Annotated in this window: 100 protein-coding genes, 3 pseudogenes and 1 riboswitch (2 of these 104 cut by a window edge); of the genes and pseudogenes, 86 read left to right on the top strand and 17 right to left on the bottom strand. The window is 48.9% G+C overall.

Annotated elements, in window-relative coordinates; translation table 11 throughout:
• Positions 1 to 80: the final stretch of a beta-galactosidase gene (locus ACE41H_RS03340; RefSeq protein ID WP_375353599.1), read on the top strand. The gene continues 1,927 nt to the left of window position 1, outside the view; the window shows 80 of its 2,007 coding nt (coding positions 1,928-2,007); the start codon falls outside the window, past its left edge; the stop codon is at positions 78 to 80.
• Between the two features lie 60 nt (positions 81 to 140).
• Here the strand turns inward: ACE41H_RS03340 and ACE41H_RS03335 are convergent.
• A pseudogene (locus ACE41H_RS03335) lies at positions 141 to 389 on the bottom strand (aspartate/glutamate racemase family protein); the annotation flags it as partial.
• 754 nt (positions 390 to 1,143) lie between these two features.
• On the opposite strand from ACE41H_RS03335, the gene ACE41H_RS03330 reads away from it, so the two are divergent.
• The 9 genes from ACE41H_RS03330 to ACE41H_RS03290 all read left to right on the top strand — a co-directional run bounded on the left by ACE41H_RS03330 (position 1,144) and on the right by ACE41H_RS03290 (position 12,283).
• On the top strand, positions 1,144 to 3,390 hold the full coding sequence (locus ACE41H_RS03330; protein ID WP_375353367.1) for a glycoside hydrolase family 2 TIM barrel-domain containing protein: 2,247 nt from the start codon (positions 1,144 to 1,146) through the stop codon (positions 3,388 to 3,390).
• A complete protein-coding gene (locus tag ACE41H_RS03325; RefSeq protein ID WP_375353366.1) occupies positions 3,315 to 3,488 on the top strand; it encodes a hypothetical protein in 174 nt (57 codons plus the stop codon). The genes ACE41H_RS03330 and ACE41H_RS03325 overlap by 76 nt, the downstream gene beginning before the upstream one ends.
• Positions 3,489 to 3,652: 164 nt before the next feature.
• Entirely contained in the window at positions 3,653 to 5,203 is a 1,551-nt protein-coding gene (locus tag ACE41H_RS03320) for a multicopper oxidase family protein (protein WP_375353364.1), read from the top strand.
• 200 nt (positions 5,204 to 5,403) lie between these two features.
• The gene (locus ACE41H_RS03315) at positions 5,404 to 5,724 is read left to right on the top strand and encodes a hypothetical protein (RefSeq protein WP_375353362.1); all 321 of its coding nucleotides are present in this window, start codon (positions 5,404 to 5,406) and stop codon (positions 5,722 to 5,724) included.
• 511 nt (positions 5,725 to 6,235) lie between these two features.
• Positions 6,236 to 8,047 (top strand): sensor histidine kinase, encoded by a 1,812-nt coding sequence (locus ACE41H_RS03310; protein ID WP_375353361.1) that lies wholly within the window; start codon positions 6,236 to 6,238, stop codon positions 8,045 to 8,047.
• Positions 8,022 to 9,068 (top strand): response regulator transcription factor, encoded by a 1,047-nt coding sequence (locus ACE41H_RS03305; RefSeq protein WP_375353359.1) that lies wholly within the window; start codon positions 8,022 to 8,024, stop codon positions 9,066 to 9,068. The genes ACE41H_RS03310 and ACE41H_RS03305 overlap by 26 nt, the downstream gene beginning before the upstream one ends.
• Positions 9,069 to 9,185: 117 nt before the next feature.
• A complete protein-coding gene (locus tag ACE41H_RS03300; RefSeq protein ID WP_375353357.1) occupies positions 9,186 to 10,472 on the top strand; it encodes an ABC transporter substrate-binding protein in 1,287 nt (428 codons plus the stop codon).
• 129 nt (positions 10,473 to 10,601) lie between these two features.
• Complete coding sequence (locus ACE41H_RS03295) at positions 10,602 to 11,459, top strand: carbohydrate ABC transporter permease (RefSeq protein WP_375353598.1); 858 nt, start codon at positions 10,602 to 10,604, stop codon at positions 11,457 to 11,459.
• Positions 11,456 to 12,283, top strand: coding sequence for a carbohydrate ABC transporter permease (locus ACE41H_RS03290; protein WP_375353356.1), 828 nt, complete (start codon positions 11,456 to 11,458; stop codon positions 12,281 to 12,283). Before ACE41H_RS03295 ends, ACE41H_RS03290 begins: the two co-directional genes overlap by 4 nt.
• Positions 12,284 to 12,572: 289 nt before the next feature.
• On the opposite strand, the gene ACE41H_RS03285 is transcribed toward ACE41H_RS03290, so the two are convergent.
• Positions 12,573 to 13,343, bottom strand: coding sequence for a hypothetical protein (locus tag ACE41H_RS03285; protein WP_375353355.1), 771 nt, complete (start codon positions 13,341 to 13,343; stop codon positions 12,573 to 12,575).
• A gap of 430 nt (positions 13,344 to 13,773) precedes the next feature.
• Between ACE41H_RS03285 and ACE41H_RS03280 the strand changes: the two genes are divergently transcribed.
• From ACE41H_RS03280 to ACE41H_RS03260, 5 genes are all read left to right on the top strand, one after another.
• Complete coding sequence (locus tag ACE41H_RS03280; protein WP_375353353.1) at positions 13,774 to 15,159, top strand: ABC transporter substrate-binding protein; 1,386 nt, start codon at positions 13,774 to 13,776, stop codon at positions 15,157 to 15,159.
• Positions 15,160 to 15,219: 60 nt separating this feature from the next.
• Entirely contained in the window at positions 15,220 to 16,110 is an 891-nt protein-coding gene (locus ACE41H_RS03275; RefSeq protein WP_375353597.1) for a carbohydrate ABC transporter permease, read from the top strand.
• Positions 16,111 to 16,131: 21 nt separating this feature from the next.
• Positions 16,132 to 16,956, top strand: coding sequence for a carbohydrate ABC transporter permease (locus tag ACE41H_RS03270; RefSeq protein WP_375353352.1), 825 nt, complete (start codon positions 16,132 to 16,134; stop codon positions 16,954 to 16,956).
• A gap of 28 nt (positions 16,957 to 16,984) precedes the next feature.
• Positions 16,985 to 20,116, top strand: a complete 3,132-nt coding sequence (locus ACE41H_RS03265; protein WP_375353351.1) for an alpha-mannosidase — start codon at positions 16,985 to 16,987, stop codon at positions 20,114 to 20,116.
• Positions 20,117 to 20,237: 121 nt separating this feature from the next.
• Positions 20,238 to 21,359 carry a GntR family transcriptional regulator gene (locus ACE41H_RS03260; RefSeq protein ID WP_375353350.1) on the top strand — a complete coding sequence of 374 codons (1,122 nt, stop codon included), beginning with the start codon at positions 20,238 to 20,240 and terminating at the stop codon, positions 21,357 to 21,359.
• Positions 21,360 to 21,420: 61 nt separating this feature from the next.
• Here the strand turns inward: ACE41H_RS03260 and ACE41H_RS03255 are convergent, their stop codons facing one another.
• On the bottom strand, positions 21,421 to 22,317 hold the full coding sequence (locus ACE41H_RS03255; RefSeq protein WP_375353349.1) for a LysR family transcriptional regulator: 897 nt from the start codon (positions 22,315 to 22,317) through the stop codon (positions 21,421 to 21,423).
• 177 nt (positions 22,318 to 22,494) lie between these two features.
• On the opposite strand from ACE41H_RS03255, the gene zwf reads away from it, so the two are divergent.
• From zwf to gnd, 3 genes are all read left to right on the top strand, one after another.
• On the top strand, positions 22,495 to 24,009 hold the full coding sequence (gene zwf / locus ACE41H_RS03250; protein WP_375353347.1) for a glucose-6-phosphate dehydrogenase: 1,515 nt from the start codon (positions 22,495 to 22,497) through the stop codon (positions 24,007 to 24,009).
• A gap of 41 nt (positions 24,010 to 24,050) precedes the next feature.
• Positions 24,051 to 24,716: a fructose-6-phosphate aldolase gene (gene fsa / locus ACE41H_RS03245; protein ID WP_375353346.1), complete on the top strand. Its 666-nt coding sequence runs from the start codon at positions 24,051 to 24,053 to the stop codon at positions 24,714 to 24,716.
• 122 nt (positions 24,717 to 24,838) lie between these two features.
• Positions 24,839 to 26,254 (top strand): NADP-dependent phosphogluconate dehydrogenase, encoded by a 1,416-nt coding sequence (gnd, locus tag ACE41H_RS03240; RefSeq protein ID WP_375353345.1) that lies wholly within the window; start codon positions 24,839 to 24,841, stop codon positions 26,252 to 26,254.
• 189 nt (positions 26,255 to 26,443) lie between these two features.
• Here the strand turns inward: gnd and ACE41H_RS03235 are convergent, their stop codons facing one another.
• Positions 26,444 to 27,334, bottom strand: a complete 891-nt coding sequence (locus ACE41H_RS03235) for a helix-turn-helix transcriptional regulator (RefSeq protein ID WP_375353344.1) — start codon at positions 27,332 to 27,334, stop codon at positions 26,444 to 26,446.
• A 120-nt stretch (positions 27,335 to 27,454) separates the two neighbouring features.
• On the opposite strand from ACE41H_RS03235, the gene ACE41H_RS03230 reads away from it, so the two are divergent.
• The 6 genes and pseudogenes from ACE41H_RS03230 (at position 27,455) to ACE41H_RS03205 (ending at position 32,252) form a co-directional block, all read left to right on the top strand.
• Positions 27,455 to 28,582, top strand: coding sequence for a Gfo/Idh/MocA family protein (locus ACE41H_RS03230; protein WP_375353343.1), 1,128 nt, complete (start codon positions 27,455 to 27,457; stop codon positions 28,580 to 28,582).
• Positions 28,560 to 29,561 carry a Gfo/Idh/MocA family protein gene (locus ACE41H_RS03225; RefSeq protein WP_375353342.1) on the top strand — a complete coding sequence of 334 codons (1,002 nt, stop codon included), beginning with the start codon at positions 28,560 to 28,562 and terminating at the stop codon, positions 29,559 to 29,561. The genes ACE41H_RS03230 and ACE41H_RS03225 overlap by 23 nt, the downstream gene beginning before the upstream one ends.
• Positions 29,562 to 29,717: 156 nt before the next feature.
• Positions 29,718 to 29,846, top strand: a pseudogene (locus tag ACE41H_RS03220) (6-phosphogluconate dehydrogenase); the annotation flags it as partial.
• 367 nt (positions 29,847 to 30,213) lie between these two features.
• Positions 30,214 to 31,113 (top strand): hypothetical protein, encoded by a 900-nt coding sequence (locus ACE41H_RS03215; protein ID WP_375353341.1) that lies wholly within the window; start codon positions 30,214 to 30,216, stop codon positions 31,111 to 31,113.
• Positions 31,114 to 31,188: 75 nt separating this feature from the next.
• Positions 31,189 to 31,413, top strand: coding sequence for a hypothetical protein (locus ACE41H_RS03210; protein WP_375353340.1), 225 nt, complete (start codon positions 31,189 to 31,191; stop codon positions 31,411 to 31,413).
• Positions 31,414 to 31,478: 65 nt separating this feature from the next.
• Positions 31,479 to 32,252 carry a hypothetical protein gene (locus ACE41H_RS03205; protein WP_375353339.1) on the top strand — a complete coding sequence of 258 codons (774 nt, stop codon included), beginning with the start codon at positions 31,479 to 31,481 and terminating at the stop codon, positions 32,250 to 32,252.
• 49 nt (positions 32,253 to 32,301) lie between these two features.
• Here the strand turns inward: ACE41H_RS03205 and ACE41H_RS03200 are convergent, their stop codons facing one another.
• Both ACE41H_RS03200 and ACE41H_RS03195 read right to left on the bottom strand, forming a co-directional pair.
• Positions 32,302 to 33,168, bottom strand: coding sequence for an SDR family oxidoreductase (locus ACE41H_RS03200; protein ID WP_375353338.1), 867 nt, complete (start codon positions 33,166 to 33,168; stop codon positions 32,302 to 32,304).
• A gap of 110 nt (positions 33,169 to 33,278) precedes the next feature.
• Positions 33,279 to 33,737 carry a MarR family winged helix-turn-helix transcriptional regulator gene (locus ACE41H_RS03195; protein ID WP_375353337.1) on the bottom strand — a complete coding sequence of 153 codons (459 nt, stop codon included), beginning with the start codon at positions 33,735 to 33,737 and terminating at the stop codon, positions 33,279 to 33,281.
• Positions 33,738 to 33,982: 245 nt separating this feature from the next.
• Here ACE41H_RS03195 and ACE41H_RS03190 point away from each other — a divergent pair, with 245 nt between their 5' ends.
• The 4 genes from ACE41H_RS03190 to ACE41H_RS03175 all read left to right on the top strand — a co-directional run bounded on the left by ACE41H_RS03190 (position 33,983) and on the right by ACE41H_RS03175 (position 37,827).
• Positions 33,983 to 34,642, top strand: a complete 660-nt coding sequence (locus tag ACE41H_RS03190; RefSeq protein WP_375353336.1) for a response regulator transcription factor — start codon at positions 33,983 to 33,985, stop codon at positions 34,640 to 34,642.
• Positions 34,643 to 34,794: 152 nt separating this feature from the next.
• Positions 34,795 to 36,096: a sensor histidine kinase gene (locus ACE41H_RS03185; RefSeq protein WP_375353335.1), complete on the top strand. Its 1,302-nt coding sequence runs from the start codon at positions 34,795 to 34,797 to the stop codon at positions 36,094 to 36,096.
• Entirely contained in the window at positions 36,093 to 36,905 is an 813-nt protein-coding gene (locus ACE41H_RS03180; protein ID WP_375353334.1) for a hypothetical protein, read from the top strand. Before ACE41H_RS03185 ends, ACE41H_RS03180 begins: the two co-directional genes overlap by 4 nt.
• A gap of 148 nt (positions 36,906 to 37,053) precedes the next feature.
• Positions 37,054 to 37,827, top strand: a complete 774-nt coding sequence (locus ACE41H_RS03175; RefSeq protein ID WP_375353333.1) for a hypothetical protein — start codon at positions 37,054 to 37,056, stop codon at positions 37,825 to 37,827.
• A 138-nt stretch (positions 37,828 to 37,965) separates the two neighbouring features.
• On the opposite strand, the gene ACE41H_RS03170 is transcribed toward ACE41H_RS03175, so the two are convergent.
• Positions 37,966 to 38,361: a YmaF family protein gene (locus tag ACE41H_RS03170; protein ID WP_375353332.1), complete on the bottom strand. Its 396-nt coding sequence runs from the start codon at positions 38,359 to 38,361 to the stop codon at positions 37,966 to 37,968.
• Between the two features lie 60 nt (positions 38,362 to 38,421).
• Positions 38,422 to 39,240: a DUF2935 domain-containing protein gene (locus ACE41H_RS03165; RefSeq protein WP_375353331.1), complete on the bottom strand. Its 819-nt coding sequence runs from the start codon at positions 39,238 to 39,240 to the stop codon at positions 38,422 to 38,424.
• Positions 39,241 to 39,534: 294 nt separating this feature from the next.
• Here ACE41H_RS03165 and ACE41H_RS03160 point away from each other — a divergent pair, with 294 nt between their 5' ends.
• The 13 genes from ACE41H_RS03160 (at position 39,535) to ACE41H_RS03100 (ending at position 55,154) form a co-directional block, all read left to right on the top strand.
• Positions 39,535 to 43,206: a nitrate reductase subunit alpha gene (locus ACE41H_RS03160; RefSeq protein ID WP_375353596.1), complete on the top strand. Its 3,672-nt coding sequence runs from the start codon at positions 39,535 to 39,537 to the stop codon at positions 43,204 to 43,206.
• The gene (gene narH, locus ACE41H_RS03155; RefSeq protein WP_375353330.1) at positions 43,196 to 44,770 is read left to right on the top strand and encodes a nitrate reductase subunit beta; all 1,575 of its coding nucleotides are present in this window, start codon (positions 43,196 to 43,198) and stop codon (positions 44,768 to 44,770) included. Before ACE41H_RS03160 ends, narH begins: the two co-directional genes overlap by 11 nt.
• Positions 44,763 to 45,326, top strand: a complete 564-nt coding sequence (gene narJ, locus ACE41H_RS03150; RefSeq protein ID WP_375353329.1) for a nitrate reductase molybdenum cofactor assembly chaperone — start codon at positions 44,763 to 44,765, stop codon at positions 45,324 to 45,326. Before narH ends, narJ begins: the two co-directional genes overlap by 8 nt.
• Positions 45,326 to 46,012 carry a respiratory nitrate reductase subunit gamma gene (narI, locus tag ACE41H_RS03145; RefSeq protein ID WP_375353328.1) on the top strand — a complete coding sequence of 229 codons (687 nt, stop codon included), beginning with the start codon at positions 45,326 to 45,328 and terminating at the stop codon, positions 46,010 to 46,012. The genes narJ and narI overlap by 1 nt, the downstream gene beginning before the upstream one ends.
• 72 nt (positions 46,013 to 46,084) lie before the next feature.
• Positions 46,085 to 46,546: a GAF domain-containing protein gene (locus tag ACE41H_RS03140; protein WP_375353327.1), complete on the top strand. Its 462-nt coding sequence runs from the start codon at positions 46,085 to 46,087 to the stop codon at positions 46,544 to 46,546.
• A gap of 35 nt (positions 46,547 to 46,581) precedes the next feature.
• The gene (locus ACE41H_RS03135) at positions 46,582 to 47,613 is read left to right on the top strand and encodes a sensor histidine kinase (RefSeq protein ID WP_375353595.1); all 1,032 of its coding nucleotides are present in this window, start codon (positions 46,582 to 46,584) and stop codon (positions 47,611 to 47,613) included.
• Between the two features lie 6 nt (positions 47,614 to 47,619).
• On the top strand, positions 47,620 to 48,267 hold the full coding sequence (locus tag ACE41H_RS03130; RefSeq protein ID WP_355326741.1) for a response regulator transcription factor: 648 nt from the start codon (positions 47,620 to 47,622) through the stop codon (positions 48,265 to 48,267).
• A gap of 225 nt (positions 48,268 to 48,492) precedes the next feature.
• Entirely contained in the window at positions 48,493 to 50,010 is a 1,518-nt protein-coding gene (locus tag ACE41H_RS03125; protein ID WP_375353325.1) for a nitrate/nitrite transporter, read from the top strand.
• Between the two features lie 237 nt (positions 50,011 to 50,247).
• Positions 50,248 to 51,264: a GTP 3',8-cyclase MoaA gene (gene moaA, locus ACE41H_RS03120; RefSeq protein ID WP_375353324.1), complete on the top strand. Its 1,017-nt coding sequence runs from the start codon at positions 50,248 to 50,250 to the stop codon at positions 51,262 to 51,264.
• Between the two features lie 331 nt (positions 51,265 to 51,595).
• On the top strand, positions 51,596 to 52,309 hold the full coding sequence (locus ACE41H_RS03115) for a YwiC-like family protein (protein WP_375353323.1): 714 nt from the start codon (positions 51,596 to 51,598) through the stop codon (positions 52,307 to 52,309).
• A 29-nt stretch (positions 52,310 to 52,338) separates the two neighbouring features.
• Positions 52,339 to 53,466, top strand: a complete 1,128-nt coding sequence (locus ACE41H_RS03110; RefSeq protein WP_375353321.1) for a TIGR04053 family radical SAM/SPASM domain-containing protein — start codon at positions 52,339 to 52,341, stop codon at positions 53,464 to 53,466.
• On the top strand, positions 53,450 to 54,895 hold the full coding sequence (gene hemG, locus ACE41H_RS03105; protein WP_375353320.1) for a protoporphyrinogen oxidase: 1,446 nt from the start codon (positions 53,450 to 53,452) through the stop codon (positions 54,893 to 54,895). Before ACE41H_RS03110 ends, hemG begins: the two co-directional genes overlap by 17 nt.
• A gap of 133 nt (positions 54,896 to 55,028) precedes the next feature.
• Positions 55,029 to 55,154: a hypothetical protein gene (locus ACE41H_RS03100; protein WP_375353319.1), complete on the top strand. Its 126-nt coding sequence runs from the start codon at positions 55,029 to 55,031 to the stop codon at positions 55,152 to 55,154.
• Between the two features lie 245 nt (positions 55,155 to 55,399).
• Here the strand turns inward: ACE41H_RS03100 and ACE41H_RS03095 are convergent, their stop codons facing one another.
• Positions 55,400 to 56,962: an FAD-dependent monooxygenase gene (locus tag ACE41H_RS03095; RefSeq protein WP_375353318.1), complete on the bottom strand. Its 1,563-nt coding sequence runs from the start codon at positions 56,960 to 56,962 to the stop codon at positions 55,400 to 55,402.
• 206 nt (positions 56,963 to 57,168) lie between these two features.
• Here ACE41H_RS03095 and ACE41H_RS03090 point away from each other — a divergent pair, with 206 nt between their 5' ends.
• The gene (locus tag ACE41H_RS03090; RefSeq protein ID WP_375353317.1) at positions 57,169 to 57,810 is read left to right on the top strand and encodes a TetR/AcrR family transcriptional regulator; all 642 of its coding nucleotides are present in this window, start codon (positions 57,169 to 57,171) and stop codon (positions 57,808 to 57,810) included.
• Between the two features lie 154 nt (positions 57,811 to 57,964).
• Here ACE41H_RS03090 and hcp read toward each other — a convergent pair whose 3' ends face one another.
• Positions 57,965 to 59,650 carry a hydroxylamine reductase gene (gene hcp, locus ACE41H_RS03085; protein WP_375353315.1) on the bottom strand — a complete coding sequence of 562 codons (1,686 nt, stop codon included), beginning with the start codon at positions 59,648 to 59,650 and terminating at the stop codon, positions 57,965 to 57,967.
• Positions 59,651 to 59,840: 190 nt separating this feature from the next.
• Here hcp and ACE41H_RS03080 point away from each other — a divergent pair, with 190 nt between their 5' ends.
• Entirely contained in the window at positions 59,841 to 60,524 is a 684-nt protein-coding gene (locus ACE41H_RS03080) for a succinylglutamate desuccinylase/aspartoacylase family protein (RefSeq protein ID WP_375353313.1), read from the top strand.
• 60 nt (positions 60,525 to 60,584) lie between these two features.
• A complete protein-coding gene (locus tag ACE41H_RS03075; RefSeq protein WP_375353311.1) occupies positions 60,585 to 61,394 on the top strand; it encodes a YheC/YheD family protein in 810 nt (269 codons plus the stop codon).
• 64 nt (positions 61,395 to 61,458) lie between these two features.
• On the opposite strand, the gene ACE41H_RS03070 is transcribed toward ACE41H_RS03075, so the two are convergent.
• Entirely contained in the window at positions 61,459 to 62,223 is a 765-nt protein-coding gene (locus tag ACE41H_RS03070; RefSeq protein ID WP_375353309.1) for an SDR family oxidoreductase, read from the bottom strand.
• Between the two features lie 163 nt (positions 62,224 to 62,386).
• On the opposite strand from ACE41H_RS03070, the gene ACE41H_RS03065 reads away from it, so the two are divergent.
• The 7 genes from ACE41H_RS03065 to ACE41H_RS03035 all read left to right on the top strand — a co-directional run bounded on the left by ACE41H_RS03065 (position 62,387) and on the right by ACE41H_RS03035 (position 68,910).
• Complete coding sequence (locus ACE41H_RS03065; RefSeq protein ID WP_375353308.1) at positions 62,387 to 62,980, top strand: bifunctional transcriptional activator/DNA repair enzyme AdaA; 594 nt, start codon at positions 62,387 to 62,389, stop codon at positions 62,978 to 62,980.
• A complete protein-coding gene (locus ACE41H_RS03060; protein WP_375353307.1) occupies positions 62,980 to 63,516 on the top strand; it encodes a methylated-DNA--[protein]-cysteine S-methyltransferase in 537 nt (178 codons plus the stop codon). Before ACE41H_RS03065 ends, ACE41H_RS03060 begins: the two co-directional genes overlap by 1 nt.
• A gap of 143 nt (positions 63,517 to 63,659) precedes the next feature.
• Positions 63,660 to 64,439 (top strand): ABC transporter ATP-binding protein, encoded by a 780-nt coding sequence (locus ACE41H_RS03055; protein WP_375353594.1) that lies wholly within the window; start codon positions 63,660 to 63,662, stop codon positions 64,437 to 64,439.
• 308 nt (positions 64,440 to 64,747) lie between these two features.
• Positions 64,748 to 66,259 (top strand): spore germination protein, encoded by a 1,512-nt coding sequence (locus ACE41H_RS03050; protein WP_375353305.1) that lies wholly within the window; start codon positions 64,748 to 64,750, stop codon positions 66,257 to 66,259.
• 36 nt (positions 66,260 to 66,295) lie between these two features.
• A complete protein-coding gene (locus tag ACE41H_RS03045) occupies positions 66,296 to 67,441 on the top strand; it encodes a Ger(x)C family spore germination protein (RefSeq protein ID WP_375353304.1) in 1,146 nt (381 codons plus the stop codon).
• A 100-nt stretch (positions 67,442 to 67,541) separates the two neighbouring features.
• Complete coding sequence (locus tag ACE41H_RS03040) at positions 67,542 to 67,805, top strand: hypothetical protein (RefSeq protein WP_375353302.1); 264 nt, start codon at positions 67,542 to 67,544, stop codon at positions 67,803 to 67,805.
• Between the two features lie 13 nt (positions 67,806 to 67,818).
• On the top strand, positions 67,819 to 68,910 hold the full coding sequence (locus ACE41H_RS03035) for a GerAB/ArcD/ProY family transporter (protein WP_375353301.1): 1,092 nt from the start codon (positions 67,819 to 67,821) through the stop codon (positions 68,908 to 68,910).
• 21 nt (positions 68,911 to 68,931) lie between these two features.
• On the opposite strand, the gene ACE41H_RS03030 is transcribed toward ACE41H_RS03035, so the two are convergent.
• Positions 68,932 to 70,590: a GMC oxidoreductase gene (locus ACE41H_RS03030; RefSeq protein ID WP_375353300.1), complete on the bottom strand. Its 1,659-nt coding sequence runs from the start codon at positions 70,588 to 70,590 to the stop codon at positions 68,932 to 68,934.
• Positions 70,591 to 70,714: 124 nt separating this feature from the next.
• On the opposite strand from ACE41H_RS03030, the gene ACE41H_RS03025 reads away from it, so the two are divergent.
• The 3 genes from ACE41H_RS03025 to ACE41H_RS03015 all read left to right on the top strand — a co-directional run bounded on the left by ACE41H_RS03025 (position 70,715) and on the right by ACE41H_RS03015 (position 74,051).
• Positions 70,715 to 71,497 carry a ThuA domain-containing protein gene (locus ACE41H_RS03025; RefSeq protein ID WP_375353299.1) on the top strand — a complete coding sequence of 261 codons (783 nt, stop codon included), beginning with the start codon at positions 70,715 to 70,717 and terminating at the stop codon, positions 71,495 to 71,497.
• A gap of 219 nt (positions 71,498 to 71,716) precedes the next feature.
• Complete coding sequence (locus ACE41H_RS03020) at positions 71,717 to 72,766, top strand: NAD(P)/FAD-dependent oxidoreductase (protein ID WP_375353298.1); 1,050 nt, start codon at positions 71,717 to 71,719, stop codon at positions 72,764 to 72,766.
• A gap of 112 nt (positions 72,767 to 72,878) precedes the next feature.
• On the top strand, positions 72,879 to 74,051 hold the full coding sequence (locus tag ACE41H_RS03015) for an aminotransferase-like domain-containing protein (RefSeq protein ID WP_375353297.1): 1,173 nt from the start codon (positions 72,879 to 72,881) through the stop codon (positions 74,049 to 74,051).
• A 243-nt stretch (positions 74,052 to 74,294) separates the two neighbouring features.
• Here ACE41H_RS03015 and ACE41H_RS03010 read toward each other — a convergent pair whose 3' ends face one another.
• Positions 74,295 to 75,167 (bottom strand): GNAT family N-acetyltransferase, encoded by an 873-nt coding sequence (locus tag ACE41H_RS03010; RefSeq protein ID WP_375353296.1) that lies wholly within the window; start codon positions 75,165 to 75,167, stop codon positions 74,295 to 74,297.
• Between the two features lie 287 nt (positions 75,168 to 75,454).
• On the opposite strand from ACE41H_RS03010, the gene ACE41H_RS03005 reads away from it, so the two are divergent.
• From ACE41H_RS03005 to ACE41H_RS02950, 12 genes and pseudogenes are all read left to right on the top strand, one after another.
• Positions 75,455 to 75,745, top strand: coding sequence for an ArsR/SmtB family transcription factor (locus ACE41H_RS03005; RefSeq protein ID WP_375353294.1), 291 nt, complete (start codon positions 75,455 to 75,457; stop codon positions 75,743 to 75,745).
• Positions 75,742 to 78,249 carry an FAD-dependent oxidoreductase gene (locus ACE41H_RS03000; RefSeq protein WP_375353293.1) on the top strand — a complete coding sequence of 836 codons (2,508 nt, stop codon included), beginning with the start codon at positions 75,742 to 75,744 and terminating at the stop codon, positions 78,247 to 78,249. Before ACE41H_RS03005 ends, ACE41H_RS03000 begins: the two co-directional genes overlap by 4 nt.
• Before the next feature lie 164 nt (positions 78,250 to 78,413).
• Positions 78,414 to 78,539: pseudogene (locus tag ACE41H_RS02995) on the top strand (12-oxophytodienoate reductase); the annotation flags it as partial.
• Positions 78,540 to 78,703: 164 nt separating this feature from the next.
• Positions 78,704 to 79,639 (top strand): aminoglycoside phosphotransferase family protein, encoded by a 936-nt coding sequence (locus ACE41H_RS02990; RefSeq protein WP_375353292.1) that lies wholly within the window; start codon positions 78,704 to 78,706, stop codon positions 79,637 to 79,639.
• A 131-nt stretch (positions 79,640 to 79,770) separates the two neighbouring features.
• Positions 79,771 to 80,811, top strand: a complete 1,041-nt coding sequence (locus tag ACE41H_RS02985) for a sugar phosphate nucleotidyltransferase (RefSeq protein WP_375353291.1) — start codon at positions 79,771 to 79,773, stop codon at positions 80,809 to 80,811.
• A gap of 118 nt (positions 80,812 to 80,929) precedes the next feature.
• Positions 80,930 to 82,048: a glycosyltransferase family 8 protein gene (locus ACE41H_RS02980; protein ID WP_375353290.1), complete on the top strand. Its 1,119-nt coding sequence runs from the start codon at positions 80,930 to 80,932 to the stop codon at positions 82,046 to 82,048.
• 141 nt (positions 82,049 to 82,189) lie between these two features.
• Complete coding sequence (locus ACE41H_RS02975; protein ID WP_375353288.1) at positions 82,190 to 82,297, top strand: YjcZ family sporulation protein; 108 nt, start codon at positions 82,190 to 82,192, stop codon at positions 82,295 to 82,297.
• Positions 82,298 to 82,611: 314 nt separating this feature from the next.
• Positions 82,612 to 84,393 carry an ABC transporter substrate-binding protein gene (locus ACE41H_RS02970; RefSeq protein WP_375353593.1) on the top strand — a complete coding sequence of 594 codons (1,782 nt, stop codon included), beginning with the start codon at positions 82,612 to 82,614 and terminating at the stop codon, positions 84,391 to 84,393.
• A gap of 106 nt (positions 84,394 to 84,499) precedes the next feature.
• Positions 84,500 to 85,510 carry an ABC transporter permease gene (locus ACE41H_RS02965; RefSeq protein ID WP_375353287.1) on the top strand — a complete coding sequence of 337 codons (1,011 nt, stop codon included), beginning with the start codon at positions 84,500 to 84,502 and terminating at the stop codon, positions 85,508 to 85,510.
• A gap of 1 nt (position 85,511) precedes the next feature.
• The gene (locus ACE41H_RS02960) at positions 85,512 to 86,348 is read left to right on the top strand and encodes an ABC transporter permease (protein WP_375353286.1); all 837 of its coding nucleotides are present in this window, start codon (positions 85,512 to 85,514) and stop codon (positions 86,346 to 86,348) included.
• 5 nt (positions 86,349 to 86,353) lie between these two features.
• Positions 86,354 to 87,364: an ABC transporter ATP-binding protein gene (locus ACE41H_RS02955; RefSeq protein ID WP_375353285.1), complete on the top strand. Its 1,011-nt coding sequence runs from the start codon at positions 86,354 to 86,356 to the stop codon at positions 87,362 to 87,364.
• Positions 87,351 to 88,154, top strand: coding sequence for an ABC transporter ATP-binding protein (locus tag ACE41H_RS02950; RefSeq protein ID WP_375353283.1), 804 nt, complete (start codon positions 87,351 to 87,353; stop codon positions 88,152 to 88,154). Before ACE41H_RS02955 ends, ACE41H_RS02950 begins: the two co-directional genes overlap by 14 nt.
• A 36-nt stretch (positions 88,155 to 88,190) precedes the next feature.
• Here ACE41H_RS02950 and ACE41H_RS02945 read toward each other — a convergent pair whose 3' ends face one another.
• Entirely contained in the window at positions 88,191 to 89,084 is an 894-nt protein-coding gene (locus tag ACE41H_RS02945; protein ID WP_375353281.1) for a DUF6492 family protein, read from the bottom strand.
• A 208-nt stretch (positions 89,085 to 89,292) separates the two neighbouring features.
• Between ACE41H_RS02945 and ACE41H_RS02940 the strand changes: the two genes are divergently transcribed.
• From ACE41H_RS02940 to ACE41H_RS02930, 3 genes are all read left to right on the top strand, one after another.
• Positions 89,293 to 89,709, top strand: coding sequence for a cupredoxin domain-containing protein (locus ACE41H_RS02940; RefSeq protein WP_375353279.1), 417 nt, complete (start codon positions 89,293 to 89,295; stop codon positions 89,707 to 89,709).
• Positions 89,710 to 89,951: 242 nt separating this feature from the next.
• Positions 89,952 to 90,713: an SDR family oxidoreductase gene (locus tag ACE41H_RS02935; RefSeq protein ID WP_375353277.1), complete on the top strand. Its 762-nt coding sequence runs from the start codon at positions 89,952 to 89,954 to the stop codon at positions 90,711 to 90,713.
• A gap of 229 nt (positions 90,714 to 90,942) precedes the next feature.
• The gene (locus ACE41H_RS02930) at positions 90,943 to 91,521 is read left to right on the top strand and encodes a TetR/AcrR family transcriptional regulator (RefSeq protein ID WP_375353275.1); all 579 of its coding nucleotides are present in this window, start codon (positions 90,943 to 90,945) and stop codon (positions 91,519 to 91,521) included.
• Positions 91,522 to 91,630: 109 nt separating this feature from the next.
• Here the strand turns inward: ACE41H_RS02930 and ACE41H_RS02925 are convergent, their stop codons facing one another.
• Positions 91,631 to 93,073, bottom strand: coding sequence for a DHA2 family efflux MFS transporter permease subunit (locus tag ACE41H_RS02925; RefSeq protein ID WP_375353592.1), 1,443 nt, complete (start codon positions 93,071 to 93,073; stop codon positions 91,631 to 91,633).
• 282 nt (positions 93,074 to 93,355) lie between these two features.
• Between ACE41H_RS02925 and ACE41H_RS02920 the strand changes: the two genes are divergently transcribed.
• From ACE41H_RS02920 to ACE41H_RS02900, 5 genes are all read left to right on the top strand, one after another.
• Positions 93,356 to 93,955 carry a TetR/AcrR family transcriptional regulator gene (locus ACE41H_RS02920; protein ID WP_375353273.1) on the top strand — a complete coding sequence of 200 codons (600 nt, stop codon included), beginning with the start codon at positions 93,356 to 93,358 and terminating at the stop codon, positions 93,953 to 93,955.
• 324 nt (positions 93,956 to 94,279) lie between these two features.
• The gene (locus ACE41H_RS02915; protein ID WP_375353271.1) at positions 94,280 to 94,933 is read left to right on the top strand and encodes an HlyD family secretion protein; all 654 of its coding nucleotides are present in this window, start codon (positions 94,280 to 94,282) and stop codon (positions 94,931 to 94,933) included.
• Between the two features lie 12 nt (positions 94,934 to 94,945).
• On the top strand, positions 94,946 to 96,481 hold the full coding sequence (locus ACE41H_RS02910) for a DHA2 family efflux MFS transporter permease subunit (RefSeq protein WP_375353269.1): 1,536 nt from the start codon (positions 94,946 to 94,948) through the stop codon (positions 96,479 to 96,481).
• A 28-nt stretch (positions 96,482 to 96,509) separates the two neighbouring features.
• Positions 96,510 to 98,015, top strand: a complete 1,506-nt coding sequence (locus tag ACE41H_RS02905; RefSeq protein WP_375353267.1) for an efflux RND transporter periplasmic adaptor subunit — start codon at positions 96,510 to 96,512, stop codon at positions 98,013 to 98,015.
• Positions 98,016 to 98,156: 141 nt separating this feature from the next.
• Positions 98,157 to 98,684, top strand: coding sequence for a PadR family transcriptional regulator (locus tag ACE41H_RS02900; RefSeq protein ID WP_375353265.1), 528 nt, complete (start codon positions 98,157 to 98,159; stop codon positions 98,682 to 98,684).
• A 2-nt stretch (positions 98,685 to 98,686) separates the two neighbouring features.
• On the opposite strand, the gene ACE41H_RS02895 is transcribed toward ACE41H_RS02900, so the two are convergent.
• On the bottom strand, positions 98,687 to 100,048 hold the full coding sequence (locus tag ACE41H_RS02895) for an APC family permease (RefSeq protein WP_375353263.1): 1,362 nt from the start codon (positions 100,046 to 100,048) through the stop codon (positions 98,687 to 98,689).
• 268 nt (positions 100,049 to 100,316) lie between these two features.
• Here ACE41H_RS02895 and ACE41H_RS02890 point away from each other — a divergent pair, with 268 nt between their 5' ends.
• The 7 genes from ACE41H_RS02890 to ACE41H_RS02860 all read left to right on the top strand — a co-directional run bounded on the left by ACE41H_RS02890 (position 100,317) and on the right by ACE41H_RS02860 (position 109,126).
• Entirely contained in the window at positions 100,317 to 101,693 is a 1,377-nt protein-coding gene (locus ACE41H_RS02890) for a putrescine aminotransferase (RefSeq protein WP_375353262.1), read from the top strand.
• A gap of 15 nt (positions 101,694 to 101,708) precedes the next feature.
• A complete protein-coding gene (gene aguA, locus ACE41H_RS02885) occupies positions 101,709 to 102,812 on the top strand; it encodes an agmatine deiminase (protein WP_375353260.1) in 1,104 nt (367 codons plus the stop codon).
• Between the two features lie 73 nt (positions 102,813 to 102,885).
• Positions 102,886 to 104,358, top strand: coding sequence for an aldehyde dehydrogenase family protein (locus ACE41H_RS02880; protein ID WP_375353258.1), 1,473 nt, complete (start codon positions 102,886 to 102,888; stop codon positions 104,356 to 104,358).
• A 14-nt stretch (positions 104,359 to 104,372) separates the two neighbouring features.
• Complete coding sequence (gabT, locus tag ACE41H_RS02875) at positions 104,373 to 105,716, top strand: 4-aminobutyrate--2-oxoglutarate transaminase (RefSeq protein WP_375353257.1); 1,344 nt, start codon at positions 104,373 to 104,375, stop codon at positions 105,714 to 105,716.
• Positions 105,717 to 105,792: 76 nt separating this feature from the next.
• Positions 105,793 to 105,994, top strand: a riboswitch (cobalamin riboswitch).
• A gap of 219 nt (positions 105,995 to 106,213) precedes the next feature.
• Positions 106,214 to 107,296: a FecCD family ABC transporter permease gene (locus ACE41H_RS02870; RefSeq protein WP_375353255.1), complete on the top strand. Its 1,083-nt coding sequence runs from the start codon at positions 106,214 to 106,216 to the stop codon at positions 107,294 to 107,296.
• A complete protein-coding gene (locus ACE41H_RS02865) occupies positions 107,293 to 108,114 on the top strand; it encodes an ABC transporter ATP-binding protein (RefSeq protein ID WP_375353254.1) in 822 nt (273 codons plus the stop codon). Before ACE41H_RS02870 ends, ACE41H_RS02865 begins: the two co-directional genes overlap by 4 nt.
• Positions 108,107 to 109,126, top strand: coding sequence for an ABC transporter substrate-binding protein (locus ACE41H_RS02860; RefSeq protein WP_375353253.1), 1,020 nt, complete (start codon positions 108,107 to 108,109; stop codon positions 109,124 to 109,126). Before ACE41H_RS02865 ends, ACE41H_RS02860 begins: the two co-directional genes overlap by 8 nt.
• Before the next feature lie 102 nt (positions 109,127 to 109,228).
• Here the strand turns inward: ACE41H_RS02860 and ACE41H_RS02855 are convergent, their stop codons facing one another.
• The gene (locus ACE41H_RS02855; RefSeq protein WP_375353252.1) at positions 109,229 to 110,119 is read right to left on the bottom strand and encodes a LysR family transcriptional regulator; all 891 of its coding nucleotides are present in this window, start codon (positions 110,117 to 110,119) and stop codon (positions 109,229 to 109,231) included.
• 176 nt (positions 110,120 to 110,295) lie between these two features.
• Here ACE41H_RS02855 and ACE41H_RS02850 point away from each other — a divergent pair, with 176 nt between their 5' ends.
• The 5 genes in view from ACE41H_RS02850 to ACE41H_RS02830 are tightly spaced (at most 18 nt apart) and all read left to right on the top strand, a layout consistent with a single transcriptional unit that may run on beyond the window.
• On the top strand, positions 110,296 to 111,849 hold the full coding sequence (locus tag ACE41H_RS02850; protein WP_375353251.1) for an ABC transporter substrate-binding protein: 1,554 nt from the start codon (positions 110,296 to 110,298) through the stop codon (positions 111,847 to 111,849).
• Positions 111,850 to 111,867: 18 nt separating this feature from the next.
• Positions 111,868 to 112,818: an ABC transporter permease gene (locus tag ACE41H_RS02845; protein WP_375353250.1), complete on the top strand. Its 951-nt coding sequence runs from the start codon at positions 111,868 to 111,870 to the stop codon at positions 112,816 to 112,818.
• Between the two features lie 14 nt (positions 112,819 to 112,832).
• A complete protein-coding gene (locus ACE41H_RS02840) occupies positions 112,833 to 113,783 on the top strand; it encodes an ABC transporter permease (protein WP_375353249.1) in 951 nt (316 codons plus the stop codon).
• On the top strand, positions 113,755 to 114,765 hold the full coding sequence (locus tag ACE41H_RS02835; RefSeq protein WP_375353247.1) for an ABC transporter ATP-binding protein: 1,011 nt from the start codon (positions 113,755 to 113,757) through the stop codon (positions 114,763 to 114,765). Before ACE41H_RS02840 ends, ACE41H_RS02835 begins: the two co-directional genes overlap by 29 nt.
• Positions 114,762 to 115,343, top strand: the 5' portion of a protein-coding gene (locus ACE41H_RS02830; protein ID WP_375353246.1) for an ABC transporter ATP-binding protein. 432 nt of this gene lie beyond the right edge of the window; the window shows 582 of its 1,014 coding nt (coding positions 1-582); the start codon lies at positions 114,762 to 114,764; the stop codon falls past the right edge of the window. The genes ACE41H_RS02835 and ACE41H_RS02830 overlap by 4 nt, the downstream gene beginning before the upstream one ends.

The following is a 115,343-nucleotide window of genomic DNA, read 5'->3' as shown; positions in this document are numbered from 1 at the left end:
TATTCGAGAATAGTGCGGTCCGTAACGGCCAAACGATCGGGCTTGAGCGCTGGGGTGTTAAGATCATTGAGGAAAATTAACATGCAAAATCAAAAGCCTCTGCCGGTTCATTTCCGTTGGCAGGGGCTTTTGATTTTGCTTCATTTTTCTAAAGCGGTATTTACGGCCTCAATGGCATGAAACATTGTCGTATCAAATAATGGAACCTCTGAATCTTCAGGCTTAATCAATAAACCAATTTCTGTACAACCTAAAATGATTCCTTCAGCTCCATTATCAACTAAATTTCGAATTACTTTTTTATAATAATCTCTGGATGATTGCACAATCTGTCCAAAAGCCAACTCCTCATAAATGACATTATTAACATGAATCCGCTCTTCTTCATTCATACGTCTCCGTCAAATAATCGATTAAGAAGCAAGGCTCGATCTAGAAATCGGTGTTTGACCAATGGATTTGCCTCGAATGATTGATCTATCCGGTGCATTTCTTGGCTAACGGTTGTGATAGCGTTTATTCGGCCTAGAAAATGAAGGTTTATTTTCTAACAGTTGCAGGCGCGCTTATTTAGGTGAAATAGTCCCTTTACCTGCGAATAACGGGAATTAAGCTCGCTGGTAACCGTTACATCTCGTTCCTCCCCGTTTTTACCCAAATAACGTCGTTCACAACCGTTAGAATTTTCGTGCCGTTTATACGTACCCTCCTTTTCCTTGGTCATACACCATTTTGGTTTTAAGATAGAAATAAGCATGAAAATTCAAGAACAGGAGGAGATGTTCGCTCTTGTTCTTGAATTTTTGTAACAGAAAAATCGCAGGAAGTCCCATAGGATATGAGCAAAAAGTGATTTGGCGATTTCTTTGTTGTTTAGGTAGGCATATGCACGGAGCAGCGGAGAGAACGAAATGATTCCGGAAAAGCGGCAGCGTTCGCCTTTGTCACCGAATTTCATCCGCTAAAAAATATAATAAGAAATTTGGGGACAACAGCGATGGGAGGAATCATTCGTTCTCGGAGCGTCTCGGAACAGGGAGTGCAGTGTACCCGTTCCTGCAGAAATATTTTGTAAAAGGGGTTATGGTCGGCGCGTTAAAAGGATAATTCGCGGCTATTCTCATATCACTTGGAGGTTAAATGATGACGAGCAGAACGATATTGCCGTTCAATACGGACTGGCGATTTACGGAAGGCAACTATGCAGGCGCCGATAAAAAAGACTATGATGACAGCAAGTGGCGGCAGCTGAACGTTCCCCATGATTGGAGCATTGAGAAGCCATTTGATCCGTACATGGAATTTGGCGGTAATCATGCTTATTTGCCCCGTTGGACGGTAGGCTGGTATCGCAAGCATTTTCGTTTGGCCGCTAACGAGGCAGGGCAGCGGGTCTATATCCAGTTTGAGGGGATTCACAATAACAGTGAGGTTTGGATTAACGGTCATTTCCTGGGCAATCGCCCTTACGGATACGTAAGCTTTCAGTATGATCTGACACCGTACATCCTGTGGGATGAGGAGAATGTTATTTCCGTCAAAGTCGATAATACCCCCATGCCACCGGACCGCTGGTATTCCGGTTCAGGCATTTACCGCAATGTATGGCTGATCTCGACCAGCCAGGTGCATGTCGCCGGGTGGGGAACTTATATCACCACGCCCGAGATTACTGCCGATAAGGCAAGGATAAACGCTGAAATTCAGATGCAGAATCATGATGACCAGCAGGTTGAATGCACTGTTGTCACTAAGATTCTCGATGTGGCGGGAACTCTTCTGGGAAAGGCCGAGACCCGCCAATTCCTGGCAGGGCAGGAAACACTGAAGGTCGTGCAGGAAGCCGAGGTACATAACCCCGAGTTATGGTCCCCGAAATCCCCGGCGATGTACGAGGCGAGGACAATGATCTATTGCGAAGGTGTGGAAGTGGATCGGTACACAACTCCTTTTGGCATAAGAGAGATTAAATTCGACGCACAGGAAGGTTTTTTTCTCAATGGAATCAACCTGAAGCTGAAGGGAGTCTGCATACATCATGACCTGGGCTGTCTGGGAGCGGCCTATCATGATACGGCGATGCGAAGAAGGCTGGAGACGCTGAAGGAAATGGGCTGCAACGCCATCCGCTTCGCCCATAACCCGATGGCGCCGGAGCTGCTGGATCTTTGTGACCGAATGGGTTTTCTCGTCGTTGACGAGGCTTTTGATAAATGGAAATCGTCATATTATGAGCATTTGTTCGAGGAATGGTGGCAGCAGGACCTGGAAGCGATGCTGCTTCGTGACCGCAATCATCCCAGTATTATCATGTGGAGCGTCGGCAATGAGGTGGAAAATCAGGGGCAGGCGGCTATGCTCGACATGTTGCAGATGCTCGTGGCCCACTGCCATAAGGTGGACCCGACCCGCCCGGTGACCTGCGCCCTGGAGCCGCATAATACACCCCTTAGCCTGCGCGACGGCTCGATCGAAGGCAAAGTGCAGCATACGAAAGGTTTGGCCGAACGCATGGATATCCTCGGCTTGAACTATCAGGAGCAGTGGTATGAGCATTACAGGGAATCTATGCCGGACACCCTGATTCTCGGCACGGAGACCTTCCCGTTTTATCGCGGCAAGGACAATCGGGTGAAGGGCTACTTGCCACTTAATCCGTGGTTTGATGTGCTCAAGCATAAGTATGTGATCGGTCAATTTGTGTGGGCAGGCATCGATTATCTCGGGGAAGCCAGCTATCCGTTAAAAGGGTGGCCGTCCGGCCTGATCGATACGTGCGGCTTCCGCAAGTCAATCTCCTACCTGCAGCAGAGCTTCTGGTCGGAGGAGCCGATGGTTCACATGGCCGTCTTTAACGACACTGTCAAGCAAGAGCATAATCCACAGTGGACGATGCATTGGAAATCCCCGGCGCTGAAGGATCATTGGACGCTTCCGGACTGTACCGGAAAAATGGTACGTCTGGTGACTTTTACGAACTGTGAACGTGTTGAGCTGTTTGTGAATGATGAATCGTACGGAATCAGGGAGCTGAAGAACTATCCGGATCAAATGATCATGTGGCATCTTCCGTATGCGCCAGGGAAGCTTTGTGCGGTGGGCAGCAACGGGGGACGGCAGGTATGTGAGCATGAATTGATCACAGCCGGAGAACCAAGCCAAATTGTGCTTGAGCCTGACAAGAGTGTGATGCCTGCTGACAACTATGAAATTGCTCATATAGAGGTGACCGTTGCGGACCGGGAAGGGGTGCTTGCTCCCCAGCGGGAGTATGAACTGTTATTTGACTCAGCGGAGAAGGACGCATCCTTGGCGTGGACAACGGGGCTCTTACGAGCGATGAACCGTATAAAGGGAACAAAAGGACTACACGAAACGGAAAATGTCTGATCATCGTGCAAGCAAGCGGGCGACCCGGGGAATTAATACTTGGCGCCAAGGCGGAGGGACTGCGGCACGGGGAGACACGGATCAGGATCAGAAGTTAAATATTGATATTTATGGCTGCCTGGCTTGCTGGCAGCTTTTTTCTATTCGGGGCGTCAAATTACATATGGTAACCCTGGTCCTTTTCCGAGCCTCCAATCTTCTTCAAAAGTTCTACATACATTCCGGCTATGATGGATCTATTGGATTTTCAATACAGAAAGGAATGAAAGTAATGAAGACTGGTTACAAGCTCAAAAGCATGATTATAGTCGGGGTTTTATCCGTTGCATTGGCTGGTTGTTCCGGTTCAATGAATGGAATGGATCACTCGAAAATGAATATGGAAGAGACAAATGAATCTGCGAAGGCATCGGATGCCCAAACGGAAAAGCCAGCTGTTTTAACAGGCAAAGAAATTAATTTGACCACCTCCGTAAGCAATCAGGAAATCGCTCCAGGCAAAACTTTGCCGGTATGGACTTTCAACAATTCTGTTCCTGGCCCGCAAATTCGGGTCAAACAAGGTGAAATGATAAAAGTCAATTTGAAGAATCAGTTGCCGGAGCCAGTCACCATTCATTGGCACGGCGTTCCTGTCCCGAACGCGATGGATGGCATTCCAGGCGTAACGCAAAACGCGGTTCAACCGGGCCAGTCGTTTACGTACGAGTTTAAAGCTGATGTCCCTGGCACCTACTGGTACCACTCACATCAGGATAGTGTAAATCAGTTGGATCGCGGACTGTATGGAGCTTTTATCGTCGAACCCAAAGAAGGCACTGGCGTTGACCGTGATTATACGCTTGTCCTCGATGAATGGATGAGCTCCGGAGAAATGTCCGGCATGAACATGTCCGGCAGCAATATGTCAGGCATGGATCACAGTACAATGAACATGGGAGAAGACATGAGTATGTACGATCTGTATACTATAAATGGAAAATCCGGTTCGCTTGTGGATCAGCTTCCTGTTAAACAGGGAGATAAAGTTCGAATCCGTTTGATCAATGCGGGCTATCTGTCCCACCAAATTCATCTGCACGGACATGAATTCAAAGTTATTGCTACCGACGGGCAGCCTATCAACAATCCAGGCATACTGAAAGATAATGTTGTAAGCATTGCTCCAGGAGAGCGTTACGATATTGAATTTACCGCTAACAATCCGGGCCGATGGCTGATCGAGGACCATGGTGACAAAGCTGCTGTTGCAGGGATGAAAGCCACCATCGCTTATGAAGGTGCTCCCGCCGGTTCCGACAAAGCAAATGAGTCGGAGAAACTGACGGCTGTCGATATGAGCCGTTACGGCCAGGCAAGCAGATCCAACTTTACGTTAGATCAGAAATATACGTTGCAATACACGATGAATTTAAACACCGAAATGAAAAACGGCGAAATGGTCTACACCATCAACGGAAAGACGTTTCCGGAAACCGAACCGATCAAGGTCAAGAAAGGAGATACCGTCAAGGTCCGCCTCGTCAATAACTCGAAAACCGAGGATCACCCGATGCACCTGCACGGTCACTTTTTTCAGGTGTTAAGCAAGAACGGGAAACCGCTTGGAGGGTCTCCAATCATCAAGGATACGTTGAATTTGCAGCCGGGCGAAGAATACGTCGTCGCATTCGAAGCAAATAATGAAGGGAACTGGATGTTCCATTGTCACGATCTTCATCACGCTTCAGCCGGCATGGTGACAGAATTAAAATATACAGATTACAAAACCGACTTTGTTGCAGATCCAAACGCAGGGAATAAGCCGGAATAGGTTCAAGTATAGGGCGAGCCGAACAGATTTCTTTCCGGATCATGATTTGGCTCGCCCGCTTACATAAAAACATTACGAGTCTGTTTATAATCGTATTCCTGATAAAAATCAGGTATAATACAGCCAAAAAGAAACGGCATCATGGGCACATGGAATCGTATAGGTGGACATTCGTTCTTTTAAGATTTGGAGGTGTTTAAGTGGAAATACTTCATAAGAGGTTCATCGAGAAACAGTACCCGCTTAAATATACTAATATAGAAGTAGAAGAGATGTTGAGGAACGAATATTGTGTTAATGAAATTCTAAAATCAACCTTGGCTGATTTAGAGAAAGATCCACAAGTTGATTTTCACTCCATTTTTAAGTGTTTCGAAATAGATAACAAGAAGGTCCTGAATGAAAAATTTAACGAGATTGAAAAAAAAATTCACCAAGAGTATATTAATGAACATCCTTCAAAGATTTTCGAAACTGATTGGAGTAGAATCAAGGCTGGAAAACTCTTACGGGTAATTTGATAAGTCATGACGGTGAGACACTTAGCAATTTCACCGTGCAAGGAATGTGTATGAATCTGGTCAATGACCTAACTATTATGAAAGGAATCTCTTCCGAGGAATGCAAACTTGATAGTGATTACTATCTAAAATATCTTCAACTATTGCAAACAAAAGGGTACTTATAATTTTGCAATAAAAAAGGCATTCCCATAAAATTGCGAACACTGTTGACCCACAAGATGTACACTTGAAAAGTGTCCTTCTTGTGGGTCATTTGAGATTTAATTAGGGCGTTTTGAAAAGCACTCTAAACTGGTGTGTTCGTTAAAGCATTTAACAGTATTTTGATTATGTATTCCTGCCCGAAATAAGGTATAATACAGCCAAAAAGAAACGGCATCATGGGCAGTCACCATTACTGCAGGTCTTTCTGGCATCATTTATGAAAGCGCCTTCCTGATGCGAGGCGCGTTTTTTTGCGTTTATCGTTGAAGGACAATCTCTGTAGGGGAAAGCAGGTGCATCCGCATTGTTAAAAGATTTTTCCCGGCGTTTTATCCATCCTGTGCAGCGAAGTATCCGCAGCAAACTGATTATCACGATGGTGCTGTTCGCTGTGCTTCCCATTATCGCCATCACGGCGCTGGCGGCCGAAAACAGCAGGGCGTCCATGGAGTCTGAAGTCATCGACACCAATTTGTCCAATATGAAATGGACCGACATTTATTTGGGGGAGCAATTTTCGCAGCTGAACAACCTGATTTATACGATTCAAGTCAGTCCGGGGCTGAGCGAATATTTATCAAACCGGGAGGAGGACAGCCTCTCGAACCGCTTGGCCGAGCAGCGCAAAATTTTTGAAATTCTGAACAGCGTATATTATTCCGCAGGCAATCATGTGGTCGGGATCAGCTTGTATGTACATGAAACCAGTACGCTGTTCAGGATTAATTCCATGCAAAATGATGTGCAGACGCTTCCTGCTCCTCCTGTCGTCTATGATGATTTCGCACGCCAGAATAAGGATTTCATCATTGATACCACTGCTAACGATCCGGCAAAATTCAGGCTGATCCGCAGCATCAACCGTTTCGAGAACCAGGAAAGGCTTGGGTCTATCACCCTGGAGATCCGCTGGTCGGCCTTTAACCAGACGCTTGAATTGCTGGGCGGTATGGATAAGAAGGGGGTGCTTATTGCCGGAAGCGACGGCAAGGAGATGTACACCCCATCAAATGAAAGCGCTTTATCTGGTGAAGCTGCAGAACATCTTGCCGCCTTGGGTCCGGGTCCGGGCTATTTCCGTACAGCACAGGAATATGTGTTCTATAATACCGTCGATCCGATTGGGCTGCGGCTAGTCAAAGTTATTCCGAAGCGGGATATTGACCAGAGCGCGATCTCCACGATGACCTACGGCCTGCTTGTAGGCGCCGTCTCTGCGGCGCTATCGGTGCTGCTCGCCGTTTTTGTGGCCTGGAGAACGGCTCGGCCTATCGTCAAGCTTGCCAAATCGATGCGTGGCATCGATCTAATTGATGAGCGCAAGGAACTGCCCGCCAGCAGCGGAAGAACGGATGAGATCGGCTTGCTGGAAAATAATCTGCACGATATGGCTGTCCGCATCCGCAGTTATATTCAAAATGAATACAAGATCAATCTGGAAAAGAGAACGGCGGAGCTTAAAGCGCTGCAATCACAGATCAACCCCCATTTTTTGCAAAACACACTGCAGCTCATCGGCGGCATGATCTATGCCCGCAAGCCGGAGGAGAGCTATGAAATTATCCGCTCCTTAAGCGAAATGTTCCGTTACATCGTGCGCGAGCCAGATCATCTGGCTTCCCTGCAGGCGGAGCTGAATCATCTGCAGTACTACATGCATATCCAGCAGAAGCGGTTCTCAGGCAGGCTTCATTATACGCTTGAGGTGCAGGATGAGGCATTGCAAAGTGAGCTGCCCAAGCTCTCGTTGCAGCCGATTGTCGAAAATGCATTTGCACACGGGCTGGAGTTCAGACAGGAGGATTGGAAGCTGGACGTATCGATCAAGCGCAGCGGTGCCGGGGTGCTGATCCGGATCAGGGATAACGGAGCCGGGATGAACCCTGAGCGGCTGTCAGAGCTGCGCAGCAAGCTCGCTGCTGGTACAGACAGCCACTGGGCGAGCGGAAAGAGCATCGGGCTGATTAATGTTGCTGCCCGTATCCGCATGCATTTCGGTCCGATGTATGGAATCAGCTTAAACAGCGAGCAGGGGAAAGGCACGGACGTTTGCATCCGTATTCCATGGGAATCAGGGGGTTGGCAGATTGATGATCAAAGTGCTTTTGGTGGATGATGAACACTGGAATAGGGACATGATCCGGACGCTCGGGGAATGGGAGCGGCTTGATTTGCAAATCGTTGGCGAGGCCGGAGACGGGATCGAGGCTGTACGGCTGACGGAAGCATTAAAGCCCGAAATTGTCATTACAGATATGCGTATGCCTGCTGCCGATGGAGTGGAGCTGTTGCGCATTTTAAACGACCGCTTTCCGGAGATCAAAGCGATTGTGATCAGCGGGTATGATGACTTTAATTATGCCAAGCATGCGCTAAAATACCGGGCCGTCGATTATCTGCTCAAGCCGATTGATCCGCTGGAGCTAAATGCAACGCTGCAAAAATGCAAAACAGAGCTGCAAAACAGCACCAACCCCGACCTGGAGCCGCTTGATTTTGAATTTTCGCAGCGCCTTTCCGGGTATAAGCAAAGGCTCCGTTTTCATTTCAATGAATTGAACGGGGAGGCCATAACTGTCGTATTCGGGCAGCTTCAACAGGATCTGCATGCAGACACAGGCAGACGCAAGCTGGGACGGGTGGTGCAGGAGCTGCTGCTCCATTTGAAAGAGCTGCTCACTGCCGCCATGTCGGGAGCGCAGCAGCAGGAGATCAAGGTGACGCCGCAAACGATATCCTCTGTGGAGGCAGCGGTGCATGATGTGCAGCAATACTATTTGCAAGGGCTCGATGCGCTTATTCAGCACCGTAAATTCAAGAACAAGCTGAATTTGGAGGAAGTCAGACAGTATATGGAGCAGCATTTTACCGAGCCGGTCTCATTGGAGTTTCTTGCCAAGGTGTTTTTTGTCAGCAAAGAGTATCTCAGCAAGGTATTCAAGCAGGAATATGGGCTGAATGTGACCGATTATATTTTGCAGCTGCGGATGGAAAAGGCCAGGAAATGGATAACGGAGGATCAGCTGCCGATAAAAACCGTCGGTGAAATGGCCGGTTATGAGGATGTATCCTATTTTTACCGTGTATTTAAGAAATATTTCGGAATAGCGCCGGGGGAAATGCGCAAACAGAGTTAAAGTTTAAAATTGTCCAATAAAAAGGTCTAAATCCGTCCAATGAAGCGCTTATATTAATAATTTACAATGAAAGCGCAATCATAAAAAAGAACACTGAACATCAGGGAGGTCATGGATGTGAGGAAGATATGGAAGGGTGTATCGGGCGCTGTATTGTCTGCTGTACTGCTGGCTGGATGCAGCGCCAATGCGGGAACAAATGAGGCAGAGGGCGGGTCCTCCGCAGGAAGCAGCGTCACGCTCAAAATGTTCATTGCCCAGCCCAGGTTTAAAGAGCATTACGACAAGTACATTGAACAATTTAAAGCGAAGATGAAAGCAGAGAAAAATATTGACATCACTGTGCAACTTGAAATGCCGCCCTCGGATAATGCAGCACAGATTCTGAAAACCCGGCTCGCTTCCAATGATGCGCCTGACGTGTTCGCGCTCCATGCGGTCAATGAGATTCCATCCTTCTACAAAGCCGGTTATCTGGAAGACCTGTCGGATCAGCCGTTTGTGGATAAGCTGCTGGACAGCGTAAAGCCGTCCGTAACGACAACTGACGGTAAAATCGTAGCTGTTCCTTTGGAAACGCTCTCCTGGGGCTACCTGTACAACAAGAAAATTTTTGCAGAACAGGGTATTACCCCGCCGACAACGCTGACAGAAATGAAAGCCGTAGTCGATAAGTTGAAGGCGGCCCAAATTACGCCATTTGAAATCTCCTACAAGGAAGCCTGGATTCCACAGTTGTTCCTGCCGCTCGCGGCTGGTGCCACGATCAATACGGGAGACAAGGATTTCGTGGAACGGATGAATAGTGACCAAGGTTCCTTCAGTGAAATTAAGGCTTCTCTGTTCGGTATGATGGATCTGGTCAACGCCAACGGCACAGATCGCGCCCTGGAGGTGGGCGGCGATGACGGCGCGGCCGCATTCGCTACCGGCAAAGCCGCCATGTGGGTGCAGGGTCCATGGTTTGCGGAGACGATTCTGAAATCAAATCCGGATATGGACTTTGGCGTGGCACCGCTGCCGATCAGTGACAACCCGGATGCGACGATGATCGACCTGAGCACATCGACTTCGTTAGCCGTGTCTTCCTCCAGTAAGAACAAGGAACTGGCGCTGGATTTCATCAACTATGTGCTGGATGACCAGGATTCAAGCGAATTTTACCAAGCCCTGAAATTCAATCCGGTTGCCAAAACCCACGCGTATGAGAGTTATCCATGGGTGAATGACGCTATGGAATATGTGAAGGTTGGCAAGTCCTATCAGGACCCGGCCATTCCACAGGCGGTGAAGGATGAGGCTGGCAAAGCGCTGCAGTCCTACTACGCCGGACAAATGTCCCAGGATGATGTCATTGCCGCTTTGGATAAAGCATGGAAATCGTTCAACAAGGTGAACAAGTAAAAGAAAGTGCCAAGCGAAACTTGATGCAGCCATACCTGGAGTGGGGAAGAGAGCACTCTTCCCGCTCCTTTTCCCAAAGCTGCAAGGAGAGGAGGAGCCACTGTGTATAACGGGGTATACAAAAAATACATGTCACTGCTGCTATTCACGGCCCCGGCGTTTATTCTCTATACGATCTTCCTGCTCATCCCGACGATTGGCGGCATGTACTACAGCTTTACGGACTGGAACGGGCTGAACCCGGATTACGATTTCATCGGCTTGGCCAACTTTACGGAGGCGCTGCGGGAAGACCCTGATTTTATGAATTCACTATGGTTTACACTGAAATATGTACTGTTCATGATCTTTTTGCAAAATGGAATCGCCCTGCTGCTGGCGGTGCTGATCGAATCCCGCACGAAGAGCAAAGGGTTGTTCCGGACAATCTTCTTCATGCCAAACATGATCAGCACCATTATCAGCGCATTTATGTGGACGTTTGTATTTTCCCAGGTGCTGCCGCAGCTGGCGGAGCGGTTCGCGATCACCTTTCTGAATCAGTCTTGGCTAGGTGATCCGCAGTACTCCTTTTACTCCATTCTGACCGTGTCGCTCTGGAACGGAGTAGGGTACATGATGATCATCTATCTGGCCGCCCTGCAGGGAGTTCCGCAAAGCCTGAAGGAAGCCGCGATTATTGACGGCGCCAGTCCGCTGCAGACATTGCGCAGTGTGGTGCTGCCGATGATTACCCATGCGGTCACGATTTGTTTCTTCCTGACATTGAACGGAGCCTTCAAGGTATTCGAGGTCGTGTACGGCTTGACAGGAGGAGGGCCAGGCCGGGCCACACAGGTTATTACGATGAACATTTACGAGGAAGCGTTCTCCAATAACTTCCGCTATGGCTATGCGAGCGCGAAATCTGTCATCCTGTTTGTCATCGTCCTGATTTTCACCCTGATCCAGATCACGGTCATGAAGAAAAGGGAGGTGGAGGCATGAAAAAACACACAGCCAGCTCTCTGCTGATAAGACTGTTTCTGATCGTAGGAGCTGTCATTGCCTGCTTTCCCATCTATATGGCGGTTATCAATTCCTTCAAGACCCAGGGCGAAATGTTTGCTTCCTTTATAGCACTGCCGAAAACAATGCATTGGGAAAACTACAGCGATGCTTTTGCTAAAATCAATCTGCTGGGCAGCACAGTAAATTCCGCCACGATATCCATCATCGGCATTGCCGGCATTATTCTGACCGCCTCCATGGCAGGGTATAAATTATCCCGTACACGGGGCAGATTAAGCGGCGCGATTTTCTTCCTGTTCGTCGCTTCCATGCTGGTGCCGTTCCATTCCATCATGATCCCGCTGACGCGGATGGCCAAAGCGATGCATGTACAGGGCACCACCTACGGTCTTGCTTTGATCTATATCGGGCTTGGCGTAAACATGGCCATCTTCCTCTATCAGGGGTTTGTCAAATCCATCCCGCGCGAGCTGGAGGAATCTGCACAGATCGACGGCTGCAACGAGTTTCAGACGTTCTTCCGGATCATTTTCCCGCTGCTGCTGCCGATTACAGTAACCATTGCGATTCTGGATTTCCTGTGGATCTGGAACGATTTCCTGCTGCCCTTGCTTATGCTGACGGACGTGAACACCTATACGCTGATCCTGTCAACCAACATGCTGTTCGGGGAGTATAATAAAGATTGGCCCTTGATTCTCTCCTCACTGGTGCTGACGGCGATCCCGGTCGTCATTATTTACGGATTTTTTCAAAAATTCATTATGGAAGGCATCGCGGAAGGTGCGGTGAAGGGATAAACATGGCACTTTAGAATATGACCATCTAAATAGGGGAATCGTCGGAATGACGATTCTTCTTTGTGTACGACTGCCCGTCGCACATAAAAAAACCCTCCTTGGAAAAGGAGGGTTACATATTATCAAAATTCATACCTAAAAAACCAGCAGCAATATAAGCCATTATAAACAAGGCAACAATCACACTAAACACTTTATACACTGAAAAGTGTTTAGTGCCCCATTTTTTCATATATGCTTCACCACCTCATAAACAATTATACACAAGTGGATAGCACATTAAAACTCATTAGTTAGAAGACGCTGTAGCTTGATCATTTTGAACATTTAAAATGAGGTACTGTTGTGCAGTTCCGGTGGGACTTGTATATTTCCATGTCATAGATGCTTTTGCACTTTGATAGTAGGTTTCTGTTGGTCTATCAATTACTGGTTTTTGTAAATCGGAAAAACTACCGAGGTAAACCTTCACTTTTGGTTGGTAAACTTTACTTATAGAATCATATCCACCATTAACAATTGCATAGTTTGCTAAGAACTCTGCATAAACCACTCCAGTATCATAACTTACCTTTGCATCAACAATATTACAATATCCAGAACCACAAACACTCCCCGGTCCAGGCGTAACGTCCTGAGGGGTAATTCTATCATTTTCCCCATCGTAAGGTGTTACCTTAGTTGGCGTAACTTTCATTGTAATAAATGAACCATCTGGGAAAACCGTTTTAGAAGTGTAGCCTTCTAAAGGTTCGGAGCTATTGGAATTAGTGACTGCACTTTTTTCATAATTGGTTGTAGTAATGCCCTCACTTGCTTTATTGGGGTTTAAGGAATCAAGAAGCTCTCCATTTTTGACTTTTTCAATCAGTTTTTCTTGAGTGGCTTTATCAATATCATTTTGGTCAAAACTCTGTGTGATTGCTTGAGAGTTATCAAGGAAAGTGGCGGTTGAAAGCTCATTAGAAGGTTCTGCAAGTACATTTGAAGAGAGAGGAAATAAAAGACCTACTGATAAAACTGAGGCTGCAAATCCTTTTTTAAATGTCTTGAAATTCATGAAATACCCTCCTTAATGGATTTTTTTACTATTAAAGGGTAACATATGATATTTGTTTTATGTATAGTAAAAAAGTAGTATTTTTTGATTGGTTTTTTACTGAAAATTGGCCATTTTGTTGTAGGATATTTCAGTTGCGAATTAGTGAGGACGAATCACTGCCTCAACAAAAAAGTTTTTGAGCAATGAAGAGGATGAATAACATATTGATATATATCATATATACCAAGTAGATCATTCTATGTACCATATATGTCCAATCTATATTGACAGAGGAGGGGGGAGATGCAGAGCACACATAAAGTCTATTCAAAGAAACTTGATAACTAACGTATTGCCTGTGCAGGAAATAAAATTTCAAAATTGTAAGCGTTTACTTCATGAGGCAGGCTGTTACCTATACTATTGCGGAAACGGGGAGATTCTTCTGATGGGATTGAGCAAATACAAGAGATTGGCAACGATTTGTTTGGTAACGGGCGGCTTGCTGTTAAGCACGGCTTGTTCCAATGGGGGTTCGGGCACAGATGCAGGCGGGGAAAGTGATAAAAATGTGATCAGCATTACGTTCCGCTCCGGCGGAGGAGCCAATCAGGCATTAACGGAGTGGTTGGAGCAGGAGGTCATTCCGGAATTCAAAAAAGCGCATCCGGATGCAGAAGTAAAGCTGTCTCCGCTGAATGTGTCGGAAGGCGATTATTTTGCCAAGGTTGCTCTGATGCTGAAATCCGCCAATACAGCGCCGGATGTGGTGACAGAGGATACGTTCATGGTTAACTCGGATGCCAGTGCAGGTTATCTGGAGCCGTTGGATGACAAGGTGAAAGGCTGGGACGAGTGGGAACAGTTTACTGAGAACGTCAAAAACGGGGTCATCGCCCAGGACGGCAAAGTGTATGGAGTCCCATATAATACCGATGCCCGCGGGCTGTGGTATAACAAGGAACTGTTCCAGCAGGCCGGCCTTCCGGTGCCATGGGAGCCCAAGACTTGGGACGACATTTTGACTGCTGCCAAAACGATCAAGGAAAAGCTGCCTGCGGACGTCGTCCCGCTCTGGATGAACTCAGGCAAAGCGACCGGGGAAGCTACCTCCATGCAGACTTTTGAAATGCTGCTGTACGGAACAGGAGACCCGCTGTTTGACACGGAGTCCAAGAAATGGATCGTGAAGAGCGAAGGGCTGACGAATACGTTTAAATTTATCGACCAGGTCTACAAGCAAAAGCTTGGGCCGAATTTATCCCAGGTATTGAATGGTCAGGCAGGTGCGGTGGCCTATCAGCAGCTCATGCCAAAGGGCAAGCTGGCTATCGGTCTTGACGGCGTTTGGCAGATTGGCACCTGGCGCGAGGGCGGCTCTGCCCCATGGCCGGAGTCCAAGGAGGTTATAGGTTTTGCGGCGATGCCAACCGAAAAAGGGCAGGCTCCCGGCTCTGTGTCCATGTCCGGCGGCTGGGCCTGGTCCATCCCCAAAAATTCGGACAATAAAGAGCTGGCTTGGGAATTTGTAAAGCTGGCGTCCAACAAGGAACACAATCTGTCACTCCTGTTGAAAGAGAATAACCTGTCTCCACGCAGTGACGTATCCGAGGATCCGAAGTACCAGGCGATCCCTATGTTCAAGGAAGCTTCGGCCTTCCTGAAAAACACGCATTTCCGGCCGGCAGTCGATAAATACCCTTCCGTATCGACCCAGATCCAGACGCTGGTTGAGGATGTCGTCACAGGAAGATTGACACCTGAACAGGCTGCCGAGCAGTATCAGGCGAATGTCACGAAAATTGTGGGCGAGGATCTTGTGACCACACGCTAACCAGCAGATGAACAAGAGAGGAGTGGTACTGTGGCTGCAAATCCGGCTGTTTCCGGGACGGTGCAGACGAATCGCTCTGCCAAACGGGATTACACGGCGCTCAGGTCGGTTCTGTTCTTATTTCCCGCATGGCTGCTGCTGCTTGTCTTTTTTGCCGGACCGATCCTGTTGACGTTCTATTTTGCATTTACGAACCTGTCCTTGACGGGCACTGCTGCGCAAAACATACAGTTTGTCGGCTTCCAGAACTTTGCGGCAATGTTCCAGGATCCAAATTTCCGGATCAGCATGGTGAATACGATCCTGTTTTTGCTGGCATCCGCTGTGCTGGGGCAGCAAATTTTAGGGTTTATATTGGCCCTGCTCATGAAGGAAAGAAATCCGACATTCCGGCGTTTGATCGGCATTATCGTCATTGCGGGCTGGGTTACTCCGGAAATTGTGGTGGCCTTTTGCTGGGTAGCTTTTCTTAGCGATAACGGTACCTTGAATGCCATACTCGGATATGCCGGTCTGCAGCCGGTAGCCTGGTTGTATACCTTCCCGATGGTCAGCGTGATCGTGGCCAATATATGGCATGGCACCGCTTTTTCCATGATGGTATTTCAGGCTGCGCTGGATGATGTGCCCAAAACAATTGAGGAAGCGGCGGTCATTGACGGAGCGAGCCGGTTCCAGGTGCTTACCCGGGTCGTGATACCGACGGTCAAGGGCTCCATTGTAACGAACATGATTCTGGTGACACTGCAGACGCTGGGCGTATTCACCCTGATCTATGCCATGACAGGCGGCGGGCCGGGTACGGCCACCCAGACGCTGCCGATATTTATGTATAATCAGGCTTTTGTCAATTATCAGCTTGGTTACGGTACAGCGATCTCCCTGATCCTGCTGCTGCTCGGCATCCTGGCGAGTCTGGTGTACATGCGGTCCATGAACGTCAAAGTATAGGAAAAGGCGGGTGAATAAACGATGAATCGTTTTAAAGCTGAAAAAACCGTCCCCTATATCATTTTGACGCTTATAGGGGTGCTGTTTCTGCTGCCACTGCTGTGGGTGATTTTGGCTTCGGTTGACCCCGCTGCGCAGCAGGCTTTGAAAATTCCGGATTCCTTGACACTGCAAAATTTTACATCGATCCTTACGGACCCTGCGAATATCCGCTCTTTTATAATCGGTCTGCTCCTGTCCTTCGGGCAGGCCGTATTGGTTGTCGTCATTGCGGGTCTGGCGGCTTATCCGCTATCACGCTACAGCCTGAAGTACAAAAAGCCGTTTATGTACACCATTCTCTTCATGACCTCACTCCCGATTACGGCGGTGATGGTGCCTGTATATCAGCTGTTTATTTACTTGAAGCTGGACGACTCCATTCTGGGTACGATGCTGTTTCTAACGGCATCCGGTCTGCCTTACGGGATATGGATGATGAAAAATTTCATGGATGCCGTGCCGCTTGAGCTGGAGGAATCCGCTTGGGTGGATGGCGCCGCGGTGTGGACAGGGCTGCGGAAAATCGTGGCCCCGCTGATGGTGCCGGGTATCTGCACTGTTGCTATTTTTACATTCTCAGGAAGCTGGGGCAACTTCTTCGTTCCTTACATTCTGATTCAGACACCGGAGAATTTCCCCGCCTCCGTCAGCATCTATCAGTTTTTCGGCAGCTACGGCATGGTGGAATACGGCAAGCTTGCGGCATTTTCACTGATTTATACGATGCCGGCCGTTGTGCTGTATATCTTCTCACAGCGTTATATGTCAAAAGGATTCAGTCTCGGCGGAGCATCCAAAGGATAAAGATTCAACGTTGAAGGGAGCTGCACGTATGTTTTGGACGATTGAAAAGCTTGAACGCCGTATCCGTGAATTGAGCACATGGCGTTACCGCAATACCCGGTCCATTGCCTCCTTCCAGGCTCAACTGGACGAGGAAGGGGTGATAGGCCAACGCCCTCCTCAGGAGGGGGACTGGTCGGTGATGAATACAGGAGACCGCTGGGAAGGTCGGGACAAATATATATGGATCAAGGCGGATGCAGAGATTCCGGCGGACTGGAAAGGTGAAAAAATCGTTGGTGTGTTCGACTTCGGCAAAACGGGCGGGGGCGGCAATTCCGGCTTTGAATCTCTTCTTTATCTCAACGGAGAGCCCTATCAGGGGGTGGATATGAATCATCAGGAGGTGTTCCTCAGCGACGAGCTGGCCGGAACCAGCCTGAACTTGTGTTTCAGGCTGTGGTCGGGACTTGAGGGTGGCGGCAAACCGACGGTGCAGGAGCACCAGATCAAAACGGCGTTTATCGCTTGTCTGGATACGAGGACGGATGATCTGTATTTTACGGCAAAAGCGGCTTTCGATACCGTCAATTATTTGCCGGAGACGCAGCCGGAAAGACAAACGCTGTTAAAAGCCCTGGATCAGGCTTTTCTGTTGATCGACTGGTCCGCCCCGGGATCGGATGCGTTTTATGAGAGCGTATACCGCGCGGGCGCAAGCTTGAATGAAGCGATTGAGAATATTCCGAAGCATTACCCGGTAACCGTGACCTGCATCGGTCACACGCACATCGATGTGGCATGGCTGTGGCGGCTGAAGCATACGAGGGAAAAGGCCGCCCGTTCCTTCTCGACCGTGCTGCGGTTGATGGAGCTTTTTCCGGAATATATCTTTTTGCAGACTCAGCCGCAATTGTACGATTATATCCGGCAGGATTACCCGGACCTGTATGAGCAGATCGGAAAGCGGGTGCAGGAAGGGCGCTGGGAGACGGACGGGGGCATGTGGCTGGAGGCGGACTGCAACCTCACTTCCGGTGAGTCCCTTGTGCGGCAGCTGCTCTATGGAACAAAGTTTTTCCGGGAACAGTACGGCAGGCAATGCGAATATTTATGGCTGCCTGACGTGTTCGGGTACAGCTGGGCCTTGCCGCAAATTTTGGTCAAATCGGGAATCCGCACATTTATGACGACCAAAATCAGTTGGAGCCAGTTCAACAAAATGCCGCATGATACGTTCAAATGGCGGGGCATTGACGGTACGGAAATTCTCACCCATTTTATTACGACACCTGAAGACGAGTATTGGTTCTACACCTACAACGGGCGCATTACCCCCCGTACTGTAAAGGGAAGCTGGGAGGTGTATCGTGACAAGGCGGTAAACCAGGAGCTGCTGCTCTCCTACGGTTATGGGGACGGAGGAGGCGGCGTCAACCGCGAGATGCTGGAAATGCGCAGACGGCTGGATCGGATGCCTGGCCTGCCGGCGGTGAAGACGGGAAGGGCGGACGAATTTTTTGCACGTCTGCATGAAACGGTCGAGCATACGGACCAGTATGTGCATACCTGGGACGGCGAGCTGTACCTGGAGTACCATCGCGGCACCTACACAAGCCAGGCATACAACAAGCGCATGAACCGGAAAATGGAGCTGCTGCTGCGCGAAACGGAATGGATGAACGTGCTGCAAAGTGTCTTGTCCGGGGATTGGTCGGCCTATCCGGCACAGGAGCTGGAGGAAAGCTGGAAAATCGTGCTGCGCAACCAGTTCCATGACATTATTCCAGGCTCATCGATCCGGGAGGTGTACGAGGACAGCAGGGCCGAATATGAAGAGGCCGAACGTCTTGCAAGCGGGGCTCTGTCGGAAGCGGTCAAAGGGCTCGTAAACGGAGATAATCCGCAGTCTTTTACCGTCTTCAATTCCACCTCTTGGAGCCGCAGCGGCGTCGTTCAGGTTGCCGGTCAGGGCGATGAAGAGCTGATCTGGAAAAATGAGAACGGCAACCGCCTAAAATCACAACTCTCCGCTGAGGGGAACTGGATCGTGCAAATAGAGCAAATTCCGCCGCTTGGAGCTGCGGTTATTACCTGCGAACAAGGTGGTGAGGAGCGAGCTAGGGAGGATCAGGCTGGCTCTGTATTTCAAACGACGAACAACTCCATCACATCACCTTATTATGAAATGAAGTGGAATGAATACGGCCAACTGATTCGTATTTTTGATGTGAAGAACGGGCGTGATGTACTGGCTCGGGGAGCCAGAGGCAATGTGCTGCAGGTATTCGAGGATAAACCGATGCAGTATGATGCCTGGGATATCGATATTTATTACCAGGAGAAGATGAAGGAGATTACGGATTTGACTGGGTGCACAGTTACCGAGAAGGGACCAGTCCGCACCGTCATTCAGTTCACTTGGTCGTACAACCGGTCCATGATCACACAAAATATGGTTCTGTATGCCGACAATCCGCGGATCGATTTTGAGACGCACATCGATTGGCACGAGCAGGACCAGCTGCTGAAAGCGGCCTTCGCCGTAGATGTGCGGGCAACGGAAGCGACCTATGACATTCAATATGGCAATGTCAAGCGGCCGACTCACTGGAATACGAGCTGGGACTACGCGCGCTTTGAAACGGTGGGCCATCAATGGGCGGATCTGTCTGAAACCGGTTATGGTGTCAGCCTGCTGAATGACTGCAAATACGGCCATGATATCAAGGATAATGTCATTCGCCTGACGCTGCTGAAATCGGCAACCTACCCGGATGTGCAGGCGGATCAGGGCGAGCACGTATTTACGTATGCACTGCTGCCGCACGCATCCGGCTGGTATGAGGGCGGGACGGTCCGGGAAGCATGGGATCTCAATAACCCTCTTACCGGTATCGAGGGACGGAGCGGCAGCCTGTCCATGTTCTCCCTGAACTGCGATCACGTCATGATCGATGCCATAAAAAAGTCGGAAGAGGGTGAGCATATCGTCATCCGGTTGCATGAATTTGCAGGGGCCAGAGGACGGGTGGAGATCAGCAGCGGGCTGAACATCGCCTCCTGGCAGGAATGCGATCTGCTGGAGAGAGCCACAGACGATGTTCCTGAGCATGGGCCATTCTCCTTTGACATCAAGCCCTATGAAATCAAAACCTTTCTCGTACAGCTAAAAAAATAAACGAGCCAACAGCCCTTCCGGTATAATATAGAGGTAATTATACTTGGAGGGCTTTTTAAATAGATAGGGATTCGCCAATTCCCAATAGAAGGATGTAGAAGGCTATGAGGTGGAGGCTGGGATGAAAGCTTTATATGAACAAGTATACCAGGCATTGAAGCAGGACATCGTGTCCGGAAAGTACAAGGCTGGCGACCGTGTCCCATCGGAAAAGGAGCTGTCTGAAGACTTTCGCGTCAGCCGGATTACGAGCAAGAAAGCGTTGGAGAAGTTGGTTGAAGAGGGAACAGTATACCGGCAGCGGGGTAAAGGCACATTCGTGTCAGGAGATCAGGGCGCGAACCGAATCGTACAGGATAACGAGCGCAAACCGCTGTTTGGTCTGATCGTGACCGCCTTCGACGACACCTACGGAAGCAAGCTCATCGCAAGCATTGAGGAAGCCTCGGATGGCAAATGCTTTGTGATTTTGAAGCGTTCCCTGGGCCAACCGGCCAAAGAGGAAAAAATGATCAAAGAGCTGCTGGAATTCGGCGTTGACGGACTTCTTATTTATCCGGCGGAAGCGGAGCATTACAGCTCGGAAATTTTGAAAATGGTGGTCAACCGCTTCCCGTTTGTCCTGATCGACAGGTGCTTCAAGGGGGTCGCCGCGACTTCCGTGTCCAGCGATAATACAGCCGCCGCCAAAATGGGAGTGGAATACTTATTTGGCCTGGGTCACGAGCATATCGGCATTGTATCGCCGCGCGCGATCGGAATTACGACGGTGGAAGACCGTTTGGACGGGATTGTGCAGGCCTATGCGGAAAGAAACGCGGTCGTGGACAGGCAGCTGTGGCTTACCGCGATTGAGAGCACACAGCCTTCCTCCGGGGCAACGATGGAGCAGGATATCGAGCAAATCAAAAAGCATCTGATGCGCAATCCGCACATCACCGCTTTATTCGCCATGGAGTATAACATCGCGGTTTTGGCCAAGAGAGCGGCAGAGCAGCTCGGTTTACGCGTCCCGGAGGACCTTTCTATTTTATGCTTTGACGGGCCGGAGCCCAGTCTGCAGAGCTGGAATTTCACCCGTATTCTCCAGGATGAGAAAGCGCTCGGCAAGCTTGCCATCCAGTGGCTGCTGGAAATGATGGAGGGCAAGTTCACAAACCGGCAGGATTTCCTTCCTGCAACCTTGGTAGAAGGCAACAGTGTCGTCGGAAATATTGCTGCCAGTAAACCGGTGTCCTCATGAACATGAATGATACCAAAAGGCAGGCCGCTTAGCCTAAACAACGGCAAGCGGTCTTTTAGCGTTAATTACGGAGGTCCTTTTCCAGAAGAAGTTCAATAAATTTGTTGGCAGCACTGGACAACGGCAAGTTCTGCATCGTCATGATGCCAACACGCGAAGGTGGCAGCTTCACATCCAACTGGATTTCGAACAACGAACCCTCCTCAAGCTCCTTTGTCACAAACTCCCTGGTCACATAGGATATTCCAAGTCCCCGCCGCGCAAACTCGATGAGCAGGTCCACGCTGCCAACCTCGATATCCGGCTTCAGATGGTAGCCGTAGCTTTCGAACAGCTCCGTAATGCCCACCCGTACCCGGCTGTTGCGTGAGAACAATATGACCGGGTACTGCTGCAGCTTTTCCAATGGCAAAATCTCGTGCTTCAGCTCGGCATATCGCTCACCCGCCACAAAGCACTCCCTCAACTGAAAGCTTTCCTTGACGTCCAATTGAGCATCCACAATCGGCATGCGCACAACGCCCAAATCAATTCGGCCTTCCTTGAGAAAAGCGATAATTTCCGGGGTCGTCCCATGGTTAAGCTGTAATCTGACATCCGGGTACTGTTCATGGAAATTCTCTATGAAAGGAAGCAGATAATGCTTGAACAGCGATTCACTGCCACCGACCCGCAGCTCGCCGCTTTCCAGATTTTTAAGGGCAGCCATTCTTTCCTCGGCCAATGTGATTAAAATTTGCGACTGCTCGATATAGGAATATAGAACAGCGCCCTCCTGCGTAAGGACCACACCTTTGGCATTTCTGTGAAACAGCGTGATGCCGAAGCTGTCCTCCAGCTGCTTGATCGCATGGCTGACGCTGGGCTGGGTGAGATATAACGCCTTGGCTGCCTGGGACAAGCTGCCTGTTTTCGCTGCCCAATAAAAAACCTTGTAAAGCTCATAATTTATACTCATAAATGTGATCTATATCTCCTCTTAAATTTATCAATTACTTATATGGCTTCTAAAAGTATTATAGTAGAACCAGAAAGAACAAACCAGAGCTTGCCAAAAACAACCGTCAATGAAAAGCAGCAAAGACACCTTTGCCATACGGGAGATCAAGCAGCTCTTTGGAAAGGAGTAAGGAAGATGGAACCAGCAACCTTTATTTTGTTTGGAGCAACAGGCGATCTAGCCAAAAGAAAAATTTATCCCGCTTTATATAATCTGTTTATCGACCAGAAGCTACCGGAATCCTTTTCCCTGATTGGACTTGGACGGAGAGAATGGTCTGACGAAACCTTCCAGGCGAATGTCGAGCAATCGCTGCACGAATTCTCCAGACGGGAGGCAGCGGATTCAATAAAAATCAAGCAATTTGTGCAGGCGTTCCGCTTCAGCGTGCTGGATATCGGCCGTAAGGAAGACTACGAGAAGCTGCTGCAACTGGTGGAAAAGCGGGAACAAGAACTCGGCATTCCGCAAAACCGTCTTTTTTACCTGTCTGTAGGACCGGAATTTTTCGAACCGATCGCAGCTAACATTCAAGCCAGCGGACTTGGTTCAACCCAGGGCTGGAAACGTCTTGTCATTGAAAAGCCTTTCGGTCATGACTTGCAGTCAGCCAGAGAGCTTCAAGAGAACCTGAGCAAATCATTTATGGAAGACGAAGTGTACCGTATTGATCATTATCTCGGCAAACCGATGGTGCAAGGACTTGAAACACTGCGGGCAACAAACCCTGTCCTGCAAGCCTTGCTGAAAAATCGCTATATCTCCAACGTCCAGATAACTGCTAATGAAACGGTAGGCGTCGAAGAAAGAGCAGGTTATTACGATCATGTAGGCGCACTGCGTGACATGTTCCAAAACCATATGCTGCAGCTGCTCATGATGACGGCGATCCAGCTTCCGCATGACAGCACCATTGATCAGATGCGCGAGAAGAAGAAACAGGTTGTCAAAGCGCTGGAGCCGGTTCGCAAGCAGGATGTCAGTCTGAATATCATCCGCGGCCAATACCGGGAAGGAAACATCAAGGGTGTGCCGGTAGCCGGTTATACCTCCGAGCCCGGAATTGCTCCAGATTCGATGAACGATACATTTATCGCAGCTAAAATGCAGATTGATGATTATTTTTGGAAGGGTGTTCCTTTCTATATCCGAACGGGTAAAAGAATGAAAGAGAAGTCCACACGGATTGTCATCGAGTTTAAAGATCCGTTAGCTCAATTGGGTTCAGTCAAGGACAGCTCCCTGCGGCCAAATCTGCTCGTCATCGAAATGAGTCCAGATGAAAGCATCACGCTGCAGTTGAATATGAACGATCCTCAACATAAAGGGGAGATCAAGCCGGTGAACATCGAGCTGCATTCGAGCCGGGCTGATTTGCCGGAGGCTTATGAAAATCTGATTTATGACGCAATCCATGGTGATGCAACGTATTTTGCCCATTGGGACGAAGTCGAATTGTCCTGGCAGTGGGTGCAGCCGATCCTGGAAGCCTTCGAGGAAAATCTCGTTCCGCTGTTTCCTTATGCAGCAGGCAGCTACGGACCCGCCGAAGCGGATAAGCTGCTCGCAAGGGACGGCTATCATTGGTGGTTTGACGCCAAGGATGAAGAGAAGAGCGAAAGCACTGCATATTCCCTGGTAACCCCTTAATTCATATATATTAATCATTTATTACATGGAGGTAATTTACGATGAAATTTTTTGTAGACACTGCAAACCTGGAAGACATTAAGAAAGCATACAAAATCGGCGTTCTGTCTGGTGTAACCACCAACCCGTCCCTCGTGGTTAAAGAAGGCGTGTCCTTCGAAAAACGGATTGAAGAAATTTTGCAAGCTGTGCCTGAGGTAGAATCGGTGTCCGCCGAGGTGACTCCTGACGCCATAACAGCCGAAGAAATGATTGCCCAGGCTGAAGAGCTGATCAAAATCAACAACAACGATAAAAACATTACCATTAAGCTGCCTATGACACTGCCTGGCCTTGAGGCTTGCCGTTATCTGACGAAAAAAGGCGTGAAAACGAACGTAACGCTGATTTTCACACCGAACCAGGCTCTGCTGGCAGCCCGTGCAGGTGCTACTTATGTTTCTCCATTCCTGGGTCGTCTGGACGATATTTCCGAAGATGGCGTGCAGCTGATTGTCAAAGTTGCTGAATTGTTCCGCATTCACAACCTGGATTCGCAAATCATCGCAGCTTCCGTAAGACATCCGGATCACGTAACTCGTGTTGCTATGGCCGGCGCTCATATCGCAACCGTTCCGTTTAGCGTTATTGAACAAATCTCCAAACATCCATTGACAGATCAAGGTCTGGAGAAATTCGCAAACGACTGGAAAAAAGCAGTGCAATAATTCAGAAATGCAAGTGATCAGCATTTAACCTTGTTCAGGCGAGCGCGGCGGCTGGCAGCAAAAGGCCGCCGCTGGTCGCAGTGCCTTTTGAGATAGATTAATGACGAAAAGAGGATATAACAATGAGCAAACAACAAATTGGTGTCGTTGGTCTTGCGGTCATGGGTAAGAACCTGGCCCTGAATATCGAAAGCAAGGGATTTTCGGTCTCTTTATATAACCGTTCTGCTGAAAAAACGAAGGAGCTGCTGGAAGAAAGCCCAGGGAAAAATTTTGCGGGTACATACAGCATTGAAGAATTCGTTCAATCCCTGGAAGTGCCCCGCAGAATCTTAATTATGGTTAAGGCTGGACAGCCCACCGATGACACGATTAATCAGCTGGTACCGTACCTGGATGAAGGGGATATTCTGATTGACGGCGGCAATGCTTATTTCCCTGATACACAAAGAAGAAATAAAGAATTGTCAGCCAAAGGACTGCGTTTTATCGGGGCAGGTGTTTCCGGAGGTGAAGAGGGCGCATTGAAGGGACCGGCCATCATGCCTGGCGGCCAGAAGGAAGCGTATGAGCTGGTAGAGCCTATTCTGACAGCCATTTCCGCGAAAGTGAACGGGGACGCTTGTTCGACCTACATCGGACCGGACGGCGCCGGCCATTATGTGAAAATGGTGCATAACGGCATCGAGTACGGCGATATGCAGTTGATCGGCGAAGCGTACCACATCCTGAAGGATGTTTTGAATATAAGCACCAGCGAACTGCATGAAATCTTCTCCGAATGGAACAAAGGCGAACTGGACAGCTACCTGATCGAAATTACGGCTGACATCTTCTCCAAGACAGACCCGGAAACAGGCAAACCGATGGTCGATGTAATTCTTGATTCCGCAGGGCAAAAAGGAACGGGCAAATGGACCAGCCAAAGCGCCCTGGATCTGGGCGTACCGCTCTCCATTATTACGGAATCTGTATTCTCCCGCTTCATCTCGGCCATGAAGGAAGAGCGTGTGGCGGCAAGCAAAAAGCTGAACGGTCCTGCTGCGGCAAGCTTTGACGGCGATGCTAAAGAACTTATTGAAGCCGTCCGCAAAGCGCTGTATGCCAGCAAGATCGCTTCCTATGCGCAAGGCTTTGCGCAAATGAGAGCTGCTTCCGAAGAATATAACTGGAATCTCGACTATGGCAAAATTGCGATGATCTTCCGCGGTGGCTGCATTATCCGCGCCAGATTCCTGCAAAACATCAAGGATGCGTATGACCGCAACCCTGAGCTGAAAAACCTGTTCCTGGACGATTACTTCGGCGGCGTAATTGAAAGCTACCAGGAAGCATGGAGAAAAGTGGTAGCGATTGCCGTTACGAGAGGCATTCCAGTTCCTGCTTTTGCATCCGCTCTGGCATACTATGACAGCTACCGTTCGGAGCGTCTGCCAGCGAATCTGCTGCAGGCACAACGGGACTACTTCGGAGCCCATACCTTCCAGCGCACAGACCGCGAAGGAACCTTCCATTTTCAATGGATGGATAAAAACTGAACATAGATAAATGAAGATAAACTCCTACAGATGATCATGGATTTAACAGTGATTATTTGTAGGAGTTTTTTGACTGAATGTGGTCACCACCACACTTTTATTTGCCCACAGAGAATTCGCCTTTGGATGCGCGACCAGTCTTATGGGAGGTTACCTGTGCTACTCGCTGAAAAAGCCTGACTCCACGTGTCAGGCTTTTCCTTTTTTACGGAAATGGTTGGGAGAAATATCTTTGTATTTTCTGAACTGCTGGATGAAATAGCTGGAGCTAGAAAAACCGACTTCCAGCGCGATATCGGTCATGCTTTTATCTGTTGTGAGGAGAAGTTTCTCCGCCTTGGTAATCCGAATGTAGCTCAAATAATTGGTGAATGTTTTGCCCATGATTGCCTTGAATCTTCTGGAAAAATAGCTGTAGCTCATATTGCACAGGCGGGCGGCGGTTTGGGCATTAATATCGTTCATATAGTTATAGTCGATATATTCGAACACTTTCTGCAGCATCTGGTAGTCGCTGTCATTCAGCGAATGCGCCACCTCCCAGTTCCAATGCTGGTGACGGGTCTGGCGCAGGAACCATAAAAAAACGCGGCAGATGAGAGTACGCACGGCAAGCTCGAAGCCAAAGCTTTTGGCGCTGAATTCATTATAAATCTCCCAGATCATGCCGGGAATGGGCGTATCCTTAATTTCTGGCTCGGTAAAAACTCGCTGACTACTGGATTCGGCTAGGGTAAACGGCAGAATATATTTTGATTCCAGAATGGTCCGGGAAGTCGAATACAGAATCTCGGGATCAAATTTAACGACGATATAAGAGACCTTGTCATCCAAGGAATAAATCGAATGCGTTTCATGGGAATGAATCAGAATCAGATCGCCTTGCCCAAGGACATGGCATTTGCCTCCCAAATAAACCTTGGCCTTGCCGGAAAGAAAATATAGGATTTCAATATACAGATGCCAGTGGGGTTCCACAAGGCAGCGCGGCTCTTTACCGAAGTGGATCATGCTTTCATAAGGATAATGGATCGACCCGGATTGGGACCGGTTGGATTCAAAATACGGCTCGGTCATCATTTCAGCACCTCGATTAACCATGACAAATATTTTATACTTTCGAATAGCTTCATTGTATTACTTCTGAGTCGATTTTGATATCCTTACGTTACTTGTTAATGGAAGGAGATGATCAAGTTAATGACTATACAGGAACAAAAAATATTACGTGTCGGCATTATCGGCTGCGGCGGAATCGCTAACGGCAAACATATACCAAGTCTGAGTGCCCAGAAAAACGTCGAATTGGTGGCATTCTGCGATATTATCGAGGAGCGCGCAATCGAATCAGCCCGCAAAATCGGCCGGGAGGATATCGCCATATATACGGATTATAAAGAATTGCTTAAAGATGAGAGCATCGATTTGATTCATGTGTGCACACCTAACAAATCCCACTCCTTTATTACGATCGATGCCTTGGAAGCTGGAAAACACGTCATGTGCGAAAAACCTATGGCTAAAACGGCCAAAGAAGCCAGAGCGATGCTGGAAACCGCGAAACGCACAGGCAAAAAGCTCACCATCGGCTATGACAACCGCTACCGGCCGGATTCGCTGCTGCTGAAAAAAATAGCAGAACGCGGCGATTTGGGCGATATTTATTTTGCCAAAGCCCATGCGATCCGCAGACGTGCTGTACCGACTTGGGGCGTATTCTTGAACGAAGAGGAACAGGGGGGTGGCCCGCTGATCGACATCGGCACCCATGCGCTTGATTTGACCTTGTGGCTGATGGACAACTATAAGGTGAAAAGCGTTGTCGGGAATGTGTACCATAAACTCGGCGGCAAAAAAGACGCTGCGAATGCATTCGGTCCATGGGATCCGGAGAGGTTTACCGTCGAAGATTCGGCATTTGGTTTTATTACGATGGAAAACGGCGCAACCGTTGTGCTGGAATCCAGTTGGGCGCTGAACACGCTGGACGTAGACGAGGCCAAATCTACGTTGTGCGGAACCGAGGCTGGTGCTGATATGCGCGACGGGTTGCGGATCAACGGGGAAGAGTTCGGCCAACTGTATACGAAACTGCCTGAACTGAATACGGGCGGAGTCGCATATTTTGACGGGAAATCGGAAAGCCAAGCAGCCCGCGAGTGCAGACTTTGGATCGAGAGTATCCTATCCGGTACAGAACCGATGGTGAAACCGGAACAGGCGCTTGTTGTAACGGAAGTGTTGGAAGCGATCTACGAGTCGGCGCGAACGGGGAAAACGGTCTATTTTGAAGAGGTGGCGGGAAATGATCAGAATCGGAAAAATTAGCTATTGGCATGTTCATGCATGGGATTATACCAAGCAGGCGGGGGCGCATTCTGATACCGAAATCGTAGCGGTTTGGGATGAAAATCAGGAGCGGGGTAAAGAAGCTGCAGATCAGCAAGGTGTGGCGTTTTATGCTTCTCTGGATGAAATGCTTGCGCAGGATGACATCGATGCGGTCATTGTGGATGCTCCAACCTATATGCACCGCGATGTGATGTTGAAGGCGGCTGCCGCAGGCAAGCATATTTTTACCGAAAAGGTGCTGGCGCCGACGCTACATGAAGTGAACGAAATATTGGATGCCGTGGATCGTAACAAGGTGAAGTTGACCGTGTCACTGCCAAGGCTGAACGACGGCTACACACTGGCGATTCGCGACATTCTGGATCAGGAGCTGCTCGGCCAGGTCACTCAGGTGAGAGTCCGCTTATCCCATAACGGGGCGACAGCGGGCTGGCTGCCATCCTCTTTCTACAAGCTGGAAGATTGCCTGGGCGGTGCTTTGATTGATCTGGGCTGCCATCCGATGTATTTGACAAGGCTGTTCCTGCAGCAGGATGTGGAGGAAGTGAAGGCGGAGTTTGGCTATGTTACGGGAAAAGAAGTAGAGGATAACGCCGTTGCAACGCTGTCGACGCCATCGGGTGCAATCGGAATTGTTGAAGCGGGGTTCGTGAACAACTTCTCTCCATTCAGCGTCGAAATTCATGGGACGGAAGGTTCGATTCTCTACGGAACGCCGGATGAAAAGCTGTTGATCCGCACTTCGCGGAAAGAAGAATATAAGGATGCTTGGGTAGAACTTCCGGTTCCAGGACCACGGGAGAGTGCGTTTGAGCAATGGATTAGTCATATTCAGCAAGATACCACGGCTGATGAGAATGTGGCTTATGCCGTTGAACTGACCAAGCTGATGGAAGCGGCTAACCAGTCGGCGCGCGAGCATCGCGGCATCCGGCTGTCCGAGCTGCAAGGCTAAGCGAATAAAAGCATAACGTATATAAATGGAATTAGGGAAACTAGAAACATGCATTGATCTGGATTCAATTAAAAAGCAAATACCAACTATTTCATCGGCGAAGCGTACCACATCCTGAAGGATATGTTGAATGTAAGCACCAGCGAACTGCATGAGAATAGCTATCGTTCCGAGCGTCTGCCAGCGAATCTGCTGCAGGCACAACGGGACTACTTCGGAGCCCATACCTTCCAGCGGACAAACCGCGAAGAAACGTTCCATTTTCAGTGGATGGATAAAAACTGAGTATGGATAAATGAAGATAAACTCCTATAGATAATCATGGATTTAACGATGATTATTTGTAGGAGTTTTTTCTTTATGACTGAGGAAGGTTAAAGATGGGACTTTACCGGCTTCTGGAAAGATGAGAATGCTGCTATATGACGACGAATATTCATAGAAAATAGAAAACTACCACATAAAAACCCATGATTATGAATAAAATGCAACAAAATCTCATTTTTATTGATATATAATGACTATTGTTGGATAGATGAAAGGAGGGATCAAAATTTCTTGCACCTTAGATTGTAACAGCAGAAGTAATAAAAAGCGTTATTTCTCTCATGTAACTGCTAAAAAATTACTACTGATTAGGAGGCAAGAAAGTATGAAATCGTCCAAGCCAACTTTTAAATGGGTGACTCTAAGTCTCTCTGCTGCTTTATTTTTGTCGCCCACTTTAGTGGCATCTGCTGCCGAGGATACTCTAGCGGATAGCAAATTATCGCAAGACGTATTGCTTGACCTTGATTTGATCAAACACCAAATTCCTACCACTTTTGAACCTGGAACAACTCTTACTTATGATGCAGACCTGGAACCAATCGTAACATACGACACAAGTGCCGAGGAACATGCTGACGAACAACAAGGTTTGAAGAGCTTAGGGCAAGAAGAAGTGCCAGATATTGAAGGAAGAGCTGCCGAGGATGAGTTTTTTAAATCCGTAGCGGAATCTGTAAAGGACTTACCTGTTGTTGACCTCGGGTGGGATTTGCCCGAACCAGCTCTAGGAATAGCAGTGATGTACGGTTCAGACGGACATATCGTTCGTGTTTATGTAGATGAAAGCATGGCATCGAAGCAAGCAATAGCAGCAGACATTCCATCTACTACTGTTCCTTATCCTGGACGCTTACCTGCAGGTACATACACATATGGTTCAGGACAGAAAGTAACTATCTCAGCAGGTGCAGTGACGGGAGAAGGTAGATTTACCGTTTTCCGGGCGGGTGTTGGTGGCTCCGGAACAGTAGGATCGAGTGGTAAAACGCTTGGTGCGGGTGACGTTGCTACTAAACGGCAAATCGATAATCCAGTACAGAATACTCCGATAACAGCAAGAGCTCTAGATACGGATATTTCGAAAACCGTATATAAAAATGATATTGGATCTCTTCCTGATGCAGTATTAGATAATTATTTCTGGGGATGGAGTAGTCAACAATTCGGTTATACGTATAGTGACTCGCTATCCTTCCCAGGTAGATACTATTATCGATTTTAGTTTAATAAGTATGCCTATGGCTTTCTGCCATAGGCATACTTGATTATAGAACCTGGGAATTGAGGAGAGAGTGATTTGAAGAAACAATTAAAAATCCTGATATCTTTATTGCTGATAGTTGTACTACTGGTCGCATGCTCGTCTAAAGAAGTCATCTCAGAAGAAAAAAACATTCAAAATAACAATCCTGATGCTAATTCAGAGGTGAAAATAACAAAGCCTGCAGCAGATTACATTACCATGTCTTACTCGGAATATGCAACGACCAATGAAAATGGAGAAGTAAAACGCAGGTTTTAAGTTACGATACTTCTACAAAAAAAACGGAGAAGATTTTTGAATTCGATTATACTGCTCAATATCCTTTGGGCTATTACGATAAAGCGAATCAGTTAGTTTATTACACACAAAGAGTAGGCACTGATCAGGAATACGGAGATCAAATCTTTGTTAGAGATTTAAGCAGCAATAATAGCACTCAGCTTACTGATAATTTGTTTGCCGTCAATTATGTGATTCCATCAGGAGATCAATTGTTTTTTGTTGCTAATATTAAAGGAGAACAGGCGATAAGACTAGGATCGATCAATCTCAAAACCAGAAAAATGACACTTTGGGGAGATCAAGATACACTCATAGAAGCCATTACAGTGGATCACAAAAATAAAAAAATCTATGCTTCTGCGTATTCCTTAAAGCAGAGAAATTATAGTCTTGCACACCAGGACGGACCGGCTGGGCAAAATAATTTTAAAATGCCAACTCATACGGTATATGAGACAGACTTTGATTTAAAAGAGAAGAGAAAGCTTTTTAGTAAGAATTACTGGATTCGGATGCTGATGCATAAAGATGGTCACGTCATTGCTTTTTCTGACAAGGAATATAACCGAGGCCCGTCTACTGTGATTGATTTTGAACTTGCTGATCGTTCAACCGATGTGAGCCAATGGGAAGCGGCAAGATTACAAAGAGGTGATGCTAATTACTCAAGTGAGGGCAACAAGATCTATACCATTGCTATTGTAAAAAATAAACGCGGGTTATACGAATATGATGTGAAAAGTAAAAAATTCACTCCGATATTTACACCAGAAGATGGTTTTATCAATAACATCCAGGTCGTTAAAGGATCATGACAGCAATAAGGCATCCCATTGGATGCCCTATTTGCATGTGCTAACGCAATCAAACTTGTTGCTGAGAAATCGACTCCATCAAGACTTCTTTAAAACTCAATGGGGGGCGACCGATCAAATTAGCCAGAGCAGGATCGACTTGCGTGAAATCGCCCTGACGGCTGGCCCGAAACACACCTAACCGCATATTTATACTCGCTTCCGGCACGCCTTGAGACAGCATATGATCCCTAAATTCTTCGTCAGACACAACGATTCGGCGGATAGTCCGCCCCAGAACCTCAGAAGCGATTGTCGCAATGCCTTCCATGTCAATGGCTTCGGATGCGGTAAGATTGGGAGTTAGGCCATCAAATTTCTGCTCACATATAATCGCCGCAGTAGCTTCGGCCAAGTCAGAGTGGGCTGTCCAGGCAACCGGACCGTCCTCAGGAGCGATCAGTTCCCCTGTTTGTAAAGCTCCACCGATCAACATTAATGCCGATGCGATATAGAAACCATTACGGAGGGACGTGAAAGCCATACCTGATGCTTGCAGCAGTTTTTCGGTAGCATCATGGTGAATCATGGGAGCGAAGTGTGATGTCGGGGAAGAGCCCATGTGACTTGTGTATAACACTCGGCTAGCCCCTGCCTTCTTTGCCGTGTCAATCGCTGTTTGATGCTGCCTGATACCAGCCTCACCCAGGGTGCCTGACGAAACGATGAGAACCTGTGATGCCCCTTCAAAGGCGTGATACAGACTCTCGACATCGTCGAAATCGCCCTGACGGACACGAACTCCAAGTTCCTGAAGCTTCTGTGCCTGATGCGGATCGCGCACGCTGACACCGATCTGTCCGGCAGGCACGCGCTTAAGCAACTGCTTTACTACTGCCCCACCCAATTTCCCGCTGGCTCCGGTAACGATAATCATGATAACAACATCCTCTCATTATGTTTTACAATGTCCTACCGAATCCTTTTTCACGTATTACGTAGTCGTCTACATATTTGTTTAAAAAAATAAACATGCACATAGCAAATTCATCTTTTTGACATGTGCTTTTCAACATTTTCAAAGGCACGGGTCAGCAAAGAAACAAACATGGCTTTCTCGGCATCCGACATTCCTTGGGTGATCAATTCTTCCGATTTCGAGAAGGCATCACTCCTCTCATTAAGAAATTGTTTGGCTTTGGCTGTGATCTCAACGCGGAGGTTGCGTCCGTCGGTAGGGTTACTGCTGCGTATGATAAATCCGGATTTCTCCAGACCGTTCAACAGGTTTGTCACAGACGGACCGCTTAGAGCCATTGTTTTCTCCAGAAACTTGCGGTTGACCTCCACATTCTCTTCTATGGATTGATGAATATGTGACAGAAGAATCGCTTGTGAGCTATTCAAGCCATGATTTTTCAGCAGCTGGTCAAGGATTTCCCGAACCTTTTGCGCGATATGTTTAATGTATAGACTATAGGGGTACGTATCGAAAATGCTGTGCATAAAATTCTCCTTTGATTTGTGTAGATGTCTACACTATATATTCAGCTTTTGATTTTGTCAACGATTTGAAAGTGACAGAAGTTGGATGACATATCCGATTGCTGATGATGCAATTTTGATGCATTTTTCAAGTATAATCAATGGATGCAACATCAACTCCCAACAAAATTAGATTCGGAAGAAAGGAAAGCAATCCGGCCACCTCTAATATGAGGCCATTTGGACGGATTCTACGTGAACTACGAATGATTAATATACTTATTGTTGAAGATGAAAAAAACATATCCGACTTAATTAAAATAAATCTTACTGATGCCGGATACCGTTGTATGTGTGCCTTTGATGGAGGACAGGCTGCTGAACTGATTGAACAAAACAGCTATGACCTGATTTTGCTTGATATTATGCTGCCTATGATCAATGGGTATGAGCTGCTTGAATATATTAAACCACGGGATATTCCTGTTATTTTTATTACAGCTAAAGCGAGTGTGGAGGAGAGAGTACGGGGGCTTAAGCTGGGGGCAGATGATTATCTGGGCAAACCCTTTGAGATCATTGAGCTGCTTGCCCGTGTCGAAAGCGTTTTACGGCGTAATAAAAAAAATGATCGCTATTTGGAAATTGCTGATATTTCTATTGATACCCTTTCCCGCATTGTTACAAAGGGAGAGGACACGATTACACTGACATTGAAAGAGTATGAGTTGCTGTTGCTCTTTGTTCGCAGTAAAAACATCGCTCTTTTCCGGGAACAAATCTATGAAAAAATATGGGGCGATGATTACATGGGAGACAGCCGAACCGTTGACTTGCACGTTCAGAGGCTGCGAAAAAAGATAGGATGGGAAGATAAAATTATTGCGGTCTACAAAGTTGGTTACCGATTTGTGGTGAACCAATGAAGCTCTTTTGGAAGTTTTTTTTCAGTACAAGCATTATTACTTTGTTTATGTTCAGCCTGGGCAGTTCGATTATGATCAACACGCTCTTTCAATCTGCTTTAAAGCAGGAAATAGGTTATTCTTTCAAAGAAAATGCTATTCTGAGGACATCTTTGGACAAAGAACTTTCGAAAACATACCAAAGTGCCGGCGTAGCCTATACTGATAAAATTGCTTTGAAACAGAAGGAGCGTCAGTTGCAGGATAGCCTGATTAAAAGCGCTTTACAGACGATTACCGTGAGTACTTCCAACGGGACTGTGCCATTCCGGATCAGCAACAGCAATTATCAAACCATCCATACCACCGGAATTCCGGGATTTGACAATGAAGTGATCAAAAGGCTGGATCACAGTACCCAAGGTTATGAAGTAGTGCCGCAAGGCGAACAGTATTTCGTCAGGGTTGCCAGCACGATTGTGTCTGACGGAGAAACCCTTTATCTGGAAACCTACCGGGACATTACCTCAATATTTAAAAGCAGGGAAAATCAATACCAGATTTTTTATGGCTTGATTTTTGGCATGATTGGCTTGAGCTTTATTCTGATATTGGTTGTTGCTTACTGGCTGACCAAACCCATCAAAACACTTGCCAGGGCAACCATGAGCATTGCTGAAGGGGATTTTAAACTTCCGGCTTTCCAGGACAGTAATGATGAAATCGGTTTGCTTGCCAAGGCTTTCAGCCATATGTCCAGAAGCCTGGAGCATATGGTGGCGGAGCTGGAAGATGCTGCACGGCGTCAGGAACATTTTATTGCAAGTTTTGCCCATGAACTAAAGACACCTATGACCTCGATCATCGGTTACGCAGATATGCTTCGTTCGAGAAACGTTGAACAGGAGCAGATGATCTTGTATGCCAATCATATTTTTCAGGAAGGAAGAAGGCTGGAGGCCCTTTCGTTCAAATTAATGGATCTGATCGTATTGAAAAAACAGCAATTCAACATGAAAAGGGTTCCTGCGTCTCATTTATTTGAATCCGTGCAAAGTGTGATTTCACCTATACTCAAGCACGAAGGGATTGAACTGGTGATGGAGGCGGATGAGGCGAATTTGTTCATAGAGCCTGATTTAATGAAAACGGTCTGCCTCAATCTGCTTGATAATGCAAGAAAATCCATAGAAACTAAAGGCTGCATTCGTTTCCTGGGTAAAATGGACAACAAGGGTTATAACATCATCATCACGGACAATGGTAAAGGGATGGAGTTGGAAGAGCTGTCCAAAATCACGGAAGCATTTTATATGGCGGATCAATCGCGTTCCAGAGCAGAGGGCGGCGCGGGCCTGGGGCTGACCATCTGCTCACAGATTATCGAAATACATCATGCTGAAATGGATTTTGAAAGCGTTCCTGGTCATGGGACTTCCGTATATATTCGTTTTAAGGAGATGTACGGAAAATGAAAACATTTAAAATCATGATCCTGTTTCTTGTACTCATTTCATTGATGGTATTTGCTGCAGTATTTCCATTGCTGCTTTCCAAAGTCAATGATCAGCGGTTGTTGGGACAAATTCATTTACAGAAAATTGAAACTCAAGCAAGCAACCCTTCCACACAGTATAGTGTAATCGATAAACTGCGCGTTCTCTATGATAAACGTGTTCATTCCAAGGACATTGTGGTTGTTCAGAACTCACAATTATCAGCAGCTGACATGGAAAAGCTCAACGCATTATGTTATGCCGAATTGCAGACCTTGAGAGAAAAAAAGCTGCTTCCTGATCTGGAAGACGACGTAAGTGAGGGATTTCAGGGATCTTCATTTACGAGCTTTGATACGTCAAGGCCGGACCTGGTCGTTAATTATTATGTCATGACAATGTATTCCAACCAGTATCGAATCTCTTTTACGATGGATGCGGACACGAATAAAATTTACGAGATGAAGATTGATGCGGCAGCCAAACCCCTGGTCGTGGATTACGACAATGCCTACCTTCATTGGCAAGACTATTTAGGGCTTTCCCTTGAGCAATCAGATCATGCCAGGAAATTACCTGAAGGCGGTTATAGCAATGATAATAGGCCGTTCCCTCCTTTGAACAGTATGTCAGAGGGGGCAGATCAGGATTATCCCGTTGATGATCAGACATCCGGCATGTCCATGGCATTAGTCCATGATTATACCGATGGCAGCCAAACGGTTGTATATTCATTTCTCATCGCCAAAGACAAAAAAAGCTTCACCATCTCCTGGTCTTTTCAATAGAACGAAAAAATGATGCTAAAATGATGGGATTATGATAAGTCTTGGATGCAGTCACTTGGTAAAGTCATATTACAGAACGGCCGTATCTGTATCTTGATAATATAAGCATCTGATTGAAAATTGAATTACTTATAAGGAGATTACTGAAATGAAAAGAGTATTGATCGCATCCACAATTATGGCATCACTGGCGCTTACTTCAACTGCAGCATTTGCAATGGCAACACAACCTGCAACTGGAGGACCCCAATCCGTAAACAAAGAGGCTGGAGGAATCCAGTCTGCAAACAAAGAAACGAAAAGTCGTATTGAATATACCAAGGAAATCTCGTACCTTGATGACGGCAGTGTGAATGCTGTTGTGGAAACGTGGGTAGATCCTGTAACTCACGACAAAAGGATCGACATGATGGCCAAAGAAGAGGATGGAACAATCCATCCAATCAGTCAGTACTTAAAAGAAAACGGAACAAAATGGGTAGAGGTTTCAAGAGATAAAAACGGGAAGGCTATAAGCGGAAAATACTACAAGCTATCAGAAAAGGAAAAACAGAGTGTTGATACATGGACATCCTTCGCCGACAGCAAAGCCGAATTTGCCAAAACAGGGTGGAAAAATGAAGGGCTTCTGGAATCGCAGGATGGGAAGAAGCTAATCAAGCTTTCCGGTCAGAATTTGTTGGAAGACGATATCCAGCCGGAAGGAAGTAAAGTGGTTATAAATGAATATGTTCAGATCGACAAAGCTACCGGACTGCCTGTTAAATTGGAAGCTTACTCTGAATATAAAGGGATCAAAACACAACAATATTCTGTTGCTTACGAGCATAAATATGTTGATGATAAAAGTTTGTTTGATACAACAGGAATCCCCATGAAGCAGTATTCAAAATTGCAATGGATTCATGGAGTTGAATATTAATTAAGCTTAAAAAAACTAAATTGCAAGCTGGCGTCGGTACTCAATCGGCGTCAGCTTGTTTAGTTTTCTTTGAAGCCATAACCGTGGATCGTATGAAGGTGCAGAATATGAAAGCCTAGCTGATGCGAATTGCGGCTTTTAGACTTCATTTCCAGTTCTGCCTTGATAGCTGTGGGTGTGCGGAATTCTGCCGTTCACGGTGGTGTAACCCTCAAAATAGTGGTAATGCCCGCCGTTTGGCAAAGGAATGGCGGGACCTGTAGTTCCTCTTAGCAAATGAACATGCTGGTCATTGAAAGTGGTTTCTATATTATAGTGGTGAACATGGGGGATGCCGGTGGGAGCCGGTTCTGTAGTTCCTGCATACTGGTGGTAATGTCCTACGTCAAAAGAGGTTTTTCCAGCCATGGGATGAACATGCATGTTCACCGGTCTTTCATCCCACGAGGTGATTACTAGCTTATGATCGTGCTGGGACCTATGATCATGCTTGGATTTGTGATCATATTCCGAGTCGGAGTTGGATCTGTTCATGCAAAGCAGTATCCCTCTAACTGGTATTTCCACCATAAATCCTCCATTCTAATTCGTTAATCAAAACAAGATTTCTCTTTTGTTTACCTTCATGCCCGACAAGGACCTCTCAAACATATCCAGAATAAACAGAAAACGCTCCGCTTCCCGGAATACATGGTCTGCCAATAAAGGATGGATAATGCTTTTTATACGGCATTCCTCAATTAAATCACGTGCTGTTTTTTTGAAATCCCGCAGAGATTTTACGGATACCCGATTCTCGTCAACAAATTGACTCAGCAAAGGAATGATTTGTGATTGCGGACGCATTGAACTTAAATCAATCGCTTGGTACATGAGGGTATCAAAATCATTACTAAACTCCCTTGCCTGTTCAACCAGTTTCCGTTCAGATGGATCGAGCAAATGACCAATGAACTTTGCGTGGTCCGCCATTATTTTCAGAAAGAAAATATTCTCATCAATGATTGCATCGTGCAAGGGTTCGAGCCTTCCGGAATTAAGTTCCTCAAGCCGGTTTCTAAAGTAGTTTGCTTCCCGGCTAACATGATCGACCAATAAAGGAAAGTTGTTTTGACCGGGGAGTTTACATTGGAGAATAAGCCCCAATACCTTTCTTTTAAAAGCCCAAATATGAACGGCGGCATTACGTACTTCAGTATTAAATTCTCTGATGGTATGCGGATCGGTACTTAACGGGAACTCATTAGATCTTCTTTCAATGTCCTCAAAAATAGCTTGAAACTGCTGAGCCTCATGAATTAATTGCGTGTCCTCACACCTAAAACCCAACCGCAGGAACAAAGCGTGTTCCTTCATCACCCGGGACCAGAAACGGATTTCGTCAAGTGACCGGGCCACAAATGCATCTGACAATGACATCCCCCCAATAGAGCATTCTTCAATCGAATAGGTTACTAAAAAGATATGTAGTTCGCTTGTACCAATATGCAGGCGGGGAACTCATACATGACAATCTGTCTTTTTTGTGCAGCAAAATGAAATGCGCTGTTGATAGCTTATTTCGCAGAATGAGGGATTTCCCTGTCCGCTTTAGGATATTCCCTAATGGGAATGGGAGCGGGAGAAAGGGATAATGGCGGTAATCGAGTGAATCAACAATGGAATCATTATAAGCTCTTGTATTCCGCAAAGGAGAGTTCGGACTTGATGAGAAAAAAACATCTCAACTTTTTCAAACCGCTTGAAAGCTATTCTGATAGCTGGTCCATTCTGGAAGAAAAAAATAGAGAATGGGAGAATGTATACCGCCAGCGCTGGTCCCACGACAAGGTGGTCCGTACGACACATGGTGTCAACTGTACCGGTTCCTGCAGCTGGAAGGTTTTTGTGAAAAACGGCATTATTACGTGGGAAAATCAGCAAATCGATTATCCGTCCTGCGGCGCCGACATGCCTGAGTTTGAGCCGCGCGGCTGTCCGCGGGGAGCGTCGTTCTCCTGGTACGAATACAGCCCACTGCGCGTGAAATTTCCATATATCCGAGGCAAGCTGTGGCGTCTCTGGCAGGCTGCGCTGACCGAACATGACAACCCGGTAGATGCATGGGCGAGCATTGTGGAAGATCCGAAGAAAGCAAAGTTTTACAAGTCAGCACGTGGCAAAGGCGGCCACATCCGGGTCAAATGGGAAGATGCATTGTACCTTATTTCGGCGCAATTAATCTACACCATCCGTAAATACGGACCCGATCGCATTGCCGGCTTCACGCCCATTCCGGCAATGTCGATGGTCAGCTATGCATCCGGTGCCCGCTTTATCTCCCTGCTGGGCGGGGAAATGCTGAGCTTTTATGACTGGTATGCAGACCTGCCGCCGGCTTCTCCGCAAATTTGGGGAGAGCAGACGGATGTGCCGGAGTCCTCGGACTGGTACAACGCCGGTTACCTGATCATGTGGGGGTCCAATGTACCGCTTACACGGACACCCGACGCTCACTTTATGACAGAGGTGCGGTATAAGGGAACCAAGGTGGTGTCGGTGGCACCGGATCATGCGGAGAACGTAAAGTTTGCCGACAACTGGCTCGCTCCTAATCCCGGTACGGATGCCGCGCTGGCCCAAGCTATGACTCATGTCATTTTGGATGAATTCTATCATATACGCAAAGAACCGATGTTCATCAACTATGCCAAGCAGTACACGGATATGCCGTTTCTGATTTTGCTTGATCCGTACGAGGGCGTCTGGAAAGGTGGACGTTTCCTGCGCGCAAGCGATCTCGGGCAGACTTCGCCACATGCGGAGTGGAAGCCGGTCATCTATGACGAGACAGTTGGTGAATGCATGGTTCCGAACGGCACAATGGGCCAGCGCTGGGAGCAGGACAAGAAGTGGAATCTGATTTTGGAGCATGAGGACGGAACGAAGGTTGAACCTGCACTGACGGTGGAAGGGCATGGAGAGCAGTGGCTGGAAATCGCATTCCCGTACTTTGATAATACCGGCAATGGGACGTTCAAGCGAGTGATTCCTGTCATGAAGATACAAATGGCGGACGGTACGGAGCGCTATGCGGCAACGGTCTACGATCTGATGATGAGCCAGTACGGAGTTGCGCGTATCGATAGCCCGTTAAACAGCAAAGGGTATGATGATGAAGCATCCCATTACACCCCCGCCTGGCAGGAGAAAATCACCGGCGTGAAGGCGTCCGTGGTTGTGCAGATCGCCCGTGAATTTGCGCAGAATGCCATCGATACAGAAGGCCGCTCCATGATCATTATGGGGGCGGGCATCAATCACTGGTTCAACAGCGACACCATCTACCGTGCCGTCTTGAATCTGGTCGTACTGACTGCATCTCAAGGCGTAAACGGCGGCGGCTGGGCCCATTATGTCGGACAGGAGAAATGCCGTCCGATTGAAGGCTGGTCTGCTGTGGCCTTTGCGAAAGACTGGCAGGGAGCTGCCCGTCAGCAGAATGCAACCTCCTTCTTTTATTTTGCGACAGAACAATGGCGTTATGAAGAGAGCGGCACGGATACGCTGAAGTCGCCTACGGGTGGAGATGTCCGCTATCGGCATCCGGCCGATTACAATGTGCTTGCCGCAAGACTGGGCTGGCTGCCCTCATATCCGCAGTTCGACAAAAACAGCCTGATGTTCGCGGAAGAGGCGGCACAGCAGGGGAAAAAGACAAACGAAGAGATTATCGCCCACGCCGTGGAGCAGATCAAAGACCGTACCACCCGTTTTGCCGTGGAGGACCCCGGTGCTCAGCAGAACTACCCGCGTTCACTGTTCGTCTGGCGCTCGAATCTGATTTCCAGCTCGGCGAAGGGGCAGGAATATTTCATGAAGCATCTGCTTGGCGCCTCCGATGCGCTGCTGGCCCGTCCGAATGAGGAGCAGAAGCCGGAAGAGATCGTGTGGCGTGAAGATGTTGAAGGCAAGCTTGATCTGCTGGTTGCCCTCGACTTCCGCATGACGACAACTCCGCTGTATGCGGATATTGTACTGCCGGCGGCCACATGGTACGAAAAAACGGACCTGTCCTCCACCGATATGCATCCCTTCGTGCATCCATTCAACCCTGCGGTCAATCCGTTGTGGGAGTCACGGTCCGACTGGGATATTTACCGCTCGCTGGCCAAGGTGTTCTCGGAAATGGCGACAGCTCATTTGCCCGGAGTTTACAAGGATTTGGTGGCATCCCCGTTGGGCCATGATTCAGTCGGCGAAATTGCGCAGCCGCTCGGGACTGTAAAGGATTGGGCGAAGGGAGAAATTGAAGCAGTACCGGGTAAAACAATGCCGAACTTCAGTATTGTAGAGCGCGATTATACTAAAATTTACGATAAATACACTTCGCTTGGCCCGAATCTCGCGAAAGGAAAAATAGGGGCCCACGGCATCAGCTTCTCCGTTGCAGACGAATATGAGGAGCTGAAACGGCTCAACGGCGTCCATGATGACGAATCCATTAAAAGCGGACTGCCGAAGCTGGAGACGGCCCGCCAGGCGGCAGATACGATTCTTCATTTGTCCTCCGCGACGAATGGACGCGTGTCGCAAAAAGCCTATGAGCAGGCAGAGCAGGATTCCGGTGTACCGCTCAAGGATATTTCCGCCGACCGGGCAGCTGAAAAAATCACATTCCACAGCATTACGGCGCAGCCGCGTGAAGTGATCCCGACACCGGTGTTCAGCGGCTCGAACAAGCAGGGGCGCCGCTACTCGCCGTTTACGACGAATATTGAACGGCTTGTGCCGTTCCGCACGCTGACCGGAAGACAGCATTTCTATATTGACCACGAAATCTTTCAGCAGTTTGGGGAAGCACTGCCGGTTTACAAGCCGACTCTTCCGCCGATGGTATTCGGTCCGCGTGACAAAGAAATCAAGGGCGGGCAGGACTCGCTGGTGCTGCGGTATTTGACTCCGCACGGCAAATGGAATATCCACTCCACCTACCAGGATAACCAGCACATGCTGACCCTGTTCCGCGGTGGACCGGTCGTGTGGATCAACAACGAGGATGCACAATCGCACGGGCTTGCGGATAACGACTGGGTGGAAGTATACAACCGGAACGGCGTGGTGACGGCACGGGCGGTGGTCAGCCACCGGATGCCGCGTGGCACCATGTTCATGTACCATGCCCAGGACAAACATATTCAGGTGCCGGGCTCCGAAATCACGGATACGCGCGGCGGCAGCCACAATGCGCCTACCCGGATTCATCTGAAGCCGACCCAGATGGTCGGCGGTTACGCCCAGCTCAGCTACGGGTTCAACTATTACGGTCCGATTGGCAACCAGCGGGATGTCTACGTGGCGGTCCGTAAAATGAAGGAGGTCAACTGGCTTGAAAATTAAAGCACAAGTCGCAATGGTATTGAATCTGGATAAATGCATCGGCTGTCATACATGCAGCGTTACCTGCAAAACGACCTGGACGAACCGTAAAGGCGCGGAGTATATGTGGTTCAACAACGTGGAGACGAAGCCCGGCATCGGTTATCCCAAGCGGTGGGAGGATCAGGAGGTCTATAAGGGAGGCTGGCAGCTCAAAAAAGGAAAATTGGAGCTGAAATCCGGCAGCAAGCTGTCTAAGGTGGCACTCGGTAAAATCTTTTACAACCCCGATATGCCTGAAATGAAGGATTATTATGAGCCATGGACTTATAACTATGAGCACCTGACGACTGCGAAGGAACAGAAGCATTCACCGGTAGCACAGGCCCATTCTGCGGTAACTGGCGAGAAAATGGATCTGAATTGGGGACCCAACTGGGAGGATGACCTCGCAGGTGCTCATGTCACCGGCCCGCAGGACCCGAATATTCAGAAGATTGAAGAAGAAATTAAATTCAATTTCGAGAAATCGTTTATGATCTATCTTCCACGGCTGTGCGAGCATTGCCTGAATCCGGGCTGTGTGGCCTCATGTCCTTCCGGCGCCATGTATAAACGGGACGAGGACGGCATCGTTCTCGTCGACCAGGAGGCGTGCCGGGGTTGGAGATATTGCATGACAGGCTGTCCTTACAAAAAAGTATATTTCAACTGGCAGACCAACAAGGCCGAGAAATGCACCTTCTGCTTCCCGCGTGTCGAAGCGGGCCTGCCAACGGTTTGCTCGGAGACGTGTACAGGCAGAATCCGCTACCTGGGCGTTCTGCTGTATGATGCCGACCGGGTACAGGAAGCCGCTTCGGTGGAGGATGAGAAGGATTTGTACAAAGCGCAGCTTGACCTGTTTCTGGACCCGCATGATCCGGAAATCATCGCTCAGGCGAAGAGGGACGGCATCTCGGTGGACTGGATTGAAGCGGCGCAGCAGTCACCGGTTTACAAGCTGGCGATTGAGTATAAGCTGGCGTTCCCGCTTCATCCCGAATACCGCACATTGCCCATGGTCTGGTATGTGCCGCCGCTCAGCCCGATTATGAACTATTTTGAAGGCAAGGATTCCATCAGCAATCCTGACATGATTTTTCCGGCTATTGAGGAAATGCGCACGCCGATCCAATACCTGGCTAATATGCTCACGGCAGGGGATACGGAGGCAGTAAAAGAAGCCCTGCAGCGGATGGCTATGATGCGGATCTACATGCGCGCCTATTCAACCGGACAGGAATTTGATCAGAGACGGCTTGAGCGCCTCGGCATGACGGCCCGCCAGACGGAGCAGATGTATCGGCTGCTCGCCATCGCCAAATATGAGGACCGTTTCGTCATTCCGACTTCACATAAAGAAGCCCATATGGATTCGTATCGTGCGCAGGGCGCGGCCGGTTATGGCGATACGCTTGGAGGTCCGGGAATGGGCGGCGGCTGCAGCGGCTGTGGAGCTGTTAGTCAGATGAGCAGCGGAATGGAGAAGACGGGCAAACAAATATATGAGGAGAATTTTTACGGAGGGATATGGCGTGATTGATGTAAAAACACTCTATGATCTTAAGCCGTCATTTGGTTTCTTCTCCCGTCAGCTGATGTATCCTGACAAGACGGATTTTCATCCGGATTTCCTGGAGAGGTCCTTCCTCCCCGGAAATCCCGCTTATACGCACGCTCGTGCTTATTGGTCCCTTATGCAGGAGCTCAGCCTGGAAGAAATTCAGGAAATATACACCTCCACCTTCGATTTCAATAAAGATTGCGCGCTTTATATGACGTATTTTAAATATGAGGACTCCAAAGAGCGGGGACAAATGCTGGCCAAATTGAAAATACTCTATGAAATGTTTGGCCTTGAAATGCCGGAGGAGGAACTGCCCGACTATCTTCCGCTGATGTGCGAGTTTCTGTATGCCGCCGAGTGGATGGCGAATCCGCAAGCACCTGACAATTTCCGGATGCTGCTCGCCATCCTCGAGGATGGCACCTATCATTTGCTCAAGGCCTTGGAGAGGTTGCGCAGTCCCTACTTTCATCTGGTAAAGGGGCTCCGTGAAACGCTTAAAGCGAGTGTGAGACAGGAGGAGGCCCGTTAATGGCGATGCTTGAACAATTTTTATGGGTGATTTACCCTTATGTATGTTTGGTTATATTTATCGTCGGACATATCTTCCGCTATCGGACAGACCAGTTCAATTGGACGGCGAAATCGAGCGAATTTATTGAGAAAAAGCAATTGATGGCCGGAAGCCTGCTGTTCCATCTCGGGATTATCCCGGTTATCATGGGGCATGTTGCGGGACTTGGCATCCCGAAATCGTGGATGCATGCGCTGGGCGTAAATGATCATCTTTACCATATTGGCGCGGTGTATGTAGGGGGCTTTTTTGGCATCATCACGCTTCTGGGCATGTTGATTCTTACCTGGCGCCGCTTCACCCTCCGCAATGTGCGCCGTTTAAGCTCGGCCTCCGATCTGGCCGTCAATGCCTTGTTGCTGCTGATTGTTTTTATGGGCATGTACGCCACACTTGTTACTAATGCCGTACAGCCTGAGTTTGATTACCGGGAGACGATTTCGATCTGGTTCCGCGGCCTGTTTGTGCTTAGCCCGGATGCCTCCCTGATGGGGGAAGTGCCGCTGTCCTTCAAGCTGCATGCGCTTGCGGGTTTTACCATTTTCGCTTTCTGGCCGTTCACTCGCCTGGTGCATGTGTGGAGTGTTCCATTGAATTATATCAGTAGAAGTTATATCCTTTATAGAAGACATAGATCTAACTAGAACAGCGGGCTTGGCCCGCTGTTCCAGCTTATGCAAGCAGCTGGAAGAAGATTAAATTAGGAGATAAGGCTGATGAATAATAAGGTGGATTATCAACGGAAGCTTGACCAGGTCCGCGAAGCATTCGGTTACGATTTCATGGCTCTTGCTCTTGTGGAATCCGAAGAGTATCACTATGTGATCAAATGGAAATACGCCTCTGGCAACCTGAATGACCGCTTCCGGCGCATTGTGCTTCAATCCGGGAAGGGGATCGCCGGAATGGTGTTCAAAACGGGGAAGCCGCTGTTAATTCCATCCGTTCATCAACAACTGGAATCGGAAAGCTTGTTTAATTACCCGATTGTGCAATCGGAAAAGCTGAGAAGCCTTGGGGCAGTGCCGCTCTGGAATGATGCCCGCGTAGCGGGTGTACTGCTGGGCGGGTTCCGGGACGAGGAACATCGGGTAACAGATGAGATGCTGAAAGTTATGGCAGATGATGCACGCACCGGATTCGGAGATTTCGACGGAAAGGAACTGATGGCCAATTGACGGCACAAGCGGAGACAGGCCAGTTGATTCCGATGATGCTGAAGCTGTTTGAAAACAGCATTGAAGCGATTTTCTTTTTTAATAAGGAAGGAAAAAACCTCGCGATGAACCCGGCTGCCGAGCGCATTATCGGTGATGAAGTCCTCTTGCAGCTTAACCAAGGGGCCGATCGGGCGTTATGTGGCACTTGCCGGGGCTATACAAGTGAGACGGAGCACCGTACCTGCCTGGATTGCTTTTTCAGCATGCCGGAAAAGGAGGAATTTTCGTCTTTTCAGGTTTATCTGGAAACGAAGGGAAAGGGGATCGTGCCTTATGCCGCTTCCTTCCATACCGTTGATCGGGAGAATGGCGTCCGTGTGTTTATGCTGAGGGATTTGACAAGACAGTTCCAGACCCAGGAAAGATTCTTTCAAAATAAAATGATGAAGCACGTGATTGAAGCGCAGGAGAATGAGCGCAAACGGATTTCCCGTGAGCTGCATGACAGTGTGGCGCAGGAGCTGATGAGCGCCGTCGTTGATATGAGAGTGCTCAAATATGTGACAAATGATGAACAGGTGCTCAAAAAAGTGAAGCAAACCGAGGCTTCCATGATGAGGCTGCTCGATGATATCCGCAATCTGTCCGTGGAGCTGCGCCCAGCCGCCCTGGATGATCTGGGGCTGGAGGCTGCTTTCCGCACTTATTTCAAACGGATTGAACAAAGCTACGGGCTTGTCATTCAATTTGTATCCCATCTGTCCCGGAAGCGCTACGGCAGTGAAGTGGAGACCGTTATTTACCGGGTCTGTCAGGAAGCTGTATTAAATGCATTAAAATATGCTTATGTGGACAGCGTGACTGTTACTTTAACCGAGATCGGCCATAACCTGCAGCTGATCATTGAAGATGAAGGAGCCGGCTTTGATCTGCAAGGCGAGCCGATCGGCACCGGACTCGGGTTATTTGGCATGCAGGAGCGGGCCGAGCTGGTCGGAGGCAGCTTCAGTGTGTTTTCGGAGGTTGGGAAAGGCACAAGGATTTTTCTGCAGGTTCCGGTCGGTGATGGTGAAGGGGAGGAATAAGACTTGATAAAAATAGTCATAGCGGATGACCATGCCATTGTACGGAGCGGCTTTTCCATGATCCTGAATTTTCAGGAGGACATGGAGGTCATTGGCGGGGCGGCGGACGGCCTGGAGGCTTACTCCCTGGTGGCGAAGCTGCGGCCGGACGTTCTCATTATGGATCTCAGCATGCCTCCGGGGGAAAGCGGATTGATCGCCACCGGCAAAATCAAGGAGGAATTCCCGGACACCAAAATTCTGATCCTGACGATGCATGATGATGAGGAATATCTGTTTCATGTGCTTAAAAACGGCGCCTCTGGTTATGTATTGAAGAATGCGCCGGATGAAGAGCTGCTGCTGGCCATTCGCACCATTTATCGTGGGGAAACATACATACATCCCAAAATGGCAACCTCGCTGGTACGGGAATTTTTCAAGAAGGACAAGACGGCGGAACCTGCGGACATGTTCGACCTGCTGTCCAACCGTGAGCTGGAAATCCTGCCGTTGATCGCCAAAGGCTACGGCAACAAGGAAATCGCCGAAATGATCTTTGTGTCGGTAAAGACGGTGGAGGCCCACAAAGCCAAAATCATGGAGAAACTGAACCTGAAAAGCCGCCCCGAACTGGTAGAGTATGCATTAAAGAAAAAAATGCTGGAGTTCTGATCTAAATCCTGATACACCCTGGAATGAACTGGATCAATAATTGTCGATCCGGTGAATTTCCAGGGTGTTTTTTGCTTTGGCGGAAAGGAGGGGGGAGTTTTAGGGTTTTCCCAAATTTGCAAAGGGAACTCCCTTATATATGGTGCTTTCTCCGCCAGCTACAATAGGGACAGAAACTGAGGACCACAATGCTCAGCAAATACAAATAACGAAAAGGTGAGTTCAATGGTTAAAAAGCTGCAGTTGCCCCTGCAATCCTTAAACCTCGTTGTCGGGTTCATGGTATGGGTCATCATTTCATCCCTTATGCCCTACATTAAAGAGGACATCGGCATTCCTGCCGACAGGCTCGCGATGGTCACCGCCATCCCCGTTGTGCTCGGATCGGTACTGCGAATCCCGCTCGGCTATTACGCCAATATATTTGGGGCGAGAATCATTTTCCTGGTCAGCTTCATTCTGCTTCTTTTTCCCGTCTATTACATAAGCGAAGCGTCTTCGTACGCCGATCTGATCATTGGCGGACTATTCCTTGGCATAGGCGGGGCGGTGTTCTCGGTAGGGGTTACCTCACTGCCAAAGTATTACCCGAAGGAAAAGCTCGGCTTCATCAACGGCATTTATGGCATGGGCAACATAGGAACGGCCATCACCACATTCTCGGCTCCGATTGTGGCAACACAGATTGGCTGGACGGCGGCGGTGAAGCTGTATCTCATTCTTTTGCTCATATTTATCGTATTAAATCTGATCTTCGGAGACCGGCATGAAACGAAAGTCAAAACGCCGATTATCGAACAGCTTAAAGGTGTTTATAAAAATGAAAAAATGTGGTTTTTCTCCTTGTTTTACTTTATAACGTTCGGCTCGTTTGTCGCATTTACCGTCTACCTGCCGAACTTTCTGGTGTCGAATTTCGGGCTGGACAAAGTCGATGCCGGGATGCGCACCGCCGGTTTTATTGCTCTGGCTACCTTTATGCGCCCGGTCGGCGGCTGGCTGGCGGACCGCTTTCAGCCTTTATTCCTGCTGATCGGCACATTTGCCACCTATACATTGGCTGCCATTCTCCTTGCCTTCTCGCCTTCCATCGGGCTGTATACAGCAGGCAGTCTCGCCATTGCGGTTTGTGCGGGAATCGGCAACGGAGTCATTTTCAAGCTGGTGCCTTTTTATTTCAACAAGCAGGCCGGCATCGTGAACGGAATTGTGTCCATGATGGGTGGACTGGGCGGTTTCTTTCCGCCGCTGATGCTGTCAGCCATTCATTCGCTTACAGGCCAATATTCCATCGGTTTTATGCTGCTGTCTCAGGTGGCTTTGGCCAGTCTGGTGATCGTTGTATGGCTCTACTTTCAGGATCGTCTGGCACTCTCGGCTGAGGTGTTTGCATCGACCGGACAGGGTATTCTGGTGACGGATGTGGCGGGAACCATCAAGGCGGTCAATCCCGCTTTTTCCAGGCTTACCGGCTACAAGGAAGAAGAGGTGATTGGCAAAAATCCGAACATTCTGAAATCCGGCCGACAGCCAGAAGCATTTTACGGTGAAATGTGGAAGGCGATCAAACATCATGGCATGTGGCAAGGAGGCATCTGGAACCGCCGCAAAAACGGCGAGGAGTACTTGCAGTGGTTGAATATCAGTGCGGTGAAGGACGAGGCTGGCGAGGATATCCGTTATGTAGGCACGTTCAGCGACATCACCGAGCAGCATCGGAAGGGAAAAGAAATTCATTCATAAAAGTACGTGTTCAAAAAGTCAGGTTTTCAGCACCGAAGCCTACGCTTCCGAAGTGCGTTTTTTCAAAACGCTTGAATTGGATGAAGATAGGGACTGAGGAGCGGAGCGTACTTGGGGTACGTGAGCCCCGGAAGGCCCGGCTGAATTCAAGATTCGATGTCGAGTCCGCTTCCTGACTTCCTTCGTGATCAAAAGATGACTTTTTGAACTACCTCTATTAAGAAGGAAGGTGGCCGCATGAGATCCCACCCGCTGAAAGACAGTCTGCTGCGGCCGATGCGCGATTTGCGCCTGTCGGTAACGGACCGCTGCAATTTCCGCTGCACCTACTGTATGCCGAAGGAAGTGTATGGTCATGACTTTGCATTTTTGCCCAAGTGTGAGCTGTTATCGTTTGAGGAGATGGAACGGCTGATCAGGTTCTTTGTTTCCCTTGGGGTGGAGAAAATCCGGCTAACCGGGGGAGAGCCCTTGCTGCGGCCCGGCCTTCCCGGATTTATAAACAGAATCCGGTCCATTGAAGGTGTAGAGGACATCGGTTTAACCACCAACGGCTCGCTGCTTGGGCAGCAGGCGCAGCCTCTTTATGAGGCCGGGCTGCGCCGCCTGAACATCAGTCTCGACGCCCTGGACCCCGGGATTTTCGGCCGGATGAACGGGAGAGGGATTGGCCCCGCACACATTCTGGAGCAGATCGAGTATGCCAGGAAGATTGGTTTTACGGTCAAAGTCAACATGGTCGTACAAAAAGGCGTAAATGACAGCGAGATTTTACCCATGGCAGATTATTTCAAGGAACGGGGTGTTACGCTCCGTTTTATTGAGTTTATGGATGCGGGGAACGGGAACGGCTGGAGCTATGCCAGCGTGGTAACCAAACAGGAAATATTGGAGCTTCTGCGGAAGGCTTATGAACTGGAGCCTGTGGAACAAAGTTATTTCGGAGAGGTAGCCCAGCGTTATCGCTACAAGGATAGCTCTGCAGAGATAGGATTTATCACCTCGGTAAGCGAATCCTTTTGCTCATCCTGCACCCGGGCCCGCCTGTCTTCCGACGGAAAGCTCTATACATGCCTTTTTGCAGGCGAAGGTTTTGATCTGCGCAAGCTGCTGCGGTCCGGTGCGGATGACACACATATTCTCAATGCGATTGTTGAGGTGTGGGAACGGAGGGCAGACCGTTATTCCGACGAAAGAACGGAGCAAACGGCCACAAACAGAAACAAAATCGGCATGTCCTATATTGGCGGATAACCGCTGGCTGCAGACATGGAGCTGTCAACGTCATGACACGCAAGGGATTATAAGAGGTTGTTCCAAAAGTCATCTTTTGATCACGAAGGAAATCAGGAAGCGGACTCGACATCGAATCTTGAATTCAGCCGGGCCTTCCGGTGCTCACGTACCCTACGTACGCTCCGCTCCTCAGTCCCTAGCTTCATTCAATCTTCTCGGTGCTGAAAACCTGACTTTTTGAACTCGTACTTAATACTGCAAAATCACGTGAAAATCTGCACAATTATAGAGGCTTAAAGTGAGCAGCTTGCCTGAAAAAAGATCGGCGAAGTGAAAGGAGATTCATGGTATGAACAGGTACATCCCCAATCAGCATGGCGCATGGGTCATGCTCATTCTTCCGTTTTTGACGGGGCTGGCATTCAGTGGACCGCACGGCATTCACATCCCGCTGTTTGTCTGCTGGCTGGTGCTTTATTTATTCACTTTCCCCGCGCTGCAGTGGATTAAAACAGGTAAAGGGGAGCGATATTGCAAGCCAACTGTACTATATGGGGCCATATCGCTGCCTTTGCTGATCTTTCTTATCTGGCATGAGCCCCGAATCATCTGGTATGGGGTTCTGCTGCTGCCTTTTTTTGCCCTGAATATGTACTATGCCAAAATCAAAAAGGAACGCGCCTTATTGAATGACTTTGCCGCCATATTGCTTTTTTGCTCCTTTATATATCCTGTCGTCTATCTTGGGGGCGGAACGGAGTGGCGCACAGTGAACGAATTGTTTGTGCTGCTGGTGCTCTATTTTGCCGGAACAGCGCTGTATGTCAAAACCGTGCTCAGGGAAAAAAACAATTCACGTTACTACTACGCTTCTGTGGTTTATCATCTGGTGATTATGTTGGCAGCAGCCTCGATCAAGCCGCTGCTGTTTATTCCCTTCCTCATTTTACTATTACGGGCCATTTTGCTTCCTGGCCAGGGGTTGAAGGCAAAGCCGACCGGAATTGCGGAGATGGTGTTTGCGGCTGTCCTGTATGGTTCCTTCCTGATTTTATTTGTTTGAAAATTCGGACTCCATAGGAGGAGATTTGCATGATCGCTTCAGGGTCTGTACGGGATTATCATAAAGACCCGTTTATCGTGATCTGGGAGGTCACGCGGGCGTGTGCCTTAAAATGCCTGCACTGCCGGGCGGAGGCCCAGCACAAGCCCGATCCCCGCCAGCTTACATTTGAGGAGGGCAAGAGGCTGCTGGACCAGATTGCTGAATTGAATCATCCACTCTGTGTCTTCACAGGCGGAGATCCGTTAATGCGTCCCGACCTGTTTGAGCTGGCCAGGTATGCCATTGCAGAGAAAAAGCTGTCGCTGTCCATGACACCAAGTGCCACCCCCAAAGTGACACACGCCGCAGTCGGGAAGGCAAAGGAAGCGGGCTTGTCCCGTTGGGCATTCAGTCTGGATGGTTCATGCGCGGATATCCATGATCATTTTCGTGGCACTCACGGTTCCTTTGCAATGACGATGCGTGGCATCGGTTATTTGCGGGAGGCGGGCATTCCCATTCAAATCAATACGACGGTTTCAAAATATAATCTGCATGATCTTGTGCAAATTGCCGAGAGAGTCGAGGAAATGCAGGCTGTGCTGTGGAGTGTGTTTTTTCTGGTGCCCACCGGCCGTGCCATGGAGAAAGACATGATTTCCCCGGCACAGCACGAAGAGGTCATGAGATGGCTGTACAAGCTGCAGCAGCGGATGCCCTTCGGAATCAAAGCGACGGAAGCCCCCCATTATCGGCGGGTTATATTGCAAGAGCAGCGTAAGAAGCACGATGGTGAGGAGAATAAAGCCACTGCGGGAGTCCGCAGGACGACGGATGCGTTGGGACGTGCTCCGAAAGGTGTTAATGACGGCGACGGGTTTGTGTTTATCAGCCATACGGGCGAGGTATATCCCAGCGGCTTTCTGCCGCTCGCCTGCGGAAATATACGGGAGAAATCGCTGGCGGATATTTACCGCGGCTCTGCCGTCATGCAGCAGCTGCGGGACAAATCATTGCTCAAAGGAAAATGCGGAGTTTGCGAATTCAAAATGATCTGCGGCGGCTCCAGGGCAAGGGCTTTTGCACTGACAGGAGACTGCTTGGAAAGCGACCCTTACTGTGCGTACGTCCCGCAAGTCTGGAAAGGAGAACAGCAGAATGCAAAGGGCTGTTAAACGGATCGTTGTGCTTGGTGGAGGAATCACGGGGTTAAGCGCAGCGTTTTATCTGCAGAAGCTGGCAGGGGAAAAAGGAGTTCCGCTGGAAATCACGCTTGTTGAACAAAACGACAGACTTGGTGGCAAGCTGCATACGGTTTACAGGGACGGTTTCATGATCGAAAAAGGGCCGGACGCTTTTCTGGCACGCAAGACTTCCGTCCTGGAGCTGACGGCGGAGCTTGGAATGGAGGCGGATCTGGTCTCAACCCGTGCAAGCGCCAAAACAGCTTGTATTCTGCATAACGGCAAGCTGCACCCGATGCCGATGGGGTTTATTCTGGGTATTCCGACCAGGATGAGCTCTTTCATCCGTACAGGGCTTATCTCTCCCTTGGGCAAAGCAAGAGCGGCCCTGGACCTGATCCTGCCTGCAAGAAAAGGCAGTGAGGATGAGTCGCTTGGCGACTTTATCGAACGGCGGCTGGGAAAAGAAGTATTGGAGCAGATTACGGAGCCGCTGCTTTCCGGCATCTATGCGGGTGACACCCGCTACTTAAGTCTGCTGTCAACCTTTCCGCAGTTCAGGCAGATGGAGCAGAGACACCGCAGTCTGATTAAAGGCATGGCTCTAGGAGGCGGGCAAAAGTCTTCATCGCTGCAGGGACTGCCGGAGATTGCCAAAAAGAGCATGTTCCTATCCTATAAAAATGGAATGTCTGCTGTGATCGATCGATTGGAGAAAAGGCTCGACTCTGTGCGTTTTATCATGGGTCAGACTGTGGTCAAAGTTTGTAAGGAAGATGAATATCGAATTCACCTGGAAAATGGAGAAACGCTGGGTGCCGATGGAGTGGTCTGCGCGGTACCGGCTTTTGCGGCTGCCAAAATATTTGCCGGTGCGGCGGATGTCGGCTGGCTGGATAAAATCAACTATGTCTCCGTGGCCAATATCGGACTGGCCTACCGAAATGAAGATGTGAATCATGCCTTTGCCGCGTCAGGCTTCCTGGTTCCGCGCAAGGAAGGCAAAAGGATCACCGCCTGCACCTGGTCCTCCGCCAAATGGGCTCATGTCGCCCCCGAAGGTCTTACCCTGCTGCGGACCTATATCGGGCGGGCCGGCGCGGAGGATTGGGTCCGTTGGTCTGACGAAGAACTGGCGGGAGCCGCCCGTAAAGACCTGAAAGACCTGCAGGGCATTGCGGCCGAGCCTGAGCTGGTTGAAATTTCCCGCTGCAATCGTGCAATGCCGCAATACCCGGTCGGCCATATGGAGCAGATGAGGCTGCTGAGAGAGCAACTTGCACGCCATTTGCCTGAGGTACAGCTGTGCGGGGCAGGTTACGGGGGCGTGGGAGTTCCGGATTGCATACGACAGGGGAAAGAAGCGGCGGAACGATTGCTTGCCGCTGTTGAACGAATTCGGAAAAAAGATGGATTGTGAGCACAATCACATTGTTCGAAAAGCAGTATCGTTAAACTTTAAATTACAAGCAGCATCTGTATAGAAAGCCAACCAATTTCCCTATAATTCTCATAAACAGAGCTTCATTCATAATCTGTTCCAGAACGGGCCGGTGACGCTGTCGGGTACGGTAGAAGCTTTCTTTGAACAGAAGCGGCGCGGGGAGACGAACATTACGTACAACCCGGAAGACAAGAACAAGCGTGTGCCGCTGGTCTATTTTGAAGGCCAAGCATGAGCATCCGTTATTATAAGTTTTACGAAGGGATATTGACGCTGAAAAAAACAGCATGAGATAAGGCTGTCCAAAAGTATTCGCATAACATGGGAACGTCCCGATTTACAACACGAGAGGACCTCAAATTCCACTGGATAGTGGAGATTTGAGGTCCTTTTTTTGTAGAAATTGGATCAATTCCAGTTCGTGTCTTTCAAGGCAACAATCTGACCGTTAGGGTCGGATTGTCGTCAGGGCATTATACATCAGCCTTTAGACAGAAGGGGAAGCAAGTAGTCCAAGAGCGATTTGGTATCTTCAATCGAAGCGCGCATCGCTACGTATCCGTCCGGCCGAATCAATACAAGCTCGTTATTTTCCGCAGCGTAGGCGCGGTGCGCGTTCCCCTCGTGATCGACGATGGCGTCCGCGTCCTGTAGCTGCGTTCGTACGATTCGGTGAACATGAAGTTGACTGTTGTCGATATCCGGCAGCGACTTACTACCGTCGACAAAGGCGAGAAGAGTCCAGTGCGGCCCGCGCAGCAAATCAAAGACGCTTCCTTCAAAGGTCCTTCCTTGAAGGCCGTTTGCGTCAGGCGCCCGATCTCCGGGCAGGGGACCCTTTTCAGGGGAATCGGTTGCAGCTCGTGAGAGAGAGCTGAACCGATAGGAGACAAGAAGTCCGGTTGTCAAATCATCGGAAATCGTGCTCAGCGATTTCGACAGTTTCCCCGTGTCTGTATCGTTGCCCATCACAGCGCCTATCTTCGCGGTGCTGTCCTCCAGCACAGCACGGGCGACGGGGCGGCGCTCCTCGTCATACGTATCGAGCAACGCCGCATCCGCACCGCGCAGCACGGCTGCCAGCTTCCACCCCAGGTTGTAAGAGTCCTGCATCCCTGTATTCATGCCTTGACCGCCTGCTGGCGAATGCACATGGGCCGCATCGCCGGCAAGGAAAACCCGTCCTTTGCGGTAATGTTCGACCATGCGCACGTTGACCCGGTAGATGGACAACCAAGAGGCATCAGTAACTCGGACTCGTCCCGCTCCGGCCCGGCGGTCAAGCATAGCTTGATAAAGCTCAAGTGACGGCTGCTCCGGCTCTTCGATCTCTTCCGAAATCGTGGCTTGCAACTGAAAGAGATCGCTATTCGGAAGGGGGGTAAGACCAAACATGCCTTCCTTCGAAACCCAGATGTGAATGCGGTCTCGATCCAGCCCTTCCAAGCGGATGTCTCCCAAGTACCAGCGTTTATTTTCATAGGTTTCCCCGACAAGTGACAAGTTCAAGAGCTTGCGAACGTGGCTCTTGCCGCCGTCCGCGCCGACGGCATAGCGTGTTCGGATTTGCCGGATTCCTTCCGGCGTTTCTACGGTCACGGTGACACCATCCTCATCTTGGCTCAGATCAACGGCTGTAGTTCCAAGTTCTACTTGGCCGCCGAACCGGGCATACTGTTCACGCAGTGATGCTTCCACATCAAATTGGGCAATCCAGAGCGGATCAGGGTAAGGTGACCGGAGATTTGCGTTTGCGGCGACCGTGATGCTTGACTTGTCGACGAACGAGCCATCCGCGTTGTAGTACCGAACCGGAAGATCAACGACCCCTTTCCGAACGATGCTGTCCACGACCCCCAGATCGTCCAAGACTTCGAGAGCACGGGGTTGGATGGCTTTTGCCTTGGATGCTGTATTAAAGGAACTGGAACGCTCGATGATGCGATGAGAGATGCCATAGCGGGCCAGATCGCAGGCCAGTGTAAGTCCCGTTGGACCGGCTCCGATAATAAGAACATCAATGGTTGGCAAAGTGAAATTCATGATGTATGCCTCCTTATATATTTGATTGATTACTATACTACACCGTGCAGTGTAGTAAGTAAAGTGGAAAAAAATCCATCCCTGCCTTCCTTCATTACGGAGTTGATACGAAACGAAATACATTTTATACTTTACCGTGTAGTGTAGTGAATTACTTTATATATAGCCGAGATCTTTTGGAAACTATAGTCCGGGGGGTAAAGGTCATGACAGCCAATTTGACGAACAAGCCACGGCGCGAAAGCACCATCCGAAAACGCGCCGACATTCTTGAGGCAGCGCGTCATTTGTTCCTGACGGAAGGATTCAACCGCTCAAGCGTCGACGCAGTGGCGGCGCAGGCGAACGTGTCCAAGCGGACGGTCTACGATTATTTCGGCGATAAACGGGCCTTGCTGCTCGCCGTCGTTGAGGAGACGGGGCAAGCGATTGTGGCCTCGATCGAACAGGCCATCGAAGACAAGCTTCAGGAAGTCTCTGACCTTGAGCAAGCGCTTATCGCGTTCTGCGAGCAAATTATGACGTCAACCGTCGGGTCGGCCGATTATGCTGCACTTCTACGGCTCGTGACGATGGAAGCAGAGCACTTGCCGGATTCGATGTATGAACAAATGGACCGGATGCCTGAGGAAGCGCTCGCCAGGCGCTTGGCCGAATTCGGGCAGTGCGGATGGTTGAAGGTGCCGGATGCCGAGCTTGCCGCGAAACATTTCGCTGCTTTGACTTTTTTGTTGGTTCTGAGTTATCCGGGACAGGAACGCCGAGAGGAAGTTGCCCGGAGCCAGTGGCTCATTATCGAAGGGGTTCGTGCTTTCCTCCGCGCCTATGCGCCGGAGCACCGGGAATGACCCTGCCAATCCATGAAAGTCATTTCCTTCTTATTCGGCCTAGGGCCGTAACCTATGCTCCTTCCCATGCCTCAGCCTATGACATGGGAACATCATAAAAATCCCCTCTTGGACGACAGTGATAAATCAGCACTGCAGTCCAGAGGGGATTTTTTCATGCGCCAAGGAACATTTTCATGTCATCCTCTACGTTTGTTATGCCGCCAATGCCGAAGTTTTCCACCAAAACCTTGGCGACGTTGGGGGACAGGAAAGCGGGCAGTGTAGGGCCGAGATGAATATTTTTCACGCCAAGATGCAGCAGGGCAAGCAGAACGATAACCGCCTTCTGTTCATACCAGGCAATGTTATAGGAGATCGGCAGGTCGTTAATATCGTCGAGCCCGAAAACCTCTTTCAGCTTCAGGGCGATCACAGCGAGTGAATAAGAGTCATTGCATTGGCCGGCGTCCAGTACACGGGGGATGCCGCCAATTTCACCAAGGTCAAGCTTGTTGTACTTATATTTGGCGCAGCCTGCCGTCAAAATGACGGTATCGCGTGGGAGTTGCTCGGCAAAATCGGTATAATAGCTGCGTGATTTCATGCGGCCGTCGCAGCCTGCCATGACAAAAAATCTTTTTATGGCTCCGGTTTTGACCGCTTCCACCACCTGGTCGGCTACGCTCATAACGGCCTCATGTGCGAAACCGCCGATGATTTCCCCCGTCTCAAGCTCTGTTGGAGGCAGACAGCGTTTGGCCTGCTCAATTAAAGCAGAGAAGTCTTTAGACTGTCCATTCTCACCTTCAGGGATATGGTGAACTCCCGGATATCCGGTGTTGCCTGTCGTATAAATACGGTCGATATAGCTTTTTCTAGGCGGAACAATACAGTTGGTCGTCATCAGAATTGGACCGTTGAAGGCTTCGAATTCTGCGTTCTGCTTCCACCAGGCGTTTCCATAATTGCCGACGAAATGATCATATTTCTTGAAAGCAGGATAGTAGTGGGCGGGAAGCATCTCGCTGTGGGTGTATACGTCAACACCCGTGCCTTCGGTTTGTTTCAGCAATTCTTCCATGTCCTTCAAATCATGCCCGCTAATCAGGATACCCGGGCGATTTTGCACTCCAATATTCACCTTTGTTATTTCTGGCTGGCCATAGGTGCTGGTGTTAGCTTCATCGAGCAGGGCCATGACCTTCACGCCAAATTTGCCCGCTTCCATGTTCAAGCTGATCAGATCGGCTGCTTCAAGGGTGTCGTCAAGTGTCGCAGCCAGCGCCCGGCGCATGAACAGGTCAACTTCATTGTCTGTGTAATTCAGCTGCCAGGCATGATAAGTGTAGGCGGCCATACCTTTCAAACCATAAGTCAGAAGCTCGCGCAGAGAGCGGATGTCTTCATTGGATGTGGAAAGGACACCAACCTGGCGGGCTTTGGCATCAAAAGCCTGCTCGCTATCGGCTTGCCATACGGCTGCGTCAGGGAGAACTGCGGCTGCATCCGGAAACTGCTCATTCCGGTATGTAAGCACCTCTTGCCGGAGAAACAGCGCTTCCCGAATTTTGTTTACAAAGACAGCCCGGTCGAAGTTCGCGTTCGTAATTGTGGCAAATAAGGAATCCGTGATAAACAGGGAGACACTGTGATCCAACTCCTCAGGAAGCCGTACATCCAGGCTGAGAAAGGAGATTCCTTTCAGCAGGTAGACAAGCAAATCCTGCAGATTGGCCACATCATGCGGCTTGCCGCAGACCCCGGCCACAGTGCAGCCAGTGCCCTTGGAAGCCTCCTGGCACTGGAAACAAAACATGGACGGCTGGTTGATTAAGCGGTCCGTTTCATTTTTATTCATAAGTAAATACCTCCCGGATCAGATTGGATGAGATACAGGAAGCATAACCCATGGAAAAATGAGACCTTGTGATTCGAATCACAACTTTTCAAACTTGTCATGATTCCGCAAATTCTCTGGATAGTTTGTCCGTGTCCCTTAAACAAGCTTGACCGTATGATACTTTATCTGGTACGGGAGGTGATTCCCTATGAAAATCAGTGAACAGATGCTCGCGTCACATACCAGGTATAAAACTTCATACAGCATGATCAAGGGCAAGAATCCAGGTCCGACCGTGTTCCTCACTGCCGGGGTTCACGGCAATGAAGTTGCCAGTATCCGCGCCGCTGAGCAATGGCTGAAAAAATTCCGGCAAGGAGATTTCGTCATCAGCAGAGGAAAGTTGATTCTTGTCCCCATATTCAATATGGCTGCTTACAAAAAGCGTACCCGCGGCAAGCCTGATTTAAATAGAACCTTTCCCAAGAGCTCCGGGAATACAGCGGGACATCCATTGTCTAAGGATCTGTTTGAGCTGGCCGAGAAATTGCGCCCTGATTGGTATATCGACCTTCATGAAGCTAACGGTCTTTCCAGCGTAAATCCCAAACGCTTAGGCCAGACACTTATCACCAATCCCGGCAGCAAAGCCATACCTGCAGTCAGAAGAATCGTAAGCAAAATGAACGGCAGCATTCCCGATTCCGCCAAGCATTTTACAGTCCGTCTCAAGCAAAAAGAAGGATCAGGCCGTACGGCGGCAAGCCGGCTGCTTCATGCCAAAGCCATTACCGTAGAGACCTGCTGGAGCCTGCCGCTTACGAAAAGAATTGATTATCAAAGCCGGATTATTCACTATCTTCTTGAAGAAGCCCGTTTAATAGACAGGTGATCCGATAACAAGCATCAGAGCATCCCTAAGGGGAAATCAATCAGAAGAGGTGATTAGGCATTGCCTGCTCAAGAAAACAATGCACGACAGCAGCTTGCTACTTTAGGAAGCAAATGGTCAAAAACCAAATTTTTGCTTAAGAACCCAACTCTCCGTAAATATGTTCCTGATACGAGTTTGTATTCTTACGATGCTTTGCTGCAAATGTTAAACAAGCACAAAGTGGTCTACGTAAAGCCAGTTAAAGGCACAAGCGGAAATGGAGTTATTAAAGTTGTCAAACATAACAACACCAAATTCGCTTATCATGCCGGAACCAGCCCGCGAAGCTTTGCAACATATAAGGAGATGTTCACATCCTTGGAACAAACGAAGTACAAAGGTGAGCATATTGTACAAAAAGGCATTGATCTGCTCACCTATAAAGGACTTATCTTCGATCTCCGTATTATGGTGCAAAAAAATGAAAAGAAACAATGGGAGGTCACTGCTTACATCGGCAGACTGGCTCATCCCAAAAAAGCCGTAACCAATTTCCATAACGGCGGGACACCGATGCCGCTGGAAGCCCTTCTTCGTTCCTATTTAAGTGAAGACAAGAACACTAAATATATCCAATCTTTAAAAGACCTTGGTTTCCGGATTGCAACCGAATTTCATAAAAGCTATCCGAAGTTTATGGAAATCGGAATCGATTTCGGGCTGGACTCGTCCCTGAAGCCCTGGATTATTGAGGTGAACACACGCCCGGATGCTTATATTTTCGATCAGCTAAAAGATAAAAAGATGTTTCAGCGGGTTATTTTCCTTAAAAGGTTCCACGGCTTGATAAGCAGCAGCAGATTTCGTAAGAAAACTAGAAAACAGTAGAAAAAGACCAACTTGGACATTTCCAGGTTGGTTTTTTGCTTTGTCTTGTGGTTATTTGATGTGGTTAAAGATGTGATCCGCCGCTGGCGTCGATGATCTGTCCGGTGATCCAACGGCTGTCCGGGGATGCGAGAAAAGCAGCGATATCCGCGATATCCTCCGGTTCACCCCAGCGCCCGAAAATTGAAAAATCGGCACCGGCCTTGCGGCCATCCGGGTCCTGCAGCATGCCTGCGTTCATGTCGGTAGCCACGTATCCGGGTGCAATGGCATTGATGGTTATGCCACGTGGGCCGAGCTGATTGGCAAGCGAGAGCGTTAAGGTGTTGATAGCCCCCTTGGTCATGCTATACGCCGGAATCATGGGTAAAGATATTCGCGCAACCGCAGATGAAAGCTGGATAATGCGTCCTTCATTCCGAAGGCGGGACAAGGCCTCTTGAATGATGAAAAACGGTGTTTTCACATTTAATGCCATCAACTGATCGAATGCATGCTCCTCTGTATCTTCAATGGCAGCAACATGAGCCATTCCCGCATTATTTACGAGAATATCCATGCTGTTATTGCCGAATCGCTCCGAAAGCTCCCGGTCCAGTTCAGAATACAGCACATGTATTCCTTCAGTCGAGCCAAGATCTGCTTGAACGGTGAAGCCGGAGCCGCCGCTGCGCTCAATTTCTGCTACCGTTTCTTTAGCATCAGCTTGATTGGAGAAGTAGTGTACGGCAACGACCGCTCCTTCCTCCCCAAGCCTGCGGGCGATAGACCTGCCGATGCCGCGGCTTGCTCCCGTTACTAACGCAACTTTATTTCTCAGTTTATTCATTTCATCATCTCCTGGTGAGTTTTTTCTTGCAAGCCAGTTTTACCATATTTCGAATTACGGGATGTTGCGGTCTAATTGATGATTTCGTAATCTTGCTTTTCTATTTTGGAGTTGAGACATAAGGTAGGGGTTGAGGTTATACTAGGGTTGTGGGGGGATATCCATGATCCATTCAATCGAAGAAGATCTGCTGCTGACAGATGAACGCTGGCAAGCGATTATTCAAAATAATGCACATTATGATCATCAGTTTATTTACGGAGTCAAGACGACAGGCATTTTCTGCAGACCTTCCTGCAGGTCAAGGGCGCCCAGGAAAGAGCATGTTCGGATTTTTACCGATGCGAGCCAGGCTCTGTCTGTCGGCTTCAGGCCATGCAAGCGTTGCAAACCAACGGGTGAGCGGCTGCCTGACCAGGAGTGGGTGGACCAGATGACGCAATACATCGATCAAAATTATCATGAGACCATTACGCTGGACACATTGGCGGGTATTTGCCATGGGAGCCCATATCACCTGCAGCGAACCTTCAAACGGATTACAGGGATTACGCCTGTTGAGTACATTCAGCGGAAGAGAATTAGCGAGGCCATATCCATTTTGCTTCATACAGATAAATCCGTAACTGAAATAGCGGGCATAGTCGGCTTCTCCAATACTCCCTATTTCATCACCCTGTTCAAGAGAATGATAGGACAGACACCGAACGATTATCGGCGTGCTAATGAGATAAAACAAAGCGGGGGAATGGTATAATGAACATACAAACAGATGCCGAAATGTACTGGACTTTAATGACCTATAAAAATCAAAGCATTCATTTGGCCGCATCGGACAAGGGGCTTGCATTTGTCGGTTCCGGCAATGGTCCGTTCCATGAAATGGCGGATTGGTTAAAATCGCGCTTTCCTGACTGCCGACTCGTGAGGGACGACAGAAAACTGCAAATCTATTCCGATGCGCTGACAGAGTATTTGGAGGGGAAACGCAGCCGCTTTTCGCTGCCTTTGGATCTTCAGGGAACTCCTTTTCAAAAAGCGGTATGGGACGCGCTTGGCCATATACCCCATGGAGAAACAAGGACCTATTCCGAGATCGCCATACAGCTTGGCAAACCAAGCTCGGTCCGCGCCGTGGCGGCAGCAATCGGGGCGAATCCGGCCCTGATCTTTGTCCCGTGTCACCGGGTCATTGGCAAAAATGGAACATTGACGGGCTATCGCGGCGGACTTGATATGAAAAAGGAGCTTTTAACGCTGGAACATGCTGTACCGTCCGTGAACCATTTTTGATTTAAAAGAGCGAGTATTGGTGGTTAAAATTCCATCAAAAACCCGCTCTTTTTCCTGCTCTATTTACAAACATGCTGCAGTGCTGATAAAATACCGAAAAAGATAAATGAGGAGATCATCTGATGAATTTGGATGGGGTTTCAATGGAAACGGTGATCCGGCTTGAGCAGGTTTCTTACCGCAGAGAGCAGATTGAAATTCTGAAAAATATCAATTGGACCGTTCGGAAAGGCGAGCATTGGGCGCTCCTGGGCTTGAATGGCTCAGGCAAAACAACGATTCTTGATCTGATTAATGGATACATATGGCCAACACTGGGTAAGATTTCAGTCCTTGGAGAATTATACGGTTCGGTCGATGTGCGGGAAATGCGCAAACAAATCGGTTGGGTCAGTTCCTCACTGCAGGAAAGGCTGCACAGTAATGACAAAACGCAAAATATCGTGATCAGCGGAAAGCATGCCTCTATCGGTTTATATGAAAAAATAACGGAGCAAGAGGTAGAGCAAGCCCGGTCCTTGATGAACCAGCTGGGCTGCAGCCATTTGTTTGGCCGCTCTTATCAAACATGTTCGCAGGGTGAAAAGCAAAAAATCTTGATTGCCCGCGCCTTGATGGCAGCGCCAAAAATCCTTATTTTAGACGAAGCCACCAATGGCCTGGATTTCCTGTCCAGAGAGTCTCTATTGGCCAGCATTCAGCAATTGGCAGAGCAGCCGGATTCACCTACGATCCTTTATGTGACCCACCATATTGAGGAAATCATGCCTGTCTTTAATCAAACCCTGATGATTCGCAGGGGAGAAGTTTTCCGGCAAGGTCCGAGTACAGAGATTCTTATGAAAGATACCTTGTCCTCTTTCTTCGAGACGCCAATCCAGGTACAGCGGCTTAATAACAGAGCCTGGATTTCTATTCCTTAAAGCTTAATATCCTGTAAAATTGTCGTGGATGGACTTGATCGGCAGGGATTGAGGGAAAGCCATAATCTTTCAAAATAAATATACAAGTTTTGTGTTTGAAGACCGCATACCGCAGCCAGATTTGGCCGGTTATTGCGGTCTTCTTTGTTGTCAGGATTTTGAGCCTGGCCAAAGGACATTTTTTTAAGTGTTAAAAAGTATAAACTTCGAATGTACGTCGATAGAACGTTTTTATTATGCATAATATCAGCTTAACCAACCAAACTAGGTAAATCAGCAAATAGAAAATAAGACATCAGGTGATAAGAATGGAAGCGAATTCGGTTGTGGAAAACTCCTTTGGACCAAAGGAGCCGATTTCAAAGCAGCTCGATGAAAATGTGAGCAAGATCCGCTCTGTTATTGGCGAAAGCACCGATTTTATCATGCGGGAGTGGTCTTACGGCCCGAATCTGGGCTATAGAGCTGTATCCTTCTATTTTGAAACACTTATGCAAAGCTCAGAAAACTATATGAAACGTACGCTTCAGGATCTCGTCGATCACAAGGTCGGTCCGGGGATGGACAGCACGATTGAGGATCTGGTGAAGTTCTTCATGCACGATGGAGTCTCGCAAAAGAAGGCGGTCCTGCTTGACCGTATTGATCAGGCCGTGAAGGATATCATCGACGGGCATATGGTTATTTTCCTTGATCAGTGGGATAAAGCGTTAAGCTATGATGCATTCTCGGTGGAAACGAGACAGGTTACAGAACCTGTCAACGAATCCGTTGTCCAGGGACCGCGCGAGAGTACTGTAGAAAGTCTGGAAAAAAACATGGGTCTTTTGCGGATTCGTCTTAAAACACCGAGCTTCAAGATGGTTAAAGCAAGTGGCGGCGGCAAAACGAATACCGATATCGTTTATGCTTACCTCAGCGACGTAGTAGACAGCGAACTGCTTAAGGAATTCGAGAGAAGATTTGAAGCGGTCAAGCAAATGGAAGTGCTGGAAACCTCCTATATTGAGCAGATTTTGGAGGACTCGACTTTTTCTCCTTTTCCGCAGCACCAGTATACGGAACGGCCCGATGTGGTGACCGCTGCGCTGCTTAGGGGGAAAATCGCAGTGCTGGTTCAGGGCAGCAGCGGTGTGCTGTTGTGCCCAGGCTTGTTTACGGATTTTTTCCAATCCAGCGAGGACTACTATCAGCGGACGGTCATTTCGTCTTTGATTCGTTTCCTGAGGGTGTTTGCTTTTATTATCGCATTAATGCTGCCGAGCATTTATATTTCTTTGACAACGTATCATACTGAGCTTGTGCCCACTGTACTGCTGCTTGCTGTCATCAATTCACGGGAAGGAATTCCTCTCCCGGCGTTCTTCGAAGCATTGCTGATGGGGTTTTTCTTCGAGCTGCTGCGTGAAGCGGGGGTTCGGCTCCCCAGACCCGTCGGTTCTGCGGTTAGTATTGTCGGAGCTCTCATTATTGGAGATGCTGCGATCAGCGCAGGTATTGCATCGCCGATTATGGTCATTATCGTGGCCCTTACAGGTATTGCTTCCTTCGCCATTCCTCAATACGGCATTGCTATCGCACTGCGGATTCTGCAATTTCCCATGATGATCGCCGCAGCATTGCTCGGCGGATTCGGAGTGATGATTATGCTGATTCTGATTCTGCTTCATCTGACCAAGCTGCGCTCCCTTGGTCAGCCTTATCTTTCGCCATTAGCTCCCCTGAAGTTTTCACTCCTGAGGGATGTGTTTATACGGGCGCCGATCCGGATACTGCAGCGAGGTTTGAGGACACGGCAGTTTAACCGGCCGGGGAGATAAGAAAGTTACATTTTAAGAAAGAGACAAGGTGAGAGAATGCACAGATACGGGATACTCCTCTTGTTGGGGGGACTGCTGTTTGTCTCTGGCTGCTGGAGTAAGCATGAACTGGTAGAACTGGGATTCGTCCTCGGTGTAGCTCTTGATGCGGGAAAAGATGACCCAATTGAATTGACTGCTCAGATTTATCGTCCCAGTTCGGGAGGCAAGGGGCAGGTACTCTCTACAGGCCAGTCGACGATTAATGTCAAGGCTAGAAACAAAACCGTCATGGAAGCGGTCCGCGATATTCCAATGCATCTGGGAAGGAAATCCCAGTGGAGTCATATGCGGGTTATTATTGTAAGTGAGAAGCTGGCCCGCTCGCAGGATATTGGCAAGCTGCTCGATTTTTTCTATCGCGATCATGAGTCTCGCGGGGATGTGCATGTGTTGATAGCAGCCGGCCGGGCAGATGCTGCGCTCATGCTGCGGCCCAAGATCGAAAAGTCCACAAGCCAGGAGCTGCTGCGGGCAAATATGATTTCCCACAGCGCTTCAGGCAAAACATTAGCCACTACATTGCTGCAATTGGGGATTCAAGCGCGTAATGCCCATGAAGATGGCATTATTTCCTATTTGTATAAAATAAAGCCGGAACAAAAGGTATTCACGAATGCCGGTGTCGCACTTACGAAAAATGGGAAAATGGTGGGTGTGCTTTCGCCCAGGAAGGCTCAGGGGCTTGCGATGCTTCGCAATGAATTTGTGTCAGGCGTTGTCGGCTTCCCCTGTCCGGGGGAGAAGCGGAAGACGGAATCGTTAGAGGTGTTGAAACTGCAGACAAAGCTGAAGATCGAGTGGGCGGCGGGCAAGCCCTCCTACGTGAAGGCTTACACAGATGTAGATGCCGCGATCTCAGAATTAAAGTGCAGTTATATACGTACAGTGGAAGAAGAGAAAAAAATGTTGAACGCTGCCGAAAGCCAGATTAAACGAATCATGCTGGACAGCTACCATGAACTGCAGAAGCAGCGGATTGAGGCGCTAGGCATTAGTAACCAGATCTATCGTAAATATCCGCAGGCGTGGGAATCCCTGAAAGAGGACTGGGACTACCAATTCACCAAACTGCCGATTCAAGTGAATGTTACGATCAAGTTAACTACCCCTGGAACAAGCAATACAATACCGCTTTTATAGAAAAACGTCTATTGACGTACATTCACAGAAGACAGAACGCGATTAGCGGAAATTTTTCTTGCGATATTAGGATAACGGGCAGAAATAAAGGGGTTTTCATATGAGGGAACGGATATTTGTGATGGTTTTGGTTTACATTGCAGTTTTGGTGTATGGATTTCTTAACCGGAACAAGGTGACAGCTTCAAGAGATCGGCTTGTGTATGTAGTCCTTCTGGTTGGATCATTATACCTGTCCCTTGATTTTATAGTGAATCAGGATTGGCCGGATACTACTGATTTCATACCCGGCTTCATCAGGGAGATGGCAAAGAAGATTGATTCTTTTTTGAATGTAAAAATGTGGGAAATATCCATTCGGTGAAAGGGGAAGAAGTATGGACAAGGAACAGACGATAAGCTCGGGCCAGTTAAGTATCCTGTTTTTTGTATTTATGACGGGCTCCGCCATTATTAATGTTCCGGGTCCGCTTGTTTTGCGGGCGGGTAATGGTGCCTGGCTGTCCCTCATCCTTGCAGGCATGATCGGAGCCGGAGTACTGACCTGCATGCTGTATCTTCACCGCAAGTACCCCGGGTTGAATTACATAGCTTACAGCAGGAAGCTGGTGGGGCCGTTTTTTACTTACTTATTCGGTTTCATGGCCATGTTCTTTCTGCACTATATGCAATCGGCCATTGTACTGGATGCCGGGTTATTCATGGTCACCTCCATGCTAAGGGAAACACCATTGTATGCATTTAACTTCCTGCTCTTTATGGTGGCCGCATTGACTGCTCGTGCAGGTATTGAAGTGATGGCAAGGATGTTTACGTTAATTATCGGGTTAGTAGTATTTAGTACGACCACAGTCCTGCTGCTGGCCATTCCCCTCTACCATGTGGACTATTTGCTCCCGATATTGCCCAAAGGAATAAAGCCGGTGATGCACGGAACATACACTGCGTCAGGCTTTCCTTACATGGAGGCGATTTTATTCGCCATGCTGCTTCCGTGTGTACGCGCCGATCAACGGAGAAAGACAGGAAAGTATATGTTCCTGTCCCTGGGACTAAATATTATTCTGCTGTGTATTTCAACGGTATGTGCCATCATGACCATGGGTCCGCTGACAGGGGATACCATGTATAGTTTATTTGCGCTCGCCCGGCTGATTGAGTTTCAGGAGATTATTCAGCGAATCGAATCGGTAATAGGAATGTCGCTTATTGCCGATTCTTATATGAAAGCTGCCATTACACTTTACGTGCTGAATGCCTTATTGTGCGAGTTGTTCCATATCCGGGATCGGACGATATTGATTTTGCCATTGGCCTTGATCGGCTTTCTTAATACGCTGGTCATCTTTGATGGAACAACGGAATGGTTCAATCTGGTATTTGTGATACACCCTGTATGGAACTTCTTTTTCTTGACGCTCCCGCTGCTCATCCTTACTTTGATCGCGGCCATCCGAAAGCGGAAATAGGCTATAGTTATAAATTAGAAATTATGGATTTTGTTTCACAATTTGATCTGCGGTGCGTATAGCCAGCGCGATGACAGACAGTGCCGGATTGGAGGCTCCCATCGAAGGCAGCACACTTGCATCCGCCACATACAAACCCGGTACGCCGTGGATTTGCCCGAACTGATCCGTCGCCGAGGTGTTCGGGTCTTCGCCCATACGGCAGGTGCCGGCATCATGGTTATCGGCTCCCGGCGGCATCAGGCAGATCGAAGGAACGCCGTCTGTCGTCTCCAGTTGCATTTGCATCGCTCCAGCCGATTGAACGGCAGCGTCATACATTTGCTCAATAATAGCCTCGTCTTTGGCACTGTAAGAGAAGTTGACCTGCAGCTCTGGCATTCCATAGGCATCTTGCCGATTTGGATCAATGAAGACCCGGTTTTCATACCTTGGCTCCACGACACCGGATATATAGTAATCGGTGATGTTCCAAACATGCTTATCCGGCCTGGTCAGATAATGATAGTCAAAATATTGCTCCGGTCCTTGAATTTGAATCCGGTAAGGACGATTCTCAAGCTCGGGAATCACAATGCCAAGCGTTCCCAGCGGATCAGGGAAGCTGGTGGTATTCAGAGTAGCCCTTACAACCAGATAGGAATGGTTGAGCAGATACCTGCCAATGGCGCTCCCCTGAATGCCGGAATTGAGCAAAATACGCGGGGTCTGCAGGGCGCTGGCGGACAGGATAACCGTTTTCGCTTTAATAACATGAGACCTTTTGTCCGGGGTGATCACACGAATTCCTGCTGCTCTTCCTCCTTCAGTCAGGACTTCGGCACAATAAGTATCGACTGCCAGATCAAAGGAACGGTGGTTCAAGGCTTTCGCCAACAGGTTAATGGTGCTGGAAAAGACATTGGAATTGACCTTGCCCAGCAAGGTTGGAGACAGATCAGCCGCAATGGGGATATCATCTGCATTGGCAAACCCTTGTCTGCGAAGCCGTTCCAGCAGAATTTGCGTAATCAAAGAATTTCTTGTGTATTCCTGTGTGACACTCATAACCTCTTCGGCAATGTTATAATACAAAACCATCTCGGAAGGGGAGATCGGCCAGTTCTTTGCAATATCAAAATCAGGAACCCGGGGAGTGATGCACCCCCATAAAGTGCCTCTGCCACCTAATGCGTATATTAGCTTAAGTCCGCTAAACTGCGGAAGACGGTCGCCAACCAGATCCGTAATTTGTGAAGGGCGGAATAATCGGAAATTGACTCCGTCCATCGTTGACACGTTCATGATGTGGGTCGCCAGATACTGCGGTCCCCGCTCCACCATCCCGATACGTTTGCCGTTCTGGCCCCACTGCTCGCATAACCGCCACAGAGCCGCGCAGCCCCCAATACCGGAGCCCACAATAAGAACATCGTATTCGGTCGCGGCCATTTCCTCCGCAGATGAAAGAGGTATCCAATTGTGAATAAACGCTTCCGGCGGCGGAGGCGGGCAGTAGGGAGGGATCACCCGGGGGGCAGAAGAGGCAAGTGGGGATGGAATCCGAACCTGCATGCCAGTAATCATACGATCAGGACGGTCAATATGCGGATTGCTGGACATCAACTGATCGATGCCGATTTGGTAATGACTCGCCAGACGGTACAGTGTATCTCCTTCGCCTGCTACATAGATTCTCACAACACTGCAACTCCTTCTAGTCGAAAATAATCACCCTTTTATACGTATGATTCATTGCCCTGCTTAATACCATAAACTATAGCCACAACTGTGACCCGTGCCAAGAAGGGGGAGGATGCAGCTCATGAAAATGCATAAGCCGTACGGGGCTTCCGGTCGAATCGTTCCGATACGTGTCACCATCTGGAACGAATATGTTCATGAACGAATAAATCCGTTAGTCGCACGCCACTATCCGCAAGGTATCCATGAAGCGCTTGCAGCAGGAATCGGGCCATACGGATTTGGACTGCGGACCGCAACACTGGCGGAGCCGGAGCATGGACTGAGCAATGAAGTTCTGAACGAGACGGATGTGCTCATCTGGTGGGGGCATCTGGCCCATGATCAAGTATCCGATGAAATCGTAACTCGCATTCAGATGAGGGTGCTTCAAGGAATGGGGCTGATTGTACTTCACGCGGGACACCGGTCGAAAATTTTCAAGCGGCTCATGGGGACGACTTGTGACTTGAAGTGGCGGGAGGATGCCGAAAGGGAGCGGCTCTGGGTCGTGGACCCGTCTCATCCGATCACTCACGGAATCGGTGAGTATTTTGAAATAGAAGAGGAGGAAATGTACGGTGAGTTCTTCGACATTCCGGCACCGGATCAACTCGTCTTTATCAGCTGGTTTCAGGGAGGGGAGTTATTCCGCAGCGGATGCGTGTTTCAGCGTGGATTAGGGAAGATATTTTATTTCCGGCCAGGTCATGAGACATATCCAACCTACTACCATCCGCAGGTACTGCGGGTTATTGCCAATGCCGTCTTCTGGGCCGCCACGCCTCACGGTGCACAGCCCACATATGGAGAGGTCCCCCCGCTGGAGTCTATGCCTGGCCACCCCCTGAAGGGACGCCCGTAAGCCTGGGCGATTCAAGCCAAAAAAAGCTGTGCCGACGAGTGGTCGGCATGTTTTTTTTGCGCTTCCTGCAAGGCAATTTCTCAGCTATCGTCGGAAGTTTTACTTTGAAGCACAGTTTGGATTGTAAAATTTAAAAATACAACGTATACTAATTATATTGATAATGATAATCATTTACATAAAAATGCTTGTTAAGACTTTGGAATGGTGAGGAGAACGATGAGTACAAATCATATATTCGATGTAACTATAATAGGCGGTGGGCCTGCAGGTTTATATTCTGCTTTCTACAGCGGATTACGCGGTTTGAAAACCAAGATTATTGAATATCAGCCTAGACTGGGCGGCAAGGTGCATGTGTATCCGGAGAAAATGATTTGGGACGTCGGCGGACTGGCTCCGGTTCCCGGGGCCAAGCTGATCGAGCAGCTGGTTCAGCAGGGATTAACGTTTAATCCGGAAGTGCTGCTGAACGAGAAGGTAGAGTCCCTTGCCCGCAATGAAGAGGGACTATTTGAATTGTACACCGCGACCTCAGGCGTGCATCTGTCCAGGACGGTTATTGTCGCCGTCGGTGGCGGCATCCTGAACCCGCAGAAGCTTGAGATTGAGGGCGCGGAGCGCTTCGAAGTGTCCAATCTGAATTACACGGTAAAATCACTGCAATATTTCAAGGACAAAACGGTCATCGTATCCGGCGGAGGCAATTCGGCTGTGGATTGGGCCAACGAGTTGGAGCCTGTCGCAAAGAAAGTATACCTGGCTTACCGTAAAGAGGCGTTAAGCGGGCATGAGGCGCAGGTGGAACAGCTCCTGAACAGCTCGGCAACCTGTTTTTTTCATACACAGATTACAAAGCTGATGGCCTGTGATAATCATGAAATGATTGAGAGCGTGGAACTGACTAACAACGAAACCGGTGAGGTCCAGACGCTGTCTGTGGATGAGATTATTATTAACCATGGATATGAACGGGATATTTCGCTGCTGGAGAATAGCCCGCTGGATATCAATCTGGTGGACAACTACTATATTGAGGGAACGGCCAACAGCCAGTCTTCCATTCCGGGGCTGTATGCTGCGGGAGATATTCTCCATTATGACGGGAAGCTGCATCTGATTGCCGGAGCCTTCCAGGATGCTGCCAACGCTGTGAACAGCGCGAAGCGCTTTATCGATCCGGAAGCGCATAAGAGCGCGATGGTATCATCGCATAACGAGATGTTTAAAGAGCGCAACCGTGAGCTTATCAAGCAAATGATCAAATAGCAGGCATGTTTTCCTCCTGACAGAAGAGAGCCCGATGTAACGGGCTTTTTTCTGATATAATCAGGTCTAGATGCCTGAGTGCTCTATGTCATTCCAGGAGGTAGTATAGAAAATGGACTATGTATTTTCAAACCGTATTGCATCGCTTCAGCCCTCGATCATTCGTGAAATTTTGAAAGCGAGCTCGGGTCATAATGTCATTCCTTTTTCCGCAGGCAATCCGGCGGCAGAAACCTTTCCGGTAGAGGTGATCAGCTCCTTTACGCAAGAGATTCTTACCCAAGACCCTGTGGCGGCTCTGCAGTATGGAGTAACGGAGGGTTATAGTCCGCTGCGTGAAACGCTGAAGGTACAGTTAAAAGAACGCTTTGACATGGGACAGCCGCAGGATGATCTTTTCATCGTCTCCGGTGCGCAGCAGGGGATAGAACTGGCCTGTAAGGTGCTGTGCAACGAAGGGGATACGATTATTTGTGAAAGTCCAAGCTTTATCGGTTCACTGAACTCTTTCCGATCTTCGGGAGCAAGGCTCGTCGGGGTTCCGATGGAGAGCGATGGCATACATATCGAAATGCTGGAGCAAGCGCTTAAAACGGAGAAAAACGTAAAGCTCGTTTACCTGATCCCTAGCTTCCAAAATCCGACCGGTATTACGACAAGCCTGGAAAAGCGCAAGGCTGTCTATACGCTTGCCAAGAAATACGGGGTCATGATTCTGGAGGATAACCCATACGGCGAGTTAAGGTTCAAAGGCACTGATGTGCCGACTATCAAGTCGATGGATGACGAGGGTCTGGTCATTTACGTCGGGTCTTTCTCCAAAGTTCTTTCTCCCGGCCTGCGTGTCGGGTTTGTCTTGGCTCCTTCGGAGGTCATGCAAAAAATGGTCGTGGCCAAGCAGGGGGAGGATGTGCATACCGCCATGCTGCCTCAAATCCTGGCTCACAAATTTATGACAGAGTACGATTACCAAGGTCATATCGAGAGCATCCGGGAAATTTATCGGCGAAAATGCACGCTGATGACGGAGCATTTGGAAAAATTAATGGGTGACAGCATTACCTACACAAATCCGGATGGCGGACTATTCCTGTGGTGCAGCTTGCCAGAATCCGTGCCGATGTTGGAGTATTGTAAAACAGCGGCAGCGAAGGGAGTGGCCGTTGTTCCGGGCACAGCCTTCCTGGTACAGGAAAATGAGCCATGCAATTCGTTTCGCATCAACTTCTCGACTCCTTCGGATGAGCAGATTGTGAAGGGGATCGAAATCCTGAGCACGGTCTGATCCGGGTATTACTTTTGTATGTTATGAGGCGCTCCGAGAACGAATCTCTGTGATTTCTATTTTGGAAAAAGATCAAGAACGAAAGAGCATGTTACTTGAACAGATAATTCGCTTTAGGGAATCTTCCTCAAAAGCGAAGGTATCTCTCAGATGGCACCAAAATGAATTAGAAAGAGCGGGTATTGGTGGAAATTGGAACACCGATACTCGCTCTTTCACATTAAAAAAGGTATTTTCTTACACTTAACCTAAGTTAACAACAGGGGCTACGTAGTAATGAAACTCAGCCGAAACCTCGAATCCTACCGACTGGTATAGGTTTAAAGCACGCTTATTTTCAGTGACTACACTGAGACGGATGTGGGTGTTGCACTTGGCAAGCAGCATGCTGACTACACTAGCGAGAATTTCGCGCCCGTAACCTTTGCCCTGGCATGAGGAAAGCACACAAAAATCATGAATGACAGCAGTATTTGCAGCAATATGATTAACCCTGATCATCCCGATCGGCGTGAGTCCGTCCAAGGCGATGTAAGTAACACGCTCAGGCTCGTTTGTATGCAAAAAATAGCTTCGTGTCCAGGTTTCCGAATCGCCAAAGGCTTGTGATGAGCACTGAACCATAAACTCGAAATCCCGGGCTTCTGCCTGTCTTACAGTCAGGCCGGTACGATGCGGTTCGTCCGTCGGCAAACGGCTCAGGTTCATAGTGAACTCAGATGATGAAAGGTCGGCCCCCAAGGGCCGTATACAAGTTATGCCGGGCCGGGAATTCGCAGGGATTCTAAACCGGCATTTCTGGATACCCCTGGCTTTCAGCTCAGCGACGACACTTTTCAATAACTTGCGAAAAATGCCTTGGCGCCGGTATTCCGGATGAACCATACCATTGATATTGGCTTCAATTTCATCTGATGTATACCAACTGACAAAGCCAATAAGCTGATCACCATGATGGCATAAAAACGCGTGATCTCCCCCGTCTGCCTTCAGACTTTCTATGCCGACCCTCAAGCTTGATCCATCAAAATGTTTACACAGTTGTTCCAGCATTCGGATTCGTTCAATCTGATGAGCTGAGAAGTCCATCATTTTAACTATTTGGTAATCGTTCAAAATACGCCCTCATTAGAGGAAGGAAACACGCAGTTTACGGACGAGCAGGCGCTGTCCTTCCAAAGTCTGTCCGCTTATTCATGGTTGCCATGATAACGCCCCCCATGGTCATTTGATCATCATTGTATCTTATTTACGCAGCAAAGTCAGGTGTTCGTAAAATTTGAAACCTCAGGAGCTGCATGCGGCACTATAAATTTCAGATTTTTTATAGTGAGCTTGATTTTCAGAAAACTATATTGTAATATTCGAATATATAAATAAAAGGATGTGAAGGCGGGGACTTTATGAATAGTAATTTCAAAGCATACACACAGACTGCTGAAATCCTGAAAGCAATCGCTCATCCAGTTAGACTTTGCATTCTCAACGGCCTGCTTGAGAAAGGAAGCTGTAATGTTACTTATATGCAGGAATGTTTGGAGCTTCCACAATCTACCGTGTCCCAGCATCTGCAGAAGCTTCGCTCCTTGGGGATCGTGGAAACCGAGCGGAACGGTCTTGAAATCAATTACTCCGTAAAGGATGAGAAAATCAAACAGCTTATTACATTATTTTTGGGGGTAGAGCAATCATGAGTAAAAAAGTACTAATCGTCGGCGGAGTGGCAGGGGGAGCTTCGGCCGCAGCCCGTCTCCGCAGACTGGATGAAGAGGCGCATATTATCATGTTTGAAAGGGATCCGTATATTTCTTTTGCCAATTGCGGTCTTCCTTATTATATTGGCGGCTCCATTCAGGATCGTTCCAAGCTGCTGATACAAACACCCGAGGCCATGCATAAACGCTTTAATATCGATGTTCGCACACAGAGCGAGGTGATTTCCATCGATCCGCTCAATAAAAAGGTGCGTGTGCAGAATCTGGAGCTTGGCAGCTATGAAGAGAGTTATGACGCCCTAATCCTGTCCCCTGGTGCTAAACCGATCCGCCCGGATCTGCCGGGCATACAAAGTTCCAGGATTCACACCCTGCGGAACATCCCGGATACCGATAAAATCAAGAGCAGAGTTCAAGAAGAAGGGACCCGCTCTGCGGTTGTCATTGGCGGTGGTTTTATTGGCGTGGAGATGGCGGAGAACCTTAGGGAGGCCGGTTTGGAAGTAACCTTAATTCAGGCAGGGCAGCAACTGCTGACGGCATTTGATCCTGAAATGGCTTCCGTGTTAGCCAAAGAGTTGGAAGATCAGGGTGTGCGGCTGATATTCTCCGACAAGGTCCAGGGATTCGAGGAAAAAGCAGGGCAGGTCATCACCCGGTTGGCGAGCGGCATGGTACTGCAGAGTGAGATTGTGCTGCTGGCTACCGGGGTTACGCCAGATACCGCGTTTCTGAAGGACAGCGGATTGCAGTTCGACCCGCAGGGGCATATTCTGGTGAATGAACGAATGGAGACCAACCAGCAAGATGTGTATGCAGTCGGTGACGCAGTGCAGGTCGTTGATTTCGTGAATGGTGGGAAAACTGCAATTCCGCTCGCAGGGCCGGCCAACAAGCAGGGAAGAATAGCGGCTGACAATATCTGCGGTCTTGGCACCACCTATAAGGGCTCGCAAGGGACATCCATTATTAAAGTTTTTGGCCTGACCGGTGCAGCAACTGGCAGTAATGAGAAAACGTTGCAGCGTCTCGACATTCCTTATCATGTGGTTTATGTGCATCCGAGCTCACACGCTTCGTATTATCCAGGCGCGACTCCCATTTCATTAAAGCTCCTGTTCGATCAGCAGGGCAAGGTGCTGGGAGCGCAAGCTGTTGGTTATGACGGGGTGGACAAACGAATCGATGATATTGCAACGGTGATCCGGTTTAGAGGCAATGTCATGGATTTGGCCGAACTGGAACTGGCGTATGCCCCGCCGTATTCCTCGGCCAAGGACCCAGTGAATATGGCGGGTTATGCAGCGGAAAATGTTCTGCATGGCCTGACAGAGGTGTTGCTTCCGTCGGCATTGGCTGAACGCGACCCGGACAAGGTCATGCTGGTGGATGTCCGGACAGAGATAGAATATATGAATGGACATATTGAAGGGGCCGTAAACATTCCGGTGGATGATCTCCGTGCCCGTCTGAGCGAATTGGACTCATCAAAAGAAATATGGGTGTACTGTCAAGTCGGGTTGAGAGGTTATACAGCATCCCGGATTCTTACACAAAAAGGGTATCGGGTAAAAAATCTGACTGGCGGATATAAAACCTATCAAATGAGCAGATATACACCAAAGAAGGCGGATATGCAACCGATTGAGCATGAAACCTCCCACACTACCGCCAACACTACCAGCCATGCAACCACCAACAATGAAATACTGGCGGTCACATCGGCATCCATTCCCCCTGCAGCTCCCGATATTGTTCTGGATGCTTGCGGGCTCAGTTGCCCAGGACCGCTCATCCAGGTGAAACAAACTATCGACACGATGCAGGAAGGGCAGGTGCTCAAGGTTACCGCGTCAGATCCGGGTTTCCAGGAGGATATTAAGGCATGGGCACAGATGTCTCGAAATGAGCTTCTTCAATTAAGCAAAAGGCCGGACGGCATGATCGAAGCCTACCTAAGCAAAAGGAGCAACACCCCGGAGGCTGATCCCGGCCAAGCGCCGGTCATGTCCGGTGAAGGGAGCACGATGGTTGTATTTAGCGGGGACCTGGATAAAGCTATTGCATCCTTCATCATTGCTAATGGAGCTGCAGCAAGCGGCAAGAAGGTAACGATGTTCTTTACTTTCTGGGGCCTGAATATCATCCGTAAGCATCATAAGGTGCCTGTTTCGAAAAGCATGATAGGCAAAGTCTTCGGAATGTTAATGCCCCGTGGCAGTCATAAGCTGGCTTTGTCCAAAATGAATATGGTGGGAATGGGCCCCCGGATGATCCGTTCATTAATGAAGAGCAAAAATGTGCCTTCATTAGAGGAGTTGATCCAGACAGCTATGGATCAGGGAGTGGAGATGATTGCCTGCCAGATGTCCATGGATCTGATGGGTATAGACCGCAAAGAGTTAGTTGATGGAATAGGAATCGGGGGAGTAGGCGCTTACCTTGGCAAAGCCGAGCAAGCCGGTCACAATTTGTTTATCTGATTTTTAATCTTCGATATATGCCATGAACCGTCCGCTAAACCGGGCGGTTTGTTTTTTGTCGTAAATTTATACATAGAAAAATGTCGGTATAGTCAATGAATGTGATGCTGACCAACGTCAAGGCTCTTTTCGTCCTTTAAAGCTGGTTGAGAGACTGGACCGCGGAATTCGACTTGGTGGCTGTAGGGAGAGCCTTGCTGGTGGACCACGCATGGGCAGCCAAGATTCGCGATGGCCGGCTGAATGAGCTAAAACCATTTACTGCAGAAGCAGCACAGGTTTTGTATTAATAAGTTAAAAGAGAAGTAAAACTGTCAGCGTGAGCTGGCAGTTTCTTTTTTTCTCTGACTTCACTCAGAAGAGGGTGTAAAATGTGAATAAAGCATTAAATTGCATGCTTGGGATGATCATATTGTAATACAATCCTAGTCGCTTAATTTGAGGGAGGGATGGCATGAACGACCTGAACCGTTCGGAACAGCTGCGGAGCCGGATTCCAACTCTTCACACCTGCTCAAGGCTTGAAAAAATCCATAAGGGGTACTCCAGTGATGATAAATATATGGTTTATGACGGCAGCGGGTGTCCCCAATATGTATTAAGAACTTTCAGTATGGATCACGAAAATAGCAAGCAGCTGGAATTCAGAAGTCTTGAATGGATGGAACAGCATGATGTTAAATGCTCCAGACCTGTTGAAATGGGCGTTCTGCCTGATCAGGGACTCGGTTACATGATCGTCTCGTTCATTGAAGGGAACGACGCATCAGAAGAGCTTCCGCTTCTGGCCCCAGAAGATCAATTTAATATAGGCGTTGAGGCCGGTCTGGAACTGCGAAAAATCCATCAGGTTCGTTGCCCGGACAGCCTTGCCCCTTGGCATGAAAGAATGATCCTCAAGCATCAACGTTACCGCACTGCATATAACAAATGTGGAATCGTGATCAGAGAGGAAGAGAGGCTGCTGTCCTTTATTGATCAAAATCTGCACATCATGCAGGACAGACCGAGCCTGTTCCAGCATGATGATTTCCATATCGGCAATCTTATCGTTAAGAGTGGCAAGCTCTCAGGCGTCATCGATTTCAATCGACGGGATTGGGGAGACCCTGTCCATGAATTTGTGAAGACTGGGATGTTTAACGCTGAAGTTAGCGTCCCATTTTCTGTTGGGCAAATGTATGGTTATCATGAAAGCAAGGCACCTGACGAGCATTTCTGGCGGTTGTATTCATTGTATCTGGCTATGACGCTAATCTCGTCAGTGGTCTGGGTCTTGAAAGTGAAGCCTGCAGAGCTGGAGCTTATGATAAGCAAGATCAACAGGGCTATGGAGGATCATGAGTGCTTTGAGCTGATGATCCCGAAATGGTACAGGGAGAGGAATTGAAAACGGGGGAATGCAGGATCAGAGATTAATGAATATGCTTTTTGCTGTTTAGCATTTACCCAACCCTATTCATATCTTTTGCATAATATGTAACTAGATAGAGAGTTTCTAAGAATAGGGGGATGTTATTTATGAAAGGATTAATCTTGTGTGCCGGCAAGGGGACAAGACTGCAGCCTTCGACATATACAAAACCGAAGTGTATGCTGCCTGTGAACGGGGAATATATTCTTGTCTCCATCATAAAAAAGCTTGTTGCAGCCGGAATTACGGAAATTGGAATCGTAGTAAATCCCTCGCAAAATGAAATTCAGGAAACGATTGGAGATGGAGCGCGCTGGAACGCCACTTTGGTTTATCTGCTGCAGGACGAGGCAAGAGGGCTCGCGGATGCTGTCAAAAGCGCACGGACTTTTATGGCGGATTCCCCCTTTTTATTAATGCTTGGCGATAATTTGTATGAGGGAGAGGTAGAGTCGCTGATTCAATCATTGGATGGAACCGAAGCAGCGGCTTCTATTTTGCTGCAGCAGGTCAAGGACCCCCGTCAATTCGGGGTTGCCGTCATTGAAGAGGGACAAATCGTCAAATTGGAGGAAAAGCCCCCTCATCCCCAGTCTAATTTGGCTATTGTCGGTATGTATGCTTTTACACCGGCTATATGGTCTGCCATTGAGAGGCTTACACCTTCTGCGCGTGGAGAATACGAAATTACGAATGCCATCCAAATGTTAATTTCAGAAGGCGGACATGTTGCATATAGCATCACAGAAGCTCCCTTTTTTGATATCGGAACTCATGAACGCTGGCTTGAAGCCAATCGTTACAAGATGGACCATGATCCTCAAAATTTCGAGATACCGTCCGGTATGAGTTCCTCTGTAAAATGGATTCCCCCGGTTCGGGTGGATCCGACCGCCCGTGTGGAGAATAGCGTCATTGGCCCTCATGTGTATATTGGCCCGAACAGCGTCGTCGAAGAGTGCATTCTTAACAATAGCATTTTAACGGATCAGGTGCATTTATTTAATATTCATGCCGAAGGAAGTGTGTTCGGGTCCAATGTTCAGCTCTCCGAACAAGAAATTCAGGATCTGCCGGCCCGTCACATTCTCGGCGATCGTGCATCTGTAACCAGAATCACTCCCCAATCGCAGACGGATTCAAAATAAATGGAAGGCCACTGGGGAATAGTCCAATCCGGTCCCAAGGGCGAACATACACTTAAAGTAGTCTTGTGCAACAGACGACTTGCCACATGATACTTTAAGAGGTAGGTGATCCTTGAGAATGGTTGAACTGGTTCTGGCGCTCAATGACCGGAGTGGAAAATATGCACAGCATGCTGCTGTTGTCCTTGCATCCATTTTTTCCAATACCCAGCAAACGGTTAATGTACACATTTTGCATGATGAAACCTTAACCGAAGAAAACAAATTTAAGCTTGCTCAGCTCACTAAGGGGTTTAATCACAACATCTATTTTTATTTTGTTTCAATTCCTGAGGATATGCTGCAGGCTTCGGCCCAGGTTCATAAAATCGACCACTGGACCATGGCCAGCATGTATCGTTTATTGCTGCCGAACATTATTCAGGCCGAAAGAGTTCTTTATTTAGACTGCGACATTTGGGTCAATATGGATATTGATGAATTGTGGAGTACTGATTTGGGAGAACACTATCTGGGTGCAGTACTGGATCAGGGGTCAAACCTGGATGAATATTTCCTCTCCATGGGGTTAAATGGGGCGGTGTATTTTAATTCGGGCGTTATTCTGTTTCATTTGGACAATATCCGCAGTAAAGAGACGTGGTATGATGAACTGCTTTATTTCTTGCGCAATTACCCTGCTACGACCATGCCTGATCAGGATGCTTTGAATTTCATGTATAGCTCCAACTACATGCAATTGGATCAGCGCTTCAATACATTCGTTCACGAAGGTCTTGATACGGACAACAAAATTATGCATTTCGCCGGGGAAGACAACAAGTGGTGGACTGACCATTCACCCTCAGCACCACTCTATAATTCATTCCTTGCGATGACCCCTTGGGCTGGAGCATTTACATCAGCGCCCGCGGCTTACCCGAAGTCCGAGCCCGCAGCTCCGATCATACAGCCTGTAGAAGTCCAGCCCATGGACATCCGGCTTCCGGCGCATCCGATTCCCGTACATCCTGTTACGTTCCAGCCGCAAATTCCGGCAACCCCTGTTAGACGGAAACGCCGCAGATCGTTACGGGTGCGCTTAAGACCAAGGCTGCGGAAGAAAAGAACAACCCGCGGCAGATACCGTTCCATAAGAAGAGTAAAACGGATCAAGCGCCAATTTTTATTAAGGAGAAAAGCGCTGAAATCGTTAGTGAAGAGGGTGCAGATTGTAAGGAAAAAGCGCAGTTCATAATTACACTGCAGCTATTTAATGATTCAAGGGAGCACAGATCTGGCTAAGCCGCCTAAAGGCGTTTTTATTGCCGAAACGCCCTCTCTAAAAATATCCTCAAACATACACTAAACCATATCATCAAACAAAGGAGGAAAAAAGATGAGTGCAATTGGAGGAGCTTGTGGTGGAGGGCTGTGGACTTCTACAGGTGCTATCTTGGTTTTGTTTATTCTGCTGGTTATTATCACCAGATCTTTCTTGATCTAAAAGTAGAAAAATTATTCTTTTTGAGATTATAAAAGCATGAAGATTATGGCATCTGCAACATGTCCCCGATCACGCTGATCTGTGGCATACTGCAGATGCATTTTTGTGTATGTTTCGTTAATCCTGTGCATCAGTTGTTTAAAATTTTTTCCGATTACCCCATCTATTTCAGTGGTCAACACAGCTCAGTTCACATAAAATGCGATAAAGAAAGCGTTTGCATTTGAGGTGCTTTTTTTATCAGGCAGGCTTTACCAACATGAATTGCCACAAATGGAGGGGATCTAGTGACGCGTAAACTGAATTTCAGACTGATGTTCACAGTGTTGACAGCTTTAACTATTGTCATTACAGGTTGCGAGAACGTACAGCCGCCGGCCGCATCCGATACCGGGAACAAGCCGGAAGCCACACAGCCTGGAACCGGGGGAGGTGCGGGCGATGTTCAGGAAACTCTGCGCAATGAGACGTTATATGTGAATGGAATCCAGTGGGGTCCGCCCACCAATTTCAATCTGCTGAGCGGAAATCCTGCTTTTCCGGTAAACTACGGCAACTCCAGAGAGCTTATTTACGAAACGCTGTTCATGATTAATCAGCTGACCGGTGAGCTGGAGCCGCTGCTTGGGACGAAGTATGAGTGGAAGGACGACACCACCCTGCATATCGAGCTGAACAAGGATGCCAAGTGGAATGACGGGAAGCCTTTCACTGCGGACGATGTCGTATATACGTATGAGCTGGGTAAGAAATACGACATCAACTGGAGCTCTTTCTGGACATATCTTTCCTCGGTCACTGCCGACGGGCCGAATGCGGTGGACATCCAATTAAACCCGGAGAACCCGAACAAGCTCACGGTACTGGACAGTATTGAGCTGATTCCGATGCTGCCGAAGCATATCTGGGAAGAAATTGAAAAGAAAACGGGCAACAACCTGTCGGCTATACGGCAGGAGGTTAATGCCGATCCGGTCGGCACCGGGCCTTATAAAATATACTTTTACAATGACCAGAAAATCACAGTTAGCCGCGATGACAACTACTGGGGCCAGTCCTTGTTTGGCAAGCTGCCGGCTCCGAAGTACATTACCCATGTCATTTACAAGGATAATGCAGCTGGCGATCTTGCTTTCAAAAGCGGCCAGGTAGACGTATCCCAGCAGTTTATTCCCCAGGTGCAAAACATGTGGAAAGGCGGGGCTCCAGTCAAAACGTATTTGAAGGAGGCGCCATATTATGTGCCAGGCTCCATGCCGTCGATCTTCTTCAATACGACGAAGAAAGGGCTGGACAATCCGGATGTAAGAAGAGCGATTGCGATGAGCATCGATTATCAGAAGATTGCGGAGCTGGCCATGAGCGGATATTCGAAGCCCATGCAGCCTTCCTTGACGCTGAATACAGAGGCGGAAGCCAAGTATGTGGATCAGGCGGCCATTAAATCGCTGCAATGGCAGACGGATGTCGAAGGGGCGAACGCGCTGCTGGATCAGATCGGAGCGAAGAAGGGAAATGACGGCATTCGCGTGCTGAACGGTACCAGACTCGGGCCTTATGAGATTGAGTGCCCTTACGGTTGGTCTGACTGGAATGCTGCGCTGGAGATCGTTGCTCAGAACGCCAAGGCGGTGGGTATTGAAATCCGGACCAAGTTCCCTGAATCCCCCGTGTGGACGAATGATCTGCAGACAGGCAAGTTTGACATTATTATGAATACGCCTGCTGGCAGTGTCAGCCCAAGTCAGCCCTGGAACCGGGCAATGACGATCATGTACTCGAAAGGCGTGGCTCCAATGGGTGAGATGGCGTTCTGGAATTGGGGCAGATACAAAAACGAGCGGGCAGATGAGATTATTGAGAAAATTCCGACCGTTTCAGATGAAGCAGAATTGAAAGCGCTTTATACGGAGCTGACAACCATTTGGCTGAAGGATATTCCGTCCATTCCGCTGATGTACCGTCCTTGGGTGTTCCATACGGTCAATGAATCGGTGTGGAAAGGCTTCCCGGCGGAAGGGGAAGGCAGCCATATTCCGCCACAGATTGCCATGGATGGAGCAGGAGTGCGAGCATTGTACGAAATTCACAACTAACCGGATGAGAGGCCTTTCAGAAGTGGCGGGCAGCCGCCAGTCTGAAAGGCCTCATGGACCGGAACACCGCTAACTGGTCTTCTACGTCATCACGGAGGTGAACCGAATGAACGCTTATGGCAAATATATTTTCCGCAAAGCGCTGTGGTATCTTCTAACACTGATCATTGCCGTCAGCCTGAACTTTTTTCTGCCAAGAATGATTGAGGGCAACCCGGTCAGCATGATTGTATCGGAGATGACACAGGGAATGACCGACAGCGATACGATCAAGCGGGTGTACGAGACGTTCATGGTTGAATTCGGCGTTGATCAGCCGCTCTACATCCAGTTTTTTATCTATATCAAAAATCTGTTTACCGGCAATCTCGGCACCTCATTCGGATTGTATCCGAAGCAGGTAACGGACATTCTTGCTTCTGCCGTACCATGGACCATCGGGCTGCAGCTGCCTGCCATTTTGACCGGCTGGCTGCTGGGCAACATTCTGGGGGCCGTTGCCGCTTACAAGAAGGGCGTTTTTGACAAGGTGATTTTCCCTGTGGCGCTGTTCGTGAATTCGATTCCGTTTTTTACTTTGGCGATAATTATGCTCTATGTGTTCGCGCTTACGCTGGGCTGGTTTCCGCTGCATGGCGGTTATGATTATCAGATGGTACCGCAGCTCAGCCTGGATTTTATCGGCTCGGTGATTCGGCATCACACGCTGCCTTTCCTGTCCATCGTGCTGGTGACGATCGGCGGGCAAGCCATCGGCATGCGAGAGATGTCCATTTACGAGCTGAACTCCGATTATGTCCTATACAGCAAGCTGCTCGGGATCCGGGATTCCAAAATCGCCAGATACGTCTTTCGCAATGCCATGCTGCCGCAAATTACAGGCCTGGCTCTGTCGATCGGCACGATGGTGGGAGGCTCGCTCATTTGTGAAATCGTATTCAGCTATCCCGGCATCGGCACCTGGCTGTTTACGGCCATCCGTCAGCTCGATTATCCGCTGATCTCCGGCTGTACACTGCTGATTGCAGTATCCGTGCTGTTGGCCAATTTCACCATCGACATTATCTATGGTTTCATCGACCCGCGAATCAAGTCTGCGCAGATGGAGGATCACTGACATGAACCAATCCTTTCGCATACTCGTGAAATCACCGAAGTTCATGGTCGGGGCCATCATGTTCCTGCTGATGATCGGTGTAGTGACCATCTATCCGCTCATCAACCGGAACGATCCGCTGGAGATGATTGCGCTGGCCTTCCAGCCGCCGGATTCCGAGCTGCTGCTGGGATCGGACAATTTCGGCAGAGATCTGTTTCTGGAGTTAATCTATGGTATCCGGACATCTATCCAGGTCGGATTAATTGCCGGTGTATTCGCTACGGCCATCGGGCTGGTCGTCGGACTTGCTTCTGGGTATATCGGCGGCATGGTCGACAATCTGCTGACCGCATTGACCAACATTTTCATCGTTATTCCTTCATTTATCATTTTAATTCTGATCTCTGTAAGTATTGATTCACGCAGTTCGCTCGTCACAGCCATCATCATTGGCATCACAAGCTGGCCGTGGACCGCAAGGGCCGTGCGCGCCCAGACCACGTCGCTGCGGAACCGGGATCATGTCCATATCGCCAAAATATCCGGGCACAGCACACCGCGCATTATTGTCTTTGAAATTCTTCCATATATAGCTTCATATGTAGTGATGGCCTTTGTGCTGCAAACGGCTTCAGGCATCCTTTCGGAGGCATCCATCTCGATGCTGGGACTCGGACCCTACAATACCATTTCGCTCGGTATCATCATGAACTGGGCGCTGGTGTTTGAAGCGCCGGTGGCGGGAGCATGGTGGGCATTCATTCCGGCTGCGATTTCCATTGCTTTCATTACATTCTCCCTGTATTTGATGAATACCGGCATGGATGAAATCTTCAATCCGAAAATAAGGAGCTGACCCGCATGACAACGACCATCCTGGAAGTCAAGGATCTGAAAACCTATTACCGGACCCGGCTGAAAGAGCATGTATACGCGGTGGATGGCGTGAGCTTTACGCTGGAGGCAGGCAAAACGCTCGGCATTGCCGGGGAATCCGGCTGCGGCAAATCGACGCTGGCGCTAAGCCTGATGGGCTTTTACTTTCCGCCCCTGCATTTTGGCAGCGGCTCCATCGTCATCAACGGTACGGACATCATGAAGCTGAATAAAGAGCAGCTGCGCAAGCAGGTGTCGGGCAGAGAGATTGCCTATATTCCGCAAGCGGCAATGAATGCCCTTAATCCGACGCTGCGCATCATCCGCTTCATTGAAGATATTATGAAGGAGCACCGCCCTGAGCTGAGCAAACAGCAGGTATGGGAGCTGGCCGCCGAACGCTTCGAGACCTTGAACCTGTCAACGAAGGTGCTGAACTCGTATCCGAATGAGCTGTCCGGAGGCATGAAGCAGCGCACGGTGATTGCGATATCCACCATTTTAAATCCGAAGGTGCTCATAGCGGATGAGCCGACTTCCGCGCTGGATGTGACGAGCCAGAAGGCGGTCATCAAGTTAATGAAGGAACTGCTGGATAAAGGCTTTATTCAATCACTGGTATTCATCACCCACGAGCTGCCGCTGCTCTATCATGTGACGGATGATATCATGGTGATGTATGCGGGGGAAATCGTCGAGCGCGGGACGGCGGAGCAGATGATCTTCGATCCGCTCCATCCATATACGAAGAAGCTGATGGGGTCCATCATCGTTCCCGAGGAAGGCATGAAAGAGCATAAGCTGGCAGCAATTCCGGGCACACCTCCCAATTTGAAAAACGTGCCTGCAGGCTGCAGATTTGCCGACCGCTGTGCGTATGTGCATGATGAATGCAGACAAGGCAAGGTTGAGAGCAGGCTGGAAGGTGATCGTATCTACCGCTGCATTTTCGAGCCAGGTACGTTAAAGGAGTGGTACGCCAATGAGCCGGAATGACGTATTGATCAGCGGATCGCATATTACGAAGGTCTTTGGATATGGCAAGCAAAAAACGACGGCTGTGGACGATGTGGATTTCACCTTTCATGAGGGGGAGATTATTTCCATTGTCGGCGAAAGCGGCAGCGGCAAAACGACCCTGGCCAAAATGATTATGGGCCTGCTGAAGGAAACAGAAGGCATCATCAAATACCGGGGCATACCGAGGCATCTTAAGCGGCATGCTGACCGGAAGAGTTACTGGAAGGATATCCAGGCGATATTTCAGGACCCTTTTTCATCCTTCAATCTGTTCTACAGAGTCGAGAGGCTGCTGCAGGACTGCATCAAACTAAGAGGGCTGAAGCTGTCCAAGGAAGAGCAGTTTCATAAAATGAAGGAAGCCTGCTCTTTCGTCAATTTGAAGTTCGAGGAGCTGTATAACAAATATCCGTTTGAGCTGTCCGGCGGACAGATGCAGCGTTTGATGATCGCCCGCATTTTCATGCTTCATCCCAAGCTGTTGATTGCGGATGAGCCGACCTCCATGGTGGATGCTTGCTCCAGATCTACTATTTTGGATATGCTGCTCAAGCTGCGGGACGAGAACAACATGACGATTATTTTCATTACCCATGATGTCGGGCTTGCTTATTATGTCAGCGATACGATTTATATTATGGAAAAAGGAAGGATTGTGGAAAGAGGCAATGCGGAGGATATCATTTTAAACCCGCAGCACAGGTATACACAGCAGCTTATATCCGACGTACCCAAAATTCATTCTGAGTGGAACTTGAGCTCATAATGAAATGAAGAGCAATACCATGCAAAAAAGCGGATGTTAAGTCCGCTTTTTTTGAGCTTTGGAGCGCATTCGCCGGCGATGGCGCGCAGCATTGGTATTCATTGCAGCTTCCTCCTCGGCTGAGGGCGGTTTGCTGTAGATTTTTCGCTTGTGAAAGGACAGGGAACGATACTCCCTTGCCAGCTTAAGCATTTCCTCTTCTTTTAAATCAGCGGCGTTCATATTCAGGCTTTTATTTTTGGCGTTTCTAAGCAGCATACTGTCGGAATTCAATGTATACAAATAGTTGGCATAGGTTTCATATTCCGAAAAACCGAACTGCTTCTTCTTATCAATGCTGCGGATAATGGCCTTGTACCAAGGGATATGATGGATAGCCTCAATTTTCTTTTTCAGGGCAGTGAGTTTAGATTTCTCTAACATCATGTAATGGGTGACAAAGGAGCGGGGCCGTGGGGGTTTCATGCCCAGCAGTTTGCGGTATGTGTTGAAATATTCCGGCTGGCTCCAGTCGCGGCAGTAAAATACCGTTTTCCCAGCCTTAAAAAAAGAATGGGGCCTGATCAGGACGGTGTCTGCATCCAACACCAGAAAGTGCGATGCTTTGACATACTGATCCGCGTTCATCTTGAGAAGCTGCTGATACAGCCAGCCAGACCGGTTCCAACGGGGCGATTGGTAGTTTATGTCTTTTTTAGTGATCGGAAGCACGGTTTTTTCATCAATAAAAACGCAGTTTTTACTAGAACAAAGCTGCTTGATTTTGCTGCTGGCTGGTGACACAATATAAATGCGCCCGATCGGATGCTGCACAAAACGGCGAACGTTATCGATAACGTAGGGTAGGGTGCCCAAATCTTTTTCGATCGCAGGTATAAGAACGTCAATCATGGGCGTGCTTTTTAACCACATTCCGCGGATTGCCGGCATATCCTCAACTCCCTGTACAAAAGTATGACGTCTTGTTCATGATATGTGTACATAGGAGGTTTGGTCAGGGCAGGTGCCAATATATCACTTTTGTTCCTGCTGCAGCGCTTTTTTTGTAGCTCCAAAGAGCTATTTTGTTGCTTGCCGATTTCATGTATGGTGAATGAAGAAAGTTTTAGAAAAATTAAACCGGATAGGATGTTGTATGATGACCAAATACATTGCGAAGTGGTGGCCGCTTCTGGTTCTTGGACTGGCTGTCTTGAGCGTCGCAGCAAGCCTGCTTATTTATTTTAACATCAGCGCTGTGTCTGCTTCACTGGACAAGCAGCAAGTCACACAGGAAGAAGATTTGGCCAATTATGAAGTTGTAACGGTAAAAGTGGAGAATGACAGCTTCACCCCTGCTCATATCGAAGTAAAGCAAGGCGTGCCGACCAAAATCGATTTCAAAAAATTGACGAACCTAACGCATATTAGAAGTATTGTTTCGCAGGATCTTGATATGATCGTTTATTTGGAGAATAAGGATAATTATTATACAGTCGATACCAACTTGAAGCCAGGAACCTATAATTTCAACTGCGGAATGTATATGACCTATGGTACGCTCACAGTGAAATGAGGAGTTTTTTCTGTTCTGAGACGCTCCAAGAACGAAGCATCGTGCATATGCCAACATAAACAAAAAAGCGGAAATCGCCAATTTTACAACGATGGCGATTTAAGTAAAAGACCGAGAACTAGGGTGAAATGCTCTGTTCATCGGTCTTTTTGTGTTATATCGTGCGGAAATTGACATGGTATTGGAAGAAGGGGTATACTTATAATGAACAGTTGTTCAATAAGTATCGGGAGGAATCAGCCATGAGATTGGAAGGCAAAGCAGCGGTGGTTACCGGAGCAGCATCCGGCATGGGTAAAGCGATTGCGGAGTTATTTGCGCGAGAAGGAGCAAGTGTCGTCGTTTCAGACCTGAACATTGAAGGTGCGGAAGCTGTTGCGGCTGGAATTAAAGCAAGCGGTGGTACGGCCATCGCAGTTAAAACCAATGTTGCCGATTTGAACGATATTCATACCATGATTGATACGGCCGTCCAGGAATTCGGTACCCTCGATATTTTGGTCAACAATGCCGGAGTTATGGATAATATGGCGCCTGCAGGCGATGTGGATGATGAGAAATGGGATTTTATTTTTGATGTCAATACAAAAGGCGTGATGCGCGCCATTCGCAAAGCGATTCCGATCTTCCTGGAGAAAGGAACCGGCGTTATCGTGAATACGGCATCGACAGGCGGATTCAGCGGTGCGCATGCGGGGGTTGCTTATACCGCTTCCAAGCATGCTGTGGTCGGCATTACGAAAAATACGGCTTTCATGTACGCACAAAAAGGCATTCGCTGCAATGCCATTGCACCAGGGGCGACGGCTACGAACATTGCTTCAACGATGAGCAACTGGAATGAATTTGGCGCTTCCCGGACGAAAGTCACCCAAGGCGTCATTCCTCGTATAGGACAAGCGGAGGAAATCGCACAAGTGGCTCTGTTCCTGGCCTCAGACGAATCGAGCTTTGTCAACGGCGCTGTAATCGCCGCTGACGCAGGCTGGACGGCAGGCTTCTAATCTGCTGCTTAACCGGTGCACATAATAGATCCAAAGGCTACCAGCAATCATCTGCCGGTAGCCTTTTTAATATTCTGCTCCTGAAAGCGAAGTGGCAAAAGTAAAAAGTATACACTTCACAGATACCGGTATATAATACTTTTTAATATCGAAGTTATTGAACAGGTGTGGCTTAAAATGTCGATTATTAAACTTGGCAAGTGTTTATCTAAGAAGGGAAATAGAAGATATGAATGAAAATGATGTAAGAGTTATTAAAACCAAAAAAGCGTTGCATCAGGCGCTGCTGGCTTTATTAAAAACAAGAACTCTGGAATCGATCTCCGTGTCTTCGCTTTGCCGCGAGGCGGATGTAAACAGAGGGACCTTTTACTTGCATTACAAGGACATCCGGGCCTTGTTTGACGAGCATCTTCATGACTTGCTCAGTGATCTGGAGCAATCCTACTACGAACCATACCGGCATACATCCCGCATAACCTCCAGCCATCTCGACCCATCAACCATTCGCATCTTTCATCATGTCAAAAAGTATCAGGAATTTTATGAAATTGTGTTTGACAACAATTCTTCACTGTCTTACTACTATTCACTTTTTGAAAAAATTAAAAGCTTGATTCAAGGCAGTACTCCACCGTTTGAGTTGGATAAACTGGATGCCTCATTGCATGCAGCTTATCAGACGAATGCAATCATGGGGTTGCTTATTCAGTGGAGCAAGGACGGCTTTGCCCGTAGCCCGGAATATATGAACGAGCAGCTTGCCAGTATTTTAAGATCATTGGGCAAAGAATCAGCTTCCGATTGAATAGGATATTGCAGGCGAAAAGGGGTTATCCCTAAGTCATCTTCAATGACTTTTGGGACAGCCCCTTGTTTGTTTAACTTTGCTGTCAACTGCCTGCTTGCCTATGACATTATGCTTCTGTACGGATTGCTCTTTTTAACGCTGCTTTAGGTTCTTCCTCAACATCAGCGGCTTGTTTGACACGCTTAATGAAAAAGGAAAGCAGCAATGCGACGATTCCGATCCCAACAATGACGAGGTAGGCATCATTGATCCCCTGAATATTGGCTTGCAACATCAAGTGCTCTTTCGTCGTATCTTGTGCCGTGCCTGAAGCGATCATATTCTGCATATGCGTGTTTGTACGGCTAGTCATCACGGTGACAAGCAGGGAAGTACCCACCGCTCCGGCTACTTGCCGAACTGTATTTGAAATTGCTGTACCATGTGCATTGAGTCTATTTGGCAATTGGTTCAAACCGGCGGTTTGCAGTGGTGTCATCAGCAATGCCATCCCGATCCGGCGGCCTGTTGACATCAGAAGCAGATAGGTGTAGCTGGTCGATTCCGTCAAATTGATAAAACCAAGCGTGGTGGCAATTGTAATAACCAGACCGATAATGGACAGCCACTTCGCGCCAAAACGATCGAATAACTTGCCCGTAATCGGCATCAGGAAGCCCATCACCAGCGCTCCGGGCAGCATCAGCAAGCCGGATTCCAGAGCGGTATAACCAAGGGCGTTTTGCAGATAGAGCGGAAGCAGCATCATATCCGCATACATAACCATCGTAACCGCGATATTAATGATCGTCGTTAAGGTGAACATATTGTATTTGAAGGCCCGAAGATCCAGCAAAGGATTGCGGGACACTAACTGCCGCCAGGTGAACAAAGCAAGCGCAGCGAGGCCTGCGATGATGGAGCCTAATACCTCCGGGCTCGTCCATCCTTTGCTGCCTGCCAGACTGAAGCCATACAGCAAAGCGCTCATTCCGATTGTGGAAAGCAGCACGCTGAGCATGTCAAACTTGATCACTTTTGGCTCCGATACATTTCGCAGAAAGATAAATCCGCACAGGATAACGATAAGAACAAGCGGGATCATGCCGTAAAACATCATTTCCCACGCATAATTTTCCAGCACATAACCGGCCAGAGTAGGTCCAATTGCCGGAGCGAAAATAATGGCAAATCCCATCATTCCCATGGCTGATCCCCTTTTCTCCGGAGGGAATAGCGTCAGGATGACATTCGTGAGCAGCGGCATAATAATGCCGGCCCCGGCAGCCTGAACCATTCTCCCGGTTAAGAGAACGGGGAAGCTGCCTGCAAAGGCGGATATGACCGTGCCGATTAAAAAGAATAACATCGAAGCTTGAAAAAGCTGTCTGGTCGTAAAGCGCTGCATTAAGTAAGCTGTAATCGGGATCAGCACACCGTTCACGAGCATGTATCCCGTTGTCAGCCACTGAGCGGTTGCTGCCGAAATATGAAGATCGGTCATCAGTTCCGGTGTGGCAACACTCATGATCGTTTGATTCAGGGTTGCAAGAAAGGCGCCTAAAATCATGGTAAACAAGATGGGGCCTTTTTTTATGGTGCGGTTGGTTTGTATGGCTTTACTCAATGGACTCCATCCTCTCAAATCTCTCTGTACTTATTTTACAATGTGTAGGATAATTTACACTGTATAAATTAAATAATAAATTTAAAATTTGCAGTATTCAAGCGACGTTTCCCGCCAATATGTAAATTAGTTAACAGTACATCTTTCTTATGTATTTTAAATTTTATATAAACGACAATAATCGAAAAATTGTAAATCACCAAATACAGGAGATGAAACCAACCTATGAATGAACATGAAAAACCTCGCATGGATCCCAGGATCATAAGAACACGCCAGCTGCTAAAGGATGCCCTTATTGATCTGCTGCAGGAAGTTGATGTTGAAAAAATATCTGTCAATCGGATTGCGGAGCGGGCCACGATTAACCGTGTAACCTTTTATCTGCATTATCGTGATATCCCGGATATGTTGGAGAAGATGGCAGATGACATGGTTAAGGACATTCAGCATGTCATGAATCATGAGTTACCTATGGACAACAATTCCGTTGAAGAGATTAAGTTTTTAAGATTGCTGTCTTTGCTCGAGCACATTTCTGGGAATTCTAAATTTTACAAAATCATACTTGGCTCAAGAAGAATTCCGATTTTCACAGAACGTTTGTTACTGCTGTTAACAGAAATGATTTCCCTTTCGATCCATAATTCAGGAAACGACTCCATGATCTCAAAGTCAGGTGTTCCAAAAGATATTGCTATTTGGCACTATTCCTCCGCGTTAATCGGGACGATTATTGGCTGGCTGAAAAATGATATGCCGTATACTCCGCATTTTCTTGCCAAACAAATTTTAGTGCTGTTAGGGCATCATCGATTGCCCTGATCCTTTTATGTTTATATTGACAATCTGCCTGAAGTTGGATAAAATTCTCATCGGTTGTTACTCTGTACAAAGTAATATGTTTAGATTAAAAATACATAAGAAAAACCTCTATCGACGCACATTCACAGAAGCCAGACCGCGTTTAGCAGTAGTTTTTCTTGCGATTCCAGGAAGCTTATACCAAGAAGTTTATACTTTCTGGAATCTAAAAAAAAGGAGTGTGTTCCTTCAGAAATCTGCCAATAAAAGGTGATTTCAACCATTGTAAGAGGGAATTTTTAAAGATTGTTCGCCAAAAAAATTCAGCCTACTGAGGTGGAGTTCGTGAGTAAGAAGAAAATTTATTCAGTGCTTATTGTCTTGCTTATCATAAGCGGCGGGGCGCTGGGCTACTATTACTGGTACCAGGGCGCACATTATGTAACAAGCGATGATGCGCGTATTGCAGCGGATCAATATAAAGTGATGCCGCAAATCACGGCCAAGCTGGATCAGATTTATGTCGAAGAAGGCGATGTGCTCAAGAAGGATGAGATGATTGCCGCCCAGGATGTATCCGGCCTGGACTCCGCTTCCGTCAGCAAAGCTGTGCTGCGTGCCCCCATTGACGGTTCGGTGATTAAGATCTACTCCCGGGAGCAGGAGATTGCAGCGCCAAGCTCCGTGGTAGCGGTCATGGTGGATATGCACAATCTGTATGTTTCAACCAATATCGAAGAAACCGACATCGGACGCATCAAGCCGGGGGCAGCCGTCGATATCACGCTGGACGCAGCGGAAAGTCAGGTTATTCAGGGGAAGGTGAGCAATGTCGGGCAAGCCTCCAACTCCGTATTTTCTGCAATTCCTGCAACGAACACGAGCGGCAACTTCAACAAGGTTACACAGCGGATTCCGGTGAAAATTGCCCTGAACGTACCGGAGGCCATGCAATTGATTCCGGGAACCAACGTTGAAGTCAGAATTCATACTCCATAGAGGGGGATTGGCATGGATTCGAATACAATTACCGCTGCTCCTTCTGACGATTCATCGAGAGAACGCTGGCTGGCTTTCTTTGCCATTGTTCTGGGTGCCTTTGTTGCCGTTTTGAATAACAGCTTGATTAACGTGGCGATTCCGCAATTGACCACAGATTTAGGATCTACTACAACACGAATTCAGTGGGTCATTACCGGTTATACCCTTGCTTCCGGCATTATCGTTCCGATTACAGGCTTCATGGAGCAGCGATTTGGCTATAAAAAGTTTTTGATCGGCGCTCTTTCCATTTTCACTTTAGGCACAGCTTTGTGCATTTTTGCCTGGAATGATATGGCCTTGATTGTGGCCCGTATTATTGCCGGGCTTGGCGGGGGCGTTATTATTCCGCTCAGTATGACCATTGTGTATAAAATCATTCCACGCGAGCAGGTGGGCTTGGCGATCGGGATCTGGGGAATTTCCTCCATGGCCGCGCCTGCCATTGGTCCGACGTTAAGCGGTTATTTGATTGAATGGTTTAACTGGAGATTTCTGTTTATCGCTTGTGTCCCAGTGGCATTGTTCGCCATTCTGATGGTTGTGTTATTGATCAAGGAACCGCCAAAGGGCGAACCGATAAAGTTTGATATGATTGGGTTTCTGCTAGCCGCCACCTGTGCGGGCACATTGCTGTACGCGCTCTCCAGCGGGGGGGCAGACGGCTGGGGATCCTTTAAAATTGTTTCTTTATTCTTTATCGCTTTCTGGTCGCTGGTATTTCTCATCGTTGTCGAGAGCGGCAAGGAAAATGCCGTTATCGATATTTCGTTGTTTAAAAATTATAAATTTACCGTGAGTGTCATTGCTTCCAGCTTTGTCATGATGGGCATGTATGGGGGGACTTTTCTGGCGCCGTTATTTTTGCAAAATATTCAGTCTGTATCCCCTATTGATACAGGGATCATTTTGCTACCACAGGCTGTGGCCATGGCCCTTATGATGCCAATCGCCGGCAAGCTGCTGGATAAGGTAGGAATCGTACCGATCGGCCTCGTGGGGCTGACATTAACCAGTGTAATGACCTATCATCTGCATTTATTGACACCTCAGACCTCACGTACCTGGTTTGAGATTGTAACCGTACTGCGCGGAATGGGGATCGGATTATGCTTAATGCCTTTGTCTACGATCGGGATGAATGCCGTAGAAAACCATAAGGTCGGAAATGCTTCAGGCGCTTCCAACCTGGTCAGAACGATTGCCGGTTCGATGGCCATTGCGATTCTTACATTCCTCATGCAGAGCCGTACGGCTCTGCATACCCAGCATATTGCCGAATCGATCACACCGGATGGCGCACAAGTCTTGCAATCGACACTTGGCAGCTCGTGGACTTCAACAGTATCAGGTTTAATTTCTCTGGATGCTTATTCCCGGGGGATTGCGGACACCTTCCTGTTATCATCCATACCGCTATTTTGTTCGATACCGATGATTTTCCTGTTTATTACCGGACGAAGACGAAAAGCAGCACAGGACGAAGCAGCGGAAATTCAAGCATAAGCACGGAAAGAAAGGGGACGGAGCATAGATGAAAGAGTGGAAAGCAACTGCTGCTGTATTGCTGCTGGGAACCGGCATTTTATCCGGTTGCTCGCAAGGCAGCCAGGCTGCTCAGGATATAAACATCAACGTAAAGGTCAGCCAGGCGCAAAAAGGAGTCATTGGAGGAGAGGAGATCTATACAGGGAAGACCACCTCATCTGAAACGGTGAATATTACTCCTAAAATTGCCGGCAAGGTGGCTGCCATAACAGTCGATGTCGGGAGCGAGGTGAAAAAGGGGCAGGTGCTGTTCAAGCTTGAGGATGATGACCTGAGCAATAAATTAAAAATTGCCAAGTCTGATGTGGCGGCTGCACAGGCAGCCATTGCATCTGCGGAAGATTCGCGTAAATCCGGCGTAGTGTCTGCGAACTCTGGCATCGTCAGCTCACGCAACGGTGTCATCTCCTCCAAAAGCGCAATTACACAGGCAGAGCAGGGAATCAATCAGGCTGAGGCGGTTATCGATCAGGCGCAAACCGGATTGAAGCAGGCACGGACAGCTGTCTCTACTGCCGGCAATACGGTAAAGCAGACACAGGAGGCACTGCAGACTGCGAAAAAGAACTTGAGCCGCACGCAATCACTTTACGCCAGCTCACTGGCGACACAAGTGCAATTGGAAGAAGCACAAGCTGCTCAAGTTAGCGCACAGACAGCCTACGATAATGCGCTGAATGCGAAAGCCAATGCGGAAAATCAGCTGGCCGCTGCAAAAAAATCATTAACCACTGCCCAAAAAGCGTTGTCCACGACCAAAGCTGCTTACGAAAATGCTAAAAACAGCTATGAAAACGCCAATAGCGGTTACCAAAATGCCCAGCAGCAATTGGAAGTAGCAGAGAGCACAGCAGGGGTGGAAGCGAGCCGGCAAAAGCTGGAGCAAGCACACCTTAATGCTGAAATCGCCCAAAATTCATTGGATAATGCGGTCATCACTTCGCCTATAACAGGGATTGTTAAAAGCAAAAATATTGAAGCTGGTGAACTAGCCTCCACTGCATCCCCGGCGCTTGTGATCCACAATTTGGACAGTGTCAACCTGGAGATCTACGTGCCTGCCGAGCGCATTAATGATATCAAGGCTGGCGATGCTGTACAGGTTCGCATAGCTGCTTCAGGCATATTGACTACTGGCAAGGTCAAAAGTATAGGTTCCGATGATGCGAATGGCAACGGTTTTCCAGTGAAAATAACCGTCGCCAATACGAACGGCAAGCTGAAATCCGGGATGCTGGCAGATGTAAGCTTTGTGGATGCAAATGCTAAGGAAGGAATCATTATTCCAACAAAGGCGATTGAAAAAGACGGCGACCAGTCCTACGTGTACGTGGCTGTTGATGGCCATGCTGTACGTAAGGAGATTACCGTAGGGGAAGAAGCGGGCACACAAGCATTGGTTGCCAACGGCCTTGAAAATGGTGATCAGGTGATCGTAAACAACCAGGCACTTCTTGCTGACAATGCAGCGATCACCGTTTCACAGCCTTAAGTATAAAGTGTAAAAAGGGGGACCAGCCGCCATGATATGGGCACAAGCTGGCGCCCTCTGTTTCATTTTGAGCGTATGATTCGGCATCTCATGTCTTTATAGTGTAAAATAATGAATATCCGGTAAAGGGGGTAGACAACCTTGTCTCTTCAAATATTCATCCTGGGCATGCTGCACAAAGGCGACTATCATCCCTATGATGTCAAGAAAAGGATTGTACAGGGCACAAACAATACGGTCAATGTTACGGATGGCAATTTGTATTACAATTTTGAGGCGTTGCTGAAAAAGGAGCTTATTCAAAAATCTCAAATCATCCACGCGGAGAACCGCCCTGACAAAATAACCTACAGTATCACGGCAAAGGGCCGGGAAGTTTTTAAAGAAGAGATTTATAAAAGCTTTAAAAACGCCAAGTCCATCAGATCCTTGTTTGCAGCGCTACCATTTATTGAATATGTTGATACTAAAAAACTGGTTTTTTATGTGGAAGAAATCATAGAGCGCTTTGAAAAGAAATTGCAGGAATTGGAAGAAAGAGTGCTGGCAGCGGAGTTTGAGTCGGTTGATCCAAACTTTAAATTGCTGATGAGTGAAGTGATCACGGACAGCTTACAGCTGGAAATTCGGATGTTTAAAAAGCTCCTGATTCTTTTACAAAATCAGTAGTCTTATACCGTTTCATCAAGCTGGACAGGCATTGTCAGATTGCCGGGTGTCGTTCTAAAGCCTTTGGTGGAATACAGCAGACAGATAAACCCGAGGCCGGCCCAGCAAAGCCCCAATATGAGGGAATGAACATCAAGATTGATCCACAGAACGATCATGGAAGCGGCTCCGATCAGCGGAATCAGGAGATAACACAGGACTTCTCTCGCATTGCGCAGCATTTTGCCGCGAACCGCATAATGAGCGATGACGGCCAGATTGACAAAGGTAAAAGCGGTCAGAGCCCCAAAATTGATGAATGATGCGGCGGTGTCGAGGCTGAAAAAAACGGCAGTTAAAGAGATCAAACCGACAAACAGTGTATTAAAAATCGGGGTGCGCGAACGCGGATGAAGATAGCGGAACCAGCGGGTCGGGAGCATGCCGTCACGGCCCATCGCATACATCAGCCGCGATACGCTGGCCTGGGAAGAAATAGCCGAGGCGATCGTGCCTGCAAAACCGGCAGTCAGAAAAATGGCCTGAAAAATAGCGCCTCCCAGATAAAGGGCAATTTCCGGAGTTGACGCTTCCGGGTCATTGAAGTCGGATGCATTCGGGAATAAAGCTTGCGCAAAGTAGGAGGTAACGGTAAACATCAGGCCGCCGATCAAGGCAGTAAGGAAAAGAGCGCGGGGAATCGTCTTTGTCGGATTGGCGGTTTCTTCCGAAAAGCCGGCAACCGCATCAAAGCCAAGATAGGAAAAGCATAGCAGTGTCGCGCCGGAAATCAGGGTGGACGTGCTGATATCGCTGGAGAAGAATGCTTCCGGAAACCAGATCCGTCCGGAGCCTTTGCCCTGAGTCAATCCCCATAGGGCTACGCCGATAAAGATGAGCACCACGAACAGCTGCAGCAGCACGAAATAACCGTTCAGGCGGGCGGTTCCTTTAACTGTCAGCAAATTGATGGTCGTAACGATGGCGACGAACAATACGACGAAGATCCAGGCAGGGGCTTGCGGAAACAGGGATGTGAGGTAAATTTGCGCGATCAGGGCATTCACCATGGGCAAAAACATATAATCCATAAGGGCGAGCCAGCCGACCATAAATCCCAAGTGCGGGTTGAACGATTTTTGCGTGTAAGTATATGCCGAGCCGGCATTGGGAAAAGCTTTGATCATAAAGCAGTAGCTGCCAGCCGTGAAGAGCAGTGCGACAAGGGCTGCCACATAAGAAGCCGGCACATGCCCAGCCGTCTCCTCCGAGGCGATCCCAAACGTGTCAAACACCACCATGGGAGTCATAAATCCGAGTCCGAGAAGAATGAGCTGCCATGAGTTCAGCGAACGTTTCAGTGTATTTGGATTTTCCTCTTTCATACCATTCCTCCTTCCATTTGTGAACAGCATTAAATCAAGGTTCTCCGCAATTTCATGTCAGGAAACATTTCGTTGTTGGCGCTAAAATCACTCCCTTACCCGTTTTGAGTTTATGAGTCATAGTATATACTGCAGTTTTTTTCTTTTTCAAGATGATTTTTTTGCTTTTGTGTTATATAAAATTACATATCTGCTGAAATGATTGATGTTCATTTATTTTCCTCATAAGTAAATTTTGTTTATAGTGTATAACAAGGAGGTGTCATCCATGGCAATCGATCCATCAAAAATGAGCGGTCAGCCAGGTTATGAGGAAGAGACCAAAGCCTATATCAAACAGGTGCTTGATCTGGTTTCGAAAAAGGAGATCACGAAGGAAGAAGCGGCCTGGATTACAAAAGAAACGGTCGAGGGCTTTCGTGAGAACGTTAACCCGGGATTCCTGGAGTACCGGAAGACGGTAACGCAGGGGGGGCAGTTCGCTGCGGTGGAATGGTCTGATGAGGGCTCGTGCTTTAAGGACGTCAATGGCAAGGAGTACATTGATTGTCTGGGGGGCTTTGGCATCTACAATGTCGGGCACCGGCATCCGAAGGTCACCAAGGCGGTCGAGGATCAGCTCCGGCGGCAGGCCTTGCACAGCCAGGACTTGCTGGACCCTTTGCGCGCGATGCTGGCCAAAATTTTGGAACGCATAACCCCCGGCGATCTAAAATATTCTTTCTTTACAAACAGCGGCACGGAAAGTGTGGAGGCTGCCTTGAAGCTTGTCAAAATGTACAGCGAGCGGACAACGATCATCTCCACAACGAGGGCATTCCACGGCAAAAGCCTGGGCTCGCTGTCAGGCACGGCCAAAGGCATGTTCCGCAAGCCGTTTCTGCCGCTGATTCCAGGCTTCCGCCATATCCCGTTCGGCGATATCGACATGATGCGCAAAACGTTCGAGACCTGCGCGCTGGTCGGGGAGGATGTGGCCGCCGTACTGCTTGAGCCGATACAGGGCGAGGGCGGAATCATCCTGCCGCCGCCGGATTATTTGCGCCAGGTGCGCGAGCTGTGCGATCAATACGGTGCGCTGCTTGTATTTGACGAGGTGCAGACCGGCATGGGACGCACGGGTAAAATGTTCGCCTGTGAGCTGTACGGGGTTGTGCCGGATATTCTTTGTCTTGCCAAAGCTTTCGGCGGCGGTGTCATCCCGGCGGGCGCGGTTGTTGCTACCGAAGAAGTGTTCCAAAGCCTGTTTCCCAATCCGTTCATGCACACAACGACCTTTGGCGGCAATCCGCTGGCCTGCGCCGCAGCAATTGCGACCATTGATGTACTGCTTGAAGAAGAGCTGCCCGCTCGGGCAGAAGAGTCGGGCCGCTACTTCCTGGCGGGTCTCCGTCAGGTGGCTGAAGGACATGAAGACAAGGTCATGGAAATACGAGGCATCGGTCTGATGATCGGGATTGAATTTCATCGTGACGAGGTAGGTTACGAAATCTCCAAGGCTATGTTTGACGAGGGCATTCTCGTTGCGGGCACGCTCATTAATTCCAAGACGATCCGGATCGAACCGCCGCTTACAATCAGCAAGGAAGAAATGGACCGGGTCATCGCAACCTTCCGCAAAGTGCTGGAGAAAACAAAAGCTTAAGCAAGAGGTGTTGGTATGCCAAGAACGATCAACAGCACACCGAGACGGGACGGGTTCCGCATGCCTGCTGAATATGAACCGCATCGCGGCACATGGATGCTGTGGCCCACGCGTACGGATACGTGGAGAATGGGTGCCAAGCCGGCCCAGGATGCCTTCGTGGAGGTGGCGCTTGCCATCTCCCGGTTTGAACCGGTGACGATTGGAGTGGGCTCGGCACAGTATGAGCATGTCCGTGCCGTTTTCCCGTCCCCGATCCGGGTTGTCGAGCTGTCCTCCAACGATGCCTGGATGCGGGATATCGGCCCAACCTTTGTCAAGAATGACCAAGGTGAGGTCCGGGGGATCGACTGGGGCTTTAATGCGTGGGGAGGACTGCAGGGCGGATTGTATTTTCCATGGGATAAAGACCTGCTGGTGAAGCAGAAGGTGCTGGAGATGGAGTACAAGGACCGTTACGACGCCCAGCATTTCATTCTCGAAGGAGGCTCCATTCATGTGGATGGGGAAGGCACGCTGCTGACGACGGAGCAGTGCCTGCTAAACCCTAACCGGAATCCGGGCTTATCCAAAAATGACATCGAGGAGCTGCTGAAGGAATACCTGAACGTCGATACGATGATCTGGATCAAGGAAGGCATGCGCTTTGACGAAACGGACGGCCATATCGATGAGGTGGCCGCCTTTGTCCGGCCCGGCGTCGTGGCGATGAGCTGGACGGATGACCCGAATGATCCACAGTATGATGTTTTGCAGGCGGCATACCAAACGCTGAGTTATGCCGTCGATGCGCGTGGCAGGAAGCTGGAAATCCACCGGATTCCGATTCCGTCGCCGCTGACCATTACGGAAGAGGAAGCGCGGCGGATCGACAGAGCACGGCGCAGCTACAGCCGGGCGACGGGAACGTGCTTTGCTGCTACTTATGTCAATTTTTATATTTGTAATGGAGGCGTGATCATCCCGGCCTTTGGCGACCCGCGCGATCAGGATGCCCTTAAACAAATTAGCGCGTTGTTCCCGGACAGAAAGGTGGTCCAGGTGAACACGCACGAAATTGCGCTTGGCGGCGGCAACATTCACTGTATCACCCAGCAGCAGCCCACCGGCGATCGTTGACATAACCTTATTTGCAGTCCGTTACTCGTTATTTGCAGGCTTGACCGTTTCACATTTCTTGGGGGCAGGAGGAATGTTCATGTTACGGATGTATATCGGTGGACAATGGGTGGAAGCCGTATCAGGCGAAACGAGGAAAATTGTCAATCCGGCGAACGGGGAAACCATCGCACAGGCGGCGGAAGGCGGTGTCGTGGACGCGCGGAAGGCCATTGCCGAAGCGCGCAGCGCGTTTGATGAAGGCGGCTGGCCTGAGACGCCTGCCACGGAACGGGCGCGGCTGCTGTTCAGGCTGGCGGATTTGCTGGAGGCGGAGAAGGAGGAGTTCGCACGGCTGGAGACGCTGGACAGCGGGAAACCGCTGCGGGAAGCGGAGGGGGACGTGCACGACGCCATCGCCTGCTTCCGCTATTACGCCGGACTGGCAACGAAACCGCACGGGCAAACCTATGAAGTGGCCGACCCGATGCAGGCCATCGTCGTACGCGAGCCAATCGGCGTGTGCGGCCAGATTGTGCCGTGGAATTATCCGTTGCTGATGGCCGCCTGGAAGCTGGCGCCTGCGCTCGCGGCAGGTAATACGGTTGTGTTTAAGCCGTCGGAGCTTACGCCGGTAACTGCCGTCAAGCTGTTCGAGCTCATTGAGCGCACCGATTTCCCGGCCGGAGTGGCCAATCTTGTGCTCGGAGCAGGCCCTACGGTCGGTCATGAACTGGCGGCAAACGATGCGGTGGATAAAATCGCCTTTACCGGCGGCACGGCCACGGGACGCAGCATTATGCAGGCAGCCGCCGGCAATATGAAGAAAATATCGCTGGAGCTTGGCGGCAAATCACCGAATATCGTATTTGCTGATGCCGATTTCGAAACAGCGGTGGAGTACGCCATGTTCGCCATCTTCGCGGGCCAGGGGCAAATTTGCGCGGCTGGCTCGCGTCTGCTGCTGGAAGAAAGCATGTACGAGCGCTTCTTGGCCCGGCTGGTGGAGCGGACGAAGCGCATCGTCGTTGGCAGCGGCCTTGACGAAGGCACAGAGATGGGTCCGCTCGTATCGGAGGCGCATTTGCAAAAAGTGCTCAGCTATATTGAGCTGGGCAAAGAAGAAGGCGCAACGCTGGTGTGCGGCGGGGAAAGGCTGACGGAAGGCGAGTATGCCAGGGGCTATTTCCTGCAGCCGACCATTTTTACAGATACGAAGCCGGATATGCGCATTGTACGCGAGGAGATTTTCGGCCCGGTGCTCGTCGTGCAGACATTCAAGGATGAAGCGGAAGCGGTCCGCCTGGCGAACGACACAGTGTATGGGCTTGCCGGCGCGGTATTCACGAATAACGGAGCAAGGGCGCAGCGGGTCGTCCGGAAGCTACGGGCAGGCATCACCTGGATTAATACGTTTCATCCTACCTACAATGAAGCCCCCTGGGGCGGATACAAGCAGAGCGGCATCGGCAGAGAACTGGGAACCTTCGGCTACGAGGCCTATACGGAGGTTAAGCAAATCAATACCAATCTGCAGGTCGAGCCCCTTGGCTGGTACCGCAATTAAGGAGAGCGATGAGGTTGGGGAAAGAGCGCAAGTATGCCAGGATTGAAGGTCCGCTTCCCGGGCCGAAAACGGCTGAGCTGCTCCGTAGAAGGGAGGCGGCCGTAGCGGGCGGTGTCGGCAATAACTTTCCGCTGTTTGTGGAAAGCGCCAGCGGCGCGCTGCTCACGGATGTGGACGGCAACGTGTTTCTCGATTTCGCCGGCGCGATCGGCACGATGAATGCCGGCCATTGCCCGCCGGCGGTCGTGCAGGCCGTGCAGCGGCAGGCGGAGCGGTTTCTGCATACATGCTTTCATGTCGGCATGTATGAGCCGTATATAGAGCTGGCCGAGAAGCTTGCGGCGCTTGCGCCGGGCTCCTTTGCCAAAAAAGCGGTGCTGCTGAACAGCGGTGCCGAAGCGGTGGAAAATGCCGTGAAAATCGCCCGCAAGTATACCGGCAAGCCCGGCATCGTCTCCTTTACACGCGGCTTTCATGGGCGTACGCTGCTGGGCATGAGCTTGACCAGCAAGGTGCGGCCGTATAAATTCCAGATGGGCCCGTTCGCCCCGGCTACATATAAGGCCCCTTATCCTTACCCGTACTATCGTCCGGAGACCATGAGCGAGGAGCAGTATGCGCGCTTCTGTCTCGACCAGTTTGCGGATTTTCTGCTGACCGAGGCTGCGCCTGAGGAACTGGCGGCGGTCATTATGGAGCCGGTGCAGGGAGAAGGGGGCTTTATTGTACCGCCAAAGCTGTTCGTCCATGGTGTGTTTGAGCTGTGCAAGCAGCATGGCATTCTCTTCATTGCGGATGAAATCCAGACCGGTTTTGGCCGTACGGGTGTGATGTTTGCCAGCACGCATTTTGGCATTGAGCCGGATCTCATCACCGTATCCAAATCACTTGCCGCAGGTTTGCCGATCAGCGCCGTTGTCGGCAGAGCGGATATTATGGATGCGCCTAATCCGGGAGAGATCGGGGGAACTTACGGTGGCAGCCCGTTGGGATGCGTGGCTGCTCTTGCCGTCATTGACCAGATGGAACGGGAGAATCTTTGTGAACGGGCCGGGCAGATCGGACTGCGGATCAGAGAACATTTTGATAATCTGCAAAAGCAGTACCCTATCCTCGGTGATGTCCGTGGTCTCGGAGCGATGTGCGCTGTTGAATTTACGGATCCATCCAGTGGCAAGCCTGCCGCAGCATTTGCGGCAAAGCTGGTTCGTGCCTGTTATGACAGAGGTGTCATTTTGCTTACTGCCGGTATTCATGGGAACGTGATCCGTTTTCTGACTCCACTGGTCATTACCGACGAGCAACTGGAGGAAGGCCTTGACATTATAAGCGAATCGCTTGCGGACATGTATGCTTGAGCCTTTTAGCGTTGTTTAAAGAAATGGACAACTGTTTCTATACATGCTACCATTATATTGTTTTTCATATTATATTTTAGTATTTTAAAGAACAGGTGACGAGCTGTGCGTAAGCGCAGCCTCGTCTTAAAAGGGAAGCCGGTGCAAATCCGGCACGGTCCCGCCACTGTAAGCGAGGAGCCGGTCTGCAAGTTCGTGTCACTGTCGTTATTCGACGGGAAGGCCGCAGACGGTGAAGATCCGCAAGTCAGGAGACCTGCCTGCTTCTTGGATGTCACTAACCTACGCGGATAGGGGGTGGCCGGCACGGTTCACGAGCATGTCGTCGGGCTTTTTTTCAGCTGTTTTCATTTTCTGTTGTGATCATGGAAGCTCAGCCTGAATACTGCCCTGCGCTTTTCTTTGATCCAGTACGGGCACTCTCATCAACTTGAGGGTGCTTTTTTTGCTGTGTATTTTAAGAATCTCCTTAAGTTTAAAGGGAGGAAAGGAGCTAAATGAACAAAAAGCAGAATGGAGGGCCTCAAGCGAAACCTGTATGGTTTGTGGCTCATCTACTGGCATGGACGATTATCCTGATCGCTTCAATCACCATCTCTGTCATGCTTGGACCCGTGCGCATTCATCCCGAGCAGGTGTGGAACATTGCCTTTTCTCATCTTCCTCTCCTGGATGGCTGGATGGATGGATCGTGGACGAAAGCGCAGGAGCATATTGTGTGGAATATCCGCTTCCCCCGGGTTTTACTGGGGGCTGTCATTGGCGCCGGATTGGCTGTCACAGGAGCGGCGATTCAAGCTCTTACACGGAACTCGCTGGCTGATCCTTACATCCTGGGCGTTTCTTCGGGGGCGTCCACAGCGGCGGTGCTTGTGATTATTTTCGGAGCCTTCCGTTTTCTCGGGATATACGCGCTGCCTCTTTCCGCATTTGCAGGCTCGCTGCTTGCCATGGTGCTCGTGTTCATCCTGGCCAAGGTTGGTGGAGAGATTTCAACAACGAGATTGCTGCTGTCCGGTATTGTCACTTCCATGATGCTGTCAGCCGCCACTAACTTTATCGTCACATTGGCCCCCCATGCGGACGGCATCCGCTCCGCAATGTATTGGATGATGGGCAGTCTGACCGGCGCGAAATGGGAGCATCTGACCGTCCCGGCCCTTATCGTTGCTGTGGGAGCTGCAGTGCTATTGTCCCTGCACCGTTCGCTGAATTCCCTGCTTATGGGGGAGGAGGCGGCAGTGACGTTGGGAGTCAACATTGCCGCTTTTCGTATTTTACTCGTCGTTATTACAGCCCTGATAACAGGCACGATTGTCTCTGTAAGCGGTTCTATCGGCTTCGTCGGGCTGATGATTCCACACATCGCCAGGATAATGACCGGTTCCGATCATCGCCGGGTACTGCCGTTAAGCATGCTGCTTGGTGCGATATTCATGATCTGGGCGGATGTGGCCGCACGGCTCGTGCTGGCACCGGAGGAGCTGCCGATTGGCATCGTCACAGCCTTATGCGGAGGGCCGTTCTTCATCTGGCTGCTGCGCAGAAGTACATACTCATTTGGAGGGAACGGTAAATGAATGTGTCGGTTGAAGGAGTCTCCTACAGTGTGCAGGACAAACAACTGATTGATTCAATTCTGCTGCATGTGCGAAAGGGTGAGCTTGTCGGGCTGATCGGGCCAAACGGCAGCGGAAAATCCACTCTTCTGAAAAATATTTACCGTGTCCTGCAGCCTGATTCCGGCCGGATATCGATTGACGGACAGAACCTGCATTCCATATCGCATCGAGAGACAGCCCGGCAGATCGCTGTAGTGAGCCAGGAAGCACCGGTCGCCTTCGATTTCTCCGTCAAAGACATGGTCTTGATGGGACGTAATCCTCATAAAAAGTGGTATCAGCCGGATAGTGGGGAGGATCTGAGGTTGGTGGAGCAGGCGCTGGAACGTGTCGGCTTGCTGCAGGATGTGGGGCGCAGCTTCTCAACCCTGTCCGGTGGAGAAAAGCAGCGTGTTCTTATCGCGCGGGCGCTTGCACAGCAGGCCAGATTTCTTATTCTGGACGAGCCTACCAATCATCTGGATATCAAGCATCAGCTGCAAATTATGGATCTGGTAAAAGGGCTCAAAATCACTTCATTGGCGGCGCTGCATGATCTGAACATCGCGGCCTGCTACTGTGACCGCTTGGTTGTCATGAAGGATGGCAAAGTAATTGTGGCAGGGACACCGGAGGAAATCCTCAAGCCCGAGCTGCTGTTTACCATTTTTGAAGTGGCGACTGAGGTGGTCAGGCATCCGATTACAGGCAAACCATCAATAACATTTCTGCCAGAGATGAGCGGAATGGAAAATATCAGTCCAAATGATTGGACAAGCGGAGGAAGCCATGATTAAGTTTAAAAGATTATTCAATCTGTGTTTGGTTGGCACAGCATTGATTTGCCTGCTGTCTGCGTGCGGTAGCGCTTCTCAGAAAGCTGCGGCCATATCACCAGCCGGGGCGCAATCGGACCGGCAGAATTCAGGGGAAGAGCCGGTTGTCATTGAAAATATGGGGGAAAAGCTTGTGTTCACCGAACCTCCGCAGCGTGCCGTTACGCTGAATCAGCATGCGACAGAGGTGATGCTGGCGCTTGGCCTGGAGAATTCCATGGTGGGGACGGCTTATTTGGATGACCAAATTCTTCCTGAGTACAAAGAACAGTACGACAAAATTCCTGTGTTGTCGGAACAATACCCGTCCCAGGAAGTGTTTTTTGCAGCAAATCCGGATTTTGCCTACGCGGGCTGGAAAAGCGCCTTTACCGAAAAGACACTTGGTTCCAGAGCAGAACTCGCCGGGCAAGGCGTGCAAACCTATGTCCAGGAATCTTCAAACAAGCCAGGTCCGACAATGGACGATGTGTATCAGGACATTTTGAATATTGGCCGGATTTTTCGTGTCGAGGAAAGGGCGCAAGCTCTTGTGGATGACATGAAACAGAAAGTCGGGCAGATCCAGGAAAGCATCGGTACGGTCAGCGAGCCTGTCAAGGTGTTCGTCTATGACAGCGGTGATGATACCGCGTTTACGGCAGCCAACACTTATCTGACAAGCCTGATTAACATGGCGGGCGGAAAAAACATTTTTGATGATATCGAAAAAGGCTGGGCCACGGTCAGCTGGGAGGAGGTTGTGAACCGCAACCCGGACGTCATTGTCATCGTCGATTATGGGGATACAAGCGTGGAACAGAAGAAAGCTCTGCTGCTGAGCAACGCTGCATTAGCGGATGTTGCCGCCATCAAGAACAAACGCTTTGTTGTGATGCCTCTTTCGGCAGCAGCGGAAGGGATACGCGCACCGATGGCGTTAAGGACACTTGCCAATGGATTTTATCCTGATAAAGCAGCAGATATGAAATAGTTGTTTGTTTTTCAAAATCAAAAGAAGCCTTTCCTGGAATTGAAGCGGTGAGCAGCAGTTCCGGAGGAGGGCTTCTTTTACGTAATTTTAACAAGCGGGGAATTATGTAAATACATAATCATTCACTGTAAGTAATGTAATCAGGTGGTTCATTGGCGCCGTAATATGTTTGTTTTTGGACAAAAGGATTTGCGAATAAAACGGCAGGATAGCTCCCCGCGTAATAGAAAAGCCGGACAGGGCATGCTGAAGAAGCTGCTGCTCAACGGCAATTCTGGGAATCATCGCGATTCCCATACCATAGATGACACATTGCTTGATCCCCTCAATACTTCCCATTTCAGACACGGTTTCATAAGTCACACCATGATCGTTCATGGATTGCTCCAGCGCTTCCCGGTATTTGCACCCTTTCTCTGTAAAAATAAACGAGCTGTTGTGCAGCTCATGAATCGATACATCATCCCTGCCGCTCAGAGGATGGTTTTGCGGGCAAATGAATATAAATTCCTCATTGCGAATAGGAAAAGCTCTTAAGTCAGGAGCTGAAACGGGAGTGCTTAATACGATCGCCAAATCAATCTCATTATTTTTTAGTTTACGAATGTTGTCTTCATCAGATGCAGGAAAAAAAGTGACATTCAGCTTTGGATACGTCTTACGGAACAATTGAAAATACGGAGGAAGTAAAAAAGCGGCAAGTGTCTCCGTCGTGCCAATTCGCAGGTCTACGGCAGAATCCGGAATGAGCAGATTCTCTGCCCCCAGATAACCCTCAACAATCTTGTCCGCAAAGTGAAGAAGTCTGAATCCCGGCTCGGTCAGCTTTAATTTGTTGCCGTTTCGCACAAACAGCTTGGTGCCGAAATGGTTCTCAAGCTTCTTAATCTGTACACTGACCGTTGGCTGCGCATAGTTCAACTGCTCTGCTGCTTTCGTGAGGCTCAGGAAGCGTGCAGCTTCACGAAAAGTAATAAAGTATTGAATATCCATGCTTCTCCCCCACCGTGAAGTATTAAACATCGTAATTGTTCGATTACGATCGTTAGAGATAAGTAATACACCTCGTATGCTATATTATAAACTATTCCAAGTGGAAAACTATACTATAATTCGTGAAGAAGTGGAGGAGTCCTGTGAATCTATCATTTAAAAGGCTGCCTATCGTAATGTTATTAAGTTTAGTCCTTGTGCTTGCCGCATGCAGCGGCAAGCCGGAAGCCTCCAGCGTACAAGGGAATGAAGAGGGCAATCCCGTTTCCGGCGGCATATTGGAGGTAGCCTATCCCGCCAATCCTGCCACACTTGATCCTCATCTGACCACCAATCAAGCGACGAGAGACGTCTCCCGCAATATCTATGAACAGCTGCTGACGCTGAACAAAAACTATGAGGTTATTCCTCAACTGGCCGAATCCTATGAGGTTAGTGAGGATGGGAAAACCTATACCTTCTATCTTCGTCAAGGTGTGCTGTTTCATAACGGCAAGGAGATGAAAGCTGAAGATGTAGTAGCCTCCATGGAGAAATGGCTGGCCACCTCGACCCAGGGGCAAGCCAATCTGAAAGGGGCGGCATTTTCGAAAATCGATGATTATACCGTACAGCTTACGCTGGAGGCACCATCTCTTATAGGTTCCTACATACTTGCTGACACGGCTCCCTTTCCAGGCATTATGCCCAAAGAGGTCATCGACGCCGCCGGTCCCGAAGGCGTAAAAGAGTTTATCGGAACAGGTCCTTACAAGCTGGAGGAATGGAAGACCGATCAGTATGTTCATCTGGCCAAATTTGCGGATTATGCCCCGCAAGAGACAGAGTCGAGCGGACTTGGCGGCAAGAAGAACGCTTATCTGGATGAGATTTACTTCCGTTATGTGACAGACGAGTCAACCCGTGTTGCCGGCATTATGACAGGAGAGTACGATGCGGCGTTTGGTATCCCTTTTGATAATGCCGAACAAATCGAGTCGACGGATGGGGTTAGCAACTACTTCAGTGAAGGGGGCATTGTGACTTATGTCTTTAATAAGAAAGCAGGCCCGTTCGCGGATCAGAAGCTGAGGCAAGCCTTTAACCTGGCTCTGAATTATGATGAAGCTCTTACTGCGGCATACAGCGACAGCCGCTTCTATAAGCTGGATTCGTCACTGGCGCTTCCTTCCCAGACCGATTGGTACAGCAAGGCGGGAGCGGAGCAATACAATGTAAATGATATCGAAAAAGCCAAACAATTGGTTGCGGAATCAAGCTATAGCGGGGAAGAGGTTGTCATCCTGACCACACGCGACTATCCAGAGCAATACAATCTGGCGGTTGTTGCCCAAGAGGTGCTCAAATCCATCGGTGTAAATGCGAAGCTGGACGTGTATGACTGGCCGACGGTTCAAGAACGCCGGACAGATGAAAATAATTTCGATCTGTTTGCCGTAAGCTTTGCCACACGTGCAACGATCCATCAGTATCCATTCCTGGAGTCTGGTGCGGATTATCCTGGGTGGACCAACAGTCCGGAAATTGATGAATTGCTTGCTCAAATTCAAGTAGCCCCTTCCATTGAGGCTGCCAAACCATTGGTGGATGAATTGAACCGGAAAAATTGGGAGTATCTCCCGATCATCAAGCTGGGCAACATTCAGAATCTCATTGCTGTCCGCGACAATGTAAAGGGCTTTGATGATTTAGTCGGGCCGATTCTGTGGAATGTGTGGATCGATGAATAGTGCCGGGGGTTCAGGCTAATGGCCAAATATCTGATTCAGCGGGTTCTGTCGCTGCTTCCTGTGCTGCTGGTTGTTGCAGTTGTCGTTTTTTTGCTGATCCATCTAACCCCTGGTGATCCTGCAAGCGTCATTCTAGGAGATGAGGCAAGTGCGGAAAGTGTAGCTGCGTTGCGTGAGCAGCTGGGATTAAACCTTCCGTTGCATCAGCAGTTTTTTGCCTGGTTCGGCAATGTGCTCAGGGGGGATCTGGGGAATTCCATCTTTATGGATATGAGCGTGGCCGAAGCGTTTTTCAGCAGAGTGCCGCCTACGTTGTCCCTGGCGATTCTCGCCCAGATCATCGCTGTTGCCCTTGCTTTATATATGGGCATTATGGCTGCGAGAAAAAGAGGCACACTGGCAGACCAAGCTGTGATGGGCATATCCCTGCTCGGGATATCCGTGCCCAGCTTTCTGCTCGGTTTATTTCTGATCCTGATCTTTGCCGTCGAGTTTAAATGGCTCCCGGTCGCGGGTTACCGGCCTTTAAGCAACGGTTTGTGGGACCATCTTCGTTACCTGCTGCTGCCGGCGATCGCGCTTGGGGCGATGCAAGCAGCGCTGATCGCACGCATGACCCGGTCGTCACTGATCGAAGTGCTGAGTGAACAATACATCAAAACAGCCCGGGCGAAGGGGCTTAAAGAGAAAAAAGTCGTGTACAAGCACGCCCTGAAGAATGCTTTTATTCCTATATTAACGGTAATTGGTGAAACCTTCGGAACCTTGATTACCGGAGCGGCTGTTATTGAAACCGTCTTTAACATACCGGGAATCGGGCAGCTCATCATCAATTCCATTGAAAGGAGAGACTTTGCGGTCATTCAGGGCAGCATTTTGCTGATCACGATCACCTATGTATTGCTTAATTTATGGATTGATTTGCTTTATGGTCTTCTCGATCCACGTATCAAGCTAAATCGGCATTAGAAAGGGGGATTCATGTGCCGAAAATTACGCGAAACAGCAAAGCGCCAACTTCCGGCAGGTATAGCATCGCTCTGCGGAGATACTGGTCGAACCCCCTGCTGGTTACGGGGACCGTTTGTATCAGCTTGCTGACCCTGGCAGCGCTCTTTGCTCCCTGGATCACATCCTATGATCCGTATTCGATTGAAGCGCTGAACCGGCTTAAGCCGCCAAGCGGCGAGCATTATTTCGGAACCGATAACCTTGGGCGCGATGTATATACACGCATCCTATTCGGTTTAAGGGTATCTTTGCTCGTTGGAGGAGCGGTAACGAGCATCTCGGGCCTTATCGGTCTGGCGGTTGGACTGCTGTCGGCTTATTATGCCGTATGCGATCATATTTTGATGAGAATTTGCGACGGTTTATATGCTTTCCCGTCCATTTTGCTGGCTATATCTATCGTTGCCATTATGGGGCCGCGAACGATAAATGTCATTATTGCTCTGTCCATCGTCTATGTTCCGTCGATTGCCCGGATTGTTCGATCGGCAGCGCTCGTTGTCAAAGAGAAAACCTACATCGAAGGATTAAAGGCTCAGGGGGCGGGACCCTTTCGCATTATCGGTCTGCATATTTTGCCGAACGTGCTCTCGCCTTTGGTTATTCAAGCCTCATTTATTTTTGCGGTATCCATCTTAACCGAGGCTTCTTTAAGCTTCCTTGGTGCGGGTATCCCTGCTCCGGCGCCTAGTCTTGGCAATTTGTTGCTTGATGGCAAGAACGTTATTTTTAACGCCTGGTGGATGACCGTTTTCCCTGGTGTTTGCATCATTTTGATGATTCTTGGTCTTAACCTGCTCGGAGACGGACTGCGTGATTTCCTTGACCCCAAAACCAAGAAGAAACGGCATGTCAAAAAGAACAAGAAGACGAGTATAGGCAGGAGAGAACGCAATGAACCAGACCTCACTATTGGAAGTTAGAGATTTAACAACCCTATTCCCCACAGAAACAGGCATCATGAAGGCGGTTGACGGTGTTTCCTTTCATATTGATCCCAAGGAAACATTAGGCATTATCGGGGAGTCCGGCTGCGGAAAAAGTGTCACCGCCGAATCGATCATGCGTCTGCTTGATGAGGAATCGACAGATTACAGAGGGCAGATACTCTACAACGGTACGGATTTATTACAGCTACCTGAGGAGAAGATGCGGGAAGTGCGGGGGAATGAAATAGCGATGATTTTCCAGGATCCGATGTCATCACTGAATCCCGTGTTTACTATTGGCGATCAAATGATGGAAGCACTTATGCTGCACCAAAACCTGAACAAAGCCCAGGCGAAACCAAGGGCTGTAGAGCTGCTGCGCTTAACCGGCATATCTGATCCCGAGGCCCGGTTTCATGGATATCCTCATGAATTATCAGGAGGAATGAGGCAGCGGGTCATGATTGCGATGGCCTTATCCTGCGAACCGAAGCTGCTGATTGCAGATGAGCCGACCACGGCGCTGGATGTCACGATCCAGGCGCAAATTCTGGAATTGATGAATGAGCTGAAAGCCAAGCTTGGCATGGGCATCATGCTCATTACGCATGACCTGTCGGTAGTTGCCCAGATGTGCTCACGGGTTATCGTGATGTATCTGGGTGAGGTTATTGAAGAAGCGGATGTTGTAACCCTGTTTGATAATCCTTTGCACCCGTACACGGTTGGTCTGCTGAAATCCGTGCCCCGGTTGGACGGAGAGCGCAAAGGCAGGTTATATGAAATCAGAGGTACTGTGCCTTTAATGAAAGAAGTGAGCGGCAGCTGCAGATTTGCGCCCAGATGTTCTTTTGCCACCGACATTTGCCGTTCACAACCGCCTCGTTTGGAAGAAACCGCACACGGACAAAAAATAAGGTGCTGGCATTACGCTGCCATTGCTGAAGAAAGAAGGGGGAGTCCGGGACAACCATGAGCGAACAACCGATTCGTGAACAGCCTCTGCTGCAGGTTGAACAATTAACGAAATATTTCACTGCCAAATCCGGACCTTTCTGGAGAAAAAATCAGGTGAAGGCGGTGCAGGATGTTTCTTTTTCAATATATGAGGGTGAAACCTACGGTTTGGTCGGAGAATCGGGAAGCGGGAAAAGCACAACCGGCAGGACGCTGCTTCGTTTAACGGAACCTACAAGCGGCAGAGCCTGCTTTCAGAATCAGGACATTTTTACGCTTCGGGGAAGAGAGATCCAAGCGTTAAGAAGAGAGATGCAAATGATCTTCCAGGACCCTCTTTCATCACTGGACCCCAATAAAAGGGTCGGCTACAGCATTGCTGAGCCGTTGGCCATTCATGGTCAGGGCTCCAGACATGAGCGGCATGAGCGCGTACTTGAATTGTTAAGCCGCGTAGGGTTGAGTGCCAGGCATGCGGAGCGGTTTCCGCATGAATTTTCCGGGGGGCAAAGGCAGAGGATTGGTATTGCCAAAGCGCTTGCGCTGCGGCCCAAACTGGTGATCTGCGATGAACCGGTGTCCGCACTTGATGTATCC

This window comes from Paenibacillus enshidis, from assembly GCF_042136365.1.
GTDB classification, from domain to species: domain Bacteria; phylum Bacillota; class Bacilli; order Paenibacillales; family Paenibacillaceae; genus Paenibacillus; species Paenibacillus enshidis.
Note: the sequence above shows the minus strand (reverse complement) of the source record. Positions and strands in the feature narration are given on the sequence as shown.

Coding starts and splice junctions, on each gene's coding strand:
- ACE41H_RS02910 (WP_375353269.1), top strand. CDS start 94,946: ATGGATTCGAATACAATTACCGCTGCTCCTTCTGACGATTCATCGAGA.
- ACE41H_RS03200 (WP_375353338.1), bottom strand. CDS start 33,168: ATGATTATCGTTACCGGAGCCAGCGGGAAATTGGGTGGGGCAGTAGTA.
- ACE41H_RS03080 (WP_375353313.1), top strand. CDS start 59,841: ATGAAAATCAGTGAACAGATGCTCGCGTCACATACCAGGTATAAAACT.
- ACE41H_RS03095 (WP_375353318.1), bottom strand. CDS start 56,962: ATGAATTTCACTTTGCCAACCATTGATGTTCTTATTATCGGAGCCGGT.
- ACE41H_RS03115 (WP_375353323.1), top strand. CDS start 51,596: ATGAACAGGTACATCCCCAATCAGCATGGCGCATGGGTCATGCTCATT.
- ACE41H_RS02990 (WP_375353292.1), top strand. CDS start 78,704: ATGAACGACCTGAACCGTTCGGAACAGCTGCGGAGCCGGATTCCAACT.
- ACE41H_RS02905 (WP_375353267.1), top strand. CDS start 96,510: ATGAAAGAGTGGAAAGCAACTGCTGCTGTATTGCTGCTGGGAACCGGC.
- ACE41H_RS02975 (WP_375353288.1), top strand. CDS start 82,190: ATGAGTGCAATTGGAGGAGCTTGTGGTGGAGGGCTGTGGACTTCTACA.
- ACE41H_RS03020 (WP_375353298.1), top strand. CDS start 71,717: ATGAGTACAAATCATATATTCGATGTAACTATAATAGGCGGTGGGCCT.
- ACE41H_RS02835 (WP_375353247.1), top strand. CDS start 113,755: ATGAACCAGACCTCACTATTGGAAGTTAGAGATTTAACAACCCTATTC.
- ACE41H_RS02865 (WP_375353254.1), top strand. CDS start 107,293: ATGAATGTGTCGGTTGAAGGAGTCTCCTACAGTGTGCAGGACAAACAA.
- ACE41H_RS03045 (WP_375353304.1), top strand. CDS start 66,296: ATGCACAGATACGGGATACTCCTCTTGTTGGGGGGACTGCTGTTTGTC.
- ACE41H_RS03320 (WP_375353364.1), top strand. CDS start 3,653: ATGAAAGTAATGAAGACTGGTTACAAGCTCAAAAGCATGATTATAGTC.
- gnd (WP_375353345.1), top strand. CDS start 24,839: ATGAGCAAACAACAAATTGGTGTCGTTGGTCTTGCGGTCATGGGTAAG.
- hcp (WP_375353315.1), bottom strand. CDS start 59,650: ATGAATAAAAATGAAACGGACCGCTTAATCAACCAGCCGTCCATGTTT.
- ACE41H_RS03290 (WP_375353356.1), top strand. CDS start 11,456: ATGAAAAAACACACAGCCAGCTCTCTGCTGATAAGACTGTTTCTGATC.
- moaA (WP_375353324.1), top strand. CDS start 50,248: ATGAGATCCCACCCGCTGAAAGACAGTCTGCTGCGGCCGATGCGCGAT.
- ACE41H_RS03050 (WP_375353305.1), top strand. CDS start 64,748: ATGGAAGCGAATTCGGTTGTGGAAAACTCCTTTGGACCAAAGGAGCCG.
- ACE41H_RS03180 (WP_375353334.1), top strand. CDS start 36,093: ATGAAAACATTTAAAATCATGATCCTGTTTCTTGTACTCATTTCATTG.
- ACE41H_RS03175 (WP_375353333.1), top strand. CDS start 37,054: ATGAAAAGAGTATTGATCGCATCCACAATTATGGCATCACTGGCGCTT.
- ACE41H_RS02985 (WP_375353291.1), top strand. CDS start 79,771: ATGAAAGGATTAATCTTGTGTGCCGGCAAGGGGACAAGACTGCAGCCT.
- ACE41H_RS03260 (WP_375353350.1), top strand. CDS start 20,238: ATGAAAGCTTTATATGAACAAGTATACCAGGCATTGAAGCAGGACATC.
- ACE41H_RS02980 (WP_375353290.1), top strand. CDS start 80,930: ATGGTTGAACTGGTTCTGGCGCTCAATGACCGGAGTGGAAAATATGCA.
- ACE41H_RS03270 (WP_375353352.1), top strand. CDS start 16,132: ATGAATCGTTTTAAAGCTGAAAAAACCGTCCCCTATATCATTTTGACG.
- ACE41H_RS03215 (WP_375353341.1), top strand. CDS start 30,214: ATGAAATCGTCCAAGCCAACTTTTAAATGGGTGACTCTAAGTCTCTCT.
- ACE41H_RS02860 (WP_375353253.1), top strand. CDS start 108,107: ATGATTAAGTTTAAAAGATTATTCAATCTGTGTTTGGTTGGCACAGCA.
- ACE41H_RS03035 (WP_375353301.1), top strand. CDS start 67,819: ATGGACAAGGAACAGACGATAAGCTCGGGCCAGTTAAGTATCCTGTTT.
- ACE41H_RS03055 (WP_375353594.1), top strand. CDS start 63,660: ATGGAAACGGTGATCCGGCTTGAGCAGGTTTCTTACCGCAGAGAGCAG.
- zwf (WP_375353347.1), top strand. CDS start 22,495: ATGGAACCAGCAACCTTTATTTTGTTTGGAGCAACAGGCGATCTAGCC.
- ACE41H_RS02970 (WP_375353593.1), top strand. CDS start 82,612: ATGTTCACAGTGTTGACAGCTTTAACTATTGTCATTACAGGTTGCGAG.
- ACE41H_RS03230 (WP_375353343.1), top strand. CDS start 27,455: ATGACTATACAGGAACAAAAAATATTACGTGTCGGCATTATCGGCTGC.
- ACE41H_RS03170 (WP_375353332.1), bottom strand. CDS start 38,361: ATGAACAGATCCAACTCCGACTCGGAATATGATCACAAATCCAAGCAT.
- ACE41H_RS02925 (WP_375353592.1), bottom strand. CDS start 93,073: ATGATTTTAGGCGCCTTTCTTGCAACCCTGAATCAAACGATCATGAGT.
- ACE41H_RS03305 (WP_375353359.1), top strand. CDS start 8,022: ATGATCAAAGTGCTTTTGGTGGATGATGAACACTGGAATAGGGACATG.
- ACE41H_RS03140 (WP_375353327.1), top strand. CDS start 46,085: ATGAATAATAAGGTGGATTATCAACGGAAGCTTGACCAGGTCCGCGAA.
- ACE41H_RS03255 (WP_375353349.1), bottom strand. CDS start 22,317: ATGAGTATAAATTATGAGCTTTACAAGGTTTTTTATTGGGCAGCGAAA.
- ACE41H_RS03005 (WP_375353294.1), top strand. CDS start 75,455: ATGAATAGTAATTTCAAAGCATACACACAGACTGCTGAAATCCTGAAA.
- ACE41H_RS03330 (WP_375353367.1), top strand. CDS start 1,144: ATGACGAGCAGAACGATATTGCCGTTCAATACGGACTGGCGATTTACG.
- aguA (WP_375353260.1), top strand. CDS start 101,709: ATGCCAAGAACGATCAACAGCACACCGAGACGGGACGGGTTCCGCATG.
- ACE41H_RS03025 (WP_375353299.1), top strand. CDS start 70,715: ATGAAAATGCATAAGCCGTACGGGGCTTCCGGTCGAATCGTTCCGATA.
- ACE41H_RS03060 (WP_375353307.1), top strand. CDS start 62,980: ATGAACATACAAACAGATGCCGAAATGTACTGGACTTTAATGACCTAT.
- ACE41H_RS03280 (WP_375353353.1), top strand. CDS start 13,774: ATGGGATTGAGCAAATACAAGAGATTGGCAACGATTTGTTTGGTAACG.
- ACE41H_RS02940 (WP_375353279.1), top strand. CDS start 89,293: ATGACCAAATACATTGCGAAGTGGTGGCCGCTTCTGGTTCTTGGACTG.
- ACE41H_RS02870 (WP_375353255.1), top strand. CDS start 106,214: ATGAACAAAAAGCAGAATGGAGGGCCTCAAGCGAAACCTGTATGGTTT.
- ACE41H_RS03015 (WP_375353297.1), top strand. CDS start 72,879: ATGGACTATGTATTTTCAAACCGTATTGCATCGCTTCAGCCCTCGATC.
- ACE41H_RS03110 (WP_375353321.1), top strand. CDS start 52,339: ATGATCGCTTCAGGGTCTGTACGGGATTATCATAAAGACCCGTTTATC.
- ACE41H_RS03195 (WP_375353337.1), bottom strand. CDS start 33,737: ATGCACAGCATTTTCGATACGTACCCCTATAGTCTATACATTAAACAT.
- ACE41H_RS02955 (WP_375353285.1), top strand. CDS start 86,354: ATGACAACGACCATCCTGGAAGTCAAGGATCTGAAAACCTATTACCGG.
- ACE41H_RS03000 (WP_375353293.1), top strand. CDS start 75,742: ATGAGTAAAAAAGTACTAATCGTCGGCGGAGTGGCAGGGGGAGCTTCG.
- ACE41H_RS03225 (WP_375353342.1), top strand. CDS start 28,560: ATGATCAGAATCGGAAAAATTAGCTATTGGCATGTTCATGCATGGGAT.
- ACE41H_RS02935 (WP_375353277.1), top strand. CDS start 89,952: ATGAGATTGGAAGGCAAAGCAGCGGTGGTTACCGGAGCAGCATCCGGC.
- ACE41H_RS02880 (WP_375353258.1), top strand. CDS start 102,886: ATGTTCATGTTACGGATGTATATCGGTGGACAATGGGTGGAAGCCGTA.
- ACE41H_RS03285 (WP_375353355.1), bottom strand. CDS start 13,343: ATGAATTTCAAGACATTTAAAAAAGGATTTGCAGCCTCAGTTTTATCA.
- ACE41H_RS02950 (WP_375353283.1), top strand. CDS start 87,351: ATGAGCCGGAATGACGTATTGATCAGCGGATCGCATATTACGAAGGTC.
- hemG (WP_375353320.1), top strand. CDS start 53,450: ATGCAAAGGGCTGTTAAACGGATCGTTGTGCTTGGTGGAGGAATCACG.
- ACE41H_RS03190 (WP_375353336.1), top strand. CDS start 33,983: ATGATTAATATACTTATTGTTGAAGATGAAAAAAACATATCCGACTTA.
- ACE41H_RS03265 (WP_375353351.1), top strand. CDS start 16,985: ATGTTTTGGACGATTGAAAAGCTTGAACGCCGTATCCGTGAATTGAGC.
- ACE41H_RS02895 (WP_375353263.1), bottom strand. CDS start 100,048: ATGAAAGAGGAAAATCCAAATACACTGAAACGTTCGCTGAACTCATGG.
- ACE41H_RS03295 (WP_375353598.1), top strand. CDS start 10,602: ATGTCACTGCTGCTATTCACGGCCCCGGCGTTTATTCTCTATACGATC.
- ACE41H_RS03090 (WP_375353317.1), top strand. CDS start 57,169: ATGACAGCCAATTTGACGAACAAGCCACGGCGCGAAAGCACCATCCGA.
- narI (WP_375353328.1), top strand. CDS start 45,326: ATGGCGATGCTTGAACAATTTTTATGGGTGATTTACCCTTATGTATGT.
- ACE41H_RS02845 (WP_375353250.1), top strand. CDS start 111,868: ATGGCCAAATATCTGATTCAGCGGGTTCTGTCGCTGCTTCCTGTGCTG.
- ACE41H_RS03160 (WP_375353596.1), top strand. CDS start 39,535: ATGAGAAAAAAACATCTCAACTTTTTCAAACCGCTTGAAAGCTATTCT.
- ACE41H_RS03135 (WP_375353595.1), top strand. CDS start 46,582: ATGCTGAAGCTGTTTGAAAACAGCATTGAAGCGATTTTCTTTTTTAAT.
- ACE41H_RS03235 (WP_375353344.1), bottom strand. CDS start 27,334: ATGATGACCGAGCCGTATTTTGAATCCAACCGGTCCCAATCCGGGTCG.
- ACE41H_RS03070 (WP_375353309.1), bottom strand. CDS start 62,223: ATGAATAAACTGAGAAATAAAGTTGCGTTAGTAACGGGAGCAAGCCGC.
- fsa (WP_375353346.1), top strand. CDS start 24,051: ATGAAATTTTTTGTAGACACTGCAAACCTGGAAGACATTAAGAAAGCA.
- ACE41H_RS03125 (WP_375353325.1), top strand. CDS start 48,493: ATGGTTAAAAAGCTGCAGTTGCCCCTGCAATCCTTAAACCTCGTTGTC.
- ACE41H_RS03065 (WP_375353308.1), top strand. CDS start 62,387: ATGATCCATTCAATCGAAGAAGATCTGCTGCTGACAGATGAACGCTGG.
- ACE41H_RS03040 (WP_375353302.1), top strand. CDS start 67,542: ATGAGGGAACGGATATTTGTGATGGTTTTGGTTTACATTGCAGTTTTG.
- ACE41H_RS02855 (WP_375353252.1), bottom strand. CDS start 110,119: ATGGATATTCAATACTTTATTACTTTTCGTGAAGCTGCACGCTTCCTG.
- ACE41H_RS02960 (WP_375353286.1), top strand. CDS start 85,512: ATGAACCAATCCTTTCGCATACTCGTGAAATCACCGAAGTTCATGGTC.
- ACE41H_RS02945 (WP_375353281.1), bottom strand. CDS start 89,084: ATGCCGGCAATCCGCGGAATGTGGTTAAAAAGCACGCCCATGATTGAC.
- ACE41H_RS02930 (WP_375353275.1), top strand. CDS start 90,943: ATGAATGAAAATGATGTAAGAGTTATTAAAACCAAAAAAGCGTTGCAT.
- ACE41H_RS02890 (WP_375353262.1), top strand. CDS start 100,317: ATGGCAATCGATCCATCAAAAATGAGCGGTCAGCCAGGTTATGAGGAA.
- ACE41H_RS02965 (WP_375353287.1), top strand. CDS start 84,500: ATGAACGCTTATGGCAAATATATTTTCCGCAAAGCGCTGTGGTATCTT.
- ACE41H_RS02850 (WP_375353251.1), top strand. CDS start 110,296: ATGTTATTAAGTTTAGTCCTTGTGCTTGCCGCATGCAGCGGCAAGCCG.
- ACE41H_RS02920 (WP_375353273.1), top strand. CDS start 93,356: ATGAATGAACATGAAAAACCTCGCATGGATCCCAGGATCATAAGAACA.